The 115,343-nt window shown below is 39.6% G+C and carries 92 protein-coding genes and 1 riboswitch (1 of these 93 only partly in view); of the genes, 63 read left to right on the forward strand and 29 right to left on the reverse strand.

The features are described from left to right. Positions 1 to 204: 204 nt before the first annotated feature. Entirely contained in the window at positions 205 to 1,860 is a 1,656-nt protein-coding gene (locus GLW08_RS13960) for an L-lactate permease (RefSeq protein WP_160849254.1), read from the reverse strand. Between the two features lie 183 nt (positions 1,861 to 2,043). Here GLW08_RS13960 and GLW08_RS13965 point away from each other — a divergent pair, with 183 nt between their 5' ends. Together GLW08_RS13965 and GLW08_RS13970 are read left to right on the forward strand one after the other, a co-directional pair. Continuing rightward, complete coding sequence (locus GLW08_RS13965; RefSeq protein WP_160849255.1) at positions 2,044 to 3,300, forward strand: EAL and HDOD domain-containing protein; 1,257 nt, start codon at positions 2,044 to 2,046, stop codon at positions 3,298 to 3,300. 440 nt (positions 3,301 to 3,740) lie between these two features. After that, positions 3,741 to 5,480, forward strand: a complete 1,740-nt coding sequence (locus tag GLW08_RS13970) for a phospho-sugar mutase (RefSeq protein WP_160849256.1) — start codon at positions 3,741 to 3,743, stop codon at positions 5,478 to 5,480. Between the two features lie 55 nt (positions 5,481 to 5,535). On the opposite strand, the gene GLW08_RS13975 is transcribed toward GLW08_RS13970, so the two are convergent. The 4 genes from GLW08_RS13975 to GLW08_RS13990 all read right to left on the reverse strand — a co-directional run bounded on the left by GLW08_RS13975 (position 5,536) and on the right by GLW08_RS13990 (position 13,357). Continuing rightward, positions 5,536 to 6,693: a glycerate kinase gene (locus GLW08_RS13975; protein ID WP_160849257.1), complete on the reverse strand. Its 1,158-nt coding sequence runs from the start codon at positions 6,691 to 6,693 to the stop codon at positions 5,536 to 5,538. 19 nt (positions 6,694 to 6,712) lie between these two features. Next, on the reverse strand, positions 6,713 to 8,401 hold the full coding sequence (locus GLW08_RS13980) for a sugar phosphorylase (protein ID WP_160849258.1): 1,689 nt from the start codon (positions 8,399 to 8,401) through the stop codon (positions 6,713 to 6,715). Next, positions 8,398 to 11,070 (reverse strand): glycoside hydrolase family 38 C-terminal domain-containing protein, encoded by a 2,673-nt coding sequence (locus GLW08_RS13985; RefSeq protein ID WP_423808697.1) that lies wholly within the window; start codon positions 11,068 to 11,070, stop codon positions 8,398 to 8,400. The genes GLW08_RS13980 and GLW08_RS13985 overlap by 4 nt, the downstream gene beginning before the upstream one ends. 316 nt (positions 11,071 to 11,386) lie before the next feature. Continuing rightward, entirely contained in the window at positions 11,387 to 13,357 is a 1,971-nt protein-coding gene (locus GLW08_RS13990) for a fructose-specific PTS transporter subunit EIIC (RefSeq protein WP_160849260.1), read from the reverse strand. 196 nt (positions 13,358 to 13,553) lie between these two features. Here GLW08_RS13990 and GLW08_RS13995 point away from each other — a divergent pair, with 196 nt between their 5' ends. The 7 genes from GLW08_RS13995 (at position 13,554) to GLW08_RS14025 (ending at position 18,791) form a co-directional block, all read left to right on the forward strand. After that, positions 13,554 to 14,312 carry a MurR/RpiR family transcriptional regulator gene (locus GLW08_RS13995; RefSeq protein WP_160849261.1) on the forward strand — a complete coding sequence of 253 codons (759 nt, stop codon included), beginning with the start codon at positions 13,554 to 13,556 and terminating at the stop codon, positions 14,310 to 14,312. A gap of 18 nt (positions 14,313 to 14,330) precedes the next feature. Next, positions 14,331 to 15,143, forward strand: a complete 813-nt coding sequence (locus GLW08_RS14000; RefSeq protein ID WP_160849262.1) for a DUF817 domain-containing protein — start codon at positions 14,331 to 14,333, stop codon at positions 15,141 to 15,143. 75 nt (positions 15,144 to 15,218) lie between these two features. Then, positions 15,219 to 15,734, forward strand: a complete 516-nt coding sequence (locus GLW08_RS14005) for a hypothetical protein (RefSeq protein WP_237458451.1) — start codon at positions 15,219 to 15,221, stop codon at positions 15,732 to 15,734. Positions 15,735 to 16,100: 366 nt separating this feature from the next. Then, positions 16,101 to 16,889 carry a TerC family protein gene (locus GLW08_RS14010; protein ID WP_160849263.1) on the forward strand — a complete coding sequence of 263 codons (789 nt, stop codon included), beginning with the start codon at positions 16,101 to 16,103 and terminating at the stop codon, positions 16,887 to 16,889. A gap of 15 nt (positions 16,890 to 16,904) precedes the next feature. Beyond that, positions 16,905 to 17,624 (forward strand): 5-formyltetrahydrofolate cyclo-ligase, encoded by a 720-nt coding sequence (locus GLW08_RS14015; RefSeq protein WP_160849264.1) that lies wholly within the window; start codon positions 16,905 to 16,907, stop codon positions 17,622 to 17,624. Positions 17,625 to 17,958: 334 nt separating this feature from the next. Then, a complete protein-coding gene (locus GLW08_RS14020) occupies positions 17,959 to 18,156 on the forward strand; it encodes an SE1561 family protein (RefSeq protein WP_160849265.1) in 198 nt (65 codons plus the stop codon). Further along, the gene (locus GLW08_RS14025) at positions 18,153 to 18,791 is read left to right on the forward strand and encodes a hypothetical protein (RefSeq protein WP_160849266.1); all 639 of its coding nucleotides are present in this window, start codon (positions 18,153 to 18,155) and stop codon (positions 18,789 to 18,791) included. The genes GLW08_RS14020 and GLW08_RS14025 overlap by 4 nt, the downstream gene beginning before the upstream one ends. A 273-nt stretch (positions 18,792 to 19,064) precedes the next feature. Here GLW08_RS14025 and GLW08_RS14030 read toward each other — a convergent pair whose 3' ends face one another. Together GLW08_RS14030 and GLW08_RS14035 are read right to left on the reverse strand one after the other, a co-directional pair. Then, positions 19,065 to 20,090, reverse strand: coding sequence for a cytochrome d ubiquinol oxidase subunit II (locus tag GLW08_RS14030; RefSeq protein ID WP_160849267.1), 1,026 nt, complete (start codon positions 20,088 to 20,090; stop codon positions 19,065 to 19,067). A gap of 6 nt (positions 20,091 to 20,096) precedes the next feature. Next, positions 20,097 to 21,428: a cytochrome ubiquinol oxidase subunit I gene (locus GLW08_RS14035; RefSeq protein WP_160849424.1), complete on the reverse strand. Its 1,332-nt coding sequence runs from the start codon at positions 21,426 to 21,428 to the stop codon at positions 20,097 to 20,099. 250 nt (positions 21,429 to 21,678) lie between these two features. Here GLW08_RS14035 and nagZ point away from each other — a divergent pair, with 250 nt between their 5' ends. Further along, positions 21,679 to 22,935 carry a beta-N-acetylhexosaminidase gene (gene nagZ, locus GLW08_RS14040; RefSeq protein WP_160849268.1) on the forward strand — a complete coding sequence of 419 codons (1,257 nt, stop codon included), beginning with the start codon at positions 21,679 to 21,681 and terminating at the stop codon, positions 22,933 to 22,935. 100 nt (positions 22,936 to 23,035) lie between these two features. On the opposite strand, the gene GLW08_RS14045 is transcribed toward nagZ, so the two are convergent. Beyond that, complete coding sequence (locus tag GLW08_RS14045) at positions 23,036 to 23,956, reverse strand: hypothetical protein (RefSeq protein WP_160849269.1); 921 nt, start codon at positions 23,954 to 23,956, stop codon at positions 23,036 to 23,038. A gap of 236 nt (positions 23,957 to 24,192) precedes the next feature. Here GLW08_RS14045 and GLW08_RS14050 point away from each other — a divergent pair, with 236 nt between their 5' ends. The 8 genes from GLW08_RS14050 to GLW08_RS14085 all read left to right on the forward strand — a co-directional run bounded on the left by GLW08_RS14050 (position 24,193) and on the right by GLW08_RS14085 (position 35,821). Continuing rightward, positions 24,193 to 24,549: a DUF488 domain-containing protein gene (locus tag GLW08_RS14050; RefSeq protein WP_160849270.1), complete on the forward strand. Its 357-nt coding sequence runs from the start codon at positions 24,193 to 24,195 to the stop codon at positions 24,547 to 24,549. Positions 24,550 to 24,856: 307 nt separating this feature from the next. Next, complete coding sequence (locus GLW08_RS14055; protein ID WP_160849271.1) at positions 24,857 to 25,930, forward strand: carbamoyl phosphate synthase small subunit; 1,074 nt, start codon at positions 24,857 to 24,859, stop codon at positions 25,928 to 25,930. Then, complete coding sequence (gene carB, locus GLW08_RS14060) at positions 25,917 to 29,132, forward strand: carbamoyl-phosphate synthase (glutamine-hydrolyzing) large subunit (protein ID WP_160849272.1); 3,216 nt, start codon at positions 25,917 to 25,919, stop codon at positions 29,130 to 29,132. The genes GLW08_RS14055 and carB overlap by 14 nt, the downstream gene beginning before the upstream one ends. A 17-nt stretch (positions 29,133 to 29,149) precedes the next feature. Further along, a complete protein-coding gene (gene argF / locus GLW08_RS14065; protein ID WP_160849273.1) occupies positions 29,150 to 30,121 on the forward strand; it encodes an ornithine carbamoyltransferase in 972 nt (323 codons plus the stop codon). A gap of 64 nt (positions 30,122 to 30,185) precedes the next feature. Beyond that, positions 30,186 to 31,400, forward strand: coding sequence for an argininosuccinate synthase (locus tag GLW08_RS14070; protein WP_160849274.1), 1,215 nt, complete (start codon positions 30,186 to 30,188; stop codon positions 31,398 to 31,400). A 14-nt stretch (positions 31,401 to 31,414) separates the two neighbouring features. Next, complete coding sequence (gene argH, locus GLW08_RS14075; protein WP_160849275.1) at positions 31,415 to 32,791, forward strand: argininosuccinate lyase; 1,377 nt, start codon at positions 31,415 to 31,417, stop codon at positions 32,789 to 32,791. A gap of 285 nt (positions 32,792 to 33,076) precedes the next feature. Further along, positions 33,077 to 34,837, forward strand: a complete 1,761-nt coding sequence (locus GLW08_RS14080) for an S-layer homology domain-containing protein (protein ID WP_160849276.1) — start codon at positions 33,077 to 33,079, stop codon at positions 34,835 to 34,837. A 162-nt stretch (positions 34,838 to 34,999) separates the two neighbouring features. Next, complete coding sequence (locus GLW08_RS14085) at positions 35,000 to 35,821, forward strand: TIM barrel protein (protein WP_160849277.1); 822 nt, start codon at positions 35,000 to 35,002, stop codon at positions 35,819 to 35,821. A gap of 29 nt (positions 35,822 to 35,850) precedes the next feature. Here GLW08_RS14085 and GLW08_RS14090 read toward each other — a convergent pair whose 3' ends face one another. After that, positions 35,851 to 37,317, reverse strand: coding sequence for a phytoene desaturase family protein (locus GLW08_RS14090; RefSeq protein ID WP_160849278.1), 1,467 nt, complete (start codon positions 37,315 to 37,317; stop codon positions 35,851 to 35,853). A gap of 158 nt (positions 37,318 to 37,475) precedes the next feature. Here GLW08_RS14090 and GLW08_RS14095 point away from each other — a divergent pair, with 158 nt between their 5' ends. After that, the gene (locus tag GLW08_RS14095; RefSeq protein ID WP_160849279.1) at positions 37,476 to 37,928 is read left to right on the forward strand and encodes an OsmC family protein; all 453 of its coding nucleotides are present in this window, start codon (positions 37,476 to 37,478) and stop codon (positions 37,926 to 37,928) included. 289 nt (positions 37,929 to 38,217) lie between these two features. Here the strand turns inward: GLW08_RS14095 and GLW08_RS14100 are convergent, their stop codons facing one another. Next, positions 38,218 to 38,781 carry a CBO0543 family protein gene (locus GLW08_RS14100; protein WP_160849280.1) on the reverse strand — a complete coding sequence of 188 codons (564 nt, stop codon included), beginning with the start codon at positions 38,779 to 38,781 and terminating at the stop codon, positions 38,218 to 38,220. A gap of 229 nt (positions 38,782 to 39,010) precedes the next feature. On the opposite strand from GLW08_RS14100, the gene GLW08_RS14105 reads away from it, so the two are divergent. The 7 genes from GLW08_RS14105 to GLW08_RS14135 all read left to right on the forward strand — a co-directional run bounded on the left by GLW08_RS14105 (position 39,011) and on the right by GLW08_RS14135 (position 44,737). After that, a complete protein-coding gene (locus tag GLW08_RS14105) occupies positions 39,011 to 39,541 on the forward strand; it encodes a helix-turn-helix domain-containing protein (RefSeq protein WP_160849281.1) in 531 nt (176 codons plus the stop codon). Between the two features lie 132 nt (positions 39,542 to 39,673). After that, a riboswitch (FMN riboswitch) is annotated at positions 39,674 to 39,820 on the forward strand. A 155-nt stretch (positions 39,821 to 39,975) separates the two neighbouring features. Further along, a complete protein-coding gene (gene ribD, locus GLW08_RS14110; protein WP_160849282.1) occupies positions 39,976 to 41,073 on the forward strand; it encodes a bifunctional diaminohydroxyphosphoribosylaminopyrimidine deaminase/5-amino-6-(5-phosphoribosylamino)uracil reductase RibD in 1,098 nt (365 codons plus the stop codon). Positions 41,074 to 41,077: 4 nt separating this feature from the next. Beyond that, complete coding sequence (ribE, locus tag GLW08_RS14115) at positions 41,078 to 41,734, forward strand: riboflavin synthase (protein WP_160849283.1); 657 nt, start codon at positions 41,078 to 41,080, stop codon at positions 41,732 to 41,734. 24 nt (positions 41,735 to 41,758) lie between these two features. After that, complete coding sequence (locus tag GLW08_RS14120; protein WP_160849284.1) at positions 41,759 to 42,952, forward strand: bifunctional 3,4-dihydroxy-2-butanone-4-phosphate synthase/GTP cyclohydrolase II; 1,194 nt, start codon at positions 41,759 to 41,761, stop codon at positions 42,950 to 42,952. Positions 42,953 to 42,973: 21 nt separating this feature from the next. Next, positions 42,974 to 43,444, forward strand: a complete 471-nt coding sequence (ribE, locus tag GLW08_RS14125) for a 6,7-dimethyl-8-ribityllumazine synthase (RefSeq protein WP_160849285.1) — start codon at positions 42,974 to 42,976, stop codon at positions 43,442 to 43,444. A 316-nt stretch (positions 43,445 to 43,760) separates the two neighbouring features. Continuing rightward, on the forward strand, positions 43,761 to 44,258 hold the full coding sequence (locus GLW08_RS14130; RefSeq protein ID WP_160849286.1) for a hypothetical protein: 498 nt from the start codon (positions 43,761 to 43,763) through the stop codon (positions 44,256 to 44,258). Between the two features lie 134 nt (positions 44,259 to 44,392). Further along, on the forward strand, positions 44,393 to 44,737 hold the full coding sequence (locus GLW08_RS14135) for a hypothetical protein (protein WP_160849287.1): 345 nt from the start codon (positions 44,393 to 44,395) through the stop codon (positions 44,735 to 44,737). Positions 44,738 to 45,472: 735 nt separating this feature from the next. Here the strand turns inward: GLW08_RS14135 and GLW08_RS14140 are convergent. Next, a complete protein-coding gene (locus tag GLW08_RS14140) occupies positions 45,473 to 46,318 on the reverse strand; it encodes a TetR/AcrR family transcriptional regulator (RefSeq protein WP_160849288.1) in 846 nt (281 codons plus the stop codon). A 112-nt stretch (positions 46,319 to 46,430) separates the two neighbouring features. Here GLW08_RS14140 and GLW08_RS14145 point away from each other — a divergent pair, with 112 nt between their 5' ends. Continuing rightward, positions 46,431 to 49,595 carry an efflux RND transporter permease subunit gene (locus tag GLW08_RS14145; protein WP_160849289.1) on the forward strand — a complete coding sequence of 1,055 codons (3,165 nt, stop codon included), beginning with the start codon at positions 46,431 to 46,433 and terminating at the stop codon, positions 49,593 to 49,595. Positions 49,596 to 49,753: 158 nt separating this feature from the next. Here the strand turns inward: GLW08_RS14145 and GLW08_RS14150 are convergent, their stop codons facing one another. Next, on the reverse strand, positions 49,754 to 49,864 hold the full coding sequence (locus GLW08_RS14150; protein WP_084102974.1) for a YjcZ family sporulation protein: 111 nt from the start codon (positions 49,862 to 49,864) through the stop codon (positions 49,754 to 49,756). 212 nt (positions 49,865 to 50,076) lie between these two features. Continuing rightward, a complete protein-coding gene (locus GLW08_RS14155) occupies positions 50,077 to 51,069 on the reverse strand; it encodes a YeiH family protein (RefSeq protein WP_160849290.1) in 993 nt (330 codons plus the stop codon). Between the two features lie 115 nt (positions 51,070 to 51,184). Here GLW08_RS14155 and GLW08_RS14160 point away from each other — a divergent pair, with 115 nt between their 5' ends. The 5 genes from GLW08_RS14160 (at position 51,185) to GLW08_RS14180 (ending at position 56,745) form a co-directional block, all read left to right on the forward strand. Then, complete coding sequence (locus tag GLW08_RS14160) at positions 51,185 to 52,069, forward strand: LysR family transcriptional regulator (RefSeq protein WP_160849291.1); 885 nt, start codon at positions 51,185 to 51,187, stop codon at positions 52,067 to 52,069. 292 nt (positions 52,070 to 52,361) lie between these two features. Beyond that, the gene (locus GLW08_RS14165; protein WP_036816732.1) at positions 52,362 to 52,931 is read left to right on the forward strand and encodes an RNA polymerase sigma factor; all 570 of its coding nucleotides are present in this window, start codon (positions 52,362 to 52,364) and stop codon (positions 52,929 to 52,931) included. Continuing rightward, a complete protein-coding gene (locus tag GLW08_RS14170) occupies positions 52,924 to 53,694 on the forward strand; it encodes an anti-sigma factor (RefSeq protein ID WP_160849292.1) in 771 nt (256 codons plus the stop codon). The genes GLW08_RS14165 and GLW08_RS14170 overlap by 8 nt, the downstream gene beginning before the upstream one ends. Positions 53,695 to 53,872: 178 nt before the next feature. Continuing rightward, on the forward strand, positions 53,873 to 55,315 hold the full coding sequence (locus GLW08_RS14175; protein WP_160849293.1) for a cryptochrome/photolyase family protein: 1,443 nt from the start codon (positions 53,873 to 53,875) through the stop codon (positions 55,313 to 55,315). Positions 55,316 to 55,503: 188 nt separating this feature from the next. Further along, the gene (locus tag GLW08_RS14180; protein WP_160849425.1) at positions 55,504 to 56,745 is read left to right on the forward strand and encodes an aminopeptidase; all 1,242 of its coding nucleotides are present in this window, start codon (positions 55,504 to 55,506) and stop codon (positions 56,743 to 56,745) included. Between the two features lie 71 nt (positions 56,746 to 56,816). On the opposite strand, the gene GLW08_RS14185 is transcribed toward GLW08_RS14180, so the two are convergent. The 4 genes from GLW08_RS14185 to GLW08_RS14200 form a co-directional block, all read right to left on the reverse strand. Then, positions 56,817 to 57,620 carry an MBL fold metallo-hydrolase gene (locus GLW08_RS14185; protein ID WP_237458452.1) on the reverse strand — a complete coding sequence of 268 codons (804 nt, stop codon included), beginning with the start codon at positions 57,618 to 57,620 and terminating at the stop codon, positions 56,817 to 56,819. 119 nt (positions 57,621 to 57,739) lie between these two features. After that, positions 57,740 to 58,057: a DMT family transporter gene (locus GLW08_RS14190; protein WP_160849294.1), complete on the reverse strand. Its 318-nt coding sequence runs from the start codon at positions 58,055 to 58,057 to the stop codon at positions 57,740 to 57,742. Continuing rightward, entirely contained in the window at positions 58,057 to 58,407 is a 351-nt protein-coding gene (locus GLW08_RS14195) for a DMT family transporter (protein WP_160849295.1), read from the reverse strand. The genes GLW08_RS14190 and GLW08_RS14195 overlap by 1 nt, the downstream gene beginning before the upstream one ends. A 19-nt stretch (positions 58,408 to 58,426) precedes the next feature. Then, on the reverse strand, positions 58,427 to 59,014 hold the full coding sequence (locus GLW08_RS14200) for a TetR/AcrR family transcriptional regulator (RefSeq protein ID WP_160849296.1): 588 nt from the start codon (positions 59,012 to 59,014) through the stop codon (positions 58,427 to 58,429). A gap of 156 nt (positions 59,015 to 59,170) precedes the next feature. Between GLW08_RS14200 and GLW08_RS14205 the strand changes: the two genes are divergently transcribed. Beyond that, positions 59,171 to 60,412 (forward strand): Glu/Leu/Phe/Val family dehydrogenase, encoded by a 1,242-nt coding sequence (locus GLW08_RS14205; protein WP_160849297.1) that lies wholly within the window; start codon positions 59,171 to 59,173, stop codon positions 60,410 to 60,412. An 11-nt stretch (positions 60,413 to 60,423) separates the two neighbouring features. Here the strand turns inward: GLW08_RS14205 and GLW08_RS14210 are convergent, their stop codons facing one another. Continuing rightward, the gene (locus tag GLW08_RS14210; RefSeq protein ID WP_160849298.1) at positions 60,424 to 62,229 is read right to left on the reverse strand and encodes a DNA ligase D; all 1,806 of its coding nucleotides are present in this window, start codon (positions 62,227 to 62,229) and stop codon (positions 60,424 to 60,426) included. Positions 62,230 to 62,390: 161 nt separating this feature from the next. Between GLW08_RS14210 and GLW08_RS14215 the strand changes: the two genes are divergently transcribed. Beyond that, complete coding sequence (locus tag GLW08_RS14215; protein WP_160849299.1) at positions 62,391 to 63,275, forward strand: Ku protein; 885 nt, start codon at positions 62,391 to 62,393, stop codon at positions 63,273 to 63,275. A 195-nt stretch (positions 63,276 to 63,470) separates the two neighbouring features. On the opposite strand, the gene GLW08_RS14220 is transcribed toward GLW08_RS14215, so the two are convergent. Continuing rightward, complete coding sequence (locus GLW08_RS14220; RefSeq protein WP_036815887.1) at positions 63,471 to 63,671, reverse strand: cold-shock protein; 201 nt, start codon at positions 63,669 to 63,671, stop codon at positions 63,471 to 63,473. Between the two features lie 379 nt (positions 63,672 to 64,050). On the opposite strand from GLW08_RS14220, the gene GLW08_RS14225 reads away from it, so the two are divergent. Further along, entirely contained in the window at positions 64,051 to 65,052 is a 1,002-nt protein-coding gene (locus tag GLW08_RS14225; RefSeq protein ID WP_160849300.1) for an acyltransferase family protein, read from the forward strand. Between the two features lie 93 nt (positions 65,053 to 65,145). Next, complete coding sequence (locus GLW08_RS14230; RefSeq protein WP_160849301.1) at positions 65,146 to 65,808, forward strand: DJ-1/PfpI family protein; 663 nt, start codon at positions 65,146 to 65,148, stop codon at positions 65,806 to 65,808. Positions 65,809 to 65,942: 134 nt separating this feature from the next. Here GLW08_RS14230 and GLW08_RS14235 read toward each other — a convergent pair whose 3' ends face one another. After that, the gene (locus GLW08_RS14235) at positions 65,943 to 66,677 is read right to left on the reverse strand and encodes a C40 family peptidase (protein WP_160849302.1); all 735 of its coding nucleotides are present in this window, start codon (positions 66,675 to 66,677) and stop codon (positions 65,943 to 65,945) included. A 642-nt stretch (positions 66,678 to 67,319) separates the two neighbouring features. Between GLW08_RS14235 and GLW08_RS14240 the strand changes: the two genes are divergently transcribed. From GLW08_RS14240 to GLW08_RS14255, 4 genes are all read left to right on the forward strand, one after another. Continuing rightward, entirely contained in the window at positions 67,320 to 68,258 is a 939-nt protein-coding gene (locus GLW08_RS14240; RefSeq protein WP_160849303.1) for a polyprenyl synthetase family protein, read from the forward strand. A gap of 89 nt (positions 68,259 to 68,347) precedes the next feature. Further along, positions 68,348 to 68,518 carry a competence pheromone ComX gene (gene comX, locus GLW08_RS14245; protein WP_160849304.1) on the forward strand — a complete coding sequence of 57 codons (171 nt, stop codon included), beginning with the start codon at positions 68,348 to 68,350 and terminating at the stop codon, positions 68,516 to 68,518. A 184-nt stretch (positions 68,519 to 68,702) separates the two neighbouring features. Beyond that, a complete protein-coding gene (locus tag GLW08_RS14250; RefSeq protein WP_160849305.1) occupies positions 68,703 to 71,045 on the forward strand; it encodes an ATP-binding protein in 2,343 nt (780 codons plus the stop codon). A gap of 47 nt (positions 71,046 to 71,092) precedes the next feature. Then, positions 71,093 to 71,779, forward strand: a complete 687-nt coding sequence (locus GLW08_RS14255; protein ID WP_160849306.1) for a response regulator transcription factor — start codon at positions 71,093 to 71,095, stop codon at positions 71,777 to 71,779. 237 nt (positions 71,780 to 72,016) lie between these two features. Here GLW08_RS14255 and GLW08_RS14260 read toward each other — a convergent pair whose 3' ends face one another. Continuing rightward, positions 72,017 to 73,483: an S-layer homology domain-containing protein gene (locus GLW08_RS14260; protein WP_160849307.1), complete on the reverse strand. Its 1,467-nt coding sequence runs from the start codon at positions 73,481 to 73,483 to the stop codon at positions 72,017 to 72,019. Positions 73,484 to 73,708: 225 nt separating this feature from the next. Further along, positions 73,709 to 75,439: a hypothetical protein gene (locus GLW08_RS14265; RefSeq protein ID WP_160849308.1), complete on the reverse strand. Its 1,731-nt coding sequence runs from the start codon at positions 75,437 to 75,439 to the stop codon at positions 73,709 to 73,711. A 669-nt stretch (positions 75,440 to 76,108) separates the two neighbouring features. Here GLW08_RS14265 and GLW08_RS14270 point away from each other — a divergent pair. From GLW08_RS14270 to GLW08_RS14320, 11 genes are all read left to right on the forward strand, one after another. Then, positions 76,109 to 78,184 (forward strand): hypothetical protein, encoded by a 2,076-nt coding sequence (locus GLW08_RS14270; protein WP_237458454.1) that lies wholly within the window; start codon positions 76,109 to 76,111, stop codon positions 78,182 to 78,184. A 12-nt stretch (positions 78,185 to 78,196) separates the two neighbouring features. Then, positions 78,197 to 79,363, forward strand: a complete 1,167-nt coding sequence (locus GLW08_RS14275; RefSeq protein WP_160849309.1) for a HEAT repeat domain-containing protein — start codon at positions 78,197 to 78,199, stop codon at positions 79,361 to 79,363. A 17-nt stretch (positions 79,364 to 79,380) separates the two neighbouring features. Further along, positions 79,381 to 80,802, forward strand: coding sequence for a glycosyltransferase family 2 protein (locus GLW08_RS14280; protein WP_160849310.1), 1,422 nt, complete (start codon positions 79,381 to 79,383; stop codon positions 80,800 to 80,802). A gap of 32 nt (positions 80,803 to 80,834) precedes the next feature. Then, the gene (locus tag GLW08_RS14285) at positions 80,835 to 81,644 is read left to right on the forward strand and encodes a response regulator transcription factor (protein WP_160849311.1); all 810 of its coding nucleotides are present in this window, start codon (positions 80,835 to 80,837) and stop codon (positions 81,642 to 81,644) included. A gap of 80 nt (positions 81,645 to 81,724) precedes the next feature. Then, positions 81,725 to 83,080, forward strand: a complete 1,356-nt coding sequence (locus GLW08_RS14290; RefSeq protein WP_160849312.1) for a nucleotide sugar dehydrogenase — start codon at positions 81,725 to 81,727, stop codon at positions 83,078 to 83,080. A gap of 71 nt (positions 83,081 to 83,151) precedes the next feature. Beyond that, positions 83,152 to 84,984, forward strand: a complete 1,833-nt coding sequence (glmS, locus tag GLW08_RS14295) for a glutamine--fructose-6-phosphate transaminase (isomerizing) (RefSeq protein ID WP_160849313.1) — start codon at positions 83,152 to 83,154, stop codon at positions 84,982 to 84,984. A 37-nt stretch (positions 84,985 to 85,021) separates the two neighbouring features. Continuing rightward, positions 85,022 to 85,216 (forward strand): hypothetical protein, encoded by a 195-nt coding sequence (locus tag GLW08_RS14300; protein ID WP_160849314.1) that lies wholly within the window; start codon positions 85,022 to 85,024, stop codon positions 85,214 to 85,216. A 42-nt stretch (positions 85,217 to 85,258) separates the two neighbouring features. Next, positions 85,259 to 86,245, forward strand: a complete 987-nt coding sequence (gene glmU, locus GLW08_RS14305; protein ID WP_272917089.1) for a bifunctional UDP-N-acetylglucosamine diphosphorylase/glucosamine-1-phosphate N-acetyltransferase GlmU — start codon at positions 85,259 to 85,261, stop codon at positions 86,243 to 86,245. Between the two features lie 41 nt (positions 86,246 to 86,286). Further along, positions 86,287 to 87,210: a hypothetical protein gene (locus GLW08_RS14310; protein WP_160849315.1), complete on the forward strand. Its 924-nt coding sequence runs from the start codon at positions 86,287 to 86,289 to the stop codon at positions 87,208 to 87,210. A 534-nt stretch (positions 87,211 to 87,744) separates the two neighbouring features. After that, positions 87,745 to 88,362: a DUF421 domain-containing protein gene (locus GLW08_RS14315; RefSeq protein ID WP_160849316.1), complete on the forward strand. Its 618-nt coding sequence runs from the start codon at positions 87,745 to 87,747 to the stop codon at positions 88,360 to 88,362. Between the two features lie 280 nt (positions 88,363 to 88,642). Next, a complete protein-coding gene (locus GLW08_RS14320) occupies positions 88,643 to 89,158 on the forward strand; it encodes a DUF3231 family protein (protein ID WP_160849317.1) in 516 nt (171 codons plus the stop codon). A gap of 117 nt (positions 89,159 to 89,275) precedes the next feature. Here GLW08_RS14320 and GLW08_RS14325 read toward each other — a convergent pair whose 3' ends face one another. The 3 genes from GLW08_RS14325 to GLW08_RS14335 all read right to left on the reverse strand — a co-directional run bounded on the left by GLW08_RS14325 (position 89,276) and on the right by GLW08_RS14335 (position 92,821). Then, positions 89,276 to 89,509, reverse strand: coding sequence for a helix-turn-helix domain-containing protein (locus GLW08_RS14325; RefSeq protein ID WP_160849318.1), 234 nt, complete (start codon positions 89,507 to 89,509; stop codon positions 89,276 to 89,278). 102 nt (positions 89,510 to 89,611) lie between these two features. Continuing rightward, a complete protein-coding gene (locus GLW08_RS14330) occupies positions 89,612 to 90,982 on the reverse strand; it encodes a YjiH family protein (protein WP_160849319.1) in 1,371 nt (456 codons plus the stop codon). Positions 90,983 to 91,186: 204 nt separating this feature from the next. After that, positions 91,187 to 92,821: an HsdM family class I SAM-dependent methyltransferase gene (locus GLW08_RS14335; RefSeq protein WP_160849320.1), complete on the reverse strand. Its 1,635-nt coding sequence runs from the start codon at positions 92,819 to 92,821 to the stop codon at positions 91,187 to 91,189. A 165-nt stretch (positions 92,822 to 92,986) separates the two neighbouring features. On the opposite strand from GLW08_RS14335, the gene GLW08_RS14340 reads away from it, so the two are divergent. Then, positions 92,987 to 93,958, forward strand: coding sequence for a YbgA family protein (locus tag GLW08_RS14340; RefSeq protein WP_160849321.1), 972 nt, complete (start codon positions 92,987 to 92,989; stop codon positions 93,956 to 93,958). Between the two features lie 625 nt (positions 93,959 to 94,583). Next, on the forward strand, positions 94,584 to 96,071 hold the full coding sequence (locus GLW08_RS14345; protein WP_160849322.1) for a methyl-accepting chemotaxis protein: 1,488 nt from the start codon (positions 94,584 to 94,586) through the stop codon (positions 96,069 to 96,071). Positions 96,072 to 96,129: 58 nt separating this feature from the next. Here GLW08_RS14345 and GLW08_RS14350 read toward each other — a convergent pair whose 3' ends face one another. The 3 genes from GLW08_RS14350 to GLW08_RS14360 form a co-directional block, all read right to left on the reverse strand. Next, positions 96,130 to 97,326 carry a S8 family peptidase gene (locus GLW08_RS14350; RefSeq protein ID WP_160849323.1) on the reverse strand — a complete coding sequence of 399 codons (1,197 nt, stop codon included), beginning with the start codon at positions 97,324 to 97,326 and terminating at the stop codon, positions 96,130 to 96,132. A gap of 727 nt (positions 97,327 to 98,053) precedes the next feature. Further along, positions 98,054 to 98,926 carry a fructosamine kinase family protein gene (locus GLW08_RS14355; RefSeq protein ID WP_160849324.1) on the reverse strand — a complete coding sequence of 291 codons (873 nt, stop codon included), beginning with the start codon at positions 98,924 to 98,926 and terminating at the stop codon, positions 98,054 to 98,056. A gap of 104 nt (positions 98,927 to 99,030) precedes the next feature. Then, the gene (locus GLW08_RS14360; protein ID WP_160849325.1) at positions 99,031 to 99,780 is read right to left on the reverse strand and encodes an AraC family transcriptional regulator; all 750 of its coding nucleotides are present in this window, start codon (positions 99,778 to 99,780) and stop codon (positions 99,031 to 99,033) included. 121 nt (positions 99,781 to 99,901) lie between these two features. Here GLW08_RS14360 and GLW08_RS14365 point away from each other — a divergent pair, with 121 nt between their 5' ends. The 4 genes from GLW08_RS14365 to GLW08_RS14380 all read left to right on the forward strand — a co-directional run bounded on the left by GLW08_RS14365 (position 99,902) and on the right by GLW08_RS14380 (position 105,760). Further along, entirely contained in the window at positions 99,902 to 101,209 is a 1,308-nt protein-coding gene (locus GLW08_RS14365; protein ID WP_160849326.1) for an extracellular solute-binding protein, read from the forward strand. 140 nt (positions 101,210 to 101,349) lie between these two features. Further along, positions 101,350 to 102,558, forward strand: coding sequence for a carbohydrate ABC transporter permease (locus GLW08_RS14370; RefSeq protein ID WP_160849327.1), 1,209 nt, complete (start codon positions 101,350 to 101,352; stop codon positions 102,556 to 102,558). 13 nt (positions 102,559 to 102,571) lie between these two features. Then, positions 102,572 to 103,420: a carbohydrate ABC transporter permease gene (locus tag GLW08_RS14375; protein WP_160849328.1), complete on the forward strand. Its 849-nt coding sequence runs from the start codon at positions 102,572 to 102,574 to the stop codon at positions 103,418 to 103,420. A gap of 48 nt (positions 103,421 to 103,468) precedes the next feature. Then, on the forward strand, positions 103,469 to 105,760 hold the full coding sequence (locus GLW08_RS14380; RefSeq protein ID WP_160849329.1) for a glycosyl hydrolase family 65 protein: 2,292 nt from the start codon (positions 103,469 to 103,471) through the stop codon (positions 105,758 to 105,760). 177 nt (positions 105,761 to 105,937) lie between these two features. On the opposite strand, the gene GLW08_RS14385 is transcribed toward GLW08_RS14380, so the two are convergent. Beyond that, positions 105,938 to 106,822: a GNAT family N-acetyltransferase gene (locus GLW08_RS14385; RefSeq protein WP_160849330.1), complete on the reverse strand. Its 885-nt coding sequence runs from the start codon at positions 106,820 to 106,822 to the stop codon at positions 105,938 to 105,940. Positions 106,823 to 106,966: 144 nt separating this feature from the next. On the opposite strand from GLW08_RS14385, the gene GLW08_RS14390 reads away from it, so the two are divergent. The 6 genes from GLW08_RS14390 to GLW08_RS14415 form a co-directional block, all read left to right on the forward strand. Then, entirely contained in the window at positions 106,967 to 108,622 is a 1,656-nt protein-coding gene (locus GLW08_RS14390) for an ABC1 kinase family protein (protein WP_237458455.1), read from the forward strand. Next, positions 108,615 to 108,917, forward strand: a complete 303-nt coding sequence (locus tag GLW08_RS14395; RefSeq protein WP_160849332.1) for a phasin family protein — start codon at positions 108,615 to 108,617, stop codon at positions 108,915 to 108,917. Before GLW08_RS14390 ends, GLW08_RS14395 begins: the two co-directional genes overlap by 8 nt. Before the next feature lie 448 nt (positions 108,918 to 109,365). Further along, complete coding sequence (gene coxB / locus GLW08_RS14400; protein WP_160849333.1) at positions 109,366 to 110,070, forward strand: cytochrome c oxidase subunit II; 705 nt, start codon at positions 109,366 to 109,368, stop codon at positions 110,068 to 110,070. A gap of 13 nt (positions 110,071 to 110,083) precedes the next feature. Beyond that, positions 110,084 to 112,012 (forward strand): cytochrome c oxidase subunit I, encoded by a 1,929-nt coding sequence (gene ctaD / locus GLW08_RS14405; RefSeq protein WP_160849334.1) that lies wholly within the window; start codon positions 110,084 to 110,086, stop codon positions 112,010 to 112,012. Next, positions 111,999 to 112,568, forward strand: coding sequence for a cytochrome c oxidase subunit 3 (locus GLW08_RS14410; RefSeq protein WP_160849335.1), 570 nt, complete (start codon positions 111,999 to 112,001; stop codon positions 112,566 to 112,568). Before ctaD ends, GLW08_RS14410 begins: the two co-directional genes overlap by 14 nt. 1,455 nt (positions 112,569 to 114,023) lie before the next feature. Next, a protein-coding gene (locus tag GLW08_RS14415; RefSeq protein WP_160849336.1) for a Na+/H+ antiporter NhaC family protein crosses the window boundary here: on the forward strand, positions 114,024 to 115,343 show its 5' portion. It continues 117 nt past the right edge of the window; the window shows 1,320 of its 1,437 coding nt (coding positions 1-1,320); its start codon is at positions 114,024 to 114,026; its stop codon lies beyond the right edge, outside the window.

Raw genomic sequence — 115,343 nt, forward strand, 5'->3', positions numbered from 1 at the left:
GTGTTCTTGGAACCAATCTACGTCGTGTAGGCCGCAGCTCATACGTCGCCAAACGGGAGCATGCGCTTTTGTTCATGTCTAGCTCCAGCGCCTCCCCGTTCGAGGTCTTAAGCAAATCCTCTCTGTGGCAAAAATCGCCACGACGAGACTTTGCTTAAGCCTGTCGGGGGGGGGGGTGAAACAAGGCGCAAGCGCCTTTCGTCATTACATTCCTAGTATATAGATGAATATCAATCCGATTACACCACTAGCGGTTGCGTAGTAAAGCATTGGTACTAGTGTCATGCGTATGATTGTTCCCTCTTTACCAGCCATATTTACCACAGAGGCAGCGGCAACGACGTTTAATACACATACCATATTTCCGGCATTTGCACCTAATACCTGGAGAGATGTAACCATTTGTGGAGAAACGCCAATTTGTTCTGCAACACTAAACTGGAACAGAGAAAACATCATATTACTAAACGTAGCACTTCCTGATATAAAAGATCCTAGTGCACCAATTAAAGGTGCGACAAGAGGCCATGCTCCTCCAACTGCGCTTGCAAACAGTTGAGCTAACTCCATTGGCATGCTTAATAAGTCTGCACCATTCACACTAGAGTTGATGAAAATCCGTACCATAGGTACCGCGGTTCCGAGTGAAATAGCACTTCCTATCATGGTTGTGATAGATGTTTTTAACGTATTTTGTATCGTTTGGGCATTCATTTTATGCATGAAAAAGGTTAAGCCTACCACCAAGATGAATATGGAACCTGGTAGGTATAACGGTTCAAATGTAGTGCTAATAGTTGTTCCTAGTATGTTCTCCCAACCTATTTTAATAGAACGAAGTGCTTCTTTGATTGGTAGAACTTTTAATCTAGTTATAACCAAGATAAGGGCAACAAATACATAAGGAAGCCATGCTTTCCATAGAGGCATACCTGTTTCTTGAGATACAAGCGTTTCTTGCTTACGACGGTCTTCTTCACTAAAGTACCAAGGTTCGTCAGGAAGTAAGAACCCTTTCTGAGTAGCAGGTACCACAATGGCTAAACCAACTAAACCACCTATGATAGAAGGAAACTCTGGTCCTAAGAGACTAGCTACTAAAAAGGCTGGAACGGTAAAGCTGAGTCCTGCAAAAATAGCAAACTTCCATATTGCGAGACCTTCTTTCCAAGAGTGGCGCTCGCCGAAAAATCGAGTTAGCATAACGATTAATATAAGGGGGATAAACGTACCAACAAATAAGTCCATCATCACAGCACTTTGAGCTACTTCTTGCAAGAAATCGAGCATGGATCCATTTTGCAAATTATCTTGAACTTGAGGAGCAATCGTTGATCCTTGTCTTAAACCTTGATCGACACCAACTATTACCGGTGTCCCTACTGCTCCAAAGGATACGGCACTACTATCAGCAATCAAGGCTAAAGATGCAGCAGCTAACGCAGGGAAACCTAATGCGACTAATAGTGGAGCACCGATTGCCGCTGGAGTCCCAAATCCTGCAGCACCTTCAATAAAGGAGCCGAACAGCCATACAATAATAATTAATTGTACTCTTCTATCAGCAGTTACACCTGAGAAGCCACTTCGAATCGCATCCATAGCACCACTATTACGTAACGTGTTTAAGAGAAGAATAGCACCAAATACAATCCATAGAATAGAGATGGCAATGATGATACCTTCAATAGAGGCAGCGAAAATTCGGATACTAGGTATTTGCCAAACCCAAAAGGCTAGTAAACCAGTTAAGATAAAACTAATTGGCATTGCTACATGAGCTGGTAAACGTAAAACAACAAGAAATAAGAAAACAGCAAGTATTGGTGTCGCGGCAGTTAGTACTTCCATCACGTTCATAAAAATCACCCATTTATGTTTGAATTATATCTTTATTATAAATGATTATGTGAAGGAGTGAGCAAAATGTATGTGTATAAATTTTAACATTTCATATAAGAACACTGCCAATATTTTCTGAAACTTATTTCTATAAACGTAGAATTACTATATATTAGTTAATAGAGGAGGGGGTGGTATAACATGGAAGTTTATGTAGCGAGACAACCTATTCTAAATACGAACCAAGAGGTAATGGCATACGAGCTTTTATACCGTGGAGGAAAAGAACAAAATTCTTACTCCTTTACTGATGGGGATTTTGCTACATCTGAAGTCGTTACGAATAGTTTCTATAATATGGGGGTAGAGCGAATATCAGAAGGAAAGAGTTGTTTTGTCAACTTCACGGCTAATTTATTAAAGAGTCAATTCCCGTTTTGTTTTCCACCAGAAACATTGGTTATTGAAATACTTGAAAATATAGAGATTACAGATGAACTTGTAGTGTCATGTAAGGCACTAAAAGAAAAAGGATATCGCATTGCGCTAGATGATTATGTTCTTTATGAAGATAATCCTTATACATATGAACTATTAAAATACACAGATATTGTGAAGATTGATGTTCTTCAACATTCACGGCAGCAAGAAGTGTACCTTTTCGATCAACTAAAGCACTTTAACTTAACTTGGTTAGCGGAAAAAGTTGAAACATATGAGCAGTTTCAAACATGTAAAGCATTAGGCTATGAGCTATTCCAAGGATATTTTTTCAGCAAACCTCATATTGTTACCGCACACGATGTACCGATGTATCCGTTTCAGCATTATCAATTAATTGAAGAACTTTCCAAGCAAGAGCCTGAAGTACATAAAATTGCCGAAAAAATTGAAATGGATGTCTCGTTATCATATAAATTTTTACGTTTAATTAATACCGTGGCTTATCGAAGACTAGAACCAGTTAAGTCTATCCAGCAGGCTATTGTGTTATTAGGTTTTACGGAAATTAAGAAGTGGGCGTATGTGATTGCAATGAAGGATATAAAGTCATCGAACGCTGATGTATCCTCAGAAGTCATGAAAATCAGTTTAACGCGAGCGAAATTTAGTGAGAATGTGGCGTTGGAGATGGGGGAGAAGAAAGAGGCTTCTAGCTATTTCTTAACAGGGATGCTATCTCTAATTGACGCTGTCATGCAACAACCTATTGCGACGGTCGTAAACGATTTACCTCTTCATGATGATATTAAAGGAGCCTTATTAGGAGAGCGTAATGCATATAGACTTGTGCTGGACTTATGTCACCTTATTGAGAATGCTCAATGGGAGGAAATTGAACGTACTGCTATAAACCTAGGTTTATCCATGGAGAAGCTTTTTGATCACTATCATTCTAGTATGTTGTGGTGCCAGACAATGATGGCCACCTATGATAAGCAGAGAACGACTGACTAATGTAGTTTTGCTAGCGAGGTGAGCACAAAATCTTGCTTCTTTTGTTCTGAGTAAAGAAAGTATACCTTTTGGCGCTTCCATGTCTAGCTCTAGCGCCTACCCTCTCGGGGTCTTAAGCAAATCCTCTCTGTGGCAAAAATCGCCACGACGAGGTTTTGCTTAAGCCTGTCGCGGGTGAACGAGGCGCATGTGCTTTTCTTTATTTCAACAATCCATGACAAAAAAGCCACAAATCTGTTGGTGTTTACATCTATATGTCTAAATGTGTCGTTAATTCATAAATCGAACAGGTTCTAGATTATGATATAATTCAACATGAAATCTCTTTTAAAGAGAGAAAATTTGATGAAAAATGAAAACCCTTTAATGTGTATGAAGACAGTGGAGTTCTAAATAATCTAAATAAATATTTGTATTAAACAACTGGGGAGAGTGGTTAAATGACTTGGCAGAAAACATATGAACATTGGAAACACTTCGACGGTTTGGATGCCCAATTAAAGACGGAATTAGTTGAGATGGAGCAGCAGCCAGACGTTCTTGAGGAAGCTTTCTACAAGGATTTGACCTTTGGTACAGGTGGAATGAGAGGCGTCTTAGGACCTGGCACAAATCGAATGAACAAATACACAGTGCGAAAGGCTGTTAAAGGTTTAGCTATGTATTTGCTCGAGAACGTAGAAGATGCCAAAGAGAAGGGAGTAGCTGTGGCTTATGATTCACGTTATATGTCAGCAGAATTCGCATTAGAAACCGCTAAAGTACTCGGTGCGAATGGCATACGTACGTATATTTATGAATCATTACGTCCTACTCCGTATCTTTCTTTTGCGGTAAGACATTTAGGTGCTGCTGCTGGATCAATGATTACAGCTAGCCATAACCCTCCAGAATATAATGGATTTAAAGTATATAATGCTGATGGTGGACAAACTCCACCAGAACAAGCAGACGAAATCATTGCTCACGTAAATAGTATTGAGAATGAATTAGAAATAGATGTGCTTGATCAGAAGGAACTTGAAGCCCAGGGTCTATTGAAGTGGGTTGGAAGTGAAGTAGATGAAGCATATTTACAAGAACTAAAAGGCATTGTGAAGAATCAGAATGTCATTAATGAACAAGCTGAGGATTTGAAAATCGTCTTTACACCTCTTCATGGGACAGCGTATGAGCCTGTGCTAGATGGACTTAAACAATTAGGGTTTAAGCGTGTGTATGTGGTGGAGGAACAAGCACAACCAGATCCCGAATTCTCGACAGTAGAATCTCCAAACCCTGAAGAGCACCAGGCATTTGAGAAAGCAATCGAGGTTGGAAAAGATGTAGATGCGGATTTATTAATCGCAACAGACCCTGATGCAGACCGTCTTGGTGTGGCTGTAAAGAATGAGGATGGAGAATATACCGTTTTAACAGGAAATCAGTTAGGCACATTGATGATTGATTATTTACTTTCGCAAACGAAGCCATTACCCCATGATGCTCAAATCATTAAAACCATCGTTACGACGGAAATGGGAAGGGCTGTTGCGGATTCATACGGTGCAAACACATTAGAAACGTTAACAGGCTTCAAGTTCATTGGTGAAAAGATTCGTGAATTTGAAGTGAATCAAAGTGGTTCTTTTGTGTTTGGGTATGAAGAGAGCTATGGGTATTTAATAGGTGACTTCGTTCGTGATAAAGATGCTGTACAAGCAGCCATGACAGCTTGTGAAATGGCTGCTTACTGGAAGTCAATGGGGCAGACTTTGTACCAGGCCCTGTTCACACTTTATGAACGCCATGGGTACTACCTCGAAGGCCTACAATCTATGACGCTTAAAGGCAGAGATGGAATCGAAAAAATCCAACAAATTATGAATCACTTCCGTGGGTTGGACGCTGAAAAAATGGGACCATATGCGATTGAAGCAGTTGAAGATTATCATACTAGAACTCGCACGTATGCTTCGGGTGAGTCAGAAACCATTCAATTACCAGATGCTGATGTGGTGAAGTTCCAATTATCTCAGGACAGCTGGTGCTGCTTAAGACCTTCAGGAACAGAGCCTAAAATTAAATGCTACTTCGGCGTAACGTCGAATTCCTACAAAGAAAGTGAAAAGCGCTTAGCAGAGTTGAAAGAAGCGGTTGTTTCACAAATGAATACGATTATTGAATCACCAACCTATTAATACGTAAAGAGGGTGCCTCACATAGGGGCACCCTCTTTTTAATGTTTTGATGTACTCAGTCGTCAGAGTGAGCACTACCTAATCGATATAATCTCATAAGTTGTTCGCTTGTTACCGTTAATTGTTTACGGGTGACATCAGGTTGGATAGCTTGTTCAATTGGTCTTGCTTCTGTTTGGATGGACATCACAACATCTAAAAAGCGATTAAGCTGCTCAAGTTCAAGGTCATGGCGCCCTGCAAGACCAATAATAGGTTTCTTGTATTTTTGTGCAAGTTTGGCTACACCATGGGGAACTTTCCCCATAACTGATTGTTGATCAAGGCTTCCTTCCCCTGTAAGGACAAGGTCTGCGTGCTTCATATGGTCCTCAAGTTTCGTCAGGTCCATGACAACATCAATCCCAGCTTCAAATGTTCCTTGTAGTCCGATATATAGCGCTCCGCCAAGTCCTCCGGCAGCACCTGAACCAGGTTTGGTTTGAATATTCTCTCCGTAATGCTTCGAGAGTAAGCTTGCCAAACGTTCTAGGGACTGATCTAATGTCTCTAAATGAGCAGGAGTGGCACCTTTTTGGGGACCAAATACATAAGTGGCTCCGTTTGTTCCATGAAAAGGGTTGGTAACATCACTTGCAATAGTAACCTGACAGGAATCCAATGCTGGTAGGCGATGGTCATCGGACATGCGATATACGTTTGCAACCTGGTTTCCTTGAGTGGGTAGCTCTTCATCTTTGTTGTTATAGAAAGTCCACCCTAAAGCCTGTAGCATGCCCACACCACCATCGTTCGTAGCACTTCCACCAAGCGTAATAATAAGATGCTGATATCCTTGTTTCACCGCATCTAGTATTTGTTCACCAAGTCCATGCGAATTGAGAAGCATTGGATTTCTTTGTTCTTCAGGTATAAGAGGGAGTCCGGTACTACGTGCGCATTCAATAATGGCAGTATCCTTTCCTTGATGTGTAATGCCAGCATAGGTGACAGAAATTTTATTCATAAGAGGGTCGTGAACGTTCACTTCATGAATACGTGCATCCCTATTTGCAAGAATGGCATCAATGGTTCCTTCCCCTCCATCAGCCATAGGAACATTTGTAACATCAGCGTCTGGAATGACTTGGAGAATTCCTTTTTTTATAGCTTCTCCAGCATCGTATGCAGACACGGAGCCTTTATAGGAATCAGATGCGATTAGTAGATTCAATTTCCTTTCCCTCCTGAACTTAAGCCTTTATCCAACTAAATGCATATGGAGAAAGCGTAACGTAATCCTCTATATCTTTACCAGTCATTAAATCAGTTCCTTTAATACATTGCGGTGAGACTACATTTTGATTAGTCACATTTACCATGAAATAAACAGTATCGCCTGTTTCTTCATTTTTTCGTTTTAAACCAAATAAGTTGGGTCCTAGCTCTAAAACCTCTTGCTCTGCATATGGAGAGAAGGCTTTTTCTTGCTGTCTTACCGCAATCATTGATTTTAGGTTTGTAAAAATATCTTGGCGTTTCTTATCTTCAACTAGTTCTCTTTCAATGTGTTCTAAATGGAATTTTTCTCGGTTGATACGGCGATTAATACCAGAAGAATGCACTCCTTCATGATGGTTATATGAGCCGAGAAGAGAATGATAATAGATTGCAGGAACGCCAATAAAAGATAATAAAATGGCGTGAGATGCAAGCATCTTTTGAACTTTCGTTTCTGTATCATGTTCATCGTCATTTGGTAGCGCTTCTGAATAATTAATATTCAACTCATAAACGGATTGTGTACCATCAGGGTTATTTTTAAAGGATACTTTCCCACCGTTTTGTTGTACTTTATCAACTAGCAATTGTTTTTCATCATTGGTTAGGATGCCTTCAGTGGGGCGCATACCAATACCATCATGACTTGCTAAAAAGTTGAAAAAAGTAGCGCTATCTGACACTTTGTTAATCGTTTGTGCCCAAGAAGTCAGTTTGTCTGAATGTTGTGTCGTAAGCGTATAAAGAACAAGCGGAGGGAGGGTGAATTGATATACCATGTTGGCTTCATTCGTTCCGTCTCCAAGATAACTAATGTTCTCTTCATGGGGGACGTTTGTTTCTGTAATGATTTGGGTATTTGGTTTGAAATAGTTTAGAACTGTATGCCAAAGTTGTACAATCGCATGTGCCTCAGGTAAATGCATGGATGTTGAACCAGATTTTTTCCAGATGAACCCAATCGCATCTAATCGAATGCTAGTGCCACCTTGATGCGCATAGTAAAGTAGAATATCTGTCATTTCTACTAGAACCGGAAAATGATGAAAGTTAACATCTACCTGGTCTTCGCTAAATGTGGTTAGCGCTGTCTTCGTTCCATCTATAGCTTCATATTCATGAAACAATGGAGAGGTACGCGGACGTACGAATTGGCTTGTGTCAAAGTTATCCGTTTTTGGAATGAAGTAATGTTGATATTGAGGATCGTCATTTAGGTATCCTTGGAACCACTCACTTGACTTCGAAATGTGATTGGCGACAAAATCAAACATTAATCGGTAATCTTTAGAGAAATATTGAATATCCTCCCAATCCCCTAACGTAGGGTGAATCCGTCGATAATTCGATACAGAGAAGCCATCGTCAGATGTATAAGGAAACATAGGTAAAAGGTGAACATCTGTGATATGACTTCCCACATGTTTGTTTAAAAAAGTCTGTAACGTAGGGAGGGTGGGTTCGCCTTCCTCATAAATGCTATCTCCGTACGTAATCAAGTACACATTTTCTTCTGTAAGAGAGGAGGGAGAAGCCCAGTTTTTCTTCTCCCACTTGTTAAATAGCTGATTAAATGCCTCTAGATATTGTTCACTATATTCACTGCCGTATATAGTCTGTAATTGCTCTTTCATTGTTGTGAAAACTTGATCTCGATTCATCGTGTTTCCCCCTTACGTCCAAGTTTAATGGTTTCATACCCTTTGGATGGAACGGATACTTGTTGGATTGGTTCTAAGTCGGCCTCGTATAAGTTCGAGTGTATAGTGATGTGATATACATCGGTTTCGACACTAGCTTGTTGCATCTCATTGGACGGATTAAATAACCTAACAACCGGTTTATCATCTTCATAACTCTTCTTACAAACACTCATAAATACATGTGGATGGTCAATCTGGAACAGTGAAAAACTAGAAGGCAACTCCGAGATTGGATACGGAATTTCGAAGCGGTCTAATCGTTCTTCAAAGGTGTTTAGTGATTGTTTTTGATAGGTAACATAATGATTGTTATACTGTTGTGTTTTTTCAAAAAGTGTTTCCTTTTCAATTTGTTTTGACTCAAAGCAAATAGCATAGTCAAATGTCATATGCTTTTGCATTTGTGCATCAGGCGTATAAACTACTTTATTATTGATGCCAGAAGCACGCCCTGGTCGCCAAGCTAAATTATCTTTACCAAGTAGACCTACACTTCTGAACAGGGTTAGAGCTAGGTGATCTTGGTGAGGAAGTACCTCATATTCTTTAAGACCAGATGTTATAGCAGCAAAGGTAGTGGCTTTATTTTCTACACCTACAAATTGTTCAAGAGGATAAATGGAAACAGGCGCTTCCTTAAATCCACGTTCCTTCCAATTTGATAGATAAGGATTGATGGTACTTCTTGTGACTGTACCAAATCCTTGGTCAGCAAAGGATTCTTGGGGCTCTGTAACAGGTGTTCTAAGAAGAACACGTACTCGGTGATCCTTCACTTCATTTTGAATCTCATGATGTACTCTTACAAATCCTTCACTTGCCCTTAATTCAAATGTTGTGTGGATGGTTAATGTTTTGGTCTTTACTTGTTCAGACCGTTCTGATAGATCCCGTGGTACATGTGTATTGTGAACCACATCCATTGTCTCAACACCTGATGTTTTGTAGGTTGTAATAAGTTCTGCATCTTTTATATAGATGGGATGGTCCTCGGGAAGTGGGGAGAAGTCATAGGAATCTCCTGCATCTGCAACATTTTCAAATTGAATCATATCGTTGATTTTCTGACCAGATTGCTTATTCGTTAAAGATAGCGTGCCATTAGAATGAAAATCCACTCTCAACGTTTGATTTGAAATAGATCCATCTTTTGTTTCCTCTAAAATATCAACACTACCCTCATTTTGATTTACAAAAAAGGTGTTATATCCCATCGGGTTGAGTTCTGTTACATGAATTAAGAGTTCAGAACGGTAATATCCTGGTAGCTCTACCTCCTTATCCCCTTCAGCTGTTACTACGACCTTTTTGCCTCCACTTAAATAGTCTTGCTTCGTAATGGTGGAATCAAGTAGAGAACCGTCCATTGTTGTTAATTGGAAAGTAGGTTCATCTGTGAATAAGGTTGTCTTTATTTGACCTGTGTACGGAGTAGGTTTTGTGTTAAATAACACAAAAATATTGTCCTGATTCAGTTTATTAGCAATGGCATGAGTCATTTGTTTTTTCTGTAGATTTAACAACCCATCTGCCATACGATCCACTTTTCGTAAACGCATAAGAACGTCGTGGTTTGTATCATCTGAATTACAACCACCGATGGAATCATGCGCGTGTACATCGAATAGTTCTTTCCACATTTCATCTAAACGTTCTTGAGGAAATCGTAATCCAAGTTCCATTCCAATGGTAGCTAGTGGTTCTAGTTGGTGTAGTATTTTATTTTCTACAATGGTATTTAATTGTTTGATATCGTAGCGCTGGGAACGGATGGTGTTGTGTATTCTAGAGCGTTCTGTTCCAATTAGCTCACCAGAAATAGTTGTATCAAATGAATGTCCTTCATGCCATGTTTCTTCCATGAACGTTTCATAGTCGGACAGTACGTACTCATGTTGATGGTCTTTTTCATTTAATGCTTCAATAGTATCTGGAAAGTGATTACGTACTAATACTTGGTCACCGCCAGATGGGAGGAGGAGGTTGTTTGTGCTTTGATTCATATTAGCTAGTTTATCTAGTATTGGCTGCAATTTTTCTTCAAAGAATTGTTGTTCAGATGTTAAGAACTTTCCGGGTCCATAACCCAACATCATAAGGTTTGTTTTAATACTTGCTCCATCGGGTGATGCCCAATAAAAGTTTAAGTCCTGATCCAATTGGTCTGAATAGACACCTCTTTGTAAAATGCTATACTCCATCCCAAACCCTTTGAAGAGGGAAGGGAGGTAAGCGTTTTGACCAAAAATATCGGGGAGATACCCAATGTTCATGGAATGTCCCATACTTGTTGCCATTCGAGTCCCGTATAATAAGTTTCGAATAATGGATTCTGTGTTCACAAGCAATGAGTCTGTTTGTGTGTACCAAGGGCCAACCAATATCCGTTTATTTTGGATAAGGGTTTGTAGACGTTCTCGGTTTTCAGGTCTCACATGAAGGTATTCTTCAATGACGGACATCTGGGCGTCAAATACATAACTGTGATAGTTTGGATTAGTTTCAAGTACATCTAATAAATAATCCATATTTTCAGCAAGTAAAAGGTTGGAATCTTCGATTGTAAAATACCATTCACGATCCCAGTGGGAGTGAGGTACTACATAAACTTTTTTTGATGTCATGATTGTGTCCTCCTAAAGCATATAAGAAGGTACGCGCTTATCGGAATCGTTCCCATATTGCGCGTCCCCTCTATTTAATAAAAGAAAATTTATATTTTGGCGTTTACACGTCCAGCTCCAGCGCCCAGCGACTAGCAAACTTCCTGCCCCTCCTTACGATAAGTCAACATCGAATCGCTATCGCTCTTCGTGTTTCCTTTCGGCCTACACGACGTAGGTTGGTCGATGTTGCTGCGTGATGCAGCGGTTTTAATCGAACTTCCACAGATATAGGACAGTTTGTACGTCGCTAAGCGGGAGCATGCGCTTTTGTTTGAGTTTATATAGTAATTCGGTTTCGTTTAATAAGAGCAAAGCGGATAAATACATTCGATACAGCAATGAATAAAGCTCCGACAGCTAAACCTAGTAAATAAGCAGGTATGGAACCTTCAACGAGTGGCCATCCCCAGAATGCTGGAAGTGGAAGCCATTGCTTTGCACCGAGTAAAACAGCGGTTGTAGAGCCAATAATAGCTCCTAATATGTTAATTGGTATTGTAATGATCGGATTACGAAGCATGAAAGGAATTGCTCCTTCACTTATGGCAATAAATCCTAATAGAATAGAAGTTTGCCCCGTTACACGAAGGTCTGGACTAAATACGCGACGGCCGACTAGATAGCGGTCTAATACAGTAGCCAAACCAAGTCCGATAGGTGGAATAACAATGGATAACACACGTGCTGTTAAAGGAAAGATGTCATCGGAAGCTAGTCCAATTGCAATCGCACCGGCAGCCTTGTTAATTGGTCCGCCTAAATCAAACGCTGTAGCTGCAGCAATCACAGTGGATAATACAATTTCACCGGAGGACTGAGCAGATTCAATGAAGTTACGTAAAGCTAGATTCATGCCACCAAACACTGGATCAACAATATAGAAATTTAGTAGAAAAATAGATAGAACACTGATAGCTGGTATAATCAGCATAGGCTTCATAGCTTGGAAGTTTTTATTGAGCTTAATTTTCTCATTAAGGAACTTAGATATATAACCAGCAGCTAGTCCGAGAATTAAAGCTCCGAAGAATCCTGATGCAACGCCTTCTTCAATTCCCCAAAAACGGTAATGAATACCAGCAGCAAAAATACCACCAATAAAACCAGAAACAATTCCTACACGATCAGCTAACGCATATGCTGTAAATGCAGCAAATATAGGGTACATAAATTGGAAAATCATATAACCAAATTTATCTAGATGGTGTAGAATTACAAATAATTCATTAGAGTGATTAGCAAATCGTTCTGCATCATTAATGTCATTTACTAATCCAAACGGCATGGACCCTAGCTTGGCAATTCCCATCATTAAACCTGCTGCGACAATGACGGGGATCATGTAGGAGATACCAGTTAAGATGGCTTGTCCCATCTCAGCAAGAACACCTTGTTTTTTCTGGTTGGATGATGCTGAATCAGATGAAGCTTCGCCTTCTTGTACAGTACCATCCGGATTGTTTAAAGCCCGGTCTAAGATTTCTTCACCGTTACTAAGAGGGTCAGCAACCCTTACTTGAACATAAGGTAATCCTGCAAAACGTTCTTTTTCTTTTGGTGCTATATCCGTTGCAAAAACAACGGCATCTGCCTCTTTAATGACTGATGAAGAGTGCTCGTCCTCTAGTCCATTTGCTCCTTGCTTTTCGGAAACGACTTTTATACCTTTTTTTCGTCCGGCTTGTTCCATTGCTTCAGCAGCCATATACGTATGGGCTATACCAGCTGCACAAGCTGTAACAACAAGCACGGTTTTATCATAATCTTGTTCTTCTGTAGATGGTTGGTTGCTCGTTTGATCTAGTGCAGTAATAAATTCTTTTGCGCTATTAGCTTGCATAAGCCGTTGATAATAATCGTGGTCCATTAAACGGGTACTTAATTCAGCTAGAAGATTTAGGTGCGTAGAGCCAGATTCTGTGTTTGGTATCGCAAGTAAAAACACAAGCTCAACTTTGTTATTTGGATCAATACTTTCCCAGTCTTCGACAGGATTTTGAAGTCTTCCTACAGCAAATTTAGCTTCTTTTACAGCATCTGATTTACCGTGGGGAATGGCTAAACCTGACTCCATTCCTGTTGCAGATACGTTTTCTCTCTCTAAGACTGCTTGATAATAATCCTCTTTAGAGGAGAGGGCTCCTTCTTGATAAAGTGCTTCCGTTAATTCCCAAATGACTTCTTCCTTTTTTGTTGAAGTAATGTCAAAAGTTATTAAGGAGCTACTTGTCATCTCTTTTAATTCCATGTTGGTTCACCCCACTTATATTTATCTTTCGTGAAAACCTTTTCTAAAATCGCTTACATATAGTTGTATCATAGAAAAATGGGTTGTGAATGTACACTCTATGTACATTTGTACTTTCTGTCTTATTGAAGAAGATTTAAGCTTGAATGAATTGTGATATAATGCTTCTAGAAATACGCCGAGAGAGAGGGTATGTATGGGAGCATTAATTGATTACTTTGCCAAGGAGATCCAGAAGCTAACACACGCTGAAAAGCATGTTTTATATTATATAGAATCAAATATAGAACAATCGAAACATCTCTCTCTTACCAAGATGGCTTCACTCAATACAGTTAGCACGACAACTGTTGTACGGATGTGTCATAAACTAGGGTTAGAGGGATTTGCAGAACTGAAATACATGTTACGGCATTTCGAATATGAATCTCTGCCACAAGAACAAGATACAATGAATCGTTATGAAAATGATATGCATCAGTTATTTTCTTCGCTTGACACGGAACACATTGACAATATTAGTTCGAAGATGATTGATGCTAATCGCATCATTATTGTAGCAGTTGGTCTATCCAAAACGTTAGGTGAATATTTTAGTAAACGACTAATGCAAGTGAACACGAATTCTTCTTACGTCTATGAATCCCATATGATTGATTTACTGCCAAATTGGGTCAACAAAACAGATTTTGTTATCTTCGTATCCTCAAGTGGTGAAACAGATACACTCATTCATGTAGCAGATAAATTAAACCATCAGGATATGCAGTCTTTAGCGATTACCAATTCTCCAGAGAGTACACTAAATTCACTCACCCGTTTTAACATTAGTGCACACGTACAGCGAGTTACATACGCCGGTTACGATTTGTCAGCAAGGTCGACTTTAATGATTCTTATGGATGTACTATTTGAGCGATATTTAAAGCAGAAACTACGGAAAGAAAAAACGTGATTCCCAAAAAAGGGTGACATGATGCAATTTCTAACTAAGCTACTCCATTTTGGCTATCAACAAGCTTTATCCTCTATATTTCCAGTGGTTATTTTTTTAACACTTGCTGGTACCAAAGTTATTAGTGTACCTGGATTGCCAAGGTATGACCTTATACTACTAGTGTGCTTACTAGCACAAATTATCATGGTGAAAACAGGGTTGGAAACAATAGATGAACTAAAAGTGATAACGCTTTTTCATATCTTTGGGCTTGTATTAGAACTCTATAAAGTACATATGGGATCATGGGCGTATCCGGATTTTGCCTATACAAAAATAGCGGGAGTGCCACTGTATAGTGGTTTTATGTACGCGAGTGTAGCGAGTTATTTGGTTCAGGCATGGAGAAGGCTAGACGTGACGATTGTGCGTTGGCCTAACGCGTATTGGACTGTTCTTCTTGGTGCACTAATATATATTAATTTCTTTTCCCATCATTTTGTGTATGATATACGCTGGGTGCTAACAGGAGCGTTATTAGTTATTTTTTTACGAACGATGGTGTACTTTACGGTGGATCACGAGCGATTTAAGATGCCGTTAACCTTATCGTTTTTTCTCATTGGTTTCTTTATCTGGATTGCTGAAAACATATCGACATTGTTAGATGGCTATCGATATCCTAATCAGGGCGATACATGGGAAATTGTCCACATTGGTAAAATTAGTTCATGGTTTTTGCTCGTTGTCGTGAGCTTTATTATTGTGGCTCAGCTTAAAAGAGTGAAGGGAGAAGGGTTTGCAGATCGGACCGTTCCACATGTTGAAGATAGGAATATAGGGCATTAGAAAATTTTTCATTCCACATGAAACGTGAATGTTTCTTCATCGTATAGAAATAGAAACATGTTGGGGAGGAGTATCATGCCTACTATCTATTTCACAGGTTCCCTTTTCTCAGCAGGGGTGACAGAGATTTATAATGAAGGCAAGGATCATATAGGATATTTAGATTTGAAGAGTGCTTTCACATCAAGTTTAGATATACTGAATACAAAAGAAGAGATTACGCTTTCTGGTGGATTTCGGTTTTTTTCAAGAACTTGGGTAATCTCTCAACCGACAGAAGAAGTGGGAGAGGTGAAACAGCGTTTTTCCTTCTTCGCAAAAAAATTTGAGTATGAGGCGTTTGGAAGAGGATTCTATACAATTGAGTCAGAAGCTTTTTCTAGACAATATGAAATCTATGATGAGCAAGAGCAAGTTGTAGCTCAATTTAATAGAACGGATGGCTTCTTTGAATCAGCCGCTGCCGCTTTTTGTTTAACCAATCATTCCTCTGCGCTTTCGGAGGATGAATTAAACGCGGTGATTATGGGTGTGAATATGATACAAAAACGCAACTCTAGTGGCGGTGCAGCAGGTGCCGCAGCGACTTAAAAATAGTAGTTGACTTATTCTACTTTTAACAGTATGATGAAGATAATCAAATAAACGTATTCTTCCTAAAGGGGAGTAGCTATACAATAAAGTCGTCATTGCGAGAGAAATCTCCGGCTTTATTGGCAACAGATCATGTTGTTAGCAAGACCTTTACACCACTCGTGTAAAGGTCTTTTTTAATGGCCTTTACCATCTGCGTAAAGGTCATTTTTTTAAGAGGAAGTTCGATTAAGATCGCTGCATCGTGCAGCAACATCGAACCAACCCACGTCCTGTGGGCCGCAGTTTGTACGTCGCTAGCATGGCGCTTGCGCTTTTCTTGTAGAGTGGGAGTACGGAAGAAGGAAAAGGGGAGAATGGATAATGGAATTACAGCTACTAATGGAGTATGGTTGGGTATTATTAGTATTAGTGATGCTTGAAGGGGTATTGGCAGCAGATAATGCGTTAGTGATGGCTGTAATGGTCAAGCACTTACCTGAAGAAAAACGTAAGAAAGCTCTGTTTTATGGTTTAGCCGGAGCATTTATTTTACGTTTTGGTTCGCTATTCGTAATCACGTTGTTAATTGATATATGGCAGGTCCAGGCAATCGGAGCAGCTTATCTACTATTCATTTCTATCAATCATCTTGTAAAAAGATATAAAAAGGATGATGAAGAGGAAGAAGAAGAAGCTGAAGGAGCAGTACCTAAAAGAGGAAAAGGGTTTTGGGCTACGGTATTGAAAGTAGAATTAGCTGATATGGCATTTGCTGTAGATTCTATCTTAGCTGCAGTAGCACTTGCTGTATCCTTACCAGCTACAGGATTGCCTAATATCGGAAGTCTGGATGGTGGACAATTCCTAGTTGTATTACTAGGTGGAATTATTGGAATTGTCATCATGCGATTTGCGGCTCATAAGTTTGTAGCATTATTAAAGCAAAAACCAGGCTTGGAAACAGCAGCATTCGTGATCGTAGGTTGGGTAGGAGTAAAGTTAACGGTTCATGTACTTGCGCACCCTTCCTTGCATGTTTTACCTCATCATTTCGCTGAATCATGGATTTGGAAAGTTGTATTCTACTCAGTGCTTGTAATGATTGCCGTAACAGGTTGGTTTTTCACGGGTAAACAAAAAACGAATCAACAATATAGTGCAGAAGTATAAGCGGGAGTGTTCGTTATGTCGACAAAAGAGACAATTCGAAACAAAGTGTGGGAGAGGTTAGAAACGGAAAAGGCAGCTCGTTTTCCTTTTCCGGTAAAGGGACGTATCCCTAATTTCAAAGGAGCGGAAGCAGCTGCAGAATTTGTGACCTACCTTGATGCGTACCTACAAGCAAAAGTCATCAAGGTTAATCCAGATTCTCCACAGTTACCTTTACGAGCGCAGGTTCTAAAAGATGGAAAAACCCTTCTGATTCCAACTCCTAGGCTTAAGGCTGGGTTTATTCAAGTGAATCCAGATGATGTTCCAAAAGGTGAGAAGCGGAAAGCAGCTAGCTTAAAGCATATGAACGCATATGGTCATGAGATTCCTTTACAAGATATGCCTACTATCGATTTAATCGTCGTTGGATCTGTAGCCATTCATCAAGATGGTCGTCGACTAGGGAAGGGAGAAGGGTATGCAGATCGAGAGTATGCAATCATTCGAGAACTGGATAACCCTTCAGTGCCAGTTGTAACAACCATTCATTCCTTACAACTGGTCGAAGATGACTTTCCGAGGGATCCTTATGATGTAACGGTTGATTATATTGCGACAGAACAAGAAATGATCACAGTAGAGAATCCATACGAAAAACCGTCAGGGATTCTATGGGAAGAAGTGACTTCAGAACAGAAGGAAGAGATGCCTGTTCTACAGGATATATGGGACTTGAAATATAGTAATGAGTGAGAGGCTATACTGGGTGTAGTCTCTTTTTATGTTCTTTATCCTATGGATGGTGGAGGTTTGATTAAAACCGCTGCGAAGATTTGGGGTGGTCGCTCCAGATTTCGAAATCTCGCCCCTATTTTTTAAAGGCGGTCCTGTTTTGATTCTCGCACTAAAGGTCGCTCCAGAGACGCGCAACATAGAACTTATCCATACCATCTCTATTATATTTTCTGTAAGCTAGTCAACAATAAAGAACATATATTAGCTAAAAGTGGTAAAATATTCTGTTACAGAATAACTAAGGTTTTAAGTATAATGGATTAAAGGAAAGATAATAGGAGGAGGGATAACGATGGGAAAAGCAACAGATAATCGCGCATCGCAGATTAACTATCTAAAAAACAGAATGAATATGCTTCAGCAGGTTGTTGATTCGATGGAAGCAGAATCAGTGGGTCCAGATGACATGGATCAATTGTTACATATGATGCATGAACTTGAGGGGAAAATTGAACGGTTTAAGAAAGATTGGCAGGATGGCTACTCATGAATGAACTGAAATCGATTCTACTTGCAATTTGGATTCTATTTATCAGTTATGCCCTTTTCTTAGCCCCAATCAATGAAGGAGATTACAGTTTTCTCAATCAAATGTTTTCCCTTCAATATACGGACCCTTTACTGATTAGTGTATTTACCCTACTAGGCATATGGCCAATTGTCTATTGTATCTTGCTTTTAGAGAATGATCGAGCTTCCATAAAAGCATGGCCTTTTGCGTTGGGTTCATTTGTATTAGGTGCATTCAGCCTTTTACCATACTTTGTATTTCATATTGAAAAACGCAGAGTAAAAAACCGTACACCTAAACAAGTACAAGCCATTCTGTCTAATCGCGGACTTTATATTTTATTATTACTTCTAACGATTTTGGTTATGGCTTTTGGTATTTATTTTGGTAATGTCCAAGTCTATGCACAGGCCTTTATGCAATCACGTTTTGTACATGTAATGACCATTGATTTTGCAGTACTGACTTTGTTATCCATGCTTGGTATAGCTCACCATGCCTACTATCTTCATGAACGTTCTAAGCGGTTGTGGTGGCTAGGAATTATTCCAATTATTGGAGCTCTACTTTATTTATTAATTACCGATGCCAGACAGAGAGAAGCAGAGGAATAAAGAAAAGCGGAAGCGCCTGTTTAGCTTGCCCACAGGACGTGGGTTGGTTCGATGTGCTACGTGATGTAGCGGTTTTAATCGAACTTCCTTTGAGTCCGTATGAGATAAAGGAAATACGGAGAGCGATAGCGATCCGATGTTGACTTATCATAAGGAGGACCAGGAAGTTTGCTAGTCGCTGGAGCTAGACAGGTAAGAGCCGAAATCTATACTTTTCTTTGCTTTAGACGAAAAAACGCTTGTAAGGGAGAAAACTTTCCCCCAACAAGCGTTTTATTTTTGCTCCAAATATCTTTGATCCTTCAAGAATAGCTTCCAGAAGAGAATAAAAGCCGGAACTAATATAGATAAGCCAACGATGTAGCCAATTAGTAGTTGATAGAACATATTGGTATTCGTGAATCCTGCTTCAATCGTTAGGTGTGGGTACACCATATACGGAAGGTGGGCGGAACCATAAGCATAAATGGCAAATCCATATTGTAGAATAACGAAGATTACGGCTGCCCTTGTATAGCCTGTTTTTCCGTTTTTTTGTTTGAAGAACAGCAAGGAGTAGCCAATTGCAAATAGAGCGATTGACATGCCGAAGCCATACAAGTTATCTTGAACGTTTTCGACTAACCAAGAGGCTTCTGGCGGCATTGTGAAAATGGTCAATACCGCGATAGCTAGCGTAAGAGGCCCTAGCCAAATCGCTTGTTTGCGATAAGTGTTAAAAGCAGAGTAATCGTTTGCTTCTCTAGCGTAGTCGGTAAGAAACAAGGCTGATAAAAAAAGTTCCGTACTAAGTCCAAAGGCAATATGCATGTATGTCGTTGGACTAGTTAATAGCTTTCCATACAACAACTGAGGATAACCATTTTCTATTTCAACAAATCCTCCTAGTGTGATAGGCAATATACTAACCAACAGAGCGGGGATAAGCAGTCCGGTTATACCAGATGTAATGCGTAATACATTTTGAAACTTGTTCGCATAATGAGAAAACATCATAAATGTGGTACGGATAGTGAGAAGAATCAACCCTAATCCAACAGGAACAAGTAATAATGTACCTAGCATAGATGTAGCAAAAGGGAAGAAGCTGACCAGTGTCACAACGAATAAAACGAGAAATACGTTCGTGACTTCCCAGGTGGGCGACAAAAAGCGATTGGCAATGGTTGAAGCGTTCGTATGTTCCTTTTTGCCATAAACCAATGCCCAAAAGCCAGCACCAAAATCCAATGAGCCTAGCATCGAGTACACAAATAAAAAGCTCCATAAAATCGTTACCGCGATTAAATACTCTTCCATAATCGACTACACCTCGCTTTGGGCTAGTTCGTATTGAACTGGATGCCGTTTGAAATAAAAGATGAGCATAAAAGCGGTCACAACTAATAAAACAGCATACAAGGAAATGAATAAAACAAACAGCAAACCGACGTTCTCAGACTGAGTGGCTGCGTCAGTTGTTTTTAGTACATTGACGATGGTGTAAGGTTGTCGGCCAATACAGCTAAAACACCAACCAGCCTCGATTGCAATCATCGCCAAAGGACCACCACCTACAAACAAAGCTAGCATCCACCCTGGGAGGGGTTTTTTCAGTCCCCATCGCCAAATGATTGCTAAAAACGCCAGTCCCATAAGCATCGAGCCAATCCCTACCATGACATTGAATAGTGTATGGACATATAAAGGTGGCCATAATTCTTCCGGATACTCATTTAAACCTTTTACCTCGGTATCCAATCGATTTCCCGCTAGGAAGCTTAACGCATATGGAACCTCAATGGCGTATTTTACTTCCTGTTCCTCACGAGACGTCCAACCTCCAACACTTAAAGGAGCGTATCTTGTTGTTTCAAACAACCCTTCTGCTGCTGCTAATTTTCTAGGGTTATAATCATGTAGCATTTGTGCTGTCTCATGCCCATTAATAGCTGTAAGGAGTGACATGACAGCTCCTAAATAAATAGCGATGGTAAGGCTTTTCTTATGATACGTACGTTCTTCACTTGACAATCCTTTACGTAGCAGACGCGCTGCTGCTAACGATGCGATGATAAAGGCAACCGTCATATAGGCAGAAACAGAAACATGCAAAGCTGTTATGAAAAAGCTAGGGTTGAAGAAAGCTGCCCAAGGATCGACATTAGTGATCTCTCCAGACTCTGTCATCTCAAAGCCAGCAGGAGTGTTCATCCAAGCATGAGCATCTGTTATCAATATCGCAGATCCTACAGCACCAATGGCTACAGAGACTATGCTCACAAGTCGCAGCCAGGTAGGAAGTCGGTCAGCAGCATATAAGTAAATCGACATAAATACGGCCTCAATGAGAAAGGCGAAAATTTCAATCTGGAAAGGTAACGCAATGACCTGTCCTACCATCTCCATAAATCCTGGGAATAATAACGACAGTAGAACACCGACAATGGTTCCTGATGCAATGGCTACTGCCAGTAAAATGGCAAACCCTTTCGTCCATCGTTTTGCCATAATGGAATAATCTTCGTCCTTTTTTATTAGATACATCACTTCTGCAATGATGATCATGAGTGGAATGCCCACTCCAAGCGTAGCGTAAATAATGTGAAATCCAAGCGATGATCCAAACAACGCTCGAGCAAGTACGACAGTATCCAACATTTTTCACCTCGGTCTTTGTTTCATGTGAAACACATCTCCCCTATTTATCCCGAAAAAGGAAGAAATTATGCACTTTAATAGTGAAGTTAAAAGTGGGAGATTTTTTCTAAAAGACGATAATGTAAGAAGTGTTTTGGATAGAGATCAGATAAAGAAAAATAAAAGATTATTATGCTTAAATATGGGGTTTTGCTATGCTTAAAAGGGAATAATGATTTATAGAATTACATAGACATGAGGTGTGCGCATGACAAGATATATTCAATGTTTAATAGCGATTCTGATGCTTATCTTGACTGGATGTATGGGAGATGAAGGAGGCGAGTATGTAGCAAAAGATGCTGCAGCTAGTGAAAGAGAGAATAAGGAACTTAATCAAGAATCAATCGCCAAATTTACCATGGATGCTGAAGTGAGGAAGGCGATGGAAGACATGACTATAGATGATATGATTGCTCAAATGATGTATGTGGGTCTCAATGGGACTTCGCTGAGCCAAAAAGGGAAAGAGATGATAGCTTCTCAGCATGTAGGGGGCATCATTCTACTGGGACGAAATGTTACAGGGCATAAACAGCTCGATGCATATGTTTCTTCTATTAAACAGGCAAATCATGGGTATGATGTTCCTTTGTTTGTTGGTGTGGATGAGGAAGGTGGACGCGTTAGTCGTATTCCGAGCGCGCTTCGAAACATCCCCAGCAGTAAACAGATTGGCGATCAGAATAACCCGGATCTTTCCTATCAAGTTGGGGAACTCTTAGCTAAAAAAGTGAAGCAATATGGTTTTAATATGGATTTTGCGCCTGTTTTAGACATCAACAACAATCCAAATAACCCTGTTATTGGGGATCGTTCCTTTGGGGCAGAACCATCAAAAGTATCAGAGTTAGGGATTGCTACGATGAAAGGTATTGCCTCTGAAGGAGTGGTGCCGGTCGTGAAGCATTTCCCAGGTCACGGTGATACGTCGGTAGACTCCCACATAAATTTGCCGAAAATCAATAAAACACTCAATGAGCTTGATGACTTTGAACTGGTCCCATTCAAGAATGCAGTGGACGAAGGTGCTGACATGGTGATGGTCGCGCATATTCTTTTTCCTGAACTAGACCAGACGTATCCGGCAACACTATCAAAGTCTGTTATTACGGGTGTATTGCGAGAGAAATTGCAGTTTGATGGAGTAGTCATTACGGATGATATGACGATGGGTGCCATCTCAAATGAGTATGGAATGGAACAAGCGGCAGTATTGTCCATAAAAGCAGGTTCGGATATGGTGATGATTGCTAACCCTCAAGGCGATCAATATGAATCCGTTCAACAAACTATTAAGCAAACTGTGGAAAAAGGTGAGATTTCTAAGGAGTCCATTGAGAAGAGTGTAAGGCGAATCTTAGCGCTTAAACAGAAGTATAATTTGGATGAAAAGAGTGACTCTTCTCCTTCTCAAGAGGAGTTGAATAATCAAATTGAAGATGTGATTGGGAAGGTGAAATAAAGCGCGCTAATGATTGCTCTTTTTCCATATTTAAATTTTATATTAATTATAAAAAAGCTCAGATAACAATTTTTGTATCTGAGCTTTTTTAATATGGGAGTTATGCTTGGAGTCGGTCAAAGGTACGTAAGGAAATAAGCGCTCCTAATGTAAGGATACCGCTCCATTCTTTTTTTGCAACTTCCCATGTATCTATATATTCTGTCCATTCCCATGTTGGAGCAGAGTGACCGTTTTCTTCTAGTTTTTCTACAAAGAAATCTAGGTTATCTTCCACTTTGAACGAAGGAATGCCGAAATGGTTGGCTTCTGGTGTAGCGATGAACTTCAGTGGGAAAGGGGTGTACTTTTGCCAATTTTCTCGGTCAAGTTTAACGAGTGATTGAACAGCGCTCGTTAATTGGTTTTCTACTTTTTCCGTTCGTTGGGAAGGGACCATGGCCAGTAATCGTAAATAGCAATAGATTTCATGCTCTGATTCAAAATTCTCCATCTCTAATAAGTGTTGAACTGCTTGGTCCACCAGTTTTGGTACAGGTAGTACTTGGACGTATTCCTCAAATATATGAAGATAGCCAATAAGCTCCGCGCTTGGATTTCCCCAGTTAGCATCAATCCATGTCATCCCATTTTCTCGTACGGTCCACCAAAAAGCATGAGGGTAGTCGTTCACCTGTTCAGGAACAGCAAGCCATCCTTGTCGTTGTTCAATGAAAGCATATTCGAGATAGCGGATAGCTTTTTCAATCATCTCCATAGCCATCGGATGGTCAGCAAAACGGATTAAATGTTGAAATGCAACAGAAGTCGCCGTAGGGGAAGAGTGAGGTAGTCGGAAATCAGCTTCAAGTCCATTTCCAAATCCTCCATCCTCGTTCTGGAATTGCTTTAGTGCTTGTAAGACTTCTTCGGCTGAACCGTCCGCAAATTCATATGTAAACAGTGCTTGCTCTAGCGGACGACCATTCGACATAATATAGGATCTTGCTTGTTGAAACGCTTCGTTTGATAGGTTTTTCATATTCAACCTCCTTTTATTGCTAGTTTATCATAAGGTGCCAGGCCCCGACATGCTACAGCGTTAACGGAGATGGGGATGGCAGGTTTAGGTTGCTGCGCTTGGTTTTGTGTTGTGCATACAGGTAATTATATATGTATAAGGAAAATAAGAGAGGTGAAAAAGCGCCAGCCCCCGAAACGCTACAAAATTAACGTGATAACGACGTGGGGGTATGATACCAAGGGAGGTGGAGTAGTATGTCTGTACAATTGAAAAGAATATATCAGGATGTTTCCAATCAAGATGGCATGAGGATATTAGTTGACGGGATTTGGCCGAGGGGAGTGTCTAAAGAGGCTGCGCAGTTAGATGAATGGATAAAAGATGTCGCACCTAGTTCAGACTTACGGAAATGGTTTGGGCATGATCCTGATAAGTTTGCTGATTTTAAGAGTAAATATAAGCAAGAAATGGATGAAGATGAGGGTAAGAAGCAAGCGCTTGACCAGTTAAAGTCCTATGTGAAGCAACAGAAAGTAACACTTCTTTTTGCTACAAAGGAAGAGGAGTATAACCATGCAGTTGTCTTAAAAGAGATTCTTACCAAGCAATAGTAGTTGCCAGCCCCCGCCTAGATAATGCGTTACCGCGGTAGCGTGGCGGTGGTCTGGCGCTTTGTTATGCACTAAAATGTATAATGTATTCATTAGCGCCAGGTGTGAGCCCTTGGTCCTTTTTTGTGTGCGATCAAAAAACTCCTTTAAAAAACAGCGCTTTTATAGGGTTTCGAAAATAATTCCAAGAAAATTCTTTTATTTGTGTTGTATATAAATTCGGTATTGTGTATAATAATTCGAAACGAGACAAATCGAAGCTTCATTATATTTAGTACAGAATTGGGATACTAAGGGAGGTTGGCAATTGGAGAATCAAGGTTATCTTTTACTAGAGAACGGAGATGTTTTTCAAGGAACATTGATAGGTGATGCATCCTCATGTGACGGAGAGGTCGTCTTCAATACGAGTATGACAGGGTATCAGGAAATCACGACAGACCCCTCCTATGCGGGACAAATCATCGTCTTTTGTTACCCCTTAATTGGGAACTATGGTGTGAATGACCTAGATGATGAGAGTACCTCCCTTTTCATATCTGGCGTGGTAATCGGTGAAAATTGTGAAGCGCCTAGTCATTTTCAATCCAATAATACGTTTTCTTCTTATCTAGCAACAAAAGGAGTTACTGGAATAAGTGGCATCGATACGAGAACGCTAGTGAAAACGATTCGAGATAAAGGAACGAAAAAAGGAAAGATTGTAAAAGATATTCCAGAGAACATGCAATGGGAAACGAAATCAGATGAAATGCTTGTATCTAAAGTATCTGTGAAGGAGCCAATCACCTATTCGAATGAGGGGCCTCATATTGTACTGATGGATTTTGGCTATAAGCAATCGATAGTTACTTATCTACAAAAGCAATCATGTAAAGTAACTATCATGCCATACGATTCTACCTTTGAAGATATTCAGCAATTGAATCCTGATGGAGTGGTAATTAGCAATGGGCCAGGAGATCCGCAATCCTTACAAACCTATCTGCCAGTAATTAAAAAATTAAGTGAGACGTATCCTATCCTTGGTATATGCCTCGGTCATCAGTTACTAGCACTTGCCTATGGCGGATCAACAGCGAAATTGAAATTTGGTCATAGAGGGTCCAATCATCCTGTTAAGAATATCGAAACGGGTAAGGTATATATTACGTCGCAAAATCATGGATACGAGGTACAGGCGGAAAGTATGGAAGGAACACCTTTTATCACAACGTACCAAAATGTGAATGATGGGTCTCTTGAAGGGATGAAACACCACACCTTGCCGGTCTACTCGGTACAATTTCACCCTGAAGCCCATGCAGGACCAAATGATACAGCGTTTATGTTTCAACAGTTTGTCGAATTGGTAGGTGAACAGTCTTATGCCACTACGTAACGATTTGAAAAAAGTATTAATAGTAGGTTCTGGTCCTATTCAGATTGGGCAAGCAGCGGAGTTTGATTACTCTGGAACACAAGCGTGTATGGCCTTGAAGGAAGAGGGGATCGAAGTTGTTCTTGTTAATAGTAACCCAGCTACCATCATGACAGACCCTATGATGGCAGACCGTGTCTATATGGAACCCTTAACGGTAGAATCTATTGAACAGATTATAGCTAAAGAACAGCCTCAAGGGTTAATCGGAACCTTAGGTGGCCAAACGGGCTTGAATTTAACAATCGAACTTGATGAAAAAGGCATTTTGCAAAAGTATGGGGTGGAGCTCCTTGGTACATCCTTGGGATCGATTCAAAAAGGAGAGGACCGGCAATTATTCCGGCAACTCATGATTGATATCGAGGAACCGATACCTGAATCGAAAATGGTTCATAATCAAGAAGAAGCTCTTGAATTTGCTGCGGCTATTCACTATCCAGTAATTGTTCGTCCAGCCTATACATTAGGCGGAGAAGGTGGAGGTGTTGCAAATAATCCCGAAGAACTTCAGGAAATTACTCGAAAAGGACTTCAACTCAGCCCCATTCATCAAGTGTTAGTCGAAAAAAGCATCCTTGGATGGAAAGAGCTTGAATATGAAGTAATGCGAGATGCGAATGGAACATCCACTATCGTTTGTAATATGGAAAACATGGACCCTGTTGGCATTCATACCGGAGATTCCATTGTGGTAGCCCCTTCGCAAACATTAACGGATACACAATATCAAATGCTTCGTAATTCATCCTTAAAAGTCATTCAAGCGTTAGAAATTGTTGGAGGGTGTAACATTCAGTTTGGTTTAGACCCTCATTCCAATAATTATTACGTTATTGAAGTGAACCCAAGGGTAAGTCGTTCTTCTGCCTTAGCTTCAAAAGCAACCGGGTATCCAATAGCTAGTATGGCAACGAAATGTGCAATCGGCTATCATCTCGATGAAATTGTAAATCCGATAACTCAGAAAACCTATGCAGCCTTTGAACCCGCACTTGATTACGCTGTGGTAAAGCTACCTCGCTTTCCATTTGATAAATTTGTAGAAGGCAATCGGGAGCTAGGGACACAAATGAAAGCAACAGGAGAAGTCATGGCTATTGATCGAACGTTTGAGGGGGCGTTAAATAAAGCTGTTCGGTCACTGGAAACGAATCAATATAGCTTAACATCAACTTCTTATCAAGGGCTCTCAGATGCTCAATTATCTGATCAACTTCAGCACGCAACAGATGAACGGTTGTTCTTCATAGCAGAGGCGTTTAAACGAGGCGTTACGGTCGCTCAAGTTCAACAGCTTACGTATATTGATCCGTGGTTTTTAGAAAAGGTCTACAATATTGTTCAACTCGAAGGAAAGTTGAAAAACCAAACGCTATTTTCGATCGCACAAATTAAAAAAGCAAAGTCATTCAATATCAGTGATGAATTTCTTGCTTCATGTCTAAACATGAGCCTGCCTCTTTTCCGAGAGTACAAACAAGAATCAGGATTAACGGTCTCTTATAAACAAGTAGATACTTGCGCAGGGGAGTTTGAAGCGGTTACTCCGTACTATTACTCGACGTGGAACGGCCAAGATGAGGTAGAACAAGTGGCTGGGGATAAAGTGTTGGTTGTCGGTTCAGGACCAATTCGGATTGGGCAAGGAGTTGAATTTGACTATTGCTCGGTGCACGCAACGATGGCATTAAAAGAAAAAGGGTGCACAGCAGTTGTTATCAACAATAACCCTGAAACGGTCAGTACAGATTATACAATGGCAGACCGTCTTTATTTTGAACCGCTTGCCTTAGAAGACGTGCTTGCTGTCATTGAAAAAGAAGGTATCAGTAAAGTTTTAATCCAATTTGGTGGTCAAACCGCTATAAATCTAGCAAATGGTTTACAAGAAAATGGTGTACACATTCTTGGTACATCTGTTGAAGATATTGAAAAAGTGGAAGACCGGGACGCATTTTATCAAACGTTGAAAAATCTTGGTATTCCATATATTAAAGGAACAATAGCTTATAAATTGACGGATCTACAACATGTGTCAGATCAAGTATCCTTTCCAGTCATCGTTCGTCCTTCTCACGTGATTGGCGGTCAATCGATGTTTTTGATTAATAGTAAAGAAGAGTTAGAAGCACACTCTAAGCAGTGGAAAGCGACCCAAAAGAACATGTGGCCTCTTGTCATTGATGAATATATAAAAGGAAAAGAATGTGAAGTGGATGCCATTTGTGATGGAGAAGATATTCTTATTCCAGGCATCATGGAGCACATGGAACGAGCGGGGGTTCATTCCGGTGATAGTACGGCTATCTATCCACCTCTCACCTTAACCAACGATCAGCAAGAAACAATTGTTTCCTATACGAAACAGCTTGCCAACGCAATGAATGCAATCGGAATGATCAACATTCAGTTTGTCATTGAAGAAGATGAAGTATATGTCCTAGAGGTAAATCCTCGTTCTTCGAGAACAGTTCCGATTATGAGTAAAGTGACTTCCGTACCAATGATTGAATTAGCGGTGTTCACTCAACTTGGCTATAAGCTAAAAGATTCAACGTATGGAACAGGATTACTGAAGGAAGTTCCTTTCTATACCGTGAAGGCACCAGCTTTTTCAGATAATAAATTAAATGATGTAGACCATGCGCTGGGACCTGAGATGAAATCTACGGGCGAAGTTCTTGGCCTATCAACGGATGTAACAGAAGCAATTCAAAAAGCTTGGTATTTGACTACGATCAAAATGCCTATGAACGTATTATGCTCGATTAATGAATCGGAAAAACATACAGCCATCCCAGTCCTAACTAACATGATAGAAAAAGGGGTGCATGTGTATGCAACACCGAATACAGCGGCATTTTTAGCTCAAGAAGGCCTTAACGTTGAGGTAGTTGAGAAAGATCTCGACCAGATTGAAGAAATGATTGCAAACGAAACGATACAAGGGCTGTTATGTACTCCTACACAAGGGAGGAAAAAACAACGCTTTGGTTTTCAACTAAGGGCATTGGCGACACGCTATCGCTTACCAAGCTTTACACATCTTGATACGTTTAAACTAGTAAACTATTTACTCGATCAAGATAAGGCGCTCACTGTCGCAACGGTAGAAGATTTACAGAAAAACGGTTCATCGGTACATTCCATTACTATGTAAAAGAAGGGAAGATTGTCATGAGCTCAACGCAAGCCTCTCCAGCGCTATATAACAAAGGGGTAAACGAGAACCACTTTTTAACCATTGGCGAATGGTCCATTCAAACTATTGAACACGTCTTAGAGCAAGCTCAAGTGTTAAAAGAAAAACAGCAAAACGGAATCCTCCAAACAAATTTAAATGGAAAAATACTCGGCATGATTTTTGAAAAATCCTCTACACGTACTCGCGTTTCTTTTGAGGCGGGAATGCTGCAGTTAGGTGGAGATGCCATTAACTTAAAGTCAGATGACCTTCAACTTGGACGCGGGGAGACGGTAGAAGATACAGCCAAGGTATTATCACAATATGTGGATGTGCTAATGATTCGTACATTTGGACACGAGACGATTGAACAGTTTGCAGAAGCGGCTGATATACCTGTCATTAATGGATTAACCGATCTCCATCACCCAACTCAGGTCATGGCTGATTTATTGACGATTAAAGAGAAAAAAGGTGCGCTAGCTGGCGTGAAGGTTGCTTATGTAGGAGATGGAAATAACATGGCTCATTCCTTTATCGAAGCTGCCTCTAAGATGGGGATGCATTTATCCGTAGCTTCTCCTTCAGGTTACGAGCCGGATAAATCCATTGTACAAGAAGGAAAAGCTCTTGCTGAACAAACAGGCGGATCAATTACCATTACGAATAATGCAAAAGAAGCAGTTACAGGAGCGGACGTTATTACGACAGATGTTTGGGCTAGCATGGGCCAAGAAGAACAACAACAAGAACGCTTGGATGTCTTCTCAAGTTTTCAAGTGAATGAAGAACTATGTGCCTACGCAAAAGAAGATTATGTGTTTATGCACTGTTTACCAGCTCACCGAGGAGAGGAAGTAACGGCAGATATTATTGATGGAGTCCATTCTGTTGTGTTTGAAGAGGCGCAAAATCGACTTCACGCCCAAAAAGCCATTTTAACCTATCTATTACTAGGGCATTAACTTTTGTTGAGAATGTATAAAAATACTTCGTTTTAAATAAAAATTCGAAAAAGGAGCGATCGATATGAGTAAGGGCAAAATCGTTTTAGCGTATTCTGGAGGCCTAGATACATCTATCTCAGTGAAATGGATTCAAGAAAAGTACGGCTATGAGGTCATAGCTGTAGGCTTGGATGTTGGAGAAGGGAAAGACCTTCAAACGATTAAGGATAAGGCACTGCAGGTAGGCGCGTCTAAGGCATATGTTATCAATGGAAAAGAAGAATTAGCGGAAGAATACTTGTTGCCAGCTTTAAAAGCAAATACATTATATGAAGGAAAATATCCACTTTCCTCCGCGCTATCTCGTCCACTTATTTCGAAACTGTTGGTCGATATAGCTGAAAAAGAAGGCGCAGTTGCCGTTGCTCATGGTTGTACTGGAAAAGGAAATGACCAGGTTCGCTTCGAATTGTCCATTCAAGCACTGAATCCTGACCTTAAAGTTGTGGCTCCAGTTCGTGAATGGGGAATGACGAGAGATGAGCAATTGAAATATGCCCAAGAAAAAGGGATTCCAGTACCAGTCAACGAAGAGAACCCTTTCTCAATAGATGCAAATATTTGGGGGCGTGCTTGTGAAGCAGGGGTACTCGAGGATACATGGGCAGAAGCACCTGAAGCAGCATTTGATTGGACCAACCCAATTTCCGAAACACCAGATGAACCTCAATATCTGGAAATTGATTTTGAACAAGGACGTCCAGTTGCCTTGAACGGAGAACAGAAAGACCTTGTCTCGTTAATTGAACAATTAAATCAAATTGGTGGCCTACACGGTGTCGGACGTATTGATCACGTTGAAAATCGCTTGGTAGGCATTAAATCAAGAGAAGTATACGAGAATCCAGCAGCCCTTATTTTAATTCAGGCACACAAAGAGCTGGAATTCCTAACCCATACACGGGAGGTTTCTCAGTTCAAAACATCGGTCGATCAACAATTGGCGAAACTGATCTATGATGGACTTTGGTTCTCTCCATTGAAATCAGCACTTGAGGCTTTCATTGATGATACGCAAAAAATGGTTTCTGGGAAAATCCGTGTCAAGCTGCATAAAGGTCATTACAGTGTAGTTGGACGTCAATCTGAATATTCCCTTTATAACGAAGAACTGGCTACGTATATGAAGGGTGATATGTTTGACCATGAAGCAGCGCAAGGATTTATTAAACTTTGGGGACTACCAACGAAAGTTCACGCCGAGGTACACAATAAACCAAAAGTCTCCCAGCCATAAGGAGGTGGATGCTGATGTCGAAATTATGGGGTGGACGTTTTACAAAACAAACGAACGAACTGGTGGAAGAGTTTACCGCTTCGATTTCGTTCGATAAGGAGTTTGCGGAAGAAGATGTAGAAGGAAGCCTTGCCCATGTCATCATGCTTGGGGAATGCGGTGTCTTGACCGAAGAAGAGGTTACTCAAATCCAGTCTGGTCTTATTACGGTACTCAATAAAATTAAGAATGACACCTTTGAGTTTTCTGTTGCAGATGAAGACATTCATATGAACATTGAACGTGCATTAATCGAAGAGATTGGTCCTGTAGGTGGGAAGCTGCACACAGGAAGGAGTCGAAATGACCAAATCGCTACAGATATGCATCTATATCTCGAGCGGAAAACGAAGCATTTCATCTCCTTGATTGAACAGGTACAGAAATCAATACTAAAGCAAGCGGCTGATAATGTTGATACGATTTTACCAGGATATACGCACCTGCAACGGGCTCAACCAATCTCTTTTGCCCATCATTTAATGGCATACTTTTGGATGCTTGAGCGGGATAAAAGTCGGTTCAAAGATAGCTTGAAGCGAATTAGCATATCACCACTCGGTGCGGGTGCCCTAGCTGGAACGACCTTCTCCATCGATCGTAATCGCACAGCAGAAATATTAGGCTTTATGGATGTGTATCCAAATAGTCTTGATGCAGTAAGCGATCGCGACTTCATTTTAGAGTTTCTATCGATTGCATCTACGTTTATGATGCATGTGTCTCGATTATCAGAAGAACTTGTCATATGGAGTAGTCAGGAATTTCAATACATTGAGCTAGATGACTCCTTTTGTACTGGATCCAGTATCATGCCGCAAAAGAAAAACCCAGATGTACCCGAGTTGCTTCGCGCTAAGACAGGACGCGTAAATGGGAATCTATTTGGGCTTCTTACGGTATTGAAGAGCCTGCCTCTTGCGTATAATAAAGATATGCAAGAAGATAAGGAAGGCATGTTGGACACAGTGAAAACACTAGATGGGACATTGAAGTTGTTAGCCCCAATGATTGAAACGATGGTCGTAAAGAAAGAGAATATGAAAAAATCCGTTCAACATGATTACTCCAACGCAACAGATATTGCGGATTACTTGGTAAACCAAGGTTCAACCTTTAGAGAAGCCCATGAGGTTATTGGGAAGATTGTCTTATACGGCATCGAACATCAAAAATATTTACTCGATTTAACAATGGATGAATACAAGCAATTCAGCCCATTGTTTGAAGATGATATCTACGAGCTCTTACAGCCACAATCGGTTATGAACGCGAGAAATAGTTATGGCGGCACATCGGAACAACAAGTACAAAACCAAATAGAATATGGAAAAACATTTATACGAACGTAAGCGGATCATTTCGCTTACGTTTTTTTTGTGCCAGACCCCCCGCTGTGATAGTGATGTACATCGATAGAGGAATGGGAGTCTGCAACAAATATAAAAAATTCTCAAAAAAAGTGATCCAACGTCTGTATTCATTCGATAGCTTAATAGAAAACATCATAATGGTTTGGTAATTTATTTACGGGTATAGGAAGAAGTGGTGGGTAAATAAAACTACAGTTGCTAGATCATTATGATCATGTACTGTGCAAGAGACATGGGTACAAAAAATCAAGGAGGTTTTTAAGCATGAACGTAAAAAAGGCATTTGTAGCGATTCCGATGAGTGTCGCACTACTGGTACCATCGACAGCTGGTATCGTATCAGCGGACGATCATATGATGAAGCCGAAGGTGGACACGCCTGCGGTAGAACTTCGAGCGAATTTAGACCAACTTTTCTCTGAACACGTGTACTTGGCTATGACAGCAATGAGAAAAGGTGCAGCTCAAGAACCTGATTTCAACCAAGCGGTAGTAGCACTGAAAGCAAACACGGACGACCTTACGGCAGCTATTGAAAGTGTATATGGCGAGAAGGCTGGAGACCAGTTTCATAAATTCTGGAGTGACCATATCGGTTACTTTGTAGACTATGTAAACGCAACAGCAGAAAATGATGAAGAAGCTAAACAAGAAGCGTTGGATAATCTAGCAAACTATAAAGAAGAATTCTCTTCCTTTTTATCCGAAGCAACAAACAACCAACTTAAATCTGATAACCTAGCAAAAGGTCTTCAAATGCACATTAACCAACTAATCACTGGGTTTGATGCTTTCGTAAACGAAAACTACGATAAAGCATATGATGCTCAAAGTGATGCAATGGAGCATATGTATAATCCAAGTAAAGGGTTATCCAGTGCCATCGTGAATCAATTCCCAGAAAAATTTGATAACACGAAAGCTGTTACAAAGGCAGCGAATCTACGCTCTGATTTGAACTTCCTATTTTCTGAGCACTTTGCACTTGCGCAACAAGCAATGCAAAATGGCATCCAAGGAGCACCAGAATTTGATGCAAGTGTAGCACAGTTAACCGAAAACACAGAGGAACTTTCTGCTACGATCGGTTCTGTATATGGGGATGAAGCTGAGAAACAATTCAAAGAGCTATGGAGCAGTCACATTGGCTACTTTGTAGATTATGTAAAAGCTACAGGAAATGAAGATATGGAAGCGAAGCAAGAAGCGCTTGATAACCTTGATCAATATCGTGAAGAGTTCTCTAAATTCATGAGCAATGCGACAGAAGGTAAAGTACCTTCCAGTGGACTTGCAAAAGGGCTAGAGACTCACGTTGGCCAACTTACAGGTACTTTTGATGAATATGTAGATGGTGACTATGAGCAAGCTTGGGATATTGCTCGCTCTGGTTACGAGCATATGTTTACACCAGCGAAGCTATTCAGTGGAGCAATCACTTCTCAATTCCCAGAGAAATTCTCTGAAGAAGATAGGAAAGAAGAAGACATGTTTGAAGACGTACCAATGGATCATTGGGCTTCTGAATATATCTACGGTCTAGCAGACAAAGGTATTGTTGTTGGTATGCCAGATAACATGTATATGCCTGATGAATCAGTTACACGTGGCCAGTTCACAGCACTACTTGTACGTGCCCTTGGTCTTGAAACTGACGCTGACCTTCCGTTCACTGACGTTTCTGATACGTTTGCGGCTGAAGTAGCTGCAGCTTATGATGCTGGTATTACAGAAGGCATGACAGAAACAACATTCGCACCAAACGAAACGATTACTCGTGAGCAAATGGCAGCAATGCTAATCCGTGCTTACAATGCAACAGGCGGCGAGCATAATGACAATGTAGCGGACATGATGTACGATGATGAAGACATGATTAGCCCACAATTTGACCATTATGTAAATCATGCTGCTGACCTAGAGCTAATGGTTGGTAATGACGGCGGAGACTTCAACCCGAAAGCTGACGCTAACCGTGCGCAAGCATCTAAAGTAATCTATCTAATGTGGAAACTTAAACAATAATAGAAGAAAGAATGATAGAGCCTGATATCTGCTTTGTAGATATCAGGTTTTTCTGTTTGTAGACTTTTATAGGTACGTAAGCTTTATGGTAAATGGAAGGGATTTCTTCCTAGTAGATAGAAGTGCTATTTAAGGATAATATATACGAAAGGAATGGAGTAAATGGCACATAAACTAGGCATGTCCGGAAGTACCATTTTATCAGACGAAGCGAAATTTGATGAATTATTTCGAACAGAAACCGACCATATTGAAATAGGGGAATTTGCAAGTGAACATGCGTTCCGACAATTCTTAGAAAAGAATCTAAACGAAAAAAGTTATGGTATTCACTCTCCATTGTATCGCTCTAATAGTAAGTATGACTTGCTGGAATATGTTCAAATGGAGCCTGAGCAAGCCTGGGAGCAAATAGAACAAGAGGCTGAGAAGTTATCGAGGCTAGGAGCTGAATATATGCTCGTTCATTTTCCATACTTTAAAGGAGAAGTAGGAGAGAATGGGAATGCACAAATCGAAGCAGGCTTGCAGAGGTTGAGTAATCTGCAAAAGGAAACCAATCTTCCTATCGTATGTGAACCAAAGTTAGGAAAAGGAGCAAATCCAGCCGGTATCTCTCATCTATACAACTTTCCTATAGATGCTTGGGAAAAATACGGTTTACATCTGTGCATGGATATTGGAGACTATTTAATAGCCGTTGGTGATGGCATTGATCAGCACATTCAGAAATGGAACGAGTTTATTAAAGTTGTTCACTTACATAACGTGGTAAATGACACTGGTCATTATATCTGGAATATGATTCATCCCAGTCAGGAACATGATCCGTCTTATTATAAGGTGGAGGAAATCATAAAGCAGTTAGCAACAGGAAAGGATAAGATTTTTGTGTTTGAACATACTCCCCACACGCAGCCGGATGAACAAACAGTGAGGGAAGGAATTCAATGGGTGAGAGAATTGATTGTGTCCACATCATGAATTATTTCTACGGTGGTAAAGTGAGGCGTTTATTTCATCGCCTCATTCGCTACAATCCATCCAGACAGTGTTGTCCCTAATGTACCTGCACCAGGGAACGTGGTATCTCCGCAACTGAAGACATCTTCTAATCCGGTATAGACAGAATAATGGTTCAGCCAGCTCCATTTGCCATTTGGAATATATCCCCCTACACGACCTTTGTCTCGTCTAACATAGCGTTCGAAGGTTACTGGGGTGCCTGGCATGAGTAGGTCAATGTCATTCCGAATGGAAGGGAAATGTATTTCGATACCATCTAGAATCTGCTCTACGTATTGTGATTTTCGTTCCTCGTATGTTTCTTGTTGCCACCATTGGCTTATTTCTGTGTGAGTAGAAATTGTAATAGCTCGTTTTCCTTCAGGTGCCATTGTACGATCATCTTGAGCTGATAGTGATAGAAGAAACTGATTTCCTTCAGCTAATGGTTTGTTTGGGTTTTGGATAATTTGGTGATACAGAACATCTGGTGGGTAGTTGTCTTCGACTCCTAAATACAGCATGAAAGCTCCCCATGAAGTATCTATACGATCTTTTTTTACATTCGACTTTGATGATATAGACTCGTCGAACAAGTAATGGAAATTGTGCATGGAATTGTTGAGAATGACTTTCTTAGTAATATACGTCTTTTCGCGTTTACTGTGTACGACCCACTGCCCTTGCTGCTGTTCAATATGAAGAGCGGGTCGACGCATGTGAACCTCCCCGCCATTGTCTTTAATGGAAGTAGCAAGAGATTCGGCAATCGACGTGAGCCCACCTTTAACAGCATAGGCACCTTTATGAAAGGTTTGTAATGCGGCGTGGCCTAGAAAAGCAGGACAATGTTCAGCTGTGGTCTGTACGCTATCCATCAATTGTCCGTTTAGAAAAGCTAAGAATCGTTCATCCTTATGCAAGTTGAAGGATTTCAATCGATCCATAAGTGTCTGAGTCATATAGGGGATGAGCTTAATGCTATTTGTATTCATATATTTCGTCATTTTCATCCATTCAATCGCTCGCTTAGGAGGGAAGACAGGCAGATCATCCAATAAGTGATCGATACGTGAGCCTACCTGAAAGACTTCTTCAAAAAACAGCTTTGCTTGATCAGCTAGATGTGGGAAAAGTCGGTCCAGCTCATGGAACCATGCTTCTTTTTCACGGTAGTAATGAATCGTCTCATCTCTCATATGAATATTCATGATGGTATCCATACGTTTCATAGGGGGGAGCGCGATTTTCAACTCATCAAAAAGGCGTTTTAACACCCCTCCTTCTTCAAATCCCATTCCAACTGTTGCACCTGCTTGAAAACGATAGCCAGGACGATTGAACTTCCCAGCACATCCACCTAATTCAGATGACGCTTCTAATACAGCAACGGAATACCCTTTTTTTGCTAATAGAGCAGCTGCGCTAAGCCCACCAAACCCTGCTCCAACAACAACCATGTCATACGTAGTCATGTCATCACCTTTTAGCTTTTAGTACTTCCATTATAATCTGTAAACGAACGAACATGTGGCATGGATGTTCCGTTGATGTGCTAAGGTAAGAGAGAGTGAAATTTTTTTGTATTATAAGTTTATATTAGATATGATGGCGATAACGAGGAGGTGCTACAATGGCGAAGCACAATTTTCATTTAACCGCAAAATGGCCTGGGGGACGAAATTCCGTAGGTTCTATTGAAGCAGGTCAATTAAATACAGAGATATCTATTCCACCTGAAATGGACGGTCCTGGCGTAGGGACCAATCCTGATGAGATGCTGCTCGGAGCGGCGTCGACATGCTATATTATTACACTTGGTGCAATGATTGAACGCGCAGAATTACCATTGTACAAGATGGGGATGACCTCAGAAGGAATCGTAGATGTAACAAATGGTGTCATTACGTACGAGGAAATCATTCATCGTCCTTCAGTGTTATTAAAAGAGGACGCTACAGATGAACAAATTGAAAAGCTCGAACAGCTGATTGAAAAAGCAGAATCCAATTGTATGATCTCAAGGGCGGTTAAAGGCAATGTTACCATTTCTCTTGAAGCACATATTGAAGTGTTAGAGAGTTAGAGGTCTGATAGTTTTCGCAAGTAGTTCAATTTTGGAGTGCAAAGAATCGTTGGTACTCTTTAATTGAACTACTTTTTATGTAATGAGCTTTATCTCCTATAAATTCAGGGGAAGTTCTGAGAGGAAGGAGGTTCGATTAAAACCGGCTGCATCACACAGCAACATCGAACTGACCTACGTCCTGTAGGCTCGCCTTACGCAGCAATATCGAACAAACCCACGTCCTCTGTGTGCAACAGCTCATACGTCGCTATCAGGGCGCTTGCGCTTTAGTTCTATTCCTATCCTTCTAGGGTGCACGAGAGTTACTGTTATATTCAATGCGCTCTAGCAAATGGACAAATGCCTTTGTAGCTACACCAATCGCATAATAGATAGGAATCGAATAGTAGCTGTTCCACGTAAGTAATTCATATGCCCCAATCCATCGAAATAAACCGCCTCCAATGTACGTATTAAACAAGGAAACAAGTACGTTTCCTATCAAAAATAACTTCCAACTTCTGCAGTACTGAAACAAAAGCATATAGACAATAGGAAGAAGAGTGAAATTGGCGGGGTCAAAGACCTCTCTCTCCAGTGGTGTGAGCGTATAAGGATAGGTCCAAAATAGATACGAAGCTCCTACTTCATCTAAGAAAAATGACACCAACATGACAAATAAACCCACAATCCAAAGATTGAAAGCTATTGAACGTTCGAATAATTTCCACCAAATAAACCATGGGAAAATAAGGGAGAATAATAAAAACCACCATTGGGGAGTAAAAACAACTTCCTCCTTCCAATATTGTAATTGGGTGGATGAAGAGATTTCTTGTAATTCATGAAGTTTTTGTATGTAGTAGTTCATTGGTTGTCGCCTTCTTTGTATTTTGATTACTTCTTAGTTTAAGTCTGAACGCATTTATATATTCATTATGAAACGGCTGATAAGGAGTAGGATTGTGGCTCAAAGCTACGTTTACGAGCGATGCAAAAGTGTACTATTTTAATAGATGGTAGGTAATGATGTATTCTTTTTGCATATTATTAAAATCCGTATTAGACAAAGAAATAATCATCTTAAAAAGGTGGTAATCATGACAAAACGAGATTGGTTAATCAATATTAGAAATAGCAAACAAATGACTCAACAAGAGGTAGCATATACTGCTTTTATTGATAGAGCTTATTATGCACAAATTGAGTCAGGTGCTCGTAATCCTAGTGGTGATGTAACTAAAAGAATTGGAGATGTGCTAGGGTTTCATTATACGAATTTTGAAAGAGACGAAAACTCTTTTACTGTTTCTCTTCGAAACTCACCGATGACATTAGCTCATTGTGATTTGGATTTGAGATATACTTGGGTTTTTAACCCGATAATGCACCAAGAGTTAAGTGATTTAATTGGAAAAAGGGATACGGATATTTTGAATAATGACGGGTCATTAGCTCTTATGAAACTAAAACGAGATATATTAGAACAGAAAATAGGTATAAGAAGAAAAATAACGTACCCTAATCCAACAGGAACTATTTCTTACGATGTGTACGGACAACCTTTATTAAACGAAAAAGGAATCATGATTGGTGTGACAACAGCAGCAACTGAATTAGTGAATTCCTGATATATATGAACGAAAGGAACCGACTCAATTTAATTCAGTGGGTTTTATTTATATCTTAGTCAAACTTTGGAGGAGCTGAATCAATTGCGATATTGTCGCAAATCAGATATATTATGAATAACAACAAAATAATGTTTCCTTCGGGGTGGGGTGCAATTCCCAACCGGCGGTGATCAAGTGAGATACTTGTAAGCCCGCGACCTGCAAAGTGTATACTTTGTGGCTGATTTGGTGTGAGACCAGAGCCGACGGTAAAAGTCCGGATGGGAGAAGGAATAGGAGTAGAGTCGTATGCAGAGTGGTGCAAGCATCACTTTGACAAAATTCTGTACGTCTGTCTTATTGTAGATGACTTGCTTTATCTAACCCTGGGGAACGTGTATCTTCCTCAGGGTTTTTTGTCTTCATAATAAAATAGAAAGGAGGGCGTAAACGTGAACCAAGACCAACAGTATATGCAACTTGCTATTCAAATGGCTCAAACGACAACAGGCCAAACCACACCAAATCCACATGTAGGTGCTGTTGTTGTGAAGGACGGTGAAGTGCTAGGCATGGGAGCTCATTTGAAGGCTGGTGGGCCACATGCGGAAGTCCATGCACTTCAAATGGCTGGGGAACGTGCTGCAGGTGCTACTATCTATGTGACCCTTGAGCCATGTAGTCACTACGGGAAAACTCCACCTTGCGCAGAGCTCATCGTCCAGTCTGGTATTCAACGTGTCGTTGTGGCAACGCTTGATCCCAATCCCCAGGTTGCTGGGAGAGGGGTAAGACGGATACGAGAAGCTGGAATTGAAGTTGAGATTGGGGTTCTAGAAAAAGAAGCAGATGAATTGAATCAGGTTTTTTATCACTGGATTGCCAATAAAACGCCGTATGTAACATTGAAAACGGCGATGTCCTTGGATGGTAAAATTGCTACCACAACTGGGGAAAGCCAATGGATTACCGGAACGGAAGCAAGAGAGGATGTACATCAGTATAGACACACACATGATGGTATTTTGGTTGGTGTGAATACAGTCATTCATGACGGGCCAAAACTAACGACAAGGCTTCCTCATGGTGGGAAGAATCCAGTTCGTATTGTACTTGATACACATTTACGTACTCCTATCGACACACCTCTCATTCAGTCCCCCGAAGCACCAACATGGATTGTGACAGGGAGTGATGTAGAACAGGATCAAATCAATCACTTCCGCCAGTATGGCCATGTTGAGGTTGTGAAGCTTTCCAGCTCGAATATTTCCATTGAAGAAGTATTACGTGTATTAGGAGAAAAAGGAATTACGTCCTTATTTGTGGAGGGTGGAGCCCAGGTAAATGACGCATTTGTTCGTGCAGGTGCCGTGAACCAAGTTATTCAGTATATCGCACCAAAGTTAATCGGTGGTAAAACAGCTCCAACCCCAATTACGGGTGAAGGAATTGCTAAACTAAGTGAAGCAATTTCTTTGAAAATAGAGGGAGTAATCCAACTAGGTCAAGATATAAAGATTGTTGCGAAGCCAGTAGAACAGGAGTGATCCGATGTTTACAGGTATTATTGAAGAGATCGGAAACGTAAAACGAATAAAACCAGGCCAGGAATCGATGGAATTAGTAGTAGGGGCGTCGGAAATATTAGAAGATGTTCAACTCGGAGATAGCATTTCCGTCAATGGCGTATGCTTAACGGTAACGCATTTTACGGACCAAGAAGCAAGTTTTGATGTTATGCCGGAAACCTTTCGAGCGACCAACTTGCACGAGCTTACGACAGGTAGTGGTGTGAATCTAGAGCGTGCCATGCAAGCGGGTGGCCGTTTTGGTGGACACATGGTTTCCGGTCACGCTGATGGAGTTGGAATCATTACAAGCAAAAAGCCAACGTCGAATGCAGTGTATTATGAAATTGAGCTAGATGCTGAATTAATGGATTACTTCGTATATAAAGGTTCTGTCGCTGTCGATGGCACGAGCTTGACGGTGTTTGGCGTCGGAGAAAATTCGATTACCATTTCGCTGATTCCTCATACGATGGAGCACACTTCTCTTGGAGAAAAGAAAGCTGGAGATCGCGTGAATATTGAAATCGATATGCTTGGAAAATATGTAGTGAACTTTTTAACAAAGCAAATGAAGGAAGGCTCTACGTCCCAATCATCAATAACAGCCTCCTTCTTAGAAGAGAATGGTTTTAAGTAACTAAAAGGTAATGGAGTGATAGGCATGTTCGATACGATTAAGGAAGCATTAGATGATTTGAAAAAAGGAAGAATGGTAATCGTCTGTGATGACGAGGACCGTGAAAATGAAGGAGATTTAATTGCGTTAGCGGAACATGCGACTCCTGAAGTAATAAATTTCATGATTACACAAGGAAAAGGGCTTGTTTGTGCACCTGTTTCTCATGATATAGCCGATCAACTAGAGCTTTTTCCGATGGTCGAACGGAGCACAGACCCACACGGTACAGCTTTTACAGTAAGTATTGATCATAAAACATCTACAACAGGTATATCAGCAGCAGAGCGCGCAAAGACCATACGTGAACTCTTGAATCCAGAAGCCAAATCGCATGATTTTAAGCGACCTGGTCATATATTCCCCTTACTGGCTAAAGAAGGTGGAGTGCTTCGTCGGGCAGGTCATACAGAAGCGGCAGTGGATCTAGCTAAGTTAGCAGGATCAAAGCCAGCAGGCGTCATTTGTGAAATTATCAAAGACGATGGCACGATGGCACGAGTTCCAGACCTTCGCAAAATGGCGGATGAGTTCGACCTAAAAATGATCACCATCCAAGAGCTTATCCAGTATCGCAATCGGGAAGATAAACTGGTGCAACGGGAGGTTGAAATTCAGCTTCCGACCGAATATGGTGATTTTAAAGCAATCGGATATTCGAACGTCGTAGATGATAAGGAACATATTGCCCTAGTCAAAGGAGAAGTGGATCCTGATCATCCTACACTTGTTCGCGTTCATTCAGAATGTTTAACAGGTGATGTGTTTGGTTCTTATCGATGCGATTGCGGGCCGCAACTTCATGCAGCCTTACAACAAATCGAAGAAAATGGCTCAGGTGTCCTGTTATATATGCGCCAGGAAGGCCGGGGTATAGGCTTATTAAATAAGATGCACGCGTACAAGCTACAAGAGCAAGGACTTGATACTGTAGAAGCCAATGAAAAACTAGGTTTCGCTCCTGACCTAAGAGACTACGGTATTGGCGCGCAAATTTTAAAGGATATCGGTATAACGCAATTAAAACTACTGACCAACAATCCGCGAAAGATTACAGGGTTGAAGGGATATGGGCTAGAAGTTGTTGATCGCGTTGCGATACAAACCGAAAGTCGTAAAGAAAACGAACGATATTTAAAAGCAAAGCAAAGTAAATTAGGGCACTTATTTCACTATTAATGAGTTAGAGGAGGAGAAAGCATGGGCAAAACATTTGAAGGAAACTTAGTCGGAACAGGATTGAAAATAGGGATTGTTGTAGGACGATTCAATGATTTCATTACGAGTAAACTATACGACGGAGCAGTCGACACATTGAAGCGCCATGGCGTAGACGAAGAAGATGTGGATGTGGCATATGTACCTGGTGCTTATGAAATTCCGATGATAGCTAAACGCATGGCAGATACGAATCAATATGATGCCGTTATCACCCTTGGAGCGGTTATTCGTGGCTCTACACCACATTTTGATTATGTATGTGGCGAAGCAGCAAAAGGCGTATCGCAAGCATCCATGCAAACAGGCGTACCAGTCATGTTCGGTGTCATTACAACAGAAACCATCGAGCAAGCCATCGAACGTGCCGGTACAAAAGCCGGTAACAAAGGCGCTGAAGCAGCTACGGCAGCTATCGAAATGGCGAATTTAACGAAATCATTTGAGCAATAAGGAGCCTGTTTAGGGCTTCTTTTTTTTGCGTTTAAATCTTCATATAAGCGCCATCAATAACTCCTTATTAAAGTACACTTCTAACTAGTGTGCTTTTTAGAATTTAGATAATGAAGACACTGATCTCCAAATGGATATTTATTGTGAAATTTAGAGTATGGGGGGTTAAGGAGTTAAACTAGTCGGTAGGGTGCTTATGATAATTGGAAAATTTTAATCATTTTAAAAATTTAGTGTACGAAATTATAATTACGTTAATGTGAACGAATAAGAATTGGATTTAGTTACTTAGTATAAATTCTTTAAGGAGTTAATAATGGTTACAGGTATATCTTTCGCTATTTTTCTTTTATCTTTTGTATTAGGGGTTATTGGAGGCTCTCTTCACTTATTTCTCCTTCTTACTATTAGTCTAACCGTTGCAAGTTTATCCTTTATCCTAACTGCCTTAACTATTGATAAAAACTCAAAGCAAATAAAAAAGCCGTTTCGAGGGCGCCCCATGACTGTCTTTAGAGTTGTGATGTTATTTCTAGGAGCAGGTTGTTTACTCATTTCTTCTCTTTATTTAATGGATGTTCCAACATATGTAAGTGGAGATTATCAAAAAGTAGAAGGAGTGCCTTCTAATATAAAACATTCTAAATCAACACGTACAAATCCAGGGGGCGGTGTTGATGTCACAATTCAGGATTACACATTTCAGTTAAATTTGGATTATCCTATGAAAGAAATAAAAGGTCAACGATTTACCATCCATTTCCTTCCGCATTCCAGTTGGGTTGTTGATTATCATATAGAAGATTTAGATTAAGAATTGTTGAGAACCCCTACCCTAAAGTAAAATTCCTGCTTATGTAATGTACAATGATTTACTTCTATTTTACGGTCAAAGAAATAAAGAGCATATAACTTAAAAAAGGGAATTATTGTGATAGAAGTGATCTAATGTTTTTTCCTGAAGCGAAAGATGTAAGTCAGGTCAAATTTTATATGTTAATTGCTACTCAGATTTATGTATTCTTAGCAGTAGTAATAACGTTTTATATTCTATACAAAGTTGCTATGCTTTCAAATAATAAAGGATTTAAAAATTTATTTCTGTTTTTAATGAGCTTGGTGCTTCGTGTCCCTTTCCAGTCCGTTGAACTAACTGAATACAATAAGCTATCTTTTAGGACAGTAATAAAAGAGGTATGGAAAGAACTGTTATTTTTTATTATAGCTACTATATGGTTTTTAGGTGCGATGATTGTAGGCTATATTCAAATTCAAGAATTTATATCTCATTAATATGTTACAGAATACTATAATTAAATCTAAAACGTATTGAGAATAATAGAATATTTAGCAAATTAGGAGGGGCTTTGATGGGAGGTGAAAAGTTTTTTATTTATTAGGTAGTATATCTTATATATCATGGCCATTTTATTTTTTAGTGTACAGAAACAAATATACTACTGAAGAAACTGTTCAAGCTATCGTTTTTATATCTATTATGATGACTCTCTATTTTGTAATTACATACTTCTACTATAGAAAGAAATAAAGAAACAGTACTATGGCTTGATTATCTCGAAATCAAGGCTTCAACCTAAGGGTGAAAACATAGGTGCGTCCTTTAATTGTTATGAATCAAAAAGTGCTGTAAGCTTTACTGATCTTAATGACACACAGAATAAAAAAAGATACTGTATTAAATCAATAGAAAAAAGGCAGGTGAAAAATATGCCTAAACTACATAATAGGGAAGATCATAAAGGGAAATTTCGTTCATTTATTGATAACTTGCTCGAGGGGTGCGTTAGTGTGGGATGTATATTTCCCGTATTTTTATTAATATCTATTACTGAGATAATAATTTGGATCACTTAATTTATTTTGAGGATCAAGCCATAATAGTATTATACAAGGCGCATTTACTAAGTTGAAAGTATGGCTGATACAGTTGACCAAAAATTAGTGTGCAAAAAAACATAAAGCCATTCAATATAAAAATGAAATGCTACTACTAGGGTCACCTAATTCTTATATACAATAAGACCTCAATTGCGAAGCCACACCCATATATTCCTCATGCTTTTCTAAGATAGAAGCCATACCTTTAATAACAGCTTGGCGATAATCTTCTTTTCGGAATTCCTCTAATAAAACTTCTACTGTATCCAGTATTTCCTGATCGGATTCTTGTTCTTGTATCTTTTTTAAAATATCCACTATATCTTCTAATTGTTCATATTTAACGTTTTCGGGAATGATTTGTCTCATAATGGACTCTGATATGACTGGTTGGTCACCGTGCTTTTCAAATCCTTCCATGATGTAATCAACACGCCTCATGATGGCTAAGGCGAGTTTATGATAATCCACTGCTATGTTATCCAGGATGATTAAATCGATGTAGTTTTTGAGTAGTCCTTGGACAATGGAGCTAGCTTCCCATACATAGGATCGTTTTGCTTCTCCATAAATGGCAAGAAGATGGTTTTTATAAAATAAATACGAGTGATACCGCATACGTTTAATAAATGTCTCAATCGTATCGTTAAATGGTATAGCTTGTTCACGGACTTGCATAATGATGAATTCACGATGGGTGGCAACTTCTTCAATGGTTACCTTGAGCTGGTGCACAAACTTTTCGCGAGGTTGCATGGGCTCAGAGGTTATTTCATTAACCCTTTGTTGCATTCGTTGCCAATAATATTCAAATAACTCATAGAGAAGAAGGTCCTTAGATTTAAAGTGGAGATAGAATGCTCCTTTGGAAATTCCACACTCATTAGCAATTTCTTGAACAGATGTAGAGATGAAGCCTTTTTTAGCAAATAGTTTTATAGCATTTTCTATAATTGTGATCTTCTTTTGGTCCATGAATGATCGACCTTTCTAAAAAATAGAACCTTTTCTCTTGACTGTGACTGACTGGTCATATATATTGTATATCGTAATGACCGGTTAGTCAATTTCGAAGGGAGAGTCATAGGTGAAGAGTATTATTAATTTTTCAATGAATAATAAATTTGCGGTTTGGTTGATGACGATTATTATCACTGCTGCAGGTTTATATTCTGGTTTAAATATGAAGCTGGAAACGATACCTGATATCGATCCTCCGGTAATTACGGTGACTACCGTGTATCCAGGTGCGACACCAGCAGAGGTAGCAGAAGAGGTGTCTGAACCATTAGAGAAGCAAGTTCAAAACTTGAGTGGTTTAAAGACAGTGAGTTCTACATCTTTTCAAAATGCATCGAACTTACAATTAGAGTATAGCTATAATAAGGATCTGGATGAGGCAGAGGATGAACTACAAGAGGCTGTAGACTCTGTTAGTTTGCCAGATGCTACTCAAAGTCCAGATGTATCAAGGGTTAATTTCAATGCCTTCCCAGTTATCAGTATGAGTGTCATTAATGAAGAAGCCTCCCTTGAGGAGCTTACCACCACAGTGGAAGAAAACATTGTGCCAGAGCTAGAAGGGGTAGAAGGTGTTGCTTCTGTTCAAGTAGCTGGGCAACAAGTAAAAGAAGTACAAATGAATTTTGATCAAGAAGCATTACAAGAACGTGGGATGTCTCAGGATACAGTCATGAACCTCATCAAAGGATCCAATGTGTCTGTGCCTTTAGGGTTGTACACATTTGATGAGACACAAAAGTCCGTTGTTGTAGACGGGGAAGTAACAACACTGGAAGACTTGAGACAATTAGAGATTCCAGCTGTACCATCACAAGGCGGGCAAGGTGCGCAACCCCCTTCCGCGCAGCAATCTCAACCACCTCAGCAAGGAGCAGCACAAACTACAGATCCAAGTCAGCCTAGTGGGCAACGTGCTAGCCAGAATCAGGCTGCACAGCAGCAAGGTATTCCAACTGTCCAGCTCCAAGAAATTGCCAACCTAGAGGTGGTTGGAAAGACAGAGTCCATTTCTCGCACAAATGGAGAAGATTCCATCACGCTTCAAATTGTGAAGTCTCAAGAAGCAAATACAGTTGATGTTGTAAATGCTGTAAAAGAGACAGCATCCGATTTCGAGGAAAACTTATCTGGAATAGAAATGATCACCACATTTGACCAAGGAAAACCGATCGAGGAATCTGTTAGTACGATGTTAAACAAAGCATTGTTCGGTGGACTGTTTGCGATTATTGTTATTCTACTATTCTTACGTAACTTCCGTACGACGTTAATTTCGGTCGTTTCTATTCCGTTATCCTTACTCATCGCCGTACTTATCTTGAATCAGATGGGCATTACGTTAAATATTATGACCCTTGGAGCGATGACAGTAGCAATAGGACGGGTGGTCGATGACTCCATTGTCGTGGTCGAAAATATATACCGGCGCATGTCTCTAACCGAAGAAACGTTAGAGGGCAAAGACTTGGTATTGGCCGCTACCAAAGAAATGTTTATGCCAATCCTGTCTTCAACGATAGTAACCATTGCCGTGTTCTTACCATTAGGGTTAGTGCAAGGGGTTGTAGGTCAAATTTTCCTACCATTTGCGTTAACGGTGGTATTCTCACTACTTGCATCGTTACTCGTAGCTGTAACAATTGTGCCGATGATGTCCCATTCTTTATTAGATAAAGAGAAAGCATCAAAAGCACATAAAGAAGGACCAGGACGTCTTGCTAACGCGTATCGCTCTTTCTTAAATAGCGTTTTAAATCATAAAATCATTACCTCCATTGTAGCTGTAGGTGTATTGGCAGGAAGTATTGCTATGGTTCCATTAGTAGGCGTAAGCTTCCTTCCTAGTGAAGGGGAAAAAATGGTTATGCCAACGTATAGTCCTGCTCCAGGTCAAACACTAGAAGACGTTGAGAACATTGCCAAAGATGCTAAGGAATATTTTGATGGTCGTGAAAACGTTCAGACAATCCAGTATTCTGTCGGTGGAGAGAATCCGATGAGTCCTGGCGCAAGTAACCAGGCAGCATTCTTTGTGGAATATGATAGTGAAACAGAAAACTTCTCAGAAGAAAAGCAGCAAGTGATGAAAGACTTAAAAGCCATGACAGAAGAAGGGGAATGGTCCAATCAGGACTTCTCTGCTACAGGATCTGGTAGCGATATTCAAGTCCAAGTCTTTGGGGAAAACACAGATGAAATTGAACCAGTAGTGAAAGATGTTCAAGCCATGTTAAAAGAACAAGAAGACCTAACGAACGTAGATTCTAGCTTGTCTGAATCCTATGAGGAGTACACCCTTGTAGCCAATCAAGAAAAGCTAAGTCAGTATGGGCTAACAGCGGGTCAAGTTGGAATGGAATTAAATCAAAACGGTCAACGTCCAAAGATTACTACTATCAAACAAGACGGGGAAGAGCTTCAGGTTTATTTAGAAGTGAAACAAGAAGATTATGATAGTATTGAAGATCTTACAGATCGTGAAATCACGACACCAACAGGTCAGTCTATCCCAGTGAGTGAAGTGGTATCTGTTGAAGAAGGAACGACAGAGGACACGATTAGCCGTCGAAATGGTCAAGTATATGCAAGTGTAAGTGCAAAAGCAACAACAGATGATGTTGGCGCAATATCATCAACAGTTAAAAAAGAATTAGATACGATTGATCATCCATCAAATGTAGATATTACGCTTGGTGGAGTAACCCAAGATATCAACGAATCCTTTAGCCAGCTTGGTCTAGCCATGCTTGCAGCCATCGCTATTGTGTATCTTGTGCTAGTCATATTCTTTGGTGGAGCACTAGCACCATTTGCTATTCTGTTCTCCTTGCCATTTACAATTATCGGAGCAGTACTTGGCTTACTCATTGGTGGAGAAACATTGAGCATATCTGCCATGATTGGTGCACTTATGTTAATCGGTATCGTGGTAACCAATGGTATCGTATTAATTGACCGTGTTATTCACAAAGAAAATGAAGGACTATCCACTCGTGATGCGTTGCTTGATGCTGGTGCAACAAGGTTACGTCCAATCTTAATGACAGCACTAGCAACCATCGGAGCGTTGCTTCCGCTAGCATTAGGTTTTGAAGGTGGATCGATTATTAGTAAAGGACTAGGCATTACCGTGATTGGAGGGTTAACAAGTTCCACATTATTAACCCTCTTAATCGTGCCACTTGTTTATGAAACATTAGGGAAATTCCGTCGCAAGAAAAAAGCATAACAAACTATACAAAAAGCGCATCTGCCAAAATTGGCGATGCGCTTTTTTTAAGAAAAGAAAGAATAAATTTTGTTGCTTACATGTCTAGCTTCAGTGCCTATCCCCTGCTGGGGGCAGCAAGGCGCTAGCTTTTCTATCTTTTCTTTTACTACTTTGTATTAGTAACCACCATAACCGCCGCTAAATGCACCTGCTCCAATGATGATAAGCAGAATGAAAAGAACAACTACAAGAGCGAAACCTCCGCCGTATCCGTATCCTCCTGACATCGTATCCACCTCTTTTTCATTTGTTTTTGCCTTCAAGGTTACTATATGTTGAAAATGCAAAAAGGGAAGGGCGAATGTCTATATTTTATGACAGTAGACTTCGTGTACTGTAATGTAAAGGAAGTATCTTACATGTCCAGCCCCCAGCGTCCGGCGACTAGCAAACTTCCTGCCCCTCCTAGCGATAAGTCAACATCGGACGCTTGCGCTTTCTATAATAGAAAAAATGTAAGAAGTGATAGGAGGATGGAAGTTAGGAGCATAGCCAATAATGGTTTTAAAGTTACGGTTCTTACTTTTCGTATATCAACGTTTAATCCTAATCCGCTCATCGCCATGGATAAAAGCATGGTCGTAATAAATGAAATCGTCTCAAGAGCTCCTGAAGGGACTGGGACCTGTTCACCAATCATATAACTTCCAATGAAGCTCATCGCCATAAAACCAAGTAAAAACCAAGGAAAGGCAATTGTTGTTTTTGTATCCTCATTCTTTTTTCGTCGCATCCAAAGCACAAGGAGAAAGGATAACGGAATTAACAATAAGACCCTTCCCAGTTTAGCTAAAAAGGCTAAGGCAAGTGCATCCTCACCAGCCGGTGCTGCAGCTAAAGCAACATGGGCAATCTCATGTAAACTAAGTCCCGTCCACATTCCGTATTGTTCAGCAGTGATTGGCAAGTATGGACCAACGAGTGTATAGCCAATTCCGAACAGTGTGCCTACTAATGCGATGATGCCTACGCTTAAAGCTGTATCTTCGTCTTTTGACTTTATAATGGGAGAAATAGCAGCTATGGCTGCTGCACCGCACACGCCTGTTCCTACTGCAAGAAGGAATGATATAGTCCAGTTAGCCTTTAGCCATTTAGCCAGAAGCAAGGTGATAAGAATGGAAAAGATGATGGTAATTGCTCCTCTGGCTAATAGACCTAATCCTTCCTGGAAAACAACGTCTAAGTTCAGTTTTAATCCAAATAGTATAATAGCAAGTCTTAATAATATTTTAGTAGAAAAATCAATACCGTGTTTTAGTTTAGTAGGGTAGCCCAAGAAATGTCTATACGCTACCGCTAATAATATAGAGGATGCTAATGGCCCTATGTGTTGAAATCCGGGAAGCTGTGCAAGTAACAATCCAGCACTTGCGAAAAGGAATGTGAGCAGGATTCCACCTGCCTGAAGCTTTGTATTTAGTCTGATCATGTTGATTTCCTCCGTTCATACCTTTTATATCTTAAGCGAAACGGAAGTATAAGTTAAATAAATCATGATAATATTATAGATAAGTAATCACTTATGATTAAAGTGGGGGGATACTATGAATCAATCATATCGTGTGTTTGTTGAAGTGGTAGAACGACAACATTTCTCAAGAGCTGCTGAGGCGCTGTTTATGACCCAACCTGCTGTGAGTCAGTATATAAAGGCATTAGAATCAGAGATTGGCACTCAGCTAATTGATCGCAGCCATAAAAAAGTTCGTTTAACCACAGCTGGGAGGATTGTCTATGAGCATGCGAAAGAGATGATCGGTCATCATGAAACGATGCACCATCTCATTCATGAATTGTTTCATGAGCCGACAGGGACGTTAGCTATAGGAGCAAGCTATACATTTGGGGAGTATGTATTACCTCGCATAATGGCACCACTGAGAGAACGGTTTCCTCATATTCAGCCAACTATAACCATTAGCAATACGAAAGAGATAGCAGAAAAGGTGGAAAAGATGGAGCTAGATATAGGAATTGTAGAGGGAGATATTAATCGCGAATTGCTACAAGTGGAGCATTTTGCAGAGGATTATATGCGAATTGTCGCATCATCTAACCATTCTTATACAGAGAAACTCCCTGTTACCGTGAGTGATTTAGAAAATGAAATTTGGATAACGCGGGAATTAGGTTCTGGTACACGAGAAGCAACAGAGAGGATGTTTACCACAATAGGAATAGATCCAGCCCATCGGATGGAGTTTGGGAGTACTCAAGTCATAAAAGAATCCGTTGAAGCAGGATTAGGTGTATCTCTCGTATCGTTATGGGCGTTACGGAAAGAACTCTCCATGAATACGTTGTTTATTGTGGATGTGCCAGAAGGATATGTGAAGCGTTCCTTTTCCACTCTGTTACGAAAAAAACCAATGCAAACGAAAAACACACTCGTATTTAAAGAGCTATTGCATGAAATGGTGAAGGAGTAAGGATATACGGTATAACTAGTTGCGAATAGTACATTTCTTTTCGAAGTTACGATTCATCGATATACTTAAAGTGAATAGGTGTAAGTAGGTGAAATATAAGTGGTTACATAACAGCATATCTAAATATTGTCAAAAACAAAGGGGTAAGATTGATCTTTTTTAGGGAGTTATTCGATTACTGAATAGATCCTCTTTGCTGGAGCTAAACAGCGTAAGCACCAGAAACTTACTTTCTTTTCTTATAAAATATGCTATGCTAGCCCTAATTAACTAAGAAGCAAAGGAGAATGGTATGAGCGATCGGGATCTAGATTTATATAATCAGGTCCTCGAGGGGGATAAGGGAGCCTTAGAAGAGCTTTATGATAAATATGAAAAACTCCTATATTCGTTTGCCTATAAATCGTGTGGGCAAAAGGAAATGGCTGAAGAAGTCATGCAGGAAGTATTTATTAAAGTTTGGACCCAAAAGGCGACATACGACTCGTCAAAGGGTAAGTTTTCCTCGTGGATTTTATCGGTGACCAGATTTACAAGTATTGATATCGTACGTAAGAAAGAAAACCAAAATTATTCCCTTGAAGAAGAGAGGGATACCTTGCACCAGGAAGAACCATCTGCCGAAGATTTAGCAGAGTGGAAAGAGCAAGGAGAAATCGTGCGAGAAGCAGTCAAGCAATTATCGGAAGAACAGAACAAAATCATACAATTATTTTACTTCAAAGGGTTAACCCAAAGGGAAATAGCATCATCATGCAATCTGTCTCTAGGTACCGTGAAAGGCAGGATACGTTTAGCGTTGAAACACCTTAGAAAAGAGTTATCCAACATCAAAGAGAAAGGGGGTGTAGGAGATGCATGAACAGTGCGATCAACTGATTGATTATTTTAATGGTTTATTGTCTGAAGAAGAGGAACGAGAATTTGAAAACCATCTCATGTCTTGTGAGAATTGCCAAGAGGAATGGATGGAGCTTAACGAGCTTACAGAAGACCTCCCATATGCAGCAGAACCTGTAAAGCCACCAGAAGGAATGAAGGATCGTGTACTAGCTGGTGTATTTGCAGAAGAACAGCCGAACGAAACGGAAAGGGAAGCACCTGTTTCGTTTGAAGACGCAAAAGAAAAGAAAGAGGCAGCATATGCATCACCCTACACTCAAAGCGAGAGTCCAAAACGCAAGCGTTGGTTAGCTCCCGCATTAGCAGCAGCCCTGTTCTTATCGTTGGCTGGAAATCTCTACACCATATTACAAGAGGAAGAGCCGCCAGACACGATAACGACAGATGGTATTGACCAAGTATTACAGAGTGTACAATTAGAGGGAACTGGAAGTGCAACTGCCTCCATTGTGGAACAAAAAGATACGAATACGCTTGTGGTGAATGCGAATAAACTTGCAAATCTCCAAGGAGAGCAAGTCTATCAAGTGTGGCTAATCAAAGAAGGAAAACCGTATCGGGCAGGTAGCTTTGTTCCAAATCAAAACGGAGATGGCGCAGTAACCTACTCATTAGATAAGCTACAAAATAAAGGGAAATGGGATCAAATCGCAATATCCAAAGAACCAGATGCCACAAGTGAAACTCCACAAGGCGAGGTAATTTTAAGTTCAAAATTATAGTGATTGATAGACAACCTGGAGAAACCTCTTCAGGTTGTCTTTTTTTACGGCATCACACCCCGCCGTGGTAGCCCGTTAACGGCTGTACAGAGGTGGGGATCTGGCATCGTAACACATTCGTTAGTTTGAAGGTATTTAGGATAATGGTATGTTAGATAGCAAGAGAGGAGACGATACAATGGCCGAATCAGATGTGGTAGTCGTATGGTTTCGGCAAGACTTACGATTACAGGATCATAAGGCGCTTTATTATGCTTTAAAAGATGCAGAGCAATACAACCGTTCCATAATCGCGGTTTTTCATATACATCCTGCGCTAAACGAGTCGTTTACGGTACGTCATGATTATTTTTTTCGTACGGTGGAAGATGTAGCCCAGCAGGCTCAGGAATATAATATCCCCTTCCACTTTATCGAAGGAGAGACAGAAGATGCATTTCGGGATCTCCTTGAGAAGGTACCTACGGTTAAGTCTGTGCATTTCAATTTGGACGAAGTAGGTTTTGGCCGTAAGCGGGATGAACATATGAATCATTGGCTTGAGACAGAAGGAGTACAGGTACATCGGTATATAGACGCTCATATCCATGGTGCAGAGGAAGTGGAGAAACCAGATGGAGGCTTCTATTCTGTGTTCACGCCTTATTATCGAAAGTGGAGTTCATTAAATAAGCCGGCCGTCTTCAATGTGGATAAACAAAAGTTGCAGCAATACGGTGCTGATTTCAGTAAACATTTTGAGGGCGGTAGTGAGGCATTTCAAAACCTGCTCCAAAAGTGTTCGAGGGAATGGAACCATATTGGGGAGAAATCAGCTATTCAACGCCTGGTCTATTTCTTGCATAACAAAGTGAAGGCATATGAAGAGGAACGTGATTTTCCGGCAAAACGGGCCACGAGTATGATTTCACCGTATTTAAAATGCGGCGTTCTCTCACCTCGGACGGTTTATCATCAAGCAATGGAAGTACAACAAGAGTACGGTGAAGCAAAAGGGTTGGAGACGTTTGTTTCGGAAATTGCATGGAGGGACTTTTACAATATGATCTACTACGTCCATCCAAACTGCAAGGATGAAGAAATTAGCTCAAAATACAAACAAATCGATTGGAATCAAGACCAAGAGCTCTTTGAGAAATGGAAAAATGGGGAGACAGGTTTTCCAATCGTAGATGCAGCTATGAAACAAATCAATGAGATTGGCTGGATGCATAATCGCCTCCGTATGGTTGTTGCCTCCTTTTTAACAAAGGATTATTTGATGGATTGGCGTAAAGGAGAGCGTTATTTTCAGAATCAACTGATTGACTATAACCCAGCTTCTAACATTGGTGGATGGCAATGGGCCGCTTCTACAGGAACAGACGCTGTGCCTTACTTTCGTGTTTTTAACCCTATTCGTCAATCGGAGCGCTTTGACCCTGAGGGAGAATTTATAAAAAGTTACCTACCAGCACTGAAAAACGTTCCAAAAAAATACATCCATGAACCTTCCAAAATGACGGAGGCGGAACAGGAGAAGTATGACTGTATCATTGGAAAAGACTATCCTGAGCCGACCGTTGATCATAAAGTCATGCGCAAGAAAGCAATCGCAATGTTTGAGGGTAATGAGGAGTAGCGGAACTGCTGGGTTAGGGGCACGCATATCGAAAGGAAATCCGTGCATAACGATAGAGAAACTCCGCATAAAAAGAACCCAATCCGACTCTTCCTAAAGCATTAGCTAGGAGGGGGCTTGTGCTGGTCATGCATCCCAATTTATGAAATAATAGATAAAAAGAAAACTAGTGTATAGGGGGAGAAATGATGGAACCAACGCAACAACAGTTAGAGAAATATGCAGATTTAGCGATACATACAGGTGTCAATCTTCAAGAGGGGCAAGCGATTATGATCAATGCTCCGGTTGAGAGTGCTGATTTCGTTCGCACAGTAGCTCGTAAGGCGTATGAAGCTGGTGCGAAGGATGTTCATGTGAGATGGAATGATGAAGACTTAACATATTTAAAAATGAAGCATGCACCTATGGAAGTGCTAGAGAATGTAGCTCAGTGGAAAGTAGATGAAGTGATGAGCTATGCGAAGGATGGAGCGGCTATTCTATCTATCTATGCACCAAATCCAGATTTATTAAAAGATATTGATCCGGAGCGTGTCGCGGCTACGAATAAGGCGAGCGGTCAGGCGTTGAAAGAATATCGTCAGTACATTATGAATGATAAAGTAGCATGGTCTATTGTTTCCGTTCCAACCGAAAACTGGGCGAGGAAAATATTTCCAGAGTTAGATGTTAACGAAGCAATCGATCAGTTATGGGATAAGATTTTCCAAATCACTCGTGTAGATCAAGAGGACCCAATTCAAGCTTGGGAAGAGCACAATGCGACGCTACGTAAAGCGCGTGAATATTTAAATCAAAAACAATACAAGAAGCTTGTGTATAAAGCACCAGGTACAGACTTATCTGTTCAGCTTGTAGACAACCATATATGGCACGGTGGAGATACGAAAACACAACAAGGTGTGAAGTTCAATCCTAATATGCCAACAGAAGAAGTATTCACGATGCCTCACAAAGATGGTGTAAATGGTACCGTTACGAGTACGAAACCATTAAACTATGCAGGTAACTTAATCGAAAACTTCACCTTAACCTTTGAGAACGGTAAAGTCGTAGATTTTAAAGCAGAAAAAGGGGAAGAGACGTTGAAGCTCCTATTAGATACGGATGAAGGAGCACGTCATCTTGGTGAAGTAGCACTAGTGCCACATCACTCACCAATCTCTCAATCAGAGCTTATTTTCTTTAACACACTATATGACGAGAACGCTTCTTGTCACCTTGCATTAGGTGGAGCATATCCTACCAATATAAAAGGCGGCTCTGATATGAATGATGAAGAAAAAGCAAGCCATGGAGTAAATGACAGCATGGTGCACGAAGACTTCATGATGGGATCAGCTGATATGGACATTGATGGTGTTCTAGAAGATGGTACAACGGAACCTGTTTTTCGTAACGGGAACTGGGCTATCGACTTCGACTAATCGAATATAGAGTCCTAATAAGCAAGCTCAGAGTTCAACGAAACTCTGAGCTTTATTAATGTAGAAAATATTCATGTTTTCCCACTATCTTCAATAATAGAACGAATAATATGTATCGAGTCCCATTCATGGTTCGAATAATGGGTGAGACTAGGCACTTTTGGAAAGAGTTCTTGATTGATTTCTTCCATCGTCATCCCTTTTGCATATCGCTCGTGTACGTTCCCACTTAGTTCTTCGAGGTAATGTAGCTTCTTCGTAAACATAGATCTCCCGTCTAAGTGATAACCAGAATGAGAACAGTACATCTCTTGAAAATCGTAGGATAGAACTTTGCGAATAGAAGCTATGATTGTAGGTATGGATTCGTCTTTCATTATAATCTTCGTCTTCGGTGTGATAAATAAATCGCCGGAGAACAGTGCGCCTGTTTGTTTATTCAATAAGCAAACGTGGTTTTCTTGATGACCAGGAGTATGGATGATATCCCAAGTGTACTGTCTTGACTCAATGGAATCACCATAAGGGCGGGCTTGAAAAGGTGGTCGGACCCCCCATAATGTCTGTCTGTATTCCGGATAGGTAGCTTTTTGCGCACAAGCTTCAATGGACTGGGGGTGAATATAGATAGGGAGTTGTTTTTCCTGCTGTAGCCAAGCTGCAGTACCAGTATGATCCTCATGATTGTGGGTTAAGCTGACAAAATCAATGTCGCTTTCTTCATAAAAAGGAATCAGTTCATCTAATAAACGATAGGCACTCGTATCAATCAACATACCATCGACAAGATACTGGTACACAGACATGGTGAAGTCCTGATAAGATACCTTTCCTAATATAGATTGGACACCATTATACTTCTCAATCTTCATCATACATTTCCCCTTCATAAAAGAGCTTTTATTTACTTTAACATAATTTGAAAATATAGGAAGTTGTAACTAAAAAACACTCTGATTCAAGTGGAATCAGAGTGTTTAATACACGTAATCTATTAAGCGGTCGTCATTTTCAACCCTACAATCCCAATAATAATACATGACATGAATAAAAGCCTTGTCCATTCTTTCGAGTCTCTGAAAAAAATCATCCCAATTAAAACGGTCCCAAGCGAACCAATGCCTGTCCATACCCCATAAGCAGTACTGATTGGCAACGTTTCAATGGCTTTAGAGAGAAGATAGAAGTTCACTCCACCTGCAATAAACATGAGAACCATGTAAAATTTATTGCGAAACCCATCCGAAAGCTTCAGCAACGTAACTCCAGTGACCTCTGCAAACCCTGCTAGGATAAGTTGTATCCATGCCATTAGTTCGTCACCTCGCTTTTGTTTTGTTCCTCACTTTTGTCTGTAAATTTCAAGCCAATAATTCCTATTACGAGTAATAGTATGAAGAAAACCTTCCATACGTTCATCATATCTGGAGTCATAACAAATTCGATGACAACAGCACCGATTGTTCCTATACCTGTAAATACAGCGTAGGCTGTCCCAACAGGTAGAGCTTCCATTGATTTGGATACAAAATAAAAGCTAATGACAATCGCAACTACGGTTACAACACTTGGAATGAGATTCGTAAATCCATCTGAAAGTTTCATGCTGAGAACCCAAATAATTTCGATTAATCCTGCGATCAATACATATGTCCATGCCATCTATGATCCCTCCTGCTTGTTAACGTTGAACTGGCATAAAAGCTCTCCATGTCATTTGCTTCACGGCTTGTACACGTTTATCGAATTCCTCTTCCGTATAATAGCTATACTCCATGAACAAGCCATCAACCATGCATAGAACCATAGCTATACCTGTATTAGCATCAATCGCAGCTATTTCTCCTGCTTTTATTGCTCTATTCATTTCCTGCTCAAGTAGTGCATTACATTGTTGCTCATACTCCATCAATTTATTCTGTAAACGATCTTGAAACGCTTCAGGTGGAAAAAGCGTCATCCTTCTCCACAGGTTGGCTTTTTCATCGTTCTGTTTATAGAAATCGACATGTAAATCGATGATCCGGTTCAACCGTTCTTGAAATGATTCCTCAGCTGTCTCTGTTAAAAGAGAAGATAGTTTTTCGGTCTCCTCTTCAAATGCTCTGTCGATTACAGCCCAGAATACAGCCTCTTTATTTTTAAAATGAGAATAGATAGATGCTTTTCTCATGCCTGATCGATCGGCTAATTCAGAAAGAGATGTGCCTTCATATCCTTTTCGTGAAAATAGATAAAGAGCACTTTGTAGAATAGTATCTTTACTCAATGGTATCACCTCGTTAACTACCTAACGTTCGGTAGTTAATTGTATCGTGGAAATAAAGCAGAGTCAAGCAGTAGTCTTCAGACCCAATATTTGGTTTCGTGGGGTGGACGTTTGGGAACAAGCGGTATAGACAGTAAATCGAAGGAGTGTAGATTAATGACGAATCAAAATCCGACTGATCGACTAAGAAATCAAATAAAAGAAGTGGTAGAAGAATTACATTTATCCCCTTCTGTTTATCAAATTCTCAAATATCCTAAACATACATTTTCGGTCTCCATCCCCCTTGAGAAGGATGACGGAACCGTCGAAAATTTCACCGGATATCGCGCGGTACATAGTGATTTGTTAGGACCGGGGAAAGGTGGTATTCGCTTTCACCCTGATGTGAATCAAGAAGAAGTCATTGCCCTTTCCATGTGGATGACATTGAAAACAGCCATCTTAAAACTTCCTTTTGGAGGAGCGAAAGGTGGTATCATTGTTGATCCTAATAAATTATCAAAGAGAGAGCTTCAACAATTAAGTAGACAATATGTTCAAAATATAGAACCTGTAATTGGCCCGCAAAAAGACATCCCAGCGCCTGATGTGAATACAGATGGCCGTGTAATGGGCTGGATGATGGATGAATTTTTTAAGCTTAGAGGACGAAATGTGCCAGGTTTTATCACAGGTAAGCCTCCAGTGATCGGTGGATCTGAAGGTCGTGTAGAAGCAACAGGGCATGGTGTGGTAGTGAATATATTGCAAGCGATGAATAAGCTAGGTATGGATAAGGGTGATAATAAAGTTGCCATCCAAGGGTTTGGAAATGTCGGGTCCGTTACTGCTCAAACCCTCTATGAAAAAGGGTTAAACGTAGTAGCTGTCGCAGATATTGATGCGATGGTCTATGATGAAGAAGGCTTGAACATCCCTGAAATGATCGATTATGCAAAGGAAAACGGTTCCCTAAAAGGGTACACTTCAAATGAAAACTCCAATGAGATTTTTGAAGTGGATTGCGATATTTTTGTACCAGCAGCACTTGAAAATCAAATTACCGAACAAACAGCGCCGAAGTTGAAAGCAAGCATCGTTGCAGAAGCTGCCAATGGACCAACATCTGGCGAAGGTGACCAAATTCTTGCTGAAAAAGGTGTATTCGTCATTCCAGATATCCTATGTAACGCAGGTGGAGTCATGGTTTCTTCATTTGAATGGATGCAAAATGATTCTCATGATCATTGGGCAGAAGAAGTAGTGAACGACCGTTTAGAAAAAGATATGGCTAAGGCATTTGAAGAAGTGTTTAGCATGAAAGAAGCCAATAATGAAACCATGCGCCACGCTGCCTATTACCTAGCGGTTAAACGATTAGGTGACGCAATGTTTGCGCGCGGTTGGGTAGATTAAGGGAAAGCTCATCATTCCGTTTCGGAATCGATGAGCTTTTTTATCGAATCCATGTGTTGCTCCTTACGAGCTCTGTCTATATCTGCAAAGGGACAACCAAGTTGTTTTACCCGCTGTAACACATGGTCCATCGTGAACGCTTGTGGCGAGAGAGATTCATTTAATTCATGCCAGAAAATTGGGGTAGCCACCGTTCCTGTTTCCGTAGCTCGTGGAGAGTAGGGAGCTACAATCGTTTTTCCTTCTGCATGTTGGACATAGTCAATATATAACCGATTGCCACGATTCTTTTTTAGTCGCTCCGTTGTAAAATAAGAAGGTTCTTGTTTTACGAGTAAAGATGCGAGCTTCTCAGTAAATATCCTTGTCTCTTCATAGGATAGGGAATGTTCAGGGATAGGGATATGAAGTTGCATCCCTTTGTTTCCCGATGTTTTGGGGAATACAAAAATCTCTAATTTATCACATACATGTTTGAGTAAGGTAGCTGCGCGAACAGCTAATGAAAATGATTCTTTATTAGGTGGGTCTAGGTCGAATACAATTTCATTAGGCATTTCGTGATCTTCTTTTTCAAATGGAATATGATATTCAATTGCCCCCTGATTACCTAACCAAATAAGAGAGGACACATTTTGACACATGAAAAACGTCTCCTCACCTTTTTCGATAGGTGCTACAAACTCAGGTGCATAATCCGGCAAATGCTTTTGATAAAACGATTCCTCATGGACGCCATCGGGGTATCGAATAACGGTTAATCGTTTATCTTGTAGAAACGGCAGCATATAGGGTGCAATGTTCCGTAAGTATAAAAGGAAATCTTGTTTTGTATAAACTGGTTTTATCCACAGTTTTTTATCCTCATTTGTAATATCCACATGTGGAAACAATGATAAATCCCATTGTTTTTTCATAACTGTGCACTGTTCTGGGGATAAGTCGAATCGAAAGGAATCAAACATAGGTTCACGGAGGTCATCTTTTTGGGCGTGCAAACATTTGACATCAACGCATGCACTGGGTTCAAGCTTATACACATGGTTGTGTAATGCGCCGTTCTTTTTAAAGAATTGCTTAAGTGTTTGTTCATCCTCTTTAGGGAGACCGTGCTTAAAGGAACCTAGCATTTCAAGGTTATCCCCACGATATACACATAATGTGTAATACTCATTTGAAGGGTCGTAGGTATGTAATATGCCAGACACAACACGCCAATTTTTCACTTTTAGCCAATCACGTGTGCGTTCTCCTTCTCCGTATGAGCTACTTTCTCTTTTCGCAACCATGCCTTCTCCTAAATGCAACATTATATCATCCCATAGTTTGTCCTTATCTTTGAAAGAAGCGGTATAATAGAGTCGTTCGCTTGATAAACTACTCAAAATAGTATGGAGTTGTTGCTTTCTTGTTTCATAATTCTGTGATGTAATGTCTTCTCCTTTATGTTCAAGCAAGTCAAAACACATGATAGTGGCTGGTCTTTGCTTAGCTGCCTTTTCAATCGACTTCTTGTTGCGCATACGGTTCCGCTGTTGAAGAAGGGGGAAATTTCCTTGCAAAGGTGTGTTTAAAATGGTTAATTCCCCATCAACCCACAATGGAAGATGAGATTGAATAGTAGGGTGGATAGCTTTGCATTCCTCTACAATTTCAGGGAAGCGGTCATGCAATGCTTTTCCATTCCGGCTCCATAGCTCCACACCATCCTCTGTCCAGTGCATTAGTACACGAAACCCATCGTACTTTACTTCATATATCCATCCCTTTTCTGTAGGAATGTCCTCCGATAAGGTTGGTAACATTGGTTTCCGCATACAATCCCTCCATGTTTTGTGCTTTCCTAGCCCATAGCATATACATTGCTTCCCAGGGCGCCCTGAGCTTTTATTCTTATTCTTGCAATTTCAGTTCATTTTACTCATTAAACATAATTGTATAAAAGTTGTAAATGATACATAGAAAAGGAGTGACCTGTATGCACACGATGTGGAAAGGTACGATAAGTTTTGGGTTAGTTAATATACCAGTTAAACTCCATTCTGCCACGGAAAATAAGGATATCAAGTTACGTCAATTACATGAAGAGTGTAAATCTCCATTACAATATGAGCGGACTTGTCCGGTGTGTGAGCGTGAGGTGGAAAATGAAGAAATTGTAAAGGCGTATGAATACGCGAAAAACAAGTTTGTCGTTTTGGATAAGGAAGATTTAGATAATTTAAAAAAAGAGCAAGATGACAAAGCCGTGGAGATTATGGATTTTGTGAAGCTGGAAGAGATCGATCCGATTTATTTTGATAAGAGTTACTTTCTATCTCCTAATGAAGGAGGTTCAAAGGCATATTCGTTACTGCGAAAAACGTTGGAAGATACAAATAAAATAGGCTTAGCCAAAATTATCATTCGCTCGAAAGAACAATTAGCGGTTGTTCGAGTGTATAAAAATACAATCATCATGGAGACGATTCATTATCCAGATGAGGTAAGAGATATACAGGATGTGCCAAATGTTCCGGAAGAAGAGGATTTGGGGGAGAAAGAGTTAACGACAGCAAAAACATTAGTTGATCAACTAACAGCAGAGTTTGATCCAGAAAAATATAAAGATGACTATAGGGAATCTTTAATGGAACTAATTGAAGCGAAGAAAAATGACGAAGAGGTTACTACCGCTAAACCGAAACCTACCCCTGATAATGTAACCGATCTTATGGAAGCATTAGAGAAATCACTAGATAAAAACAAAGGCAAGAAGGGTGCTACCAAAAAGAAGGCAACTCAGAAAAAAACCACCACGAAAAAAACAACAGACAAGAAAACAGACGAAAAAGAAACAGCGTCAGGGAAGAAGACATCTTGATGTACTGAATCGGGGGACAGTGGATTGGCGCATATAGTGAAGGAAAAGGCTTGAGAGGTTAAGTTCAGGGAGCCAAAAATCCAATAAAGTCCTTAAAAAGAACTCAAAAGCATTATGATAAAAAGATTTTTCTTTGCAACATTCATAAAAAAAGCTCTTCCCAAAAGGGAAGAGCTTTTTTGCTAATAATCGTAATTAGTTCTTAACTACGTTGTCAGCTTGTGGTCCACGGTTACCTTCAACGATGTCGAATGTAACAGTTTGACCTTCTTCTAGAGTTTTGAAACCTTCTTCTTGAATGGCAGAGAAGTGAACGAATACATCGTCTTGACCTTCTACTTCGATGAAACCGAAACCTTTTTCTGCGTTAAACCATTTTACTGTACCTTGATTCATGTTTATTCCTCCAAGTGCGTGTTGCACGATAATATTACTATTCTTGCTCTACATTTCATTCAAGAACTTTCTTCTTTCATCATGATTCCGAACAACAATTAGTAAGTTCACTATAGCATGCTTGAATGATGATGTAAACAAGGTGACTATATTTTTTGTTTTTACAATTAATAGAGGTGGATAAGTGAGCTACGATGGTCAGTCGCTAATATTTCATTTTTCTAATGAAAATAGGACGAGATTGGGAGATTAACATTGCTGAAAAACGGTTATACAATATCGTGATATTTACATAGAGTTTACATTTTAGTAACAACATAGCTATTCCCTCTTTCAACATCGAAGAGATATAGGGAAGATTATGAGAGGGTGAACAACCATGGAACGACAAGTGTATTTTGATAATGCAAAATGGATATTAATGTTTTTGGTTGTATTCGGCCATACCATTCAACCATTTACAGAGAATCATCAAACGATTGATGTGCTTTATCATTGGATTTACACCTTTCACATGCCTGCATTCATATTTTTATCGGGTTATTTCGCTAAGGCAAAGAAATCAAAAGAATACATGATTCACTTAATGAAAAAGTTGCTATTACCATATGTGGCCTTTCAAGGAATTTACACTATATATTATTTTCTAATCGGGAAAGGGGATTGGCTCAATTTACCCTTTGAACCGCAATGGGCCCTTTGGTTTTTAATGAGTTTGTTTTGCTGGCATTTGCTTTTATATTGGTTCAGCAAGATTCCTAAATACGCTGCTTTATTCATCACAATCCTAATGGGTGTTGTGGTAGGTTATCTGGATCCGATAGGGCATATGTTTAGCTTATCGAGAACAATCGTATTTTTTCCATTTTTTCTATTAGGTTATTGGTTTAGTCAAAAGGAATTGAAAATGATTTGTCATACAAATTTCCGAACGATAAGCCTTGTAATTATGGTCCTAACAGCTATTGGATTATATGTGACTCCATCCTTTTCGATTGATTGGTTCCTTTCCTCTAAGTCATATCAGGTGATGGAGATGCCTCAATGGGGAGGTGTGATTCGCTTCGGTGTGTACGTCATTAGTATAATGATGACGTTAAGTGTGTTAGCCTGGATTCCATCAAAGTCTTACAAATGGAGTTCGCTCGGGACCAGAACGTTGTATGTGTATTTAATGCATGGTTTCTTCATTCACTTCTTTAGAGAATTTGAGGTGTTTCATGTGGAGTCCTTCTTAGACTTAGTTGGACTAGCTGTTGTTGCGCTTCTTATGACACGTTTCCTTTCTACTTGGACAGTAACCAAACTTGTCGAACCATTAGTGGAAATGTATAAATATCTACCATTGAAGCAACGGTATAGGTCTAGTACGACCAAGTAACTATTTCCATTTACCAGGTTTAAACATTAGGGTTTTGTGATAATTTAACCATGTAGCACACATAACACGTTTCATCAAAGGAGAGTGTAAAACGTGGCGAATAAAGTATTAATGATTGTAACGAGTGCAGGTTGGTTAGATGAAGATCACAAAACTGGTCTTTGGTTATCTGAATTTGCAGAACCGTATATGGAATTTACTCAAGCTGGTTATGACGTAACTGTAGCAAGTGTATCTGGGGGAGAAATTCCGATTGATCCAAACAGCATATCAGGGGACATTCCTGAGGATTGGGAAGGTGTAATGGAGCCATTGAAATCCACGACATCTCTTGATGAAGTGAACCCTGAGGAATATGTAGGTGTGTTCTTACCAGGTGGACACGGTACTATGGTGGACTTTCCTGATAATGAAACGATGAAAAAAGCATTACAGCCATTTGTGTATGATGATAAACTAATCGGATCTGTTTGCCATGGACCAGCAGGTTTTGTAGGGATTACAGAAAAAGATGGAACAGCTTTTGTTAACGGAAAGCGACTTACAGCTTTTACGGATGGAGAAGAAAAAGATACGCAGCTAGATTCTAAGGTGCCATTTATGCTCGAAAGCCGTCTAACAGAGCTAGGTGCTAGATTTGTTGCTGAGCCCAATTATACCGTTCACGTCGAAGCAGACGGAAACTTAGTGACAGGACAGAACCCTCAGTCCAGTCTTGAAACCGCCCGTAAATTTCTACAAAAATTAGAAGCATAAATAAACAAGCAGGATGAGGAAACTCATCCTGCTTGTTTTAGCTTTGTGAACTTATTGAGAAATGGTCGGATCGCTCATATTTGTAAAATCTCGCTTAAACACCCTCGTTTCAAATAGAAGCTTATCCCTCTACTCTAATAATATTTTTTAGCTCCAATATATCTTGGCTCCCAATAAACGTTGTTCATGGAACTAATCGTGACTCCTTGTGAGGAACTGGCATGGATGAATCGATCATTGCCAAGGTAGATACCTGCATGAGAAGGGCCCTCTTTATATGTCTCGAAAAACACAAGATCTCCTCGTTGCGGTGAAAAAATTTCTGTTCCGGCAGGATAAATGGTAGCTACTGTACGTGGAATGGAGAGTCCATGTTCTTCAAAAACAAATTGTAAAAAACCGCTGCAATCAAATCCACTAGGTGATTCCCCGCCCCATTGATATGGCACACCTAAATATTGTTTGGCAGTCGTAATCAAATCTTGCGATACACCACTTTTTTCTTGTAGATATAACGTTTGTCCTGAGTAAATGGTGTTTGTATGAAGATTATTGGCTTCCTTGATTCCATGAATAGATTGATTAAATGTCTGACTAATACTCCATAAGGAATCCCCAGGTTGAACAGTGTAGGTATTTGATGTTTTGGCTGGGATGGTTAATGTTTGTCCGGGATAAATATGAGTTGAGGCTAACTGATTTGTTTGCTTCAGTTGTGTAATAGTAGTGTTATGTTCCTGTGAGAGCTTCCATAAGGAATCTCCTTTGTTAACCATAATAGTCTCAGCGTGTGTTGTAGTCCATGCTGTGAGACTAAAAATCGAAGTAGCAAGCGTGATTTTCTTTACAAAACCTTTTGTGTTGAACATATAGGTAGCAACCTCCTGATGTTATGTTCTGAAAGATATATATAGGTAGGATGTTTGCACAATTATTATCGTAACAAAGGTTAAACCTTATTAAAGCTAGTAATTGCTGGTGTAAAAGGAGGAGAAAGTAAACCGTTCCAAATCTTTGCCGCTAGTATTAGTAGCCCCTTCTTTCTCCCTATAACTCATCATACTTTTCGCTTATGATTTATAGTTTGTAACAATACAACGTACTTATTACTTAAAATATTAAATCTCTGTAAATTTCGACATTTTTGACGCGGAGCATCCATATAAAGTACCTGATTCAGATAAGGAAACTTGTCCTAAAAAATCGAATAATACACACCTTGATATGAAATAATTGGATATACGGTAGTTACATATGAAGTCTAAAGCCCTATATTACAAGTTTGTTACGGATAACACCCTTGCTACTTTAATACCTATTCTTCATTTTTTAAGTGTGGTAGTCTATTTTGTACAAAGATAGAGAATTGTTTTGACTTCCACCAATTATGGTGAGTGCTTTCGTACATCTCTATACTTTAAGGATTTCGTTTACGTACGAGTTTTGTTTTTTCCCTATTAAAAAAAGTAGGGTTCATGAAAGTGGCGCAATTATGTAAAGGGAAGTGGAAAATGATAAAAGATTCACATGATGTAGATCAGAGCATTGCAGAAGTGATGGAAGGTGTAGTTCGTCGTAGTTGGAAAGAATCCGAAATAACAGGAATAGCTCGTAACTTTATTCATTACAAGAAAATAGAGGGGTTTTCCTTTGCGAAGCTAACTCGGTTACACTTTCAAATGTTTAGTGAAAAGGAAGAAGATCTAGTCCTTTATCCTTCAGCCGCTGTCGAGCTATTAATTTTGTCTTTAGATATATTAGATGATCTACAAGACCAGGATGCAGTTGATAAACCTTGGTGCCAAGTCTCTCACGCGATTGCTATGAATATAGCAACGGGACTTTTGATGTTGAGCATGAAAACAATAGAAGAAGCAAATTACGAACAAGACAAAAAGCATCAAGCCATTCAATATCTTTATACTCATGTGCTAAAAGCCGTTAGTGGGCAACACATAGATTTGAATGATGCAATTGAAACAGATGAGCAGTATTTACAAATGGTTGAATCGAAATCTGGAGCATTAATGGCTTGTGCGTGTTTGGTGGGCACATCTCTTGCTACTGACCATCAACATCACATCGTGGAAGAGTATAGTACAAGTTTCGGAGTAGCTGCTCAACTAGCAAATGATCTTGAAGACGTATCCAGGTGGGATACAAAAAATGATCTGCTTTACAAAAAGAAAACACTCCCTATCCTTAAGCTTTTAAACCAAACGGAACACAAAAATGCTTGGTTAAACGAATACTATAAAGGATTGCTTGATAAAGAGTTTATCCTTGAGCATAAGCAGGAGATTTTTACTTGGATACAACAATCACCTGCGTTGAAATATGCTCAAGTGATAAAACGAATCTATCAACGTAAAGCTAGTGATAAGTTACAAGAAATTTCTGCTCATGATCGTTGGAAAGAGAAACTCCAGGCGTTAATCGAAGAGGTCTAGTTTTTTTAATAAGGAAAAGACAAACACGAATGAAAATTAGTTGTATGGTTTTAGCGATAAAAATATAAGCTTAATGGAGGTAGTTTTACATGTTACAGAAAATTGTAGAAAGTCTAACAAAAGACCCAAGTCTAGTTGAGAAACTACAAGAAGGTCAGCTTCGTTTAATAGGAGTTTCAGAAACAGAAGAAGCGGCAATTAAAGATGTATTTACCACAGGAAATCAAGATCATTCTAGAGGCATGACTTACTGGAAATAAGGCGGAACCCTATAGGAGTGGACGAATAGCCAGAAGCTTTCTGGCTATTTTTTTCACCTTCAAAACGCGTCCTTTTACCTATGACAAAACAATGAATATAAACGTTTTTGTTAGTTTCATACACCATGTGGAATAGGAAAGTTTCGCAAGTTACATACACTTATAGGACGGAAAGGGTATTGAAATGGAAATTATACGTAATAAGAAAATACTCACAACTCTTTTCACTTCCATTATCATCTTATTAGCATTGTATTTATTACTTGTTACGTTTACGAAGTCATATACAGGTATTAATGCTACGCAAACTAGTGAAGGGAATTGGGTAGTCGCAAGCGTTGAAGAAATGGGTTGGGGGAGTATTAATGATATACAAAAGGGCGATGTGATACTTCGAGTCAATAATCAACCACCTAGTTCACATAAGCCACTTAAGCGTTTTGGTGTGTTAGGAGACTTGCAGGAGCTGGTCATTAAACGTAATCAAGAGATCAAACATTTCACAGTGAAAAATAGCATCTACTCGGAAACGCTCATTTATCATAGTATCATCCCTTTCCTTGCTTTCTCTGTTCTATTTGCATTTTCTGCATTGATATATGCTAGAAAGAAAGAGGACTTTAATGCATTGTTATTAATTGCCTTTTTCCTGGCTGTAGGATTTGGTTATTTAAGTGCTGCAGCCTCGGCTCGAACGGATTTACTAGCAAGGTTTGTAAATGGGATCTCTTTATTAATGATACCAGTGCTTTTGCTTAATTTTTATTATGTCTACTTTTCAAAGTACGATATCAAATTATTACAACCTAGAATTCTTTATTTTCTATATAGTATCAATACAGCCATTGTCATCATTGAAACCGTTTATTTATATTTACCTATAAGTGGGTTTTATACGTATATCCGTCATGGACAATTGATTTTATTTAGCTATGAAATTGTATTTTGCTTATCCATTCTAGTGTTTTTTTATTTTCGATATCGAAATACGATACACAAACCCGTTTTCCAAAATACAATATTTGCTATAGTAGTCTCTTTTCTACCATTCATTGTATTTACAGCTGTCCCTAGTACATTCTTTGGAGTGAATTTATTACCACCGGCTGTTACGGCTGCTTGTATTATCTTTTTACCAATGTTCTTTGTCTATCAAGTATTAACCAACCGTTTATTTGATATTGATTTTATCAATAGTAGATTACGCTATTATTCGTTTATCGCTAGTATCTTAACGGTAATCATTGTGGGCTTACTAACGATATTGACTAGTTTCTCAATTGTGCAATGGATTCGTTTGGTTATTATTTTCTTTGTGACGTTTATTGCTTTCTTTTATTTTGAAGAACGGCTGAACATAAGACCAAGAGTATTCGGTGAAAAAGTAAACTACCAATTGAGTTTGGATCAATTTTCGAAGGATATTTCGAAAATATTAAAAAGAGAAGAATTAGATGAACGCTTAATACGTGAAGTGAAAACGGTACTTCCGGTCAATGGTGTTTCCTTATTAGAATGTCAAAAAGGTCAGTCTGTCGTTCAATTGGTACAAGGTGACTATGAGTATCCTGAAGAAGAAATTAGCCATCACTGTTTGGAATCGGCTGATGTGAAAACGACAGGTGATTTTTTTAAAGTAAATAAAGGCCTCTGTTATGTGGTTAGTGAGATGAACGAGTCATTACATTTACTTTGGATTGATAAGAAAATGAATCATACCCCTTTTAATAAAGATGAGCAAAGATGGTTGAAAACACTCGTTCATTACACAAGTATTGTTCATGAGAACTTCCAACTTATTGAAGGGGTAACGGAGGAACTAAAACGATCTATGTATCAAAATAATGAAGCCCCATTTTGGTTGCTTCGTTTATTATTTAATTTATCAGAAAAAGAACGTGCTCGACTGGCTTCGGATTTACATGATGCTGCTCTTCAGGAACAACTTGTATGGTATCGCAAAGTAGAGGAGTTGTTAGAAGACCAAGAAGTGCCTAGGCATGTGAGTGGAGAGCTAACAGAAGTGAAAGAAGGCTTGTTGGATGTAGTTCAGCAAATTAGGGAGACGTGCACTTTCTTGCGTCCACCTTTTCTTAAAGAATCTGGCGTTGTAGAAGCGTTATCCTATTTAATCGATCATTATCGGTTGCGTTGTGATTTCAATGTTGAGTTTCATGCACAAGAATTTAGCGTTGAATTAGAACATGAGCAATCTTTGGCTATATACCGTATTGTACAAGAATTGCTAAACAATGCTTCTAAGCACTCTCAAGCTACAACGGTTGAATTTGACTTGAAGAGCGAAGGAGGCATGGTCGTGTTGAATTATAAAGATGATGGGGTTGGCATTCCTCGTGAGGAATTGAAAAAACGTCATTCAGAGAGTATGGGGTTAGATGGCATCAGGCAACGTGTGAAGAGTCTGCAAGGTAATGTTGAGTTCTATTCACCAGAAGACGGTGGGTTTGAACTGGCCATTGTTCTTCAGACTACTTCGAATTCAAATTCTTATTTTGCATTTTCATAAAAAATACATCTGAGTAAACGAAAAGTAATGTAGGTGGAGGGACCTTTATGATACGAATATTGCTAGTAGATGATCATCCTTCAGTTGGTGAAGGAACCAAACTAATGATTGAAAAAGAGGAGGATATGGAAGTTACTGTAGTAGATTCGGCTGGTAAGGCTTTAGAGCTAGTCCCAAAACAAGAATACGAGCTAATGTTATTTGATTTGCGGATGCCTGGTATGAATGGAATCGAACTCATCAAAAAAGTTCGGGCTTTAGGAGTGAAAACGCCGATTCTAATATATTCTGGTTATGATATTGGGCCACATTTTAATACGCTAGTAGAAGCTGGAGTGTCTGGATTTATTAGTAAGACCGAACCAAGAGACCAATTAATTATGTATATCAGGTGCGTTATTGCTGGGAAGGTGATTCTTCCTCTTTCCCTATTTAAGCAACTTAGGCGGGTAGAGGTGCAAGTAGGAGAATCAGAACCTGTTACAGCCTCTCAAGAAGCGGAGGTAGTAGAAGAAGCTACAGATGTATCCATTAATCCAAAAGAACAAGAAATTCTTCAAGAAGTCGCCAAAGGAAAAAGCAACAAAGAAATCGCCAAAAAGTTTTACCAAAGTCAACGAACCATCGAGTACAACTTAACCGAAATATTCCGAAAGCTACAAGTAAAATCCCGCGCAGAAGCAGTATTGAAATCGAAGCAGTGGGGAATTATTGCTGAGGATATTGATGAATAAAGAGAGGAAGGGCTAAACCTTATGGGTTTGGCCCTTTTTTAGTATTTAGTGAATTTTTGGGATGGAGGGAAGGGCGCGCTTTAGAGGCATAATATGGAAGATTTGGATTCGAGGCATATTAGGAAGAGAGCGTAACGCACCCCCGAGAGAGCGAAAGCGGGATGGAAGAGAGCATAACGCACCTCAGAGAGAACAAAAAACGTCTAGGGATCCCCTAGACGTTTCATTAATACCTATTTATTCATTTGCTACTTTCCAATATTCATAAGCATGAACAGCATTGCCGTGGTAGGATGGGTTGTCGTTGAAGTGACGTTTCGCTTCATCTAACTCTTCTTCCATCACTTGCTTACCTTCTTCATAGAACGAAATGTGCTTGTTTTCGTCCATCTCTTGCATCTCAACAGATACGACGAGTTCCTTGTTAAGCTCCTCTGCAAATTCCATTTCTTTCTTCGATACATCAATAATACCGTTGGTTCCTGCGGCTGTATCTCTGAAAGCCATTAAAGTAGTGTGGTCTAATGTGTCGATGAACCACTTACTGAAAGAAGTGTCTTGCTCGCCTGGTGTTTTGTAATCGTCTAGCCATATGGCTAGGTCTGCGCTCGTTTCTAAATCGGAATTCTTGTTCACTTCGTCCACGAATGTTTGGATGTTCGTCTTCCAAGTCTTCAGAACGTCCTCTGTATTTCCATTCCAGTTCTTTAAGACATATGGTTCGATATCAAGGTGAATCCCATCAAATTGCTGTCTTGGAGGAACGGCTTTTTGATAGCTAGTTACATAGTCAACAAACATGTTAAGGCGCTTTTCCCCTTTTTCAAGAGCCCAATTAGGGTGGCCACCCATAGCGTGTACCTCAATGCCTGCTTCATGAGCTTTTTCTACAAATTCGTTGTAAACCGTGTAATCTTGCGTACGATCTAATCGAGTATAAAGCAAGTTAATATCTTTTTCTTTTGCAAACTCTAGAATTTTATCTGGTTCCTCAATAGCATTTTCAGCATGCCATATGTAGGTTCCGCGAATGTCTTCATTATCGACTTCTTCAAAATTAGGGTCTTTTTTTGCGTTGGACAAGTAATTCTTAAATTGATTATCCATTGTTCGAGCTAAAAAGATAGAGAATTGTGCTCGAGTAGTGGAAGCATTGGGGCGGAACGTATCGTCAGGGAAACCTATCGAAATTCGATTGGAAACCACTTCACTGACATATTTGCGGTTACCGTTTACATCATCGAAGTCTTTAGAGATGGGTTCATTCTCTAGGTTATAGGCTCTTGTTAATACAGCAGCCATTTCAATTCGTTTAATATTTCGGTCAGGTTGAAATTCATTCGAATCGGTCCCTTGAATGATGCCCTCATCTACTAATGTAGCAACATATTTATAATGAGGATGTTCTTTAGAAATATCATCAAAATTAGGATTTGGACGATTGTCAGTTGATAACCCTAATTCTCTCGTTAGCATAATGGCAGCTTCCATTCGAGAAACATCATTCCCAGGCCGGAATGTACCATCTGGATACCCCTTAATAATACCTTGGTCTTCGAGATACTGGATTTCTTCATTCCCTGTAATGTCTTCTGAAACATCGGGATAGTTTGTCTCACCATGAGCGAATGGTGCACTCCAAGCTGTAGCAATAAATAAGCTTGCTAAGAGACTTGCTGTGATTTTGTTTGTTAATCCACTCACTTCTGTTCCTCCTCTCAAATCGTTAAGTGTCACCATCTTATTTAATTCTCCATATAAGAGGCTCACTCCGTTAAAACTTTCGAACTGGATACTATATATAATGGGGTTAGAAGTATATACATTATTTCACTATATCTGTGGAACCTTTTAAAAGCACAGAGATAACTGTGTTCTTTCCCCTCATTTTTTATATCCTTTTCTAGTAACCTAGTGACTTCTATCAAATTAGTCTTCAGCATTCAGCCAGTAATCATAGGCATGTACCACATAACCTTTGTAAGAAGATTTTTGACTAAGTTCTTCTTCTGTTTGCTCGAGAGCCTCTTCCATTTCTTTCTCTCCTTCTTCATGAAAGGAAATGTGTTCTACGGATTCATTTTGTTTCATTTCAACAGATATGATGATAGGTTTATCCAAGTTCGTTGCAAATTCCATTTCTTCTTTAGATACGTCTAAAATTCCACCAGATCCTTTCGCATAATCTCTAAATGCCATAAGTGTTGTATGATCTAATTGGTTTATCATCCATCGACTAAAGGAAGAGTCTTCTTCGCCGGGGATTTCATGATCGTCTAGCCACATAGCTAAATCAACACTTGTTTCTAACTCGGACTCTTTTTTCACTTCGTCTACAAACAACTCAATATTGTCTTTCCACGTACGTAATACTCCGTTCTTATCTTTAGACCATTCAGGCAAAACGTAAGGCTCAATATCGAGGTGAATACCGTCGAATTTCTGCTCCTCTGCTACTGTATTATTGTAGGTTGTGACGTAATTAATAAACATTTTTAATCGTTCTTCGCCTTTTGCCAGAGCCCAGTTCGGGTGACCTCCCATAGCATGCACTTCAATTCCAGCCTTATGTGCCCTTTCTACAAAGCTTTTATATGCTGAAAAATCTTTTCTGCGATCTAAGCGAGTGTATAGAAAATTGAGGTTTTTTTCTTTAGCGAATTCTAGGATTTCATCAGGAGATTCGATTAAATTACTGGCATGCCAGATGTAGGTTCCTTTAACGGAGGATGGATTTTGATTAGTAGACTCGTCAGATTCATCCGTTTCTTCATCTGTTTTTTCTTCCGTCGTCTTCTCAAGAGAGGACCAATGACTGTATCGATCTACAGCGAAACCGATATAAGAAGGTTCCTCTTTTAAATGATGTTCTAATATATTTAGGTGCATGTTCAAATTGCCAATCCCTTCTTCGTAGAAGGAAACATAATCCTGTCCTGTGTCTTCGAGAGTGATGCCGACTACTATTTTCTTACCCAACTCATTCGCAATGTTAAGTTCATCCTCTATTAAGGAAACAACACCGTTTTGCCCTTCTAGCGTATCGCGAAAAGCTAAAATCGTAGTGTGATCAAATTGACTAATCAACCACTTGTTAAAAGTCGTCTCCGGTTTGTTTGGTGTCTTCACCTCATCTAACCAAAAAGGAATAGAGGCGCTGGTTTCTAATCTTTTGGAGGCATGTACATCTTCCGTGAATGTACGGATGTTTCCTTTCCATTCCTTAAGAATGGTTTGGGCATTTGTGTACCATTGCTCCAGAAGCTGAGGTTGAATTTTTAAATGAATACCTGCAAATTGTTCATTCTGATTTACCTCGCTGTTGTAGTTCTGAACCCAATGAGAAAAATCAAGCAATGCTTGCTGATTGGCTTTAAGAGCCCAAGAGGGTTTTCCTCCTAATGCGTGTACATCAATCTCTTCTTCTGAAGCCTTACGAATGAAGTTTTTATAAACGGAAGGGGAATGCTTCGAGTCGACCTTAAGGTAGATGGTGTTGATTTCGTTCTGTTTACTTTTTTTTATAATATCTTCTGTTTCGGATGTAAGGTCGGTATCCTCTACCCATAACGCATTCTTCTTTTCTTCAGGATTCGACCAACCTGTAAGAATTATTGAAATGCTAATCAATAGCATGAGATACATCGGTTTTTTGTTCATATTTTTCCCCCCCACTTCTTTGGATAAATCAAATTGTCACACTTATGATGCTATAGATAGCACCAGTTACTTTTTGATTCATCTGTATTTGTAAATATTTTTTTATTACAAAATACGGCATTTTTCCTGCTTACAATTACTTCGTGTTTTTCGGTGGTTCCGAAATCCAGTTTCGGTACTCCGGGTGAATCTTTTCACAAACAACGTAATAATTGACTGGTGCTAATGTAAGCGCATAACCAAACCAACTTTTCTCCTGATTATCTACACTCCTTCCTTTGAGCGTTTTTCGGTAGATTCCGTTAATACCGAAATAAAAATTCGTAACTCCGAACTACGGTTTTCGATGAGAAGCCATGAAAGGCCGTGTTAGGGTTAAGTCGTGCTTGAAAATAATGCACCTTAAAGGTAAATGTTTCGACATGTTTTTGCAAGATGTTTTTCAAAAATATGGAAAATAAGTGTTGGGTTACCGTTTCGTAACTTCACTGAATAAGAAAATCTTCATTTACTCTTGCACGTGTAATAAGGGAGGCATGAACCATCGTTTGGAAGAGAGGGAAAAGTATCCTAATCCTTCTGCTATTACTCATTGTTGGCGGTACTGCATATTTTAAAGTCTTCGCAATGGAGAGTATTGAGCGGAAAGAGTTAGAAGACGGTACTCAAATGAAATTTCGAACGACGAATAATGAAATTGAAATCTATAAAAATGATTCATGGTCACCTCTTTTTATTAAAGGTGTAAATCTAGGAGCAACGTTACCGGGTAAGTTTCCTGGGTCATTACCAATCACCAAAGATGATTACTTTCGTTGGTTTGGCATGATAAAAGATATGGGAGTTAATACTATTCGGATTTATACCATTCATAAGCCAGTCTTTTATGAAGCCTTAGTTGAATTTAATCAACGTCATGGAGAAGATCCTCTATACTTCATGCAGGGAGTTTGGTCCCCAGTAAATCTATTAGAAGAGCAAGAGGATGCACAATCACCTGAAGTAACAAAAGCTTTCAAAGAAGAGGTTAAAAGAGCAGTTGGAGCTGTTTATGGAGATATCACCATTCCAGAAAAGGATGGTAAAGCGAGCGGGACGTACACAGCAAATGCTGGTCAGTATTTACTAGCCTGGCACCTCGGAACAGAGTGGGGGCCAAAAATTGTCCAAAACACGAATGAAAAGCATTCGGATGCAGCACCTGTGAAAGGTGAACATTTTCAATCAAAACAGGATGCTGCGGCTTTTGATAAATGGCTAGCTGAATTACTAGATTACACAGCCCAATTAGAAAAGAAACATGGATGGGAACACCCAATGACCTTTACGAATTGGGTTACAACAGATCCATTACAGCATCCCAAGGAACCTTTACCAACAGAAGATTTAGCAAGTGTTGATGCAACAAATATCGAGACCGAAAACTGGGAAGCAGGCTACTTTGCCTCATATCATGCGTATCCGTATTACCCAGATTTTCTCCGTTTAACTGATAAATACAACCATATTAAGAATACAGAAGGAAAAGTTGACCCTTACAAAGGCTACCTTCGAGAATTAAAAGATTACCATGAGAACATGCCGATTATGATTACGGAATTTGGGGTGCCGTCCTCACTCGGTAACGCTCATATTGGACCGTTAGGAAGAGACCAAGGAGGTCACACCGAGAAACAACAAGGCAATATCAACGCGGACTTATTAAAAACCATCTATCAAGAAGATTATGCTGGAGCGTTAGCATTTGAATGGCAAGATGAGTGGTTCAAGAAAACATGGAACACGATGTCCTTTGAAGAAGCTCATAGCAGGCCTGATTGGTACAACTATCTATCAAATGAAATGTCCTATGGACTCTTAGGAATGTATCCAGGAAAAGAAGATGACATTCAAATTGATGGAAAACAAGATGATTGGCAAAAGCTTAAAGATAAAGAAAAGCAAGACATTACACCTAAGATGGACGGTTGGAAGTCGATTACTACTACACATGATGAAGGTTATGTGTACATCACAGCAAAACTTGAAAATAACTTTAGTCCAAGCAAAGAAAATCTTTACCTGGGTGTAAACACCATTTCTGGTGGGATTACGCAAGGTGGTCCCTTACAAGATGCACAACTTAACGAAGGACTAGAAACACTTATTCGTTTTGGTAAGGAAAAAGAAACTAAAGTGCTCATTAGCTCTGACTATGATTACCATAATCAGCTATATAAAGGAGAAAAAGGAAAAGCTAGGATTTCGAAAGACACCGGCACCTTCCAACCTTGGCAACTACCCGTGAGTTTAAAATTAGAACCTCCTCACGCTAAGTACTCTGTACCTTTTAAAGAGGTTGAAGTAGGAAAACTGCCAAAAGGAACAGCTGGAGAGTTTGATAGTAAAGATTATCAACCTCAGGTTCTATGGCAATCGCAAGGGAACGTTATTGAAGCAAAAATTCCGTGGGCTTTGCTCGGATTTTCAGATCCTAGTAAACGAAACGTTGTAAGCTATGAAACACACAAGCAAGAAACGAATGAATTGAAAACGAAGAAGGCAGAAGGAATTCAGTTCGTTCCTTGGACGGTACTAGAAGGATCAAGTAAAGCAACTGGCCTAAGCGAGGAGCCTTTCCCTGTTACAGAGCTTCCTTTATACAAATGGGAGCCATGGACAAAGGTTCAGTACGCTGAACGAAAGAAAGAGAGCTATTACGAAATGCAAGACGCCTTTAAGCAATTAGAAGAAATCAAAAAATAGGGAGGGGAACCAATGTTTTTTAACCTACAAATGGCCTATTGGGTTGTTTATGGATTACTGGCAATAATGGGGATTTTAACCATTGTTATCATGGCAATTAAATTTAAAAATGTCAGAAATCAGAAAAAAACAGAAGTGTCTCTACAAAAATTCCAGAGTTATCTGGACTATGTTCAATCACAACTTGATGAGGAAGATAGATTACGGATACCCAATCAAAAAGTAGGTGACTTTGACAAAAAAGTACTTCAAAAAGTTCTAATTGATTGGATTCAACGTCTATCCGGAGTTCACCGGGATAAGCTAATCACACTTTGTCATGATTTAGGATTAATTGATTTCAACTTAAAACAAATCAAAAGCTTGTCTGAATTTAAGCGGTTAGATGCAGCTTACTATTTAGGAAGTATGCGAAGTTCAGAAGCTATACCGGATTTGTTCAAACTATTAAAGAAAAACAAAGAAGGTCCTGAAGCCTTTATTATTGGTCGCTCCATTGCTCAAGCTGCAGATAAGCCAGAAGATGTGAAAGAGATGCTGACATACTTGGCTAAAGAGGAGCGAGAGAATTACCACTTACTAGCAGATATTGCAGGTGAGTCGACGCTAGATATGAGTGTGCAATACAAACAACTATTAACTAGTGAGAATACAGAACTAGTGAAGTTAGCTCTATTAGGCTTATCTAATCAAACTGATTCTGGAATGGATTCCAATGTTCGTTCCTTTGTGTATTCCAAAGACAAAGAAATTCGAATGAACGCTGTAAGACTCCTAATTACATCTGGTGCATGGACATCGGGTGAAATAAAACAGATGATTCATTTTAATGATTCAGACGTTCGGGCATTCATTGCCCAATGGATTGGAGATTCTGGAGTTGTTCAATTTGCTGATCAGTTGCAAGAGGGGGTTAAGGATTCGGATAAGATTGTAGCTCGTACCTGTGCCAAAAGTCTACTAAAACTAGGTGAATCTGGCTTTATCAAACTATGTGAAGTAACGATTCAGAACGAAGGTCAGCCCGTTGCCGATCTCGCTTTAGAATGTATTCAAGAGGACCTGAAAGAAAGCTCTGTTAAAACAGGAAACATCGAACATGTTACAAGTTATAATCAGAAATTGTACTTGTATCAAAAATACTTTGGTAAAGATGAAGACTTAACACAAGCGATATAAGCAGGAAGGAGAGGAAAATGAGAGAGATACTATTTGGTTACGGTATATTCGCAATGTATTACGTAATCGCAATTAACACGATTTATTTAACAATCATTCTATTTTCCTTTAATAAAGTGTCCTCTATCTTAAAAGGAACTCTTTATTCGAAATATCAATCCTTATCGGGATCCAAAAATGTACCACCAATCTCAGTCTTAGTACCAGCATATAATGAAGAATTAACGGTCATAGAAAACGTAAGATCATTACTCGCATTACACTATCCAAAATATGAAGTCATCGTTGTTAACGACGGTTCAAGTGACAAAACAGTGGAAGTCATAACCGAGGAATTTAATTTAAAATACTTCGCACCGTCTTCCGTTGAGAAGAAAATAGAAACCGCTGAAGTAAGAGGCATTTATTACAATCCAAACTACCCGAACCTATATGTAGTCGATAAGGAAAATGGAGGTAAGGCAGATTCCTTAAATGCTGGTATTAACTTATCAAACTATCCACTTATTGCATCGATTGACGCGGACTCTTTACTAGAAAAAGACGCCCTAATCCGTATGGCTAGAAAGTATATGGAAAACCCGGAACAAAACGTGGCAATTGGCGGGAATGTCCGCATTGCTAACGGTTGCAAAATTGAAAATGGCGTTGTGAAAGACGTGAACTTGCCGAAGAAACTACTTCCGATGCTGCAAACTGTTGAGTATATGAAAGCGTTCCTTGGTGGTCGTATCGGCTGGAGTAAAGTGAATGGCTTAATCATTGTCTCCGGTGCCTTCGGAGTATTCCGAAAAGATTATGTAGTGGAAGTTGGAGGTTATCGTGGTGGTTATCCTGGTGAGGATATGAACATCATCATCAAGCTTCACCGCCACATGCTAGAAAACAAGCTTCCTTACAAAGTTGAATTTGTTCCTGATGCCGTGTGCTGGACACAAGCGCCAGATAGCTTCAAGATCCTCGGTAGTCAACGTAAAAGATGGGGACGCGGTAACTTGAAGAATATGATTGATGAAGGACGCCACATGTTCTTGCGTCCAAAATACAAGATTATGGGACTACTAACGATTCCATACAACATTATATTTGAAACGCTAAGTCCGTATTTCCGCATAACAGGATTATTGGCTTTAATTGGGTACACGATGATGGATATGACTGGTTGGAAGATTCTCTTAGCATTTAGCTTAGTCAACATCGCCTATGGAACATTACTAGGATTAGGATCTCTATTAATAGAAGAGATTGCCTTCCAACGTTTCCCTAAAGTAAGAGATTTCTTCAAAATGCTTGGATATACCGTGTTAATGTTCTTTGGATATCGACAACTCGGTATTCTATGGAGGTTCCTTGGTCAAATTGATTACTTCCGTAAGAATAACACCTGGGGCACGATGACAAGGACAAGCTGGAACTCAGAGGACAACAAATCAGCCTAATGAAACGTAGCAATGAGGAGGAATTTGTAATCATGGCACAAAGTCAACATGTTGGTTCACGTATCGTTAAAACCTTTAACCATTTTCTTCAATATTATCAAGAAAGCAAATTAGCTTGTGGGATTATTATCGTTCGTACTGATTTGAATGAAAAGGAACTAGAAAATCTTCAAAGCTTTATGGAGAAAGAGGAACCAACAGTAGGAGCTCAGTTTAGTTATGATCACTCAGAAGGTCTTCTTGGAATTCTTCTAGATGATTGCAACATTGGCTACACTCATTTTTATTCACTATTTATTAAAGATTATTTACAGCAACAAGGATGTCTGAAGGGTTCCCTTTTAGTAGGGAGTTTTCCAGAAAGTAGTGATTATGCTGAGCAAATGTTATTCAGTATGATTTGGGAAATGATGGACAAACCTCAAGACCAGTACAATATTGAACTATTTCAATATGACCGTCCTAGCAAAGAATGCAATCGTTCCATCCTATTGGTAGATAGTGATGAAAGTGTACTTGAGATTCTATCCTCCTTTTTACGTGGAAAAGGATATGATGTTCACACTGCAAAGGATGGGAAAGAAGGACTGGATCAATTTGAAAAAATCGTCCCTGAACTAGTCATTACAGAAATCAACCTATCTGCTTTGGGTGGATATCAATTTATAAACCAAGTTAGAGACGCCGAAGCTCCGACGCAAATTATGGTATTAACGAATAAGCATCTAGAAGAGGACATGAAGCGAACGTTTGAATTTGGCGTTTCCGAATATATGACGAAGCCATTTTCATTAATAGAAATAGAAGCTCGCATGAAGAGACTGATAGAACATTCTATGTAAAGGTAGTTTTGTTCATTAGTAGTTTGTAACGTTAGTTTGATTCTGTTAACTATAATTCATAGTAAAGAGAGGGATTTAGAATGAATTTTTATAGTCAATTAATTCAAAAAATCGATGAGAAGAAAGCAAATATTGGAGTAGTGGGTATGGGCTATGTAGGCCTGCCACTAGCAGTAGAAATGGTGAAATCGGGATTCACAGTATGCGGGATAGACCTTTCTGAAGATAAGATTAACCAATTGAAAAAAGGTCACTCTTACATTCAGGACGTTTCCCATGAAGAAATGGAAGAAGTTATTGCTTCCAATCGCTTTCTTCCAACGACAGACTATGAGGCAGTTAAAGAATTAGACGCGATTAGTATTTGTGTGCCAACACCACTTAGTGAAAACCAGGATCCAGATACCTCCTATATCACGGGTGTAATCAACAGTATTAAGCCACACATGAAAAAAGGTACGCTTATTACACTTGAAAGCACAACGTATCCAGGGACAACAGAAGAATTAATCTTAAACGAATTCAAGAAAATGGGTTACGAAGCTGGAAAGGATTTCTTCCTATGTTATTCTCCGGAGCGTGTAGACCCAGGTAATGATAAGTACAATACGCAAAACATGCCTAAAGTTATTGGTGGTACAACAGAACAATGTACAGAGTTAGGCGTTAAACTGTATAGCCATTATGTTGGCAACGTAGTACCTGTTTCCTCTCCGAAGGTAGCTGAAATGTCTAAGTTACTAGAAAACACCTTCCGTAGTATCAACATTGCATTCGTTAACGAAATTGCAATGATGTGTGAACGCATGGATATTGACGTTTGGGAAGTAATCGATGCAGCTGCAACGAAGCCATTCGGATTCATGAAATTCCAACCAGGACCAGGAATTGGTGGCCATTGCATCCCATTAGATCCTATGTATCTATCTTGGAAGGCAAAAGGATACCGTTTCTATAGTAAATTTATCGATCTAGCACAATCGATCAACAATAACATGCCAGATGTTGTCGTAAGCAAAACCTCTCAGGTATTAAACCTTGATGGTAAGTCCATCAATCGTGCCAACATCTTAATCCTTGGTATGGCTTATAAGCCAAACGTGGCTGACTTGCGCGAATCTCCAGGTCTATATCTATATGAATTGTACAAAGAAAATGGAGCTAATGTTCAGTATTTAGATCCACATGCGCAAAGCTTCATCGATGATAGTGGAGATGTTGTTCATTCTGTACCTTATATCGAAGATCAATTGAAACAATATGATTGTATGGTACTCGTAACAAATCATAGTGATTTCGATTATGATCAGCTAGCGAATCTTGGTGTACCAATTGTGGATACTCGTAATGCATTTAAAGATTATGAACAGCAACACATTCACAAGCTTGGCACATCTTCAAAAGTATTCGATCGTCAAGATTCAGTAGCGTTGTAAGATAATAGTTTTATCTACATTCGAAGGCTAATCAAAACTACTATTTTATAAAAGAAGGAAGGATGAATCATATGTGCGGAATTATTGGTTACATTGGAGCAAGAGAAACACAAAATATACTAGCAAACGGTTTAGAAAAACTAGAATATAGAGGGTATGATTCTGCTGGAATCGCAGTATGTGATGGAGAGTGCATCCAAACTGAAAAAACAGTTGGACGTCTAGATAGTTTACAAGAAAAACTGATTGAATCTCCTAAGCAAGGTTCTTTAGGTATTGGTCATACAAGATGGGCAACACACGGTCGTCCATCTAACGAAAACTCTCATCCCCATACGGATGAAGAAACGGAATTCGCAGTCGTTCACAACGGCATCATAGAAAATTATCTAGATGTAAAAGAAGAGCTAATGGCAGAAGGTGTGACATTCACATCTGAAACTGATTCAGAAGTAATTGCTCATCTATTCTCTAAACTATACGACGGTGAAATGATCTCCACTATCCAAAAAGTCGTTCAAAAGCTAAAAGGTGCTTATGCACTAGGCGTAGTGACGAAAAATGATCCAGACACACTTTATGCCGTACGCCAAGCAAGCCCACTAATCGTTGGGGTTGGGGAAGACGAGAACTTCATTAGCTCTGATATCCCAGCACTTCTTGAGCATACACGTGATATGTTAATTCTTGAAGATGGCGAGATTGCGGTTCTAAAAAGAGAAGGCGTTTCCCTATTAGATCTAGAAACAGCTAATCCGATTGAGCGCGACGTATTCAAAGTGGATTGGGATATGGAGCAAGCAGAAAAGAATGGCTTCGATCACTTCATGCTTAAAGAAATTTTTGAACAGCCAAATGCGCTTCAAAAAACGATGACGGGTCGCTTTGATGAAGAAAATAATAAAGTAGATTTCCAAGAGCTTGATTGGACAGCTGACAAAGTGAACAATTGGAATAAAATCTATATTGTAGCGTGCGGTACAGCTTATCATGCAGGATTAATCGGCCAGAATGCAATTGAAGAATTAACACGCATCCCAGTATCTGTAGAGATTGCTTCTGAATTCCGTTACCGCCGTCCAATTATCGATGAGAACACACTTGTAATCGTTGTGAGCCAATCTGGTGAGACAGCCGACACATTAGCTGCTCTTCGTCAAAGTCAAAAAGTAGGTGCAGAAGTACTAGGCATTACAAACGTTGTAGGAAGCTCCATTGCTCGTGAAGCGGATAATGTCATCCTAACAATGGCTGGACCAGAAATTGCAGTAGCTTCTACGAAAGCATATACAACTCAGGTTCTATCTTTCTACCTACTAGGTACGTATGTTGCACAAATGAAAGAAATGATTTCAGATGAGTATCGTGAAAAACTTGTAAAAGGAATTCAGGCTATCCCATCTCAAATCGAGGAAGGACTTGAGCATACAAAAGGACTTCAATGGTATGCAGAATCTATTAAAGATTCACAGAGCGTATTCTTCCTAGGTCGTGGACTAGATCATGCTGTCGCTCTAGAAGGTTCTTTAAAGCTTAAAGAAATTTCTTATATTCACTCTGAAGCATATGCAGCTGGCGAACTTAAGCACGGAACGTTGGCTCTTATTGAAGAGGGAACTCCAGTGATTGCCCTTGCAACGCAGGACGAAGTGTACGAGAAAATGCTAGGTAACATTGAAGAAGTAAAAGCACGTGGTGCACAGGTTATGGGTGTAGCAACAGAAGGTAACATGAAGATTTATCAGTATGTAGATGAAACGTGCTATATCCCAGCAACGTTATCTCTTCTAACACCGCTACTATCCGTAGTTCCATTACAAATTATCTCTTATTACACAGCTCTAGCACTAGATAAGGATATTGATAAGCCAAGAAACCTTGCTAAGAGCGTAACGGTAGAATAATCAACCCCAAAACTAGGATAGAAAGCGAGTGCATGGCATGACGCAAACGTTGGAAAGAAGACGCGAAGAAATGTTAGACGAAGGGTTATTGCTAGGAATTATGCAAGGAATTAACCAAAAAGTTGAAGACCAAGAAATCGTCCAAGATGCACAGCTTATCGATGAAGTAATTGATTCACTAAAGCCCTTATACGGTCCTCAAGCAAGTAGAGGACATCATGACAATCAGTAGAGATTTAGTGTGGAAAAGAATGACAAACCTTATCAGGGGGATATGATGACACAAACATTTGCCGTCGTGTTAGCTGCAGGAAAAGGTTCTCGTATGAAATCAGACCTGCCAAAGGTGTTGCATCCCGTATGTGGCAAACCAATGGTGCAGCATATCACGGATAAATTAACGAACCTTAACTTCAACCAAATTGTCACTGTTGTAGGCCATAAAAGTGACATGGTTAAGAAACAATTAGGTGATACAGTTGATTATGCCATGCAAAATGAACAGCTTGGTACCGCTCATGCTGTGAAGATGGCAGAAAGACAGCTAGCAGAAAAAGAAGGTACAACCTTAATTATTACAGGAGATACTCCTCTAGTAACAGAAGAAACACTAGAGGAACTCCTGCAGCATCACCAAGAAACCAATGCGTCAGCTACCATTTTAACGATGAATACAGAAGATCCATCTGGATATGGACGTATTATTCGTAACAATCAAGGTCAAGTGGAACGTATTGTCGAACAAAAAGATGCGTCAGAGGAAGAGCTAGCAATCAAAGAAGTCAATTCAGGCATCTTCTGTTTTGATAACAAGCAGCTATTCACTTCCCTTCAGAAGGTTAGTACGAACAACAATCAAAGTGAGTACTACCTACCAGACGTCATTGAAATCTTGAAAAATGAAGGAAATATTATATCTGCTAGTAGTACAGATGATATAGAGGAAGGACTTGGGGTGAATGACCGCCTTCAGTTATCCAATGCAGAGCAAATCCTTCGCAATCGAATTCTGGATCTTCATATGACAAATGGAGTAACTATTACAGATCCATCTACTGCATATATCGAAGCGGATGTGACCATTGGACAAGATACGACAATCGAACCAAGAGTTCATCTTCGCGGTAAAACGAAAATCGGCTCTAGCTGTGTTATTGGTCCTGACGTGGATCTAATTGACTTTGAAGCGGAAGACAAAACAAAGATTTCTAATTTCTCTATGACCAATGACTTATGCAAAATGCCGATCGGAAATGAATGATGCAGTAGATATACTTCCCGTTCAAAGGAGAGGGCTTTTCTATGAACGATCGAAAACAAGCACTCCTAAACAGCCTTCAGCATAGAAGGAAAATAACCGTCATCATGGTACTACTCATTAGTTTAGGTATCCTCACCACAACTACATTTATGGGTGGTGGAAAAGAAGAAGTGAAAGCGACATGGATATGGGATGTAGAACAAATACAAGAAAACCCTGAAAAAACAATTTCGTTTGCGAAACAGCAAAATGTGAATCTTATTTACGTTCATGTAAGCATAAAAGACTTTTCACCTAAGCTGTATCGTTCGTTTATTGAAGAAGCTAGTAAACAAGACATCAACGTGTATGCCCTTGGTGGAGACCCAACTTGGGCATTAACAAAGAATCAAGATAGTATGGACAAGTTTGTTTCTCAAGTGAAAAACTACAATCGAGTAGTTTCAGATGAACAGAAGTTTGAAGGTATTCATTTAGATGTAGAACCTTACCTTCTTCCCGAGTGGAAAAAGAATCAGAATGAAGTCATCGAACAATGGATGATGAATACCGCAACTGTTGTGGATCAAGCAAAGGCTAATACGGAGTTAGCGGTAAGTGGTGACTTTCCATTTTGGGTTCATAAGTTGAATGTTCCTGGTAGCTCGCAGAAAGTCAGTGAATGGATGTTGAATAAATTAGATTCCATCACGATCATGGCTTATCGAGATTATACAGAAGGAACCAACGGCATTAAAAGCATCGTCACACCATTAGTCAATCAGGCTCACCAACACAACAAATCCGTCATTGTTGGAGTGAACGTGATTGATACGTCAGAAGGAAGCCATACGACCTTTCATGGAAACAAACCAGGTCAGATGGCTAACGAACTAGACAAGCTGGAACAACAATTTAACGACCATGGTGGCTACGCTGGAATAGCCATCCATGATTATAAACATTGGAAGACCAATGTACATTAATCTTTTTCTCCCTCCCCCTATATAAATAGAACCACCCTGAAGGTATGGATAAGCATACTGGAAGGGTGGTTTTTTGTTGTTACAGAAGGTATGCTTATGAAATTCGACATTATACAAGTTCATGTATATATTCTAACAATTCTTCTGTTTGTTATCTCATCTGAAAGAATCCCTTTATCGTAACTACATCGTCATTCGCTAAACTCATATAAAGGCCCCCTTTATTTCATTCAAACTTGAAATTCATGCTTGATTTTATTATGTGAAGAACCATCATATACCTCAAATTGGGGTTTTTAGGTGAAATTTTAGTTTTAACTATAGAATGGAAACTTACAAAGAATATTTCCTTATCAGCCCCATTGTGCGACAAACAAATAATGGTCTCAATAAAGTTCCGCGACAATGCTGAAGCTCTTAGATTTTAAGTGAATCCTTTTCTTAGAAAGGCTCTCATATCTTTTAATAACAGGGGATAGAACTAGTAGTAAAACACATCCTAACATAAACTAAATTTTATTTGGAGGAATAACAATGGATTGGGATTTTGTATGGAAATCAGCCCTAATAGTTATTGTAGGAACTTTTTTACTAAGAATAGCAGGCAAAAAAACCATATCGCAAATGACTTTAGCTGAAACGGTTATTATGATTGCTATAGGTTCATTGCTGATTCAGCCAGTAGCAGGAAAGAATGTATGGGTTACGTTTCTGGTAGGTGGTGTACTTGTCTTAACATTAATCGTTATGGAATTTATTCAAGTAAAATCGGACGGTATGGAAAAGTTAATCACAGGAAAGTCGAAAGTCATTATTCAGAATGGTCATCTACAGGAAAAAACGTTAGCGAAATTGAGAATGACAGTTGATCAGTTAGAAATGAATTTACGGCAAAAAAATGTCTCCAATTTGAGTGATGTAAAGTGGGCTACATTAGAACCAAATGGTCAAATTGGATTTATATTGAAAACAGAAGCGCAGCCTGTAGCACAGAAGGATTTACAGGAATTAATACAGGCAATAGAGAATAATTCTCAGCAATTGCAACAACTAAAGGAACAAATGACATCTTCAAAAGTGCCAAATGAAACCATGTTCACAGAGATTGAAAATAAAAAGGCTAAAAAGAGCTTTTCAGATAAATTACAATAGTTTTAAAAATTAGAAAGGTCGAGTAGATCTTTAATGACTACTTTGACTTTTTATACTAAGCATCTCATTCTGTTTCCCTTAGATGATTTGTTGAATTTGTCGGCTGTTTTCTTATACTTGGAGAAAAATGAAACTAGATAACTGTGAATTACATGAGTTTCAATCGGTAAATTTGAGTGTTCACAAAATTTTTTTTATTAACGTAGCAGGGGAATATACTTTTGCGTTAGGGACAATATAGGAGGGTGAAATTTTTCAAGATTTAAATAGGAGGATGATTATGGGAATATTAAGTGGAAACCCTACAAATGAACCGATGCATTATGGGGAGGTATTTGGTACGTGGACAGCTCTTCAAACAGCTAAAGGATCTATTGCTGCCTATCAAACTAAACTGAACCATATTGGAGACAAAGATTTATATAAGTTGGTAGAAGATATCATTAGCCAGGCTAAACAAGAGGAAAAGCAAATTGAACAATTATTAAAAGATAATGGTGTTGGTTTACCACCAACTCCACCAGAACGTCCTAAAGCAAAATTAGAGGAGATTCCTGCAGGAGCTCGTTTCCAGGATCCGGAGATTGCTGCTGCCATTGCGCGTGACAATTCTATGGCGTTAGTATCTGCTAGTCAGGTGATGGGTCAATGTATTAGGGAGGATATAGCCATGATGTTTGGCCAATTCCATACAGAAAAGGCAACTCTAGGCGCTAGAATTCTTAGGTTGAATAAAGAAAAAGGTTGGTTAATCCCACCTCCACTTCATCATAGTCAAGTAGCTGAAGTGAAATAAATAGTTGAGCTCCTTACATGGAGGTGTTTATGGTGTTAGTGGATAAAAAGTTGAATGTTACCATGATTTTAGGTTTAGTGGGAACCGCCTTAACTAGTGTTTTCAGTATATTGCTTCTTATGAAAAATAGGGAGATTGATCACAAGCTAGATCAATTAACTGAAAATAAGATCGAATAGTAGGCTGATTTGAGTAGGATGTATTTGATTTTGCTTCTTCAAGTCCAGCTTCACCAAGAGTTTCAAACTTATGTATCCAGGATCGAATCGTAGACCAATTCAAGTTATAAATCGTTACGAATAAGGTTAAAGTAGTAAGTTTCTCCACAGTAGAAAAAGAACTTCTCGACATACAAAAAACCCCCTAAGATAAACAGTTTTATTTTTATACTGTGTACCTTAGGGGAGCATCTCAATTTTGCTCTGAGCTTTTTACAATAGAAGAGCCTCTTTACTAAAAAATCATATGCGCAATGAGCGTGATGATCGGTAACGTAATGATGGTACGTTCTAGAAAAATGATAAAAAGTTCTCTTAAGTTAATTGGGATGTTCGAGCCTAGCAATAGGCCACCGACTTCTGACATATAGATTAACTGTGTTACAGATAAGGCAGCAATAATGAACCGGGTCATCTCGCTTTCAATGGAAGAGCCAATCAATGCTGGTAAGAACATATCTGCAAAGCCTACTAGAATCGTCTCAGAAGCGGCGCTTGCTTCTGGAATTTGCATCAGTTCAAGCAATGGAATGAACGGCATGCCTAGCCATGTGAAAACAGGTGTATATTCTGCAATCACAAGGGCGATGGTACCTAGCGCCATGACAATTGGGGCGACACCCATCCACATGTCTAAAATATTTTGCGCACCGTTTTTGAAGAAATCTTTCACACTTGTTTGGGTTTTCGATCTTTCTAGTGCTTTATAATACCCCCAAGTAAGAACGTTATAGCCTTGTGGAGATTTCGGTTCTGGTTCGCCTTGTTCACCTGTAATATATGTGTTTTCCTTTTTGGAAAGTGGCGGGATGCGCGGCATAATAATCGCAGCAATAACCCCGGATAACAATACCGTTCCATAAAAGGCAGGGAACATATGGGAGAGGTCAACCTTATCAATAACGACTAGCGTAAAGGTAATCGACACTACGGAGAAGGTGGTACCAATAATCGCTGCTTCTCTTTTGGTATAATGTCCTCCTTGATATTGCTTGCTTGTCAAAAGAACACCAATCGTTCCGTCACCTAACCAAGACGCAAGGGAGTCAATTGATGAGCGCCCAGGTAGCTTGAAAACCGGTCTCATAATCACGGTTAACATCGTGCCAAAAAACTCTAGCAAACCGAAATTTAATAATAATGGTAAGAATAATCCCGCAAATAAAAATACGGTAAATAATACGTGTAATAAATCATTTAATAACAAACCACCAGTAGCTCCTGAATAAATAAACTCAGGACCAATTTTAAATAAGGTGAGAATGGCGAAAATAGCACCTAAAATACGGACCGATGTCCATATGGCAGACACATCAAATAAACTTTGAAAAAATGGAAACTTCGCTAGGCGATCTCCACCTGTTGCTTTAACAACGATAGTCGCTAACGCTGTAATCGTAATGATAATTGTCATAATAGCAGAAAGCTCGTCCGCTAAACGCACCTGAAGTAACTCAGCGAAATACGCAACAGGTATCGTAAAGCTTTCTTCTCCCTCTATTTCTACTTGGAATGGCACCATAAATAGTAGAATTCCGAGTAAAGAAGGGAGAATAAATTTAATATGATCGCTTGTTTTAAATGGGAATTTGCTCTTCTGATTCATGTTGAGTTACCTCCTAATAAGGGCATCATAAGTATGCACCGCTATTCATTTTAATACATGCACTCATAGAAATCTAATAAAAATTTATGGTAATGAATAGTTATACACAGTTTTGGGATGGGGGACAGGTTCCTCGTCCCACTTTTTTGAGATGATGGACCTGTCCCTCCGTCTCATTTTTCCAGAACCTCCTCTGACTCCTTGTTATAGTTTGTACGTCGCTAAATGGGCTCTTACGCCTTTCTCAATAGATAAAAGATCCAAAAAATAATCGTTCAATTTAGATTGATAGACTTCCCATTCCTCAGAAAGATATGGGCATTCTCTTATTTGCTCATAAAGAAAACGGATTTCGTTTTTCTCATATGTAGTTAGTACATCAAAATCAAATACATAAGAATGATTAAGGTCATTCGGTTCGAATTTCACTAATCCTTGCCCGTATTCCCGACGACTTTCCTTTAGTACTTCCTCTGCAATATCTGTAAGGAAGTAGGCCATTATAATAGGAATGTCTTGTTGGTACTTCTCATGGATATAAATACTATGAAAAGGGGTTAGGTGGACAATTCCTGCTTCATTACGGACAAACTGTAACTTTGTTCGATTGAACGTTCGAAACCAAATTGGAGCTGGATCTCGAACTTCAGCTTTATACCATGGAGAGCGGTGCTTCGTTAAGTAGCGTAAATGAAATTGATGCGTTTCTCCGTATTGAATATAGTTGGCAATGGGAATATCAAGTGTTCTATCTGATTGAAGGTTTAGTAACGTAACAGGTGCATTTTGTTCAAACAATCCCTGCCAATCTTTTTCAGTGAAAAAAGGAGTCTTTACTTGATGAGCCTTTGTGATACACGGTATCCAATAGGAAGAAGAAAGACTTCGATCTTGGATATCGCTCTTTCTTAAGCAAAAGAAATCATTCGCTCCTGTCGCAATACCTCGAGAAGCGTATCCGAATTCCGTAAAAGGTTTTACTTGTTGCAGTTCTTTGAGCAATGATGGCTGATAATAGACCCGCCACTTTTTGGATGCATCTAATGAATCGAAAAGATAGCGCTTTCCTAAAGGTTGATCATGATCCGCTTGGGTAGCAATGTATGTGTGTACGTTAGGCAAATCTTCTTGGGTGTACATACTAATAAACTCTACCGAATCATTTGTAGCATCCCGCTCGCATAATAGGATAACAGAGGTTGTTAGAGCATCTTCAAACCAATTGTGCTGGAAGTCGGTAATCAAGATATACTTTAGTAATTTTTGATCAAGCAGATATTGCTTTATTTTCTTCCCATAATCCGCATTCAAGAATTCGGATGGAACGATGAATGCTGCCCGCCCCCCTTGATGTAATTGGTTAAGCCCTTTTAGTAAAAATAAATTGTACATATTCGTATTTCCGGGCAAACGAAGACGAAGTTTCTCTTCAAAGGTGGTTAAAATAGTTTGTTTGTGTTGGTGAGTGGACATCTTTAAATAGGGCGGATTAGCAATAACAGCATCATACATTTGCTCCCAATCTTCCTCCAAAAAATCCGAATGATGAAGGTTGATGCTTGGAGGTGAATCAGTCCTATCCTTTGTAGCCTTCACCATTGCTTCATCAACATCGTACACATTCCAAGTTGTTTGCGCCCTCTCGTCTAAAGGTTGATACATGCTAGGAAAAATCCCCAATCCTACAGCAGGATCTAGGACGGACGTAGGGTTGCATTCAGATATCCAACTAACCATGAGACTTGCGATGGCTGGTGGTGTGAAATATTGTCCTAACTGTTTTCGATAAGTTACGCTTGTTTGTTTCCTATAGTGGTGTTCAGGTGTGATGGCCTCCATTGTAAACGCTCTCCTTAGGTTGTTCACTTATCCCTATTGTAACGAATTGAATAAGCAATCTCATTAAAAAAATATAATTGGGAAAGCTGAGACTATTAAAATTAGAATGAACAGGGTAAACGTTCTACAATAAAAGAAACTTGCTTATAAATGAGGGATTTTTGTATGCGTTCGTTTGCAACACCAAAGGTTGTCGTTAGTAAATGTTTAGAATTTGATCATGTCAGATATAACGGGGAACTAATACCAGACAAAGTTGTGCAGCGCCTGAAATCTCACGTCACGTTCATGCCTGTCTGTCCGGAAATGGAAATAGGATTAGGGGTGCCAAGAGATATCATTCGTATCGTAAGGCAAGGGGACAAAGAGAAACTTGTCCAGCCTTCAACGGAGAAGGATCTTACGGAAGATATGAATGCCTTCTCTAAAGGATTTCTTGAAGCGATGTCTGATGTAGATGGATTCTTACTGAAAAATCGCTCGCCAACATGTGGAACGCAAGATGTGAAGGTGTACGATAAACTAGAAAAGTCTCCCGTAGTAGGAAAGACAAAGGGCTTTTTTGCACAAAATGTATATGATTACTTCCCTGGTCTTGCCATCGAAGAAGAGGGACGTCTGAAAAATTACCGAATCCGAGAGCACTTCTTTACGAAGCTATTCACACTAGCTGAATTTCGAGAACGAAAGCAAGAACCTACGATGAAAAGTCTTGTCGAATTCCATTCCAAAAACAAATATTTATTCATGGCGTACAATCAAAAAACGTTAAAAGCGATGGGGAGACTTACAGCAAATGCAGATAAGAAGTCAGTAGAAGAAGTGTTTACAGAATACGAAGAGCATCTGCAGTGGATGTTTCGTCAACTGCCAAGTAGAAAGTCAAATGTGAACGTTTGTCAGCATATTATGGGGTATTTCAAGAACGACCTGACAAAAAGTGAGAAAGACTATTTCATAGAAGAACTAAATAAATTTTATGATGAAAAGATACCATTGAGCGCTGTATTAAGCATATTAAAGTCATGGATCATCCGTTTCCAAAACGACTATTTAATGCAACAAACGTACTTCGAGCCTTACCCAGAAGACCTAATAGAAATTAGCGATTCAGGAAAAGGGCGCGCTTATGCATAATAAGAATAAAACGAGAAAGGAGAACCTGCCTGTGGTAGGTTCTTTTTTTGCACTTTCAGAAAGTTTAAATCTTTTAAAGGATGAAAGTATAAATGCAATTAGGCCTCTGTCTGCGCCAAAGGCTTGCCAATCTGCAAGTTTTCTTTATACTACATCGAAATGGTATAAACATAACGACACCTTCTCGATATTACTCTAATAAAATAACGCTTGCATTAGGTTTTATCGCTTTAGTAAAAAAATAGCTGGTAATCCCTCAAATGACACATATCAACGTTGAATATTATTAACATTTTGGAGGGGTCGGTTATGTCGAGAGGAAAGAGGATACATGCCTTAATCATCCTGATGTTCACGCAGTTCATATGTTTAACTTTGCTATGGGAGTATATGGTTTACGGATGGTTATTTTCCCGCAGTTTCTTAACTTTATGTTCCAATTCGCTTTTTGGTGTTATTTCTATATAGGCATTGCTGCATCGCTTGTGGCAGTTATTATCTATATTACATCTGTGGCGTTTCCAAATGGGAAGGTTGAAAAGATTAATTTAAAAGCATTTATTCCATAGATTTGTAGTCGATATATCCTTTAGATGGTATAGCTTCATAGAGAGGGGAATTCGACTTGGATTCAATCGAGGATTTGAAAAGAGTAGATAGCCTAGCTAAAAATAAGTTGATGGTTATGACATTTTTGATAGCTATGGTTGTAGGAGTAGTTTATTACATCGGAACAGATAATATGTTTCATGCCGCTATTAATGGAGGGCAAGCAATTATTATCATATTCCTTTTTATTGCGTGTCATTTTATATGGAAGAAAGAATCTTTATTCCAATACCTTGCCATTCCTTTACCTTACATAGCAGGTGCTATTTCCATTTTCACACAAGGTGGGAGTGTAGGTGCGTTGATGATTTTCTTCTTTTTAGCTGTTTATTCTGCCGTCCCTTTAAACGGTAAAACATTTGCACTGGGTTATACGTTAGGGTTATTTCTAACAATCGCGAGTATCCGGACAGGTACTGGGCAGGAAGCACAATTGCTAGAACAGATGGCTAGTTCGTACCTTCTTGTGTACTTACTTGTCGGGGTTTTATTATCCGTACTTATTTTTATGTATAACAAACAATTTGCCGTCGTGAAGCAGTATATTAATTTAGCAAAAGAAGAGAGCGAACAGAAGGATGCTCAGAATCAAGCAATGGAAACAGACCTAAATGTCATTTCATCAAGAATCAAGGAGATTAACCAACAAGTTCAACAGAATCTAGGATCTCAAACGGAAATGAAAACAGCGATTCAAGAAATGACTGCAGGTAGTCAAAGTCAAAGTGAACAAATCACATCGATTTCATCTAACGCTAATGGTACGATGGAAGCCATTAATGAAATGAGTGAATCCTTGGGTCAATTACAGGAAGAAATCAATGCCATCTCAGCATCATCCGACCAAGGCCAACAAAAGCTTCAAACGTTAGAAAAAGAAATGAAGGATTTAAAAACGTTCGTACACGAGCTTCAATCTACTTATGAAGAGCTGACTAGTAAATTAGCAGACACAAATGCTCTGACCGAAGATATAAAAGATATTACCGAACAGACGAATCTACTGTCATTAAATGCTTCCATCGAAGCTGCCAGAGCTGGGGAGGCTGGTAAAGGATTTGCTGTTGTTGCAGATGAAATTCGTAAACTAGCTGACGTTACAGCTAATGCGACAGTAAAAATTACAGATAACCTTCATAGTTTGAATACGCGTAGTCAGGAAGCTTCTAGCAAATTAACAGACAGTATAGATAAACTTGATACCAGTGTTGCATCAACAAGTGAAGTGGTAGAAACGTTTGTGGAAGTAGGGCAGGTCCTTCAACAACTCAAAGAACGTATTGACGGCTTCCAAACCGTTTTTGTTGAAGTGAAGTCTCACTCAGAAGATGTAGAAGCTTCCACAAATGAATTAGCCTCCATCATTGAACAATCTACAGCGAGCATGGAAGAAGTAAGTGCAACCATTGAAAATTTAAACGAAGATAACCAAAAAATAAGTAACTATATGAATGAGATTTCAACAAGTGCTGATAATCTGGAAACTGGACATGAAAAGGAATAAACATAAGAAACCCCGCACCTTTAAGTGCGGGGTTTCTGGTTTCTTACTGCTGCAGTCACTAGTAATTTACAGCTTCTAGCGAATCAATTTTTCCATATTTGGAATAAACACCTGTACCAGATAATGAATCGGTCGTTTCTTCAATTGCTTGTCTGATTTCAGTATTGCTACGCCCTTGACTAGCTAGAATCCCAGCCAACCCAGAAACGTGTGGGGCAGCCATAGAAGTACCAGACATATACGCGTAGCCATTTCCAGGTACAGTTGCAGCAATACTGACGCCAGGAGCCACTACATCAACCCATGTTCCATAGTTAGAGAAGGACGCTTTTTGATCGTTCTGGTCAATTGCACCTACTGCGATAACATTATTATAAGATGCTGGTTCGAACGTTGTCGACACACCGTCATTACCGGCAGCAGCTACAACAACAGATCCTTTATCCCATGCATAATTCACAGCATTTTCTAATGTAGTTGTATCACAATTACAGCCAAGTGATAAATTAATAACCTCAGCTCCCTGATCAGCAGCGTACACAATGGCGTCCGCAATATCAGCAAGTGTGCCACTACCTTGAGCATTTAAAGCACGTACAGCTAAAATGGATGTGTTAGGAGCCATGCCAGCAATACCAGTAGCATTATCTGTTTCAGCAGCTGCCGTTCCTGCTACGTGTGTGCCATGATTTTTCTCATCCATTGGATCATAATCGTTGTCTACAAAGTCATATCCTTTAATCGTTTTATCATCCAAATCAGGGTGGTTATAATCAACGCCTGAATCAATTACTGCAATTTCCTGAGAACTCGCACCTTTCGTAACGTTCCAAGCCTCATCTGTATATGTACTTTGAGGCCCGTATTGATATCCCTGATATAAGGAGTCGTTAGGAGTAAAGGTAGATTGGAATTTGTAGTTTGGTTCCGCATATTCTACATCCGGATTCTTGTTTAAAGCTTTCACGACTTCCTCAACATTTCCTACTTCTAAAACAAGAAAGTTTGAATCTACTTCATCCGTGTCTTCTTTTATTTCTCCGCTTACATTTAATTGTTCCGCAGTCTTATTCGTTGCATTGTCATTAAACTTTACAATCACTTCACCTTTTACAAAATCCCCTTTCTCCGTGTTCTGTTCACTCTCTTTTTTCAAATTCACCACTTGGTCATTGGGAGAAGCATCGACAAGAGATACAGGGGAAACCGCAATGGATGCAGCTAAAGCAAAGCTAGCAATCTTTTTTACGTTCATCTTACATTCCTCCTTTAAAGGGTTAAATTGATTGAAGACGAAGAATATTCACTCATCTTAATCTTTTTTTCGTAACAAATGAGGAGGACTTAATAGAATTGTATAAATATAAATCATAATGCCTGTTAAAACATCTGCGTTAGCTAGTCAGGAAGTTTCATAAATGTAAAATTTTTCTATAACGCAGGATAGATGTTCCTGGTTAATTTGTAAGATGAAGGAGTATTTCGAATATATGAATGAAAAAAGGGTGTCCCAAAAAGTCGGGCACCCTTTTTAAAAAGAAAGGAAGTATAAGTTCTGGCTCATATATGTCTAGCTCCAGCGCCTAGCAAACTTCCTGCACCTCCTTACGATAAGTCAACATCGAATCGCTACCACTCTTCGTGTTTCCTTTCGGCCTACACGACGTAGGTTGGTTCGATGTTGCTGCATGACGCAGCGATTTTAATCGAACTTCCCCTAAATCACTGTTAGAAAGTTTGTACGTCGCTAACCGGGCACTTTCGCTTTTGTTCTTATCTAGGAAATTATAAAAATGTTAGCTTGTGCATAACTAAGTAAGTTATAGAGGCCACGTCCAGCTCCAGCGCCCAGCGCCTAGCAAACTTCCTGCACCTCCTTACGATAAGTCAACATCGAATCGCTACCACTCTTCGTGTTTCCTTTATCTCATACGGAGCCGTCCAGTTTGTACGTCGCTAACAGGGCACTTTCGCTTTTGTTCTTAATCCACATAACGCTTTAATATTCGATCAATAGACCCGCCGTACATCTCGCCGAATAGATTCAGGTGAACGAGAAGGTAGTAGAGTTGATAGAGGTCCTTGCTGTCATTGTAGTGAGCAGGGAGTGGAAACTGTTCTTGGTATGCTCGATAGAAAGCATCAGAGTAGCCGCCAAATAACTCTGTAAATGCAATCTCAAATGCATGGTCACCATAAAAAATAGATGGGTCTATCAGTACTGGTTCACCTTCTGGGCCTGTCATCCAATTTCCACCCCATAGGTCTCCGTGAAGTAGGGAGGGTTTGGCATGCGTATCAATCCAATGCGGGAGGCGCTCCATAACCTTCTGCAACCGCTGCTTCCGTCCTCCTTGTAGAACCCCTTTTTCAGCTCCGATGTTAAATTGCGATACCAATCTACTGTCATGATAGTAATCTACCCAGTGATTGTACCACCCATTTGGTTGAGGCAACGAACCGATGAACGTATCTTCCTCAAACCCATGAGCCTGTCCAAAGTGGTTATGCATGTTTGCTAACTGTCGTCCTAGGCGTTCCTCCGTATCTCGTTCTTTTTGTCCTTCGATCCACTCAAGAGCTAACACACCTTGCTCTTGTTTAGACGAAGGTTCATCGTAATAATACACCTCAGGTACTCGAACAGTTTGTGTATCTTTCATGAGCTGAAGTCCCTTTGCTTCAACACGAAAGAAGTGAGGAGGGATACCTTGGTTTCCTTTAATAAAATATTCTTGCTGCTTCGTACGTACGTAGTAGGCTTGGTTAATATCGCCACCACCCACTTGTTTAATCTTGTCAATGTTGGACGTGTCTCCTATATGTTCTAATGCGTGTTGAATCTGTTTTTTCATCTTTGCACCTCACTATTATGAATTAGTAGTCTAGTGAACTATTTCCTTTACATCACTATAAAAAAACCTGCTATCTCTGAGAATAGCAGGGTGGATTCATGTTTTTATCCCATAACAGGCTGCATATGCTGTTCGCGAAATTCCTTAGGAGTCATATCAATATATTTTTTAAACAAGGATGTGTAGTAGCTTTGGTTGCAAAAACAAAACAAAGAAGCGATATCAGAGATGGATGTAGAGGTATGTAGAAGAAAGTATTTGGATTCTTCAATTCGTTTTTTGTTAATGAATTGCACAATAGAAATACCGACCTCTTTTTTAAATAGATGGGAAAGATAACTCGGACTCACATAACTATGTTCAGCAATCATATCTAATGTTAAATCTTCAAGTATGTTGTCGTGTATATACGTTATGGCTTGATTGACAATTTTACTGTACGGTAGCGTTTCCTCATCATTTAAGACAATAATAAAGTGCTTGAGCATGTCGTATTCCATTTTTTCTAATTGTGATTGGTCATGTAAGTTTTCAATTTCACGAATATAGGCATCACTTAAGGTGAATGCGGTTTCTGGTTGAACGCCACCTTGAATAATCGCTCTTGTAAAAAGTGTACAGGAACAGATTAGAGAGTTTTTCAAAGATCTTATTGGAATATCGGCTAATTTTGGTCGTTGGTCATGGTTAATGCTAGTTAAAATTTTTAATGCTTTCTCCTCATCCCCTTGAGAGATGGATCCTAGTAATTGCTTCTCAAGCAAATAAGAAGGGTGGAGATAGTTATTCTCGCGATTATTTATGCGTGTTTGCATAAATTGATCAATCATCGACTGCTTAATACTCGTACTCATAAAGTCACCCACAAACATAAATTTTTACTAATTATTAAAAGATTTTAGTATAATTGTAAGCGATTTCGCAATAAAATCAAGTCAATCAAGATAAAAAATTCTTATCAAGGAGGTCAACGGCATGAAAAAATGGTTCATGTTTTTGTTAACGCTTTCTTTTGCAGCTAGTATTCTAGTAGCTTGTGGTGGCGATGGCGCCGAAGATTCAGGTCAATCGACTGATGAAGGTACAGAAGAAGAAACGGATAACACTAGTGAGGACAAAAATGAAAGCGCTAACGATTCTTCTGGAGAAACAACAACTATTAAATTTGCAGCACAAAATGATAATACTCCTGCAACAAAGATGGCAATTGAAGAATTTAATAACAGTCAGGAAAAATACAAAGTTGAATGGGTGCAAATGACAAACGACTCTCAACAAATGCACGATCAACTATTAACTTCTTTATCTAGTGGTTCAGGTGAATATGATGTTCTTTCTATGGATGTTGTATGGGCTGGCGAATTTGCAGGTGCTGGATACCTAGAAACAATCGACATGAAAATGGATGAAGCGGGCCTTGAATACGATAATTTCAACTCTGGTTCCATGACAGCAGGAAACTATAAAGCGAAACAATATACATTACCTTTCTTCCCAGACTTAGGACTCATGTACTTCCGTAAAGATATTGTTTCTGAAGAAGATGCGAAGACACTTCAATCCGGCGATTATTCTTATGATGATCTTGCAAAAATGGCAGAGCAATATGCTGGTAAGAATGAAACGAAAACTGGATTTGTTTATCAAACTAAGCAATACGAAGGTTTAACGGTAAATGTAACGGAATTTACAAATCAATTTGAAAATACAAAACAAGGCCTTGATAAAATGTACGAATTTACAGAAGCCTCTTGGACTCCAGATGACATCTTAAACTACACAGAAGGTGAGACCCATACGGCTTTTGAAAACGGAAATGCCGTATTTGCTCGTAACTGGCCATATATGTTTGGCCGTCTGAAAAACCCTGAGGATAGCGGCGCGAAAGTGAAAATGGAAAATGTAGGCATTGCACCGCTTCCAAACGGAGGATCTGTTGGTGGTTGGTTACTAGGTATCAATGCAAACTCTGAAAAGAAAGAGGGAGCATGGGAATTCATTCAGTTTATGGCAGGACCTGAAGGACAAAAAATCATGTCCACAGAGGGCGGATATCTTCCAGGGTATAACCCACTTCTAGAAGATGAAGATGTATTGAATTCAAACGAACTATTAACACTTGATCCATTCCAAAAAGCATTAAAATCTACTATTTCTCGTCCAGTTTCTCCAGATTACGCAAAAGTATCGGATACCATCCAAGTATCCACGCACAAATACTTGAGCTCTGGAGAAGGATTAGAGGATGCCGTGAACAAAATTGAAGGCGATGTAGAAGACTAAACATGCACCATGACAAAGTAAACAGGAGGGCTCTATTCATAGTAGAGCCCTTTTATTTTAGGATGTTCTAATCGTATAGCAAACTGTATGCCATACATTATGAAATCGATACCTTACTTATCAAAAAAGGAGGCATTGCCATGAAAAAAATGGGACTTAGGGAGTTTCTTTTTATCCTTCCGATTCTCCTGTTAATTGGCATCTTTTCCCTTTGGCCCGTTGTTCAATCCTTTACGTACACGTTTTTTGATTATCAGTTGAATGATCAAACGAAATCCGGCCTTTATTTAAATGAACGTTTTAATGTGGACGTGTACAACGAGACGGCATTTTACGTGGAGCGATTTTTAGATCGAAGTGAGATTGCAGCGGAAGAAGATCAGGAAACCGTAGAGCAGGTTGTCGAAAAGCTGAATAACGTAACGTCCCAATTTGAAGGCAAGGAAGGCGTTATTGAGATTGATAATGAACTCAAAAGTGACATACAGGAAAGTTACACAGTAACCAGCGAAGCAATAAATACCTTATCTGAAAAATACGAATTACAACGAGAACAAGAGTTACCTTCTCTTGTAAAAGATCTCGATAATAGTTTAATAGAATCTAATTTTATTGGTTTCCAAGGCTATATCAAAGCCTTCAAAGACGATAGGGTTCATACAGCCTTTATCAATACGTTTGTCTTTACGATTGTATCTGTCGCATTTGAACTTGTTCTAGGCTTGGGAATGGCATTAATTATGAATAAAGGGATGAGGGGACAAGGGTTCATCCGAACGGCATCCTTAATACCGTGGGCTCTCCCAACAGCGGTAGGAGCATTAATGTGGAGTTACTTATATGATGGAGGCTATGGCATTGTAGCCAAGATATTTGCGGATATTGGTTTAATTGCAGAAGCTAATGACCTCATGCAAACCGCAACAGGTGCCATGTCAGCTGCAATCTTAGCGGATATTTGGAAGACCACACCTTATATGGCTATCCTTTTGCTAGCGGGCTTGCAGACAATTCCAAAATCGTTGTATGAAGCAGGTTCCATTGACGGGGCAAGTAAATTTCAACAATTCTTCCGTATCACATTGCCTTTGCTGAAACCATCTATCTTAGTGGCACTACTGTTCCGTACGTTGGATGCCTTTCGAGTTTTCGACTTGATTTATGTATTAACGAATGGAGGTCCAGGTGGATCAACCGAGACCTTGTCCATCTACTCCTATAAAGCCATGTTCGGGCAGACCAACTTCGGATATGGATCCGTCATCGTTATGATTATGTTTGTTTGTGTAGCGATTATAGCCATCATATTTGTCCGTGTTCTAGGCACGAACTTAATGGAGAAAAATTAAAGGAGGTTTTATCATGGCTCAACAACCTAATCATCCAGATGCACCGAAAAGCAAATGGCCTTTTTTACTCCTGTTGACGTTTTACTTAGTCGTTGTGGTCTTCCCGTTCTTTTGGATATTAGTTACCTCCTTTAAAAGTTCAGGAGAAATATTTGGCGATAATGCATTTGGTGTCATACCTGAAAACCCGACGCTAGATCACTATGCGAGCGTCATAATAGATAAAGGAATATTGAGAGCTGTTTGGAATAGCTTGATTGTTTCTTTTACCACAACAGTTTATATTATTTTAGTCGCAACGTTTTCGGCCTATGCGATTTCGCGTTTTGAATTTAAAGGAAAAAGCGTACTGCTTGGGCTTGTCTTAGCTGTATCGATGTTCCCGCAAATGATTGTCATTGGTCCGATTTACAATTTATTTATTGAACTAGGATGGGCAAACAGCTACTGGATTGTTTTACCTTATTCATCAATCACCTTACCAATGGCGGTGTGGATTTTGGTAACTCACTTCAATCAAATCCCATTAGCATTAGAGGAATCAGCGCGCATGGATGGAGCTACTCCATTTCAAACGCTATTTAGAATTGTGTTTCCACTAGCAGCACCGGGGGTGTTTACAACCGCGATTATTGTTTTCATTATCGCTTGGAACGAATTCGTACTAACCATCACTATCAACTCACAGTCCGAATATCATACCGTTCCGGTAGCAATATCCTTTTTACGAACACAATTTGAAATTCTTTGGGGTGAAGTTGCAGCTGCAACGGTCATTGTAACCATACCGACCTTACTCATCGTCCTCTTCTTCCAGCGTCAAATTGTGTCTGGTTTAACGAGTGGAGGAGTAAAGGAATAATAGCGAATACAAAAGCACTGTATTAGCAATAAAAAGGAGAGATTATACGTGTCTTGGAAAGTAAGCAGTCAATCTGTAAAAGATACCGACTTATTGAATGAGGAAAGCTTATTCTTCGTCGGTAATGGCTATATAGGCGTGCGAGGAAATTTTGAGGAATCATATGGGCCATCCTATCCTACCATACGAGGCACGTACTTGAATGCCTTTCACGATATAATTGACATCCCATATGGAGAAAAGTTGTATGGGTTTCCTCCAACCCAACAAAAAATGTTAAATGTGATTGATAGTCAAACCATCTTAGTCTTATTGGGGGAAGATCAAGAGAAGTTTACCATTACGGAAGGTGAACTTATAAGTTATGAGCGACACCTTCATCTGGACAAAGGGATGTCTGAACGAGTGGTTCACTGGAAATCACCTCGAGGACGTGAGGTGAAGCTTCGCTTTGAACGAGTAGTTTCTTTTGTGCATCGTGAGCTATTTGCTATTCAGGTGAAAGTAGAACCAGTCAATTTCGCGGACTCGATTACGATTGTCTCGACGATTGATGGAGACGTGACGAACTTCTCAGATTCAAATGACCCACGTGTTGCGGGGGGAGAGGCCAAGCGTCTTCATACAGTTGAAGCGGCTGCCAACGATGACTATGGCTATGTCATCAATGAAGCGGAAACCTCTAAACTTCAAACGGCATGCTTAAGTTATCATCAGTCTGATCAATCCTTGAATACAATCGTGAATGAAAAAGGAAGCAGCATCGAGTTTGTTCATCATTATGAGGGAAGAGCTGGTGAGACACTTACCTTTTCAAAATGGAACATATACGTCGATACGCTCAGGCATGGGGGTTCCTTGCTAGATCAAGTGCAAACGTTACGAGAACGATTTAACTCTATTACATTTGAGGACTTACAACAATCTCAGAAAAACTACATGGACACATTTTGGCGTAAAAGTGATGTCGAGATTGATGGAGATACCTATTTACAAGAGGGGATTCGTTTTAATCTATTTCATCTTCTGCAATCCGTAGGTAGAGACAAACATAGCAATATCTCGGCTAAAGGGCTGTCTGGGGAAGGATACGAAGGCCATTATTTTTGGGATACGGAAATCTATATGTTCCCTGTGTTTTTAATGACTAACCCAGAACTTGCAAAACAACTGTTGATTTACCGGTATTCCATTTTAGATAATGCGAAAGCGAGAGCGCGTGAAATGGGACATAAACAAGGAGCGCTATTTCCTTGGAGGACGATTAGCGGCGATGAATGCTCCTCATTCTTCCCGGCAGGAACAGCGCAGTATCATATTAGCGCGGATATCGCGTATAGCTACATTCAGTACGTTCATGCCACCGAGGACATGCACTTTGTAAAAGAATATGGATTGGAAGTGCTGGTAGAAACAGCACGTCTCTGGATGGACATGGGCCATTACACGAAGGACGGACAATTTCTGATTAACAATGTCACAGGTCCTGATGAGTACACCTGTGTCATCAACAATAATTACTACACCAATGCGATGGTGAAGCATAACTTAGCTTGGGTCGCTAGACTCGCCCATCGTCTACAAGATGAAAATCAACGAGTGTACCAGCAACTAGCCAAGAAAATCGGATTGAAGGAAGAGGAAATTCAGCAATGGGAACAAGCTGCCGAAGCAGTATTTTTACCTTACGATGAAGCGTTAGGGATCAATCCTCAAGACGACTCCTTTCTTCAAAAAGAAGTCTGGGATATCGAGAACACACCGAAGGAAAACTTCCCGTTACTACTGAACTATCATCCATTAACTTTATATCGATATCAAGTGTGTAAACAAGCAGATACCGTCCTAGCCCATTTTTTATTAGAAGATGAGCAATCGATGGACACGATAAGGCAGTCGTATAAGTATTACGAAGGAATCACCACACATGATTCGTCCTTATCAACGTGCATTTTTAGTATTATGGCAGCTAAGCTTGGAGAAATGGACAAAGCATATAACTACTTTATAGAAACAGCGCGCCTTGATTTGGATAATACCCACGGGAATACGAAAGATGGTTTGCACATGGCTAATATGGGTGGAACATGGATGTCGATCGTGTTTGGATTTGCAGGCTTACGAATCAAAGAAGACGGCCTTCATCTAAACCCAAAAATGCCATCAGACTGGAATCGCTATGCTTTTCATATTCAATATCGAAACCAACCTATTTTTGTAGAAGTACAAAATGACAAGATTAAGCTAGCCTTGCAAGAAGGGGAAGATATACCGATTTATGTGAATGAGGAAGTTTACACGCTTTCTGTAGGGAAGGCTGTTGAAGTTAGGATGAGCTAGTAATAAGAGAAGGTGAATCGCATGGGGCCCATGCGATTTTTTACGCTTTTAAATCTTTTTTAGGATGAGAAGTGGGGAGGTGGAGCGAGCAAAAGTGGAGTGGAAGGGAGCGAATCGGATCTCGAAGCGAGCAAAAGTAGAGTGGAAGCGATAAACCCACACATAACGAGGGAAAACCTACGCATATGGTGGGAGAACCCTCTCATAAGCATAAATCGTCGGACCTTCTTCAAATCCAAATGATTTGTATAACCGTTCAGCTCCGGAGTTTTCGTTTCGAACAGAGATAGTAACCAGTTCGACGTTACTGTTCGTAAAAGCATGTTCACAAGCATAGGTTAGCAAGTTGCTACCAATTCCTTGATTTTGCTCTTGTTTTGCTACGTTCATAAAACAAATTTCCGCCTCATCCGTTCCTTCTATTTCCTCCAGAAACACATAACCCCTCACACGTTGCTCATCTTTAAAAACCCAGAGGTGAAAATGTGAATCATGCAGATGTAAATGGATCATTTCATCCACTGTATAGAAAGCTGCAGAAGGATGTAGTTCGTTTACTTCCTCATAATCTTCTACAATATAAGGTTCAACACCAGAAGTAGATGCCTCATTTAGGTGCCAATTTTTCTTCTGAAGCAGTAGCGTTTTCTCTATGTTATAGCAATGGAAGTGATGTGCTTCTGCAAATTGGGTAAGTTTCTCGTTTTTCTTATAGAAAGCAACTTTTACTGCTGATACATGAGACTTAATGGTTGGAAGACAGTTTGACCACAACATTTCTAAGCATTCTTCTGTTTGGGAACTGGTGGTGAATGGTCCTAGCAAGCGACCTAGCCCTTGCTCCAAAAAAGGAAGCAAACCAATGAATCCATTAATCGTTTCATCTTGTTTTGATATCCAGGCAAACGGTGTACTAAAGCTTAGTAGTTGGGTGAGTTGTTCTTCTATAGCAGTTTGTTCAGATTCGAGCCAAGCAATGAAATGATGATCGGTTTGGTTTAAGGAAGCTAACCAATGGCTAACATCGTTTACTTCTTCATATGTTAATGGTGTAATCTCCATCTTCTATCTCCTCACTTAACGTAATGAGCTAACTGTAACAGAACAAATCGTTACAAAAAAGTGACGACGCAAATCGATAGGATTGCGAGGCCAAAATTCGGGTACAAATAACATATAGCAATGAAGAGGGGGGAAGCTCAACTTTTGAAATATACAGCACTTTATCGCATAACTATTATTGTATCCATGGCTGTAAAATTTTTATGGCAAATTTTTTGGTTTCAAAAAACAAATCGAATATGGGACGAGAAAACGAGGCAGAAATGGGAGTCCCTACTCGTAAAGCAAGCAAAAGAGTATCGCCAAAAAGCGTTGCAGCTGGAAGGCTTACTCATCAAAGTTGGGCAATTTTTAAGTACACGTGCTGACCTTCTTCCGCCCGTATTTCTTAAAGAATTAGAAGGTCTTGTAGATCGCGTCGAACCTGTTCCTTTTGACAAATCGAGAGAAATTGTTGAAGAGGATTGGGGAGACGACTTGTATGAATACATAGAAGACATCGACGAAGAACCTGTAGCTTCTGCATCGATTGGGGAAGTGTATAAAGCAACATTGAAAGATGGGAAAACGGTAGCGATCAAAATTCAGCGTTATCGGGTTGGGCAGATTTTTCATACGGATTTTAAAGCGATGCGAATTGTATTTTGGATCCTTTCGCGTGTGTCATCCATTGGAAAAAAGGCAGACTTAGGTGCACTTTACCGAGAATTAGTGCAAGTTGTCAGTAAGGAGCTTGACTTTAAGAAAGAATTGAAGCACTCCCTCTATTTCAAGGAACGGTTTAAAGATTTTGAAGGTGTATATATTCCGGACTATTACGAATATCTATCAACAAGAAGAGTATTGGTCATGGAATGGATTGAAGGGGTAAAAGTTACCGATGAGACATTCATACAAGAGCATCAACTAAACAGAGAGCATATTGCCAAGAAAGTGTTTGATTTATTTGTAGAACAGCTCGTTTCCGATGGAATGTTCCACGCCGATCCCCACTCTGGAAACTTAATGCTTCGTTCGGACGGGACGATTGTCATGATTGATTATGGAATGGTTGGAGAGATTGACAAGGATGATGCAAGCTATATTCGAATGATGATTCAAGGCTTTATTCTAGACGATTACGATAAGGTCATACATGCTCTTGAAGATATGAACTTCTTACTTCCTCACGCCAATAAGCAAAAAGTGAAGCGGCTATTACGCGAAATGTCTGATATGTATTTCCAAGGAAGCTTTGAAAAGTTTGACCAGGATGTACTAAATCAAATCCTAGATGATTTACAAAAATTTGTGAAAGATCAGCCGATTCAATTGCCAGCTGATTATGCATTCTTAGGAAGAGCGGCGTCGATTGTAATAGGCGTGTTAACTTCCATTCACCCATCCATTGATTTAATGAAGTGGGGCAAACCCGTCATTAAGGAATGGGTTTCAGGTAATGAATCAGATGCATCGATTTATAAAGAGGTGTTAAAAGATTCAGCAAAACCATTACTATCTTTACCAAAGGCTCTGAATCAATACTTAACCGATAGTGAACATCAAAGAGCCTGGCAAGAACGCCAACAACAGCATCGTCTTTTTCATCAGTACTATTTGTTTTATGCGTTGTTATCATTCGTTATTTTTGCATCTGGAAGTGGGTTTCTAATGGTGAAATACCCTGATTTGCCAGATGTATCAATATATATGGGCTTTAGTGTCAGTGGAGTAGGATTGTTAGGTGTGATTTTATTTGCGATTATTCATTTTCTAACCATTCAAACCATAACCAAAGATAGGAGGAATAAAAGTGAGTGATTTACTTAAAAAAGGATTTTTTATTGGGATAGGTGCAGCAGTAAATGGAAAAGAGAAGGCGAGCAAGATGCTGGATGAATTAATTGAGAAGGGTCAGATTTCTCCAGGTGAAGCGAGAGATATGCTCAACTCCTTTAAAGAAAAAGGCGAAGAACAAAATAAACAATGGAATTCTAAATCACAAGACTATTTCCGCGATACGATTAAAGAGTTAGGCTTTGTAACGAAAGAGGAATACGAACAACTTGAATTACGAGTAAAAAAACTAGAAGAACTTCATAAGGATGAAGAATAAGCAATAGCAAAGGCATGTGATATGAAATTAAGTAGTTAAGTTTTGGAGTACAAAACATCAAATTGAACTAATCAAGAGCTTGCAACTAAGGTTTCACTTTCGGAGTACAGTACCCACAGTAAAGACCATAATTGCAGACAAATTCACAAATGAATTTGTCTGCTTTTTTTATGTTATCCATCGTAAAGAAAGTATAACTTTTGGCGCTTACATGTCTAGATCTAGCGCCCAGCAAACTTCCTGCTCCTTCTTACTAAAGGAAGTTCGATTAAATCCGCTGCACCGTGCAGCAACATCGAACTGACCTACGTCCTGTAAGCCGCAGCATATACGTCGCTAGCAGGGCGCTTGCATTTTTTTATATAATATCAGGGATGTTTCAGCTTGGAAATTAGAGGTAATAGACAAACATATGTGAAAACGATTTAAGTAGAAATGAGGGGAATCAATGAAGAAGTTGTCGTTTCTATTTTCATGTTTGGTGCTGTTCCTTTCAGGGTGTAGCATGCGTGTCTTTAACCCTATAAGTGAAACGGCTCGGGATCAGTCGTTTTTAATTCTATTTAGCTTTTTTCTAATGATGATTGTTCTTGTAGTGGTTTTCGTTATGTTTGCTAGATTCATGTGGAAATACCGGGAAACAGAAGAAAATAAACATACGATTCCAGAAGATGAAGAAGGAAATAAAGCCTTTGAACTAACGTGGACAATACTACCAATTATTTTGCTTATTGTGTTAGCGGTTCCAACTGTAAGGATGACGTACGATATGTCAGCTGAGGTTACATCAAATCCTGCTAATGCAGTTCATATTGAGGTAACGGCTCAACAATTTAGTTGGACCTTTACATACGAAGGCGGCGTTCAAACCATTAACAATGTCACGCTTCCAAAAGACCGTCCTGTTGTCTTTCATTTGAATTCTAAGGATGTCATACATTCTTTTTGGATACCTAGACTTGGAGGAAAGAGAGACGTAATGCCTGGAGAAAATCGACGTCTGATTGTAACTCCAGAAGAAACAGGGACGTATCAGGGGAAATGTGCTGAGTTTTGTGGAGTGGATCATGCAAAAATGCGTTTCACGACTGAAGTTAAATCGCAACAAGCATACCAGCAATGGTTGAACGAAGAAAAGAAGGAAATGGAGTAGAGGGGGGATCTTCATGATAGCTGATTTATTTGGACGGAAGTTTTATATGGCATCCGATACGATTGGTGCGTGGGTGATGCTCACTCTAACGGCGATTCTGGGTATTATTCTTATCACGCGCGCCAAGAAGTGGCCAATCATTCGAGAGTATGCGACAACAACTCACCATCGCAAAATCGGTGTGCTCTATTTACTTTCTGCTACATTATTTTTCATGAGGGCAGGTATCGAAGCGTTAATTATTCGAATTCAGTTGGCGTTTCCTGATAATAATTTCTGGGTCTTTCAAGGTGAAAAATTTAATGAAGCGTTCACGACTCATGGCACCATTATGATTTTCTTTGTGGCTATGCCTCTACTCATCGGTTTAATGAACGTAGCTGTGCCGTTGCAAATTGGAGCTCAGGATATGGCGTTCCCTTATTTGAACGCGGTAAGCTTTTGGTTGTTTTTAGCAGGGGCTCTTCTCGTTAACATGAGTTTTTTCATGACAGCCTCACCAAATGCAGGCTGGACATTATACGCTCCTTTATCAACAGATACATATACTCCTTCAGCTGGAAATGATTATTATATATTTGGCATTCAGGTATCAGGGATAGGGACGATTTTAGCAGCAATTAATATGATTGTGACGATTGTTCGCCATCGTGCTCCTGGCATGACTTTAATGAAAATGCCACTATTTCCATGGTCCACGTTAATTACATCTTTCTTGATTTTGATTGCATTTCCAGTGCTGACGATTGCTCTGTACATTTTAATGTTTGATCGTTTCTTTGGGACATCCTTTTTCTCAGGACCAGAAGGGGACCCGATCTATTGGCAGCACTTGTTCTGGATATTTGGGCATCCAGAAGTGTACATCATCATATTACCGGCGTTTGGTATCTTTTCTGACATCATATCAACCTTCTCGAAAAAACGTGTGTTTGGATACGGTTCCATGGTAGTGGCGCTTGCGATTATTGGGTTACTTGGCTTTATGGTCTGGGTACACCATATGTTTACGGTTGGCTTAGGGGCTCTTGTGAATACCTTCTTCGCTGTTACCACCATGCTGATAGCAGTGCCAACAGGTATTAAAATCTTTAACTGGTTGTTTACGATGCGAAAAGGGGTCATCCGTTTCTCCACACCAATGCTCTTCGCTGCTGGATTTATCCCAACCTTTGTAATGGGTGGTGTGACAGGTGTTATGTTATCAGCGGCTGCGGCGGACCTTCAGTACCATGATACGTACTTTGTTGTGGCACACTTTCACTATGTGATTATTGGTGGAACGGTTTTAGGAGCATTTGCAGGTATTTACTACTGGTTCCCAAAAATGTTCGGCATTACGTTGAATGAAACATTAGGTAAGCTGCACTTTTGGTTGTTCCTGATTGGGTTTCATATCACATTCTTCCCACAGCATTTCGCTGGATTAAATGGTATGCCAAGAAGGGTGTACACGTACACCGCAGAAGACAATGTCTTTGTCTTTAACTTTGTTAGTACATTGGGAGCATTCCTGATGGGGATTGGAACAGCCGTGTTTGTATGGAATATATATAAAAGCTTTAAAAAACCACAAAAAGCAGGAGATGATCCTTGGAATGGGCGCACATTAGAATGGAGTGTTCCTTCGCCAGCTCCAGAGCATCCATTTGAAAATACGCCACAAGTGGTATCGCACGATCCGGTTTGGGAAGCCAAGCTACATCGTGATGGAGAATTGCCAAAAGCAAGCGAATCGAGAACAGCACCAATAGATGTTGTATCGTGGCAACCTGTCATGTTGGGAAGCTTGATGCTATTCTTTTCGCTAGCCTTTATCTACCATGTAACTTGGCTGCAGGTCACATTAGGCATTGCTGTCCTTGGTTTCTTCGTTGTGCGTGCACTAACGGATGAACATACAAAAAAAGCAAAGGAGGACCAGGCTCATGACAACGTATAATCAAGATTTACAAGGGGATAAAAAGCTAGGATTTGTGTTGTACTTGGTCGGTGAGCTGGTCATGTTTGCGACCCTTTTTGCTACGTTTTTCATTTTTGTGCAAGACGCAATCGATCCAACACCAACAGAAGTATTTGAAGCACGTACTGTGATTATTTCTTCTGTCTTTCTATTATCTAGTAGTGGAACGATACACTTTGCAGAAAAAGCAGCAGAAATACAAAATAGGAAAGGCATTGCGATTTGGTTAGCGGCAACCGTGCTTCTTGGGCTTGCATTTATGGGAGTGGAAATTCATGAATTCCGAACGTATTATCATGAAGGATTCACCCTTACGCAAAATATCTTTTTGTCATCATTTTATATTTTAGTTGGCTTACATGCCGCTCACGTACTGTTTGGAATCGGTTGGATGCTTCTCTTGGCCATTCAGCTTAACAGTATTCCATCCTCTATCTATGGAGATAAACAAAAAATCTTTAGCTACTACTGGCACTTTGTCGATGTGATTTGGATCTTTATTATTGTGTTTGTGTATGCTCCTTATTTAATTTAATTGCGTTTACATCGTTTTTTTGTTGCATATAAGCCCCATTATCTTGAAGACTTAGATTCGAGATAATCTGGATTAGAGATATGTTTTCGTTTTGTTAATTAGGAGAAAAGATCGGCCGGGAAATCACTCGTCTTTCCTGTGGCCCTACACGATGTAGGGTCGTTCGACGTTGTCACACGATGTGACGGTTTTAGTCGAACTTCATCTGGATTGATTCGTCTCCTCGGGTAAATATCGTACCCTGCTGGGTCTCGACACATCCGTTTTTCCACGGGGGTCTCTCAATTCCGGCCCATCTTTGCATTAGTTGGTTTAACGGAAACATCGCCATTTGTTGTGGGTAGCACAAAATAACCAAACGTTTTTTATTAGGCATAGAAATACCTAGGTGAAACAATAAACATACGCTTTATTAATATTTTGGCTTCTAGGTAAAACATAAGATATAGATCACCCATCCCCCCTCACACCTCGCAATGTTTCCGTTTCTCCCAATACTAGCAAAGGTGGCCATGGAACAAGAAGACTCCCGCCGGAGAAAGAGGTAGGCAAGATCCCCTGAGGGTGTTTTTCCCCGAAGGTAGCTTGCCAGCTCGCCGGCAGGACGCGAGTTGTTCCACGGCCACCTTTATTCTAACTAAATCTACGGAAACATCCCTCTTTCAAATATTTATTCTAGAATGCTTTGCAAGGTATGGTGGATTAAATATTATGTAGGTGTATAGCTGCTGTGAAAAATGTTAACGTTTTCTATGTGAAATTGACTTTTTACAAAATTAAAGCAATAATATAGTCATATTGTCTTAACCGAACAAAAAGAGCTGGCACAGGAAAGAGGTTCTAAAGCATGTACATAAGCTTTGAAGAATTTGTTAGGCAATTTGAAATGAAGTTGTTTCGAAAGCTAACAGAATCTGAATGGAAATTCGCTCGCTGGATCTATTTCAAACACATAAATGACTACTAGCTCCCAGTTAGCTTCATCCCAGTACGTACATAGTATAAAAGTGTTGAATTGCTATGTAATACCAAGTATTTAGGGAAGACTTAATACAACAAGAAAATGTTAGGCTGTATCCTAGCATTTTCTTGTTGAATAGCCACAGCATTTACGGCGTTAACCGGGTGCCCTGAGTTTTTTGTTCTTTAGTTGAAGCATGTATGTATCCCATTACACACTATTTATTATTTGAAGCACTTTCTCCTTTTTTTGTACATAGAAACTCCCCATAATGAAGCTATCCCAACCAAAAAGTTACCTAGCCCAGCATTACCTATCATTAAATTGTATTTTTCCTAACTAATGTCCTTCGTTATAATGAAAGGATTTCTTCATTTTTGAAATGTTTCTTCAATAAAGAATTACCGTAATCACATAAGTATAACTCCCCCTACATTCAAGCATAAATCCCTTCATTTATCACAAGCTAATGAGAGTACTTCAGAAATGAGGAAATGCACATGAATTGGTTATCGGTAATTCCGTTTATTATTGTCGTTATAGCTGCTATATCAACGAAACAGGTGATTCCGAGTTTGTTTTTCGGGGTGGTTGTCGCTGGTTACCTCGTTCAGCCGGAAGTATTAGGTGGGATGACCAAGGCGTTAGAATTCGTCATTGGAGGACTCACCGATGAGGCTAACCTGAAAATTATTATCTTTTTATACGCGTTTGCTGCATTAATTGGACTTATACGAATATCTGGGGGCATTAAAGGGTTTGTACAGGCTGCAACAGAACGTATTGAAGGGAAAAAGGGTGCGTTTACCTTAACGTGGATTTCTGCTTTAGGGACATTTAGTGCGCCTAGTTTCCGTATTGTTACGATTGCGCCTGTCATGAAAGCAATGATTAAAAAAATACCGATGAGTAAGCAGGAGTTAGGCTTTGTCATTGAAACAACGGCTTCTCCGTTTATCGTACTTATTCCCATTGCTACAGCATTTGTTGGGTACATGTCATCTGTTATCGAATTATCCCTCGATCAAACGAAATTAGAAGGGGACGGTTATACGCTTTTCTTGCAAAGCATTCCGTTTAATTTTTTTGCAATTGCAATGTTGTTGATAGGCTTTTATCTTAGCTTTTTCCATAGCTCTAAAAAACAAGCTGTCGAAGCCGAAAATACACCAGAAGAAGATGCTAAGAAAGAACAAGAAGATGATGACGATGACCAATGGGAGGACTGTCATCCATCTGTAGCGAAAGATCTACCTTCAAAACCTTGGAATCTTATTTTGCCGTTAGCTAGTGTGATCTTACTAACGTTTGTATTAATGTACGTGTTCGGCATTAAAGAAGGGAAAGAAGGTTGGCAAGCGCTCATTAACTCTCGCGTGTTGGATGCGATGGTCATTGCGGTTGTTTTATCAATTGTATGGTTCGTGATTTTTCTGAAAATAACATCCCATCCATTGCGTAAACAAATGAATGAACTCGTAACAGGCGGAAATGAGATGATGAGTGTCATTTTACTACTTGCTATGGTCTGGGGGTTAAGTAAGGGATCAGAAGCATTGAATTTTGCAGATACGATATCTGAATCACTTAAGTGGATTCCGGCATCCTTTGTAGCGGTACTAGTGTTCATTATCGGTTGCAGCCTCTCTTATTTCATCGGCTCCTCATGGGGGACATGGGGAATATTAATGCCTGTTGGCGTCTCCATCGCCAGTGTATCAGGTAGTTCCTTACCAATTGTGATTGGTGCTGTGTTTGCAAGCGGAACATTTGGCGCATTTTCATCCCCATTAAGTGATAACAACAATACAACA

Source organism: Pontibacillus yanchengensis (assembly GCF_009856295.1).
In the GTDB taxonomy this organism is placed as follows: Bacteria; Bacillota; Bacilli; order Bacillales; family BH030062; genus Pontibacillus; species Pontibacillus yanchengensis_A.

Coding starts and splice junctions, on each gene's coding strand:
- GLW08_RS14100 (WP_160849280.1), bottom strand. CDS start 38,781: ATGAACTACTACATACAAAAACTTCATGAATTACAAGAAATCTCTTCA.
- GLW08_RS14170 (WP_160849292.1), top strand. CDS start 52,924: ATGCATGAACAGTGCGATCAACTGATTGATTATTTTAATGGTTTATTG.
- GLW08_RS13960 (WP_160849254.1), bottom strand. CDS start 1,860: ATGAACGTGATGGAAGTACTAACTGCCGCGACACCAATACTTGCTGTT.
- GLW08_RS14375 (WP_160849328.1), top strand. CDS start 102,572: ATGGCTCAACAACCTAATCATCCAGATGCACCGAAAAGCAAATGGCCT.
- GLW08_RS14140 (WP_160849288.1), bottom strand. CDS start 46,318: ATGGACCAAAAGAAGATCACAATTATAGAAAATGCTATAAAACTATTT.
- GLW08_RS14030 (WP_160849267.1), bottom strand. CDS start 20,090: ATGGAAGAGTATTTAATCGCGGTAACGATTTTATGGAGCTTTTTATTT.
- nagZ (WP_160849268.1), top strand. CDS start 21,679: ATGACAAGATATATTCAATGTTTAATAGCGATTCTGATGCTTATCTTG.
- GLW08_RS14015 (WP_160849264.1), top strand. CDS start 16,905: ATGTCGACAAAAGAGACAATTCGAAACAAAGTGTGGGAGAGGTTAGAA.
- GLW08_RS14320 (WP_160849317.1), top strand. CDS start 88,643: ATGGGAATATTAAGTGGAAACCCTACAAATGAACCGATGCATTATGGG.
- GLW08_RS14335 (WP_160849320.1), bottom strand. CDS start 92,821: ATGGAGGCCATCACACCTGAACACCACTATAGGAAACAAACAAGCGTA.
- GLW08_RS13995 (WP_160849261.1), top strand. CDS start 13,554: ATGGGAGCATTAATTGATTACTTTGCCAAGGAGATCCAGAAGCTAACA.
- carB (WP_160849272.1), top strand. CDS start 25,917: ATGCCACTACGTAACGATTTGAAAAAAGTATTAATAGTAGGTTCTGGT.
- GLW08_RS14240 (WP_160849303.1), top strand. CDS start 67,320: ATGATAAAAGATTCACATGATGTAGATCAGAGCATTGCAGAAGTGATG.
- GLW08_RS14385 (WP_160849330.1), bottom strand. CDS start 106,822: ATGGAGATTACACCATTAACATATGAAGAAGTAAACGATGTTAGCCAT.
- GLW08_RS14210 (WP_160849298.1), bottom strand. CDS start 62,229: ATGCGGAAACCAATGTTACCAACCTTATCGGAGGACATTCCTACAGAA.
- GLW08_RS14360 (WP_160849325.1), bottom strand. CDS start 99,780: ATGAGTACGAGTATTAAGCAGTCGATGATTGATCAATTTATGCAAACA.
- GLW08_RS14205 (WP_160849297.1), top strand. CDS start 59,171: ATGACGAATCAAAATCCGACTGATCGACTAAGAAATCAAATAAAAGAA.
- GLW08_RS14135 (WP_160849287.1), top strand. CDS start 44,393: ATGTTTTTTCCTGAAGCGAAAGATGTAAGTCAGGTCAAATTTTATATG.
- GLW08_RS14020 (WP_160849265.1), top strand. CDS start 17,959: ATGGGAAAAGCAACAGATAATCGCGCATCGCAGATTAACTATCTAAAA.
- GLW08_RS14080 (WP_160849276.1), top strand. CDS start 33,077: ATGAACGTAAAAAAGGCATTTGTAGCGATTCCGATGAGTGTCGCACTA.
- GLW08_RS14045 (WP_160849269.1), bottom strand. CDS start 23,956: ATGAAAAACCTATCAAACGAAGCGTTTCAACAAGCAAGATCCTATATT.
- GLW08_RS14120 (WP_160849284.1), top strand. CDS start 41,759: ATGTTCGATACGATTAAGGAAGCATTAGATGATTTGAAAAAAGGAAGA.
- GLW08_RS14025 (WP_160849266.1), top strand. CDS start 18,153: ATGAATGAACTGAAATCGATTCTACTTGCAATTTGGATTCTATTTATC.
- GLW08_RS14185 (WP_237458452.1), bottom strand. CDS start 57,620: ATGATGAAGATTGAGAAGTATAATGGTGTCCAATCTATATTAGGAAAG.
- GLW08_RS14225 (WP_160849300.1), top strand. CDS start 64,051: ATGGAACGACAAGTGTATTTTGATAATGCAAAATGGATATTAATGTTT.
- GLW08_RS14175 (WP_160849293.1), top strand. CDS start 53,873: ATGGCCGAATCAGATGTGGTAGTCGTATGGTTTCGGCAAGACTTACGA.
- GLW08_RS14275 (WP_160849309.1), top strand. CDS start 78,197: ATGTTTTTTAACCTACAAATGGCCTATTGGGTTGTTTATGGATTACTG.
- ctaD (WP_160849334.1), top strand. CDS start 110,084: ATGATAGCTGATTTATTTGGACGGAAGTTTTATATGGCATCCGATACG.
- GLW08_RS14255 (WP_160849306.1), top strand. CDS start 71,093: ATGATACGAATATTGCTAGTAGATGATCATCCTTCAGTTGGTGAAGGA.
- GLW08_RS14235 (WP_160849302.1), bottom strand. CDS start 66,677: ATGTTCAACACAAAAGGTTTTGTAAAGAAAATCACGCTTGCTACTTCG.
- GLW08_RS13990 (WP_160849260.1), bottom strand. CDS start 13,357: ATGGAATTAAAAGAGATGACAAGTAGCTCCTTAATAACTTTTGACATT.
- GLW08_RS14330 (WP_160849319.1), bottom strand. CDS start 90,982: ATGAATCAGAAGAGCAAATTCCCATTTAAAACAAGCGATCATATTAAA.
- GLW08_RS14180 (WP_160849425.1), top strand. CDS start 55,504: ATGGAACCAACGCAACAACAGTTAGAGAAATATGCAGATTTAGCGATA.
- GLW08_RS14165 (WP_036816732.1), top strand. CDS start 52,362: ATGAGCGATCGGGATCTAGATTTATATAATCAGGTCCTCGAGGGGGAT.
- GLW08_RS13970 (WP_160849256.1), top strand. CDS start 3,741: ATGACTTGGCAGAAAACATATGAACATTGGAAACACTTCGACGGTTTG.
- GLW08_RS14090 (WP_160849278.1), bottom strand. CDS start 37,317: ATGACTACGTATGACATGGTTGTTGTTGGAGCAGGGTTTGGTGGGCTT.
- GLW08_RS14410 (WP_160849335.1), top strand. CDS start 111,999: ATGACAACGTATAATCAAGATTTACAAGGGGATAAAAAGCTAGGATTT.
- GLW08_RS14050 (WP_160849270.1), top strand. CDS start 24,193: ATGTCTGTACAATTGAAAAGAATATATCAGGATGTTTCCAATCAAGAT.
- comX (WP_160849304.1), top strand. CDS start 68,348: ATGTTACAGAAAATTGTAGAAAGTCTAACAAAAGACCCAAGTCTAGTT.
- GLW08_RS14300 (WP_160849314.1), top strand. CDS start 85,022: ATGACGCAAACGTTGGAAAGAAGACGCGAAGAAATGTTAGACGAAGGG.
- GLW08_RS14310 (WP_160849315.1), top strand. CDS start 86,287: ATGAACGATCGAAAACAAGCACTCCTAAACAGCCTTCAGCATAGAAGG.
- GLW08_RS14095 (WP_160849279.1), top strand. CDS start 37,476: ATGGCGAAGCACAATTTTCATTTAACCGCAAAATGGCCTGGGGGACGA.
- GLW08_RS14085 (WP_160849277.1), top strand. CDS start 35,000: ATGGCACATAAACTAGGCATGTCCGGAAGTACCATTTTATCAGACGAA.
- argF (WP_160849273.1), top strand. CDS start 29,150: ATGAGCTCAACGCAAGCCTCTCCAGCGCTATATAACAAAGGGGTAAAC.
- GLW08_RS14000 (WP_160849262.1), top strand. CDS start 14,331: ATGATGCAATTTCTAACTAAGCTACTCCATTTTGGCTATCAACAAGCT.
- GLW08_RS14280 (WP_160849310.1), top strand. CDS start 79,381: ATGAGAGAGATACTATTTGGTTACGGTATATTCGCAATGTATTACGTA.
- GLW08_RS14005 (WP_237458451.1), top strand. CDS start 15,219: ATGCCTACTATCTATTTCACAGGTTCCCTTTTCTCAGCAGGGGTGACA.
- GLW08_RS14010 (WP_160849263.1), top strand. CDS start 16,101: ATGGAATTACAGCTACTAATGGAGTATGGTTGGGTATTATTAGTATTA.
- GLW08_RS13965 (WP_160849255.1), top strand. CDS start 2,044: ATGGAAGTTTATGTAGCGAGACAACCTATTCTAAATACGAACCAAGAG.
- GLW08_RS14365 (WP_160849326.1), top strand. CDS start 99,902: ATGAAAAAATGGTTCATGTTTTTGTTAACGCTTTCTTTTGCAGCTAGT.
- GLW08_RS14150 (WP_084102974.1), bottom strand. CDS start 49,864: ATGTCAGGAGGATACGGATACGGCGGAGGTTTCGCTCTTGTAGTTGTT.
- coxB (WP_160849333.1), top strand. CDS start 109,366: ATGAAGAAGTTGTCGTTTCTATTTTCATGTTTGGTGCTGTTCCTTTCA.
- glmU (WP_272917089.1), top strand. CDS start 85,259: ATGATGACACAAACATTTGCCGTCGTGTTAGCTGCAGGAAAAGGTTCT.
- GLW08_RS14190 (WP_160849294.1), bottom strand. CDS start 58,057: ATGGCATGGATACAACTTATCCTAGCAGGGTTTGCAGAGGTCACTGGA.
- GLW08_RS14220 (WP_036815887.1), bottom strand. CDS start 63,671: ATGAATCAAGGTACAGTAAAATGGTTTAACGCAGAAAAAGGTTTCGGT.
- argH (WP_160849275.1), top strand. CDS start 31,415: ATGTCGAAATTATGGGGTGGACGTTTTACAAAACAAACGAACGAACTG.
- GLW08_RS14155 (WP_160849290.1), bottom strand. CDS start 51,069: ATGATCAGACTAAATACAAAGCTTCAGGCAGGTGGAATCCTGCTCACA.
- GLW08_RS14070 (WP_160849274.1), top strand. CDS start 30,186: ATGAGTAAGGGCAAAATCGTTTTAGCGTATTCTGGAGGCCTAGATACA.
- GLW08_RS14370 (WP_160849327.1), top strand. CDS start 101,350: ATGAAAAAAATGGGACTTAGGGAGTTTCTTTTTATCCTTCCGATTCTC.
- GLW08_RS14215 (WP_160849299.1), top strand. CDS start 62,391: ATGCACACGATGTGGAAAGGTACGATAAGTTTTGGGTTAGTTAATATA.
- ribE (WP_160849283.1), top strand. CDS start 41,078: ATGTTTACAGGTATTATTGAAGAGATCGGAAACGTAAAACGAATAAAA.
- GLW08_RS14105 (WP_160849281.1), top strand. CDS start 39,011: ATGACAAAACGAGATTGGTTAATCAATATTAGAAATAGCAAACAAATG.
- GLW08_RS14160 (WP_160849291.1), top strand. CDS start 51,185: ATGAATCAATCATATCGTGTGTTTGTTGAAGTGGTAGAACGACAACAT.
- GLW08_RS14340 (WP_160849321.1), top strand. CDS start 92,987: ATGCGTTCGTTTGCAACACCAAAGGTTGTCGTTAGTAAATGTTTAGAA.
- GLW08_RS14270 (WP_237458454.1), top strand. CDS start 76,109: ATGAAATTTCGAACGACGAATAATGAAATTGAAATCTATAAAAATGAT.
- GLW08_RS14290 (WP_160849312.1), top strand. CDS start 81,725: ATGAATTTTTATAGTCAATTAATTCAAAAAATCGATGAGAAGAAAGCA.
- GLW08_RS14315 (WP_160849316.1), top strand. CDS start 87,745: ATGGATTGGGATTTTGTATGGAAATCAGCCCTAATAGTTATTGTAGGA.
- GLW08_RS14355 (WP_160849324.1), bottom strand. CDS start 98,926: ATGAAAAAACAGATTCAACACGCATTAGAACATATAGGAGACACGTCC.
- GLW08_RS14265 (WP_160849308.1), bottom strand. CDS start 75,439: ATGAACAAAAAACCGATGTATCTCATGCTATTGATTAGCATTTCAATA.
- GLW08_RS14130 (WP_160849286.1), top strand. CDS start 43,761: ATGGTTACAGGTATATCTTTCGCTATTTTTCTTTTATCTTTTGTATTA.
- GLW08_RS13980 (WP_160849258.1), bottom strand. CDS start 8,401: ATGAATCGAGATCAAGTTTTCACAACAATGAAAGAGCAATTACAGACT.
- GLW08_RS14325 (WP_160849318.1), bottom strand. CDS start 89,509: ATGTCGAGAAGTTCTTTTTCTACTGTGGAGAAACTTACTACTTTAACC.
- GLW08_RS14250 (WP_160849305.1), top strand. CDS start 68,703: ATGGAAATTATACGTAATAAGAAAATACTCACAACTCTTTTCACTTCC.
- ribE (WP_160849285.1), top strand. CDS start 42,974: ATGGGCAAAACATTTGAAGGAAACTTAGTCGGAACAGGATTGAAAATA.
- glmS (WP_160849313.1), top strand. CDS start 83,152: ATGTGCGGAATTATTGGTTACATTGGAGCAAGAGAAACACAAAATATA.
- GLW08_RS14350 (WP_160849323.1), bottom strand. CDS start 97,326: ATGAACGTAAAAAAGATTGCTAGCTTTGCTTTAGCTGCATCCATTGCG.
- GLW08_RS14195 (WP_160849295.1), bottom strand. CDS start 58,407: ATGGCATGGACATATGTATTGATCGCAGGATTAATCGAAATTATTTGG.
- GLW08_RS14285 (WP_160849311.1), top strand. CDS start 80,835: ATGGCACAAAGTCAACATGTTGGTTCACGTATCGTTAAAACCTTTAAC.